The following is a 112923-nucleotide window of genomic DNA, read 5'->3' as shown; positions in this document are numbered from 1 at the left end:
CACGGCGCAACCAGCTTGCCGGAACACTTTCTGGCGGCTGGAAGCAGCGGCTGGCGCTGGCGGCCTGCATCATGCATCAGCCGAAACTTCTCCTGCTCGATGAGCCGACGGCGGGTGTCGACCCGAAGGCGCGGCGCGATTTCTGGGACGAAATTCATCGTCTTGCCGCAGACGGGCTGACGGTTCTGGTCTCCACCCACTACATGGATGAGGCCGAGCGCTGCCACCGCATTTCCTATATCTCCTACGGAACCATGCTGGCCACGGGGTCCGTGACAGACGTGGTGCGCGATGCCGGGCTTGTCACCTATCTCGTTGACGGGCCGAAGCTTGAAAAGCTGGCTGACGAACTGCGGGAGCGGCCCGGCGTGGAGCAGGTCGCGCCCTTCGGCGCAAGCCTTCATGTGGTGGGGTCGGATGAAGACGCGCTGAAGGCGGCGCTACAGGATCTCGACGGGCGCGAGGGCGTGAGCGTGTCACGTGGCGAAACGAGCCTTGAGGATGTGTTCATCCAGTTCATGGCCAATTCGACGGACAACATGCAATGAGCGGCTTCTTTTCAATTAGCCGGCTCATAGCTATGCTGATCAAGGAATTCATCCAGATGCGGCGCGACCGCATCACCTTCGGCATGATGCTGGGCGTTCCGCTGATGCAGCTCGTCCTTTTCGGCTATGCGATCAATTCCGACCCAAAGGCTTTGCCGGCGGCACTCGTGTCGCTCAGCCAGGACCATTACAGCCGGGCCATGGTCTCGGCGCTCGAAAACACCGACTATTACCGCTTCGATCATGTGGTGGAGAGCGCAGCAGAGGCTGAGCAGCTCATTGCGAGCGGAGCGGTGGTTTTTGTGGTCACCATCCCGTCAGATTTCGCCCGCCGTGTCGACAGGGGGCAGCGGCCACAGATCCTGATCGAGGCGGATGCGACCGACCCGTCGGTGGCCTCCGGGGCGATTTCCACGCTCGGAACGGTGGTCTCGGAAGCGCTTTTGCGCGAACGCGGCGTGCCGGCTTCGGAAGCGACGCCGGCTGATCGGCTGGAGGTGATCGTTCACCGCCGCTACAATCCCGAAGGCATTTCGCAATACAACATCGTGCCGGGGCTGCTGGGCGTGATCCTGCAGATGACCATGGTGATGATGACATCCATCGCGCTCACCCGTGAACGCGAGCGCGGCACGATGGAGAACCTGCTCGCCATGCCGGCAAGCCCGCTGGAGATCATGCTCGGAAAGGTTCTGCCATATCTGGTGGTGGGAGCGGTGCAGGTGGCGGTGATCCTTGGTGCCGCGAAACTGCTTTTCGGCGTTCCCTTCATCGGCAGCCTGTGGCTTCTTCTGACGGCGGTCCTTGTCTTCGTTCTGGCGCTGGTTCTGCTGGGCTACACGATCTCGACCATCGCCCGCACGCAGATGCAGGCCATGCAGCTCACCTTCTTCTTTTTCCTGCCATCACTTCTTCTTTCCGGCTTCATGTTTCCATTTCGCGGCATGCCCCTTTGGGCACAGTGGCTCGGAGAAACCTTTCCGCTCACGCATTTCCTGCGCGTCATCCGCGCCATCATGCTCAAGGGAGCGGATCTGCCGGCAGTGGCATTCGAGACGGGAATCCTCGCTCTCTTTATCCTTGTCTATGCCGGCCTGGCGTTGATGCGATTTCGCCGGACACTGGATTGAGATGGGGTATTTTTTAGAAGCATTCTAATCTATTGACGGTCTCTGCGCCGCCTTCTATCTTAGAATCATTCTAAACAGTGGACTGCTCTTTTCATGTTTTCACGATTCTTCGGTTCCCAGCGCCGCGCGTTCTCCTCACTCAGCGAGCAGGAAGTTCTCGCCCTTGCAATTTCGTCGGAAGAGGACGACGCCCGCATCTATCGCGCCTACGCGGACGGGCTGCGCGATGAATATCCGCATTCAGCAGCCGTTTTCGATGACATGGCGGAGGAAGAGGACGGACACCGTGCGGCGCTGATCGAGGCGCATCGCGCGCGTTTCGGCGAGCGCATCCCCTTGATCCGCCGCGAGCATGTGCGCGGCTATTATGAGCGCAAACCCGACTGGCTGGTGCGGCCGCTCGGGCTCGACAGGGTGCGCGCGCAGGCCGAGCGGATGGAGGAGCAGGCGCATCGCTTCTACGTTGAAGCGGCCAGGCGAACCGAGGATGCCGGCATTCGCAAACTGCTTGGCGATCTGGCGATCGCCGAAAAGACACATGAATCTCTGGCGCACCGGCTCTCCGAAAAACATCTTGGCGAAGACGAGCGCGCCGAGGAAGAGCAGACCGAGCGCAAACAGTTCATCCTGACCTATGTGCAGCCTGGCCTTGCCGGCCTGATGGACGGTTCAGTCTCCACGCTGGCACCTATCTTCGCTGCCGCTTTCGCAACGGGCGACACGTGGCAGACTTTCCTCGTTGGCCTTGCAGCATCCATCGGCGCGGGCATCTCCATGGGCTTCACGGAAGTGGCCTCCGACGACGGCGTGATCTCGGGGCGTGGCTCACCGATAAAGCGCGGCCTTGCCACGGGTATCATGACGACCGTGGGTGGTCTCGGCCATGCGCTTCCCTATCTGATCCCGCATTTCTGGACCGCGACGATCATCGCTTTCATCATCGTTTTCATCGAGCTGTGGGCGATCGCCTGGATCCAGAACCGCTACATGGAGACCCCGTGGAGCCGCGCCACCTTTCAGGTGGTGCTTGGCGGTGCGCTTGTCTTCGCCACGGGCATGCTCATCGGCAATGCCTGACGCCGCTCATGCGTCATGCAGCGCGCGGCTCTCTTCCGGCGCTTCCGCGCGCTCGGCCATGCCATAGTCGCGCAGGACATGGGCGATGCGCAGACGGTAGCCGGCAAATATCCCGCCGCGACCCGCGCGCTGGGCCTGCCTGTGCTCCTCCGTGTTGCGCCAGGCCCTGACCGCTTCCTCGTCACGCCAGAACGACAGTGAAAGAATGCGGTTTTCATCGCTGAGGCTCTGGAAGCGTTCGATAGAAATGAAGCCGTCGATCCCGTCGAGCAGCGGACGCAGATCGGCGGCGATGCCGAGATAGGCATCGCGCCTGCCATCAGCCGGCTCAACCTCGAAGATGACCGCGATCATGGCCGCACCCATTCGGCATGGGGCGTGGAAGCGCGTTTCAGGAACATGCGATCCTCCTTGAGAATAAAGCGCTCGCGCCTTGCGAACTCGTAATTTGCGCGACCTTCGGAGCTCGCCGCAAGCCGTGTCCGATAAGCCTCATAGGCAGCGAGACTGTCGACATTATAGACGCCATAGGCGGTCGTCGCCGAGCCCTCATATGGCGCGAAATAGCCGATGAGATCGACACCGGCGCGCGGGATCGCCTGCCCCCAGTTGCGGGAATATTCCTCAAAAGCGTCCCGCTTGAACGGGTCGATCTCGTAGCGGATGAAACACGTGATGGTCACGGGTATGGCTCCTTTCTGCCGGCATGCTTCGATGAGCGTGGAAGCATTTTCAGGTTTTCTGTGTCAGACGTCCCAGAAGGGCTTAGCGCATTCGCGTTCCACATCACGGCGGGTGAGGCCGACATCGCGGAGCTGCTCGTCGGTGAGATCGGCGAGGTCTCGCCGCTGGCGGTATCGCTCCGAAGCAAGCGCGAGCCGGTAGAACCACGACAGGATCCACGTTCGGCGGATTTTGGCCTGTCCCACGGGGGGAATGATCGATCTCTCATATGCCCGCATCGCTTCTCTCCCTGTTCGTCGGTCCGAGAATAGCGCTTGTCGAACATTCATACTTTGGTTAGCATCGAACTATGAAAGCAGGAACGGATCTCGCCCAGATTGCAAGCCTTGTAGGCGATCCTGCGCGCGCCAACATGCTGGCGGCGCTGATGGGTGGCACAGCGCTCACGGCCAGTGAACTCGCCATGGAAGCCGGTGTCACTTTGCCGACAGCCAGTGCGCATCTTGCCAGGCTGTCAGATGGCGGCTTGCTGCGGATGACGCGGCAGGGCCGTCACCGCTACTACGCGCTGGCAGGCCATCAGGTCGCCGGTATGCTGGAATCGATAATGGGCGTGGCCGCGGAGCTTGGACCGCGAAAGGTTTTACCTGGTCCACGCGACACGGCCATGCGCGAAGCCCGGATATGCTATGACCATCTAGCGGGCGAGGCAGGCGTCGCCATGTTCGATGCGTTTGCCGCGCGTGATTTGATCGCGATTGAGGGTGACGAGGTTAACCTCACGACCAGGGGCGCCATCTATTTCTCCGGTTTCGGTCTCGACATCGAGGCTATGTTGGAGAAGCGCCGCCCGGTATGCCGCTCATGCCTTGACTGGAGCGTGCGGCGCTCTCATCTGGCTGGAAGCCTGGGGGCCGGGCTTCTCGATCGGTTTATCGCTTTGCGCTGGGTGCGGCGGGAGAAAGACAGCCGCGTCATCCGCTTTACCCCACCCGGACGCACCGCCTTCGAGAAATTGCTGCGCGAGGCTTGAGCCAGCGCGAAACGGAAACGTGGCCGTTTCCTTCCGCGTCTCTTTGCGCCATGGTCGCGCTTCACCGATGATTCCAACAACACTCTGCCGGGGACACTGATGAACACCGAATTGCTGCGCAGGCTTTGTGAGACACCGGGTGCACCGGGCCACGAAACGCGCGTCCGCGCCCTGATCGAAAAAGAGATCGATGGACTGTTCGATGAAGTGCGGACCGACCCGATGGGCTCGCTCCTGTGTGTGCGCAGGCCACGCAAGAAGGTGAAGGGCGACCCGCTCAAAATCATGCTTCTTTGCCACATGGACGAGATTGCCTTTCTCGTCACCCATGTGACCGAAAAGGGCTTCCTGCATCTCGACCCGGTGGGTGGCTTTGATCCGCGCAACCTGTTTTCCCGCCGCGTGCTCGTCTGTACCGAGAGTGGCGACTACAAGGGTGTGATGAACCCCGCCGGCAAGCCCATTCACATCCAGAGTGCGGAAGAGCGCAAGAAGGTGCCTGAGCCCGGTGACTTTATCGTCGATATGGGGCTCGGCGAAAAGGCGCGCGATCTCGTTCAGGTTGGCGACTTCGTGGTGATGGACGAACCATTCCTTGAGATGGGCGAGAAATTCGTCTCCAAGGCGCTCGACAATCGTGTCGCCTGCTGGCTCGGCATCGAGGCAATTCGCGCGCTTGAAGAAGCCGGCACGAAGCATAACTGCGAGATCCATGTGGCCTTCACCGCACAGGAAGAGGTGGGACTGCGCGGGGCGCGCACGGCCGCCTATGCGGTGAAGCCCGACATCGGGCTCGGCATCGACACCACACTCTCCTGTGATACGCCGGGCATTGGCGAGCACGAGGCGGTTACGAAGCAGGGACAAGGCTTCGGTCTTCACGTGAAGGATTCCTCCTTTATCGCCGACCAGGCGCTGGTACGCGAGGTCGAGCAACTGGCGAAGAAAAAGGCGATCCCCTATCAGCGGACCATCCTTGCCCGCGGTGGGCAGGACGGCGCGGCAGCCCAGCAGGCAGCCGCAGGCGCGCGCGCCGTGGGCATCGTGGTCGGTACGCGCTACATCCACACTGTCACCGAGATGATCGACCGCAACGACCTTCAGGCCGCGCTCGACATCATCGTCGCTTATCTCGGAGAAAACTGAACACCAGGCACCGCTGCGCCCAGACGAGCTGTGGCGCGGCGGCCACACCGAAACTGTTTGCTGCAACAAGACCCGATTTCAGCCATCAAACCGGCACAAATCCCGGCGAAATCCGATCGGCATTCACGGAGCGTTCACTTCGTGCGTGTATTTTTGGCCCGATACTTCACACAGGCGGTTTTGGAGGAGCCGCCACCGGTTGGACATGACCCATGGCTCTTATCATTCGACTCGCTGCCGTTCTTCGCGACTTCTTCGCCCCTCGCTATCATCCCGAGCGTCACTATATGCGTGGCCCCGGTCCCGCATGCCAGAAGCGTGGTGGCGGTTCCCCCACGGGTACACCGACTGCGGCCTGACGCTACCTATTCACAATATTTCACGATGACAGGCTCGCCTGCTTCAGTGCCGATCTCATGGCATGATCCGGCGGCGCATAGCCGCCAGCCGGAGCCTGTTGCGCCCGACGCCGCCAGTGCAAGCTGAACCCGCGGCGGCAGGGAGGGGCGATAGCGCCACCAGCCTTCTGAAAATCGTGCTTCGGGCGGTGGCTCCATGCCGGCACCCGAGCCCTGAACACGTGCCTCGATAATCTCAAGACCGGCGCGTGTCGCCCGCCAGTCTTCTTCCCAGCGGATTTTCTCCACCGAGTGTGTCCATGACAGGGTGAAAAGCGCAGCCCCAAGTGTGAGCGCCTTTCCTCCTGCCAGAACACATATGCTCATGTGTCGGCCTTCGTATCCGCCGGTGCCTGCGCTGCACGGGTGCGATACCAGTGCAGACCAAGGAAGATCGCTGCCAGCCCAAAGCCGAGTTCATCGGTTATCGGCAGCGCGGCAATGAGCGTGAACGCTGCCGCGGCTGCGAGAACGCGCTCCCAGATTGCCAGTTTCGCGCGCAGAAACCCGATAACCGCCGCGCCCCAGAGCGCAATGGCAAGCAACGCCTTGAAGACGATATAGGCGACCGCCGGATAATAGCCCCAGGCCTCCGCCAGCGGCCCGCCATCCTGCAGCATCAACGCCGGCGTGTAGACGGCCATGAAGGGGATGACGAAACCGGCGGCAGCCACCTTGATGGCCTCCATGGAAATCTTGAGGCCGTTCTCCCTGGCGATTGGGCCGGCGGCGAAGCAGGCAAGCGCAACGGGCGGCGTCAGGTCCGCCAGAATGCCGAAATAAAAGACGAACATGTGGCTGACGATCAGCGGCACACCAAGCGCCAGAAGCGCCGGGCCGGCGATCGACGATGTGATGATGTAGTTGGGAATGGTCGGGATGCCCATGCCCAGCACGATGCAGGTGATCATGGTCAGCACGAGCGAAAGGAAAAGGCTTGTCTCGCCCACGGAGACGATGAACTGGCCGAATGTGTTCGCAACGCCGGTCAGGGTCATGGTTCCGATAATGATGCCGACCACGGCGCAGGCCACGCCGACCGGAAGTGCCGTCTTGGCACCCTCAGCGAGTGAATCCCGACAGACAATGAGTGTCCTGCGCCCGCCATCGACAAACAGGTTGGCGATGATGAGTGCCAGGGCGGCGATCAGGATGGCCGTGATGCCATAGCGAAAGAAGCTTGCTGCAACGAGACCAAGGCCAACCCAGAAGATCACCCGCAGCACCTGCCCTGGAAGGCCGAGTGCGACCGAGCCGCCGAGAATAAGAAGCACTGTCAGCGAAAGGCCGATCGTGCCAGCGAAGAGCGGCGTGTATCCCGTGAACAGCAGATAGACCAGCACTGCCAGCGGCAGGATGAGGTACCAGCCTTTTCTCAGCGCGTTGCGGGCGGAAGGAAGCTCGGAGCGCGGCAGGCCATGCAGACCGTATTTGCCGGCTTCCAGATGCACCATCCAGAAGGCCGAGGCGAAATAGAGCACGGCGGGGATGATCGCCGCCTTGACCACCTCGTAATACTCCACACCCAGCGTCTCGGCCATGATGAATGCTACCGCGCCCATGACCGGCGGCATGATCTGCCCGCCCATGGAGGCGGTGGATTCCACGCCTCCGGCGAAGGCCGCGCGGTAGCCAAACCGCTTCATGAGCGGGATGGTGAACTGGCCGGTGGTGACCACATTGGCAACGCCGGAGCCGGAGATCGTGCCCATCAGGCCCGACGAAATGACTGACACCTTGGCCGCGCCACCGCGTGCATGGCCAACGAGGCCGAGCGAGACATCCGTGAAAAGCCTGATCATGCCGGCACGCTCCAGGAAGGAGCCGAACAGGATGAACAGGAAGATATAGGTGGCCGATACATAGATCGGTATGCCGTAAATGCCTTCCGTACCATAGGCCATGTGGTCGATGACCTGGCTGAAATCATAGCCGCGATGGTTGAGTGGCGCGGGCAGGTATTGGCCGAACAGGCAATAGGCGAGGAACGCGCCCGAGATTATTGGCAGCGCCGGTCCCATGAGCACATACGCGGCCGCAAAGACGGTGATGAGTGCGATCACGCCGAACACGATGTCGAGCGGCAGGGGATCGCCGGCCCGCAGAAGCAGCGGCTTGTATTCAACATACTGATAAAGCGCGACAGCTACACCGGCGAGCGCCAGCGCCCATGCCAGCGCCTTGATGGGAGGGGTGCTGTCACGCGCCTGCGCCACCAGCGGGAAAACCAGCAGTGTCAGGAAACCGACGTGGAAAGCACGGACCACCTGGCTTGGCAGGCTGATCACATGCGCGGCGGTGGCGATCTGGTACAGCGAGAACACCACGGCAATCCAGAACAGCAGCCGGCCGATGCGGTCCGCCCCGAATTCTCCGTGCGTATGGTCGTGCAATTCAGCCTCGGCCGGGCTCGCGGCCTGGCCAGTCTCTGTATTCGTCATCGGGCGCTCCGCTTCCCATGCTACGCGTCGGGGCCTTGCCGATTGTCCGCTCCCGCGCATCGCATGCGGGAGGGCTCGACATCTCGGGCCTTCCTGTCACGCCCCCAAGAGGAGAGTGACAGGAAGGCCCCGTCGATTGACGGGGCCTTTGCGTATTGGATTAGAGCAGGCCTTTTTCTTTGTAATAGCGCTCGGCACCGGGGTGCAGGGGCAGCGGCAGGCCCTTGGGACCATTCTCTGCGGAGATCGCCTTGGCTGCAGCGTGTGCGGCCACCATATCGTCGAGGTTTTCGAAGAGCTGCTTGGTCATCTGATACGCGACCTCATCGGAAACATCCGAATGGGTAACGAGAATGTTTGTGATGGCCAGCGTTGGCACATCCTCGCTCTGCCCCTCATAAGTGCCGGCGGGAATGGTGGCGGCAATGAATGGGGCACCGAGCGTCTCGGCAACGCTGTTGGGCACGGACACGATCGTTACCGGAAGCGAAAGCGCGAGATCCTTGATGGACGCAACGCCAAGACCGGCCGACTGGAGCGTCGCATCGAGCTGGCGGTTCTTGATCAGTTCAACGGACTCACCGAACGGCAGATACTCCGTCTTGCCGAGATCGTCATAGCTCATATCCATGGCGCCGAAGATGCGCTGGGCGTTGAGCTCGGTGCCGGATTTCGGCGCACCGACGGAAAGACCCTTGCCCTTCAGGTCGGCGAATTCCTTGATGCCGGATTCCTGCGACGCAACGATCTGAATATAGTTGGGATAGATTGCGGCGATGGCGCGCAGCTTGTCGAGTTTCTTGTCGAAGCCTGCTTCTGCATCGCCTTCCCAGGCTGATTTGACGGAATCGCCAAGTGCAAATGCGATCTCGCCACGGCCCTGCTGCAGCAGGTTCAGGTTCTCGACCGAAGCCTTGGTTGACTGCACCTGCGTGCGCACGCCGTCGATTTTTTCGCCATAGATTTTGGAAAGCTGTGAGCCGAGCGGGTAATAGACGCCCGAAGTGCCGCCGGTCAGCACGTTGATGAAGTCCTGCGCCATGGCGCCGGCAGGTGCAAGGCTCAGCGATAACGCCACGGCACCGGCTGCGAGATACTTCCTGCTTGCATGTAACATTACGTCTCCTCCGCAATATAGCTGCTCCGCAGGCACCACCGCCTGCGCTGACTCTGACTGTAGACAACCGCGCCCTTTTGCCAACCGGAAAGCGACAGGCAACAGGGTTGAACGGCCCTGGAAAGCCGATAATCGGACAGGATATTGCGCGCAACCCCCTGCGTGTGGGCAATCAACCGGCGTCCCTTAGACCAAAGTATAGGGTGCGGTGTGGTTACGCGTGGAGAGGAACCGAATGTCAGGCGATCCCGGTCGAACCGAACCCGCCGGCGCCGCGCACGGTGTCGCTGGCATGGCTGCGCTCTTCCAGCCGGACCTGAACCACCGGGGCAATCACGAGCTGCGCAATCCTGAGGCCGCGCGTGATGGCGAAGTCATCTTCACCATGGTTGATCAGCAGGACCTGAACCTCACCGCGATAGTCCGCGTCGATGGTGCCAGGTGCGTTGAGACAGGTAATGCCATGCTTGAGCGCGAGACCCGAACGCGGCCGCACCTGCCCTTCGAGACCCTCTGGAAGTTCGAGGATGAAGCCGGTGGGGACCAGCACCCGCTTTCCCGGAAGCAGAACGATGCGGCGGTCTTCCGAGACGGCTGCGCGCAGGTCCATACCGGCAGCGGCGGCACTCTCATAGGCCGGCAGCGGCAATCCCTCCCCGTGAGGCAAACGGACAATGCCGACATTGGGGCCGATAACGGGCATGGAGGAAACGGTGTTCGACATGGCTTGATCCTGTGCGCTGCAGTCCGGGGGGGCGATGATCACGACCCTTTCCGTCTGGCGCGTTTTGCCGATGAATTCAACCGTGGCGTGGCGGCCAGACGGATCTCTGCACCATTATATGGGTAAGGAAGCGGCCACTTTCTGTTCGACACGCGCCCTGCCGCTTGTTACAAGCGCCCGGCCTCAGGAAAACCATATCAAGATGACCGACAAAATCGCCGATGCGGTGGCCCGCCGCCGCACCTTCGCAATCATTTCGCACCCGGACGCGGGTAAGACCACGCTGACCGAGAAGCTGCTTCTTTTTGGCGGCGCCATTCAGCTTGCCGGCGAGGTGAAAGCGAAGAAGAACCGTGTCCAGACCCGTTCGGACTGGATGAACATCGAGCGCGAACGTGGCATCTCCGTCGTCACCTCGGTAATGACGTTCGAGTATGGCGATCACGTCTTCAACCTGCTCGATACGCCAGGCCACGAAGATTTTGCCGATGACACCTATCGCACGCTGACGGCGGTCGACAGCGCGATCATGGTCATCGATGCAGCCAAGGGCATCGAGCCGCGCACGCTGAAGCTGTTCGAGGTGTGCCGCCTGCGTGACATCCCGATCGTCACCTTCGTCAACAAGCTCGACCGCGAAAGCCGCGACCCGTTCGAGATCCTCGATGAGATCGAGCAGAAGCTGGCGCTCGATACGGCACCCATCACCTGGCCGATTGGCAGGGGCAAGAGCTTTGCCGGCACCTACAATCTTGCCAACAACACGATGCGCCGCTCGGATGACGATGTGGAGCCCATCGCCGTCAACGGGCCGGAATCCGATGAGGTTGCCGGACTCCTGCCCGAGCATGAGCGCGAGATGCTGGTGGAAGAGATGCTGCTCGGCAAGGAGGCGTGCCGTCCGTTCGATGTTCAGGCCTTCCGTGAGGGGCACCTGACGCCGGTTTATTTTGGGTCGGCGTTGCGCAATTTCGGTGTACGCGACCTGATCGAAGCGCTTGGCACTTTCGGTCCTGCGCCGCGCGCGCAGGATGCGGATTCGCGCAGGGTGGAAGCGACGGAGGAGAAGATGACCTCCTTCGTTTTCAAGATCCAGGCCAATATGGACCCCAATCACCGCGACCGCATCGCCTTCGTGCGCGTGTGCTCCGGCAAGCTCCAGCGCGGCATGAAGGCCAAGCTGGTGCGCACCGGCAAGCCGATCAGCCTGTCGGCACCGCAGTTTTTCTTCGCCAAGAGCCGCATCACCGCAGATGAGGCCTTCGCCGGCGACGTGGTGGGCATTCCCAATCACGGCACGCTGCGCATCGGCGACACGCTGACCGAGGGCGAGGAGCTGCTGTTTCGGGGCGTGCCCAATTTCGCGCCGGAAATTCTCCGTCGCGTCCGGCTTGGCGATGCCATGAAGGCCAAGAAGCTCCGGGAGGCCCTTCAGCAGATGGCCGAAGAGGGCGTGGTTCAGCTCTTCACACCGGAAGACGGGTCGCCCGCCATTGTCGGCGTGGTCGGAGCGTTGCAGCTTGATGTGCTCAGGGAGCGGCTCAAGGTCGAATATTCACTTCCGGTGGATTTCGAGATGGCTCGCTTCAGCGTGTGTCGCTGGATTTCGTCCGATGAGCCAGGCGAAGTGGATCGATTCATAGCCAGTCATCGCGGCGACATTGCGCGCGATCTGGACGACGATCCGGTGTTTCTTGCGCCGCACGAGTTCGGTCTGAACTACGAGGCCGACCGCTGGAAAGCCGTACGCTTTGCCACGGTGAAGGACTACCAGACACGCAAGGCGGCCTGAGTGGACAGGTTTATCTCGCGGCTCTCCTGATAGAGGTATTTTCCTCATTCTGTCGCTTTTTGGGTATGAAATTCCAAGCGCGAATAGAGAATAGCGCCTAGATGAGGTTCATCTAGGCGTGTGCGGGTTGCTATCCTGCAGCGTCAGGAACACCAATCGCGTTTCATCTCACCCAGGAGGAGAGAACGATGAGCCTTCGCATCAACGACACAGCGCCGGATTTCAGCGCCGAGACAACTCACGGGACCATCAATTTTCACGACTGGATTGGCGACGGGTGGGCCGTGCTCTTCAGTCATCCGAAGGATTTCACGCCGGTCTGCACGACCGAGCTCGGAACGATGGCTGGGCTCGAGGGTGAGTTCAAAAAGCGCAATACCAAGATCATCGGCATTTCGGTCGACCCGGTCGAGGATCATGTCCGCTGGAAGGACGACATCAAGAAGGCCACGGGCCATGCCGTCGATTATCCGATGATCGGCGACAAGGATCTGAAAGTCGCCAAGCTTTACGACATGCTGCCGTCTGATGCAGGCGAAAGCTCCGATGGTCGTACCGCAGCCGACAACGCGACGGTGCGCTCGGTTTATGTCGTGGGTCCGGACAAGAAGATCAAGCTTGTGCTGACCTATCCCATGACGACGGGCCGGAATTTTGCGGAAATCCTCCGCGCAATTGATTCCATTCAGCTCACAGCCAGGCATCAGGTGGCGACGCCCGCCAATTGGCAGCAGGGCGAGGATGTTATCATCACACCGGCCGTTTCCAACGAGGATGCGGTGAAGCGCTTCGGTTCGTTCGAGACCATTCTGCCCTATCTGCGCAAGACGAAGCAGCCTGCAGGCTGATCCGTTCGCAGGAGAGGTATCGAGAACATCCGCCCCGGAAGCATTGTTGCTTCCGGGGCTCTTCATGTGCGCGCCAGGCCCGGCCTTGTCTTCAAAGCGACACGCTGTCACGGTCTCATGATTCCATATGAAACCGTTTCAGGAGTCCGCCATGCGCCGCCCCGCTCTTTCACTGATCGCCCTCCTCGCAATCGGTTCCCCGACTTATGCGGCAACGCTTGAGATCGATCTGCCCGATGCGGAAACCGTGGAGACCGTCACGGTAACCTATGCGTGCCCGGACGGCGATATCGACGCCACTTATTATAATGCTGAAGACACTTCGCTTGTGGTGGTCACGATCGACGGCGGCCCGGTGGTGATGAGCAGCGTTCTTGCCGCCTCGGGTGTCAAATATGCCGGTGGCCCCTATGTCTGGTGGACCAAGGGTGACGATGCCGATCTCTACGATCTGATGAAGGGTGAGGACGCGGAGCCGGTGTCCTGCGCCGCAAAAAACTGACCTGACCGGCGGCGAAAGTAAACCATTAGGTTGACTATCTGGGTTGTGACTGATAGGTAAACCACATGGTTGAATATCAGTCACCCCATCTCGATGCCGTTTTCCACGCCCTGTCGGACCCGACCAGGCGGGCCATGCTGCACCGTCTTTCCGGCGGTGAGCAAAGTGTCTCGCAACTGGCGCAGCCCTTCGACATGTCGCTGGCCGGCGCCTCCAAACATGTGAAGGTTCTGGAAGGGGCGGGCCTCGTCAGCCGGCGCGTGGACGGCCGCACCCATTATTGCCGGCTGGAGGCAGCGCGGCTTGCCGAAGCACAGGCGTGGTTCCGCTACTACGAACGCTTCTGGTCCAACCGGCTCGACAAGCTGCAGGCGATCCTGGAAGCGGAGGATCGGGAGAGTTCCGCCGGAAGAGAGTGACGTGCCGCCCCCTCAGCCACCTCAACCTTTGAGAGGAAGATGATGAGACAGATCGAAGAAAGTGATTATGGCGTCGCCACGGCACCCAATGAGGTGCGCTTCGAGAGATCTCTCCCGGGCCCTGTCGAACGCGTTTGGGCCTATCTGACCGAGGCGGACAAGCGCCGGCAATGGCTGGCGGGCGGAGAGATGGAGCCGCGTGCAGGCGGTTCCGCAAAACTCCTGTTCCGCCATTCCGAATTCACCGACGAGGACCCGCCCGAGGCCTATAGGGAGATGAATGAGAAGGGATTTCTCTCCGAGGGGCGGATCATTGCCTGGGATCCACCGCGGCATCTGGCCATGACCTGGCCGGGAGACGGTGCCGATAGCCAGGTAGAGTTCGAGCTCTTTCCCGAGGGCGACAGGGTTCTCCTTGTCGTGACCCACAAACGCCTTGCGGACCGGGACGAGATGATCAATGTCTCCGGTGGCTGGCATGCCCATCTGGCTGTTCTGGAAGCGGTGCTCGCAGGCGAGAAGACGCCGCGCTTCTGGTCGCAAATCGTGGAGCTGGAAGCCGCATACACCGCACGCTTCAACGAACGGTGAGACCCCTTTCGCTATTGGCACCAAGGAGCATGACATGAACGTTTCCGCTACGCCGCCCAAGGCTGGCGCCCAGCCCGACACAGCACCGAAGCTCGCCGGCGGGCGCAATATCGCGATGAAGGTGCCACCGCATCAGTATGACGAGACGGTACGCTTCTACCGGGACGTACTCGGCATGGAGCAGATCGAGGAGCTTCTGCCCGCTGTCGGCTTTCGCTTCGGAGCCAACCAGCTCTGGATCGACAAGACCCCTGGTATGAGCCAGTCGGAACTCTGGCTGGAAATCGTGACTGACGACACCAAGGCCGCCGCCGCTCGGCTGGAAGCGGCAGGCATCGCGCGCTGTGACGAAATTGAACCGCTGGGCGAAAATTTCGACGGGTTCTGGATATCGAGCCCCGCCCAGATCATCCATCTGGTCGACCATAAATCCGGCGCCTGGTGAAGACGATATGTTGAAAATAGCTCTGATGAGCATCCTTGTGGACGACCAGGAGAAGGCAGAGGCATTTTACACGGATGTGCTGGGCTTCCGGAAGAAGCAGGACTTTCCAGCCGGCGGCGCCCGCTGGCTGACGGTGGTTACACCGGGAACCGAGAACGGCACCGAGTTGCTTCTGGAACCCATGGGATACGACTTCGCGCGCACCTACCAGAAGGCGCTTTATGATGCCGGCATACCCTGTACGACTTTTGCCTGCGAGGACGTGCAGGCAGAGTATGAGCGGCTGAAAGCGCGCGGCGTGGTGTTTCGCGCAGAGCCGACCCGGATGGAGGGGATGCCCACCATCGCCGTGTTTGAGGATACGTGCGGCAACCTCGTTCAGATGTTCGAGGCATCTTGAGAAGAAAGGGCGGACACAAGGCGTCCGCCCTCCATTCAGTCTGACGTCAGAACTTCGCGCCTTCGCGGATGAACGTCCCGGCATTCAGTTCGTTGAACGCCTGCACCAGTTCCTGGCGCGTGTTCATGACGATGGGACCGTGCCAGGCGACGGGCTCCTGGATGGGCTTGCCCGAAACGAGCAGAAAGCGGATGCCTCGTTCGCCGGCCTGCACCACCACTTCGTCGCCCGTGTCGAAAACCACGAGCGTGCGGTCACCGCTCATGTCGCGCAGATGCACTTCCTCGCCTGCGACCTCCTTTTCGACCAGCACCCCGAATGGTTTCGAGGCATCGCGGAACGTGCCGGAGCCTTCGAAGATATAGGCGAATGCGCTACGGTAGGTGTCGACCGGCAGGACCTTGCGCTTTCCCGGCGGCACCCAGACATCGAGATATTGCGGATCAGCCGCAATACCATCGACGGGACCACGCTTGCCCCAGAACTCACCGACCACGACACGCACGCGCGTCCCGTCATCGTCGATCACTTCGGGAATGTCGCCGGCTTTCACGTCCTGATAGCGTGGCGTCGTCATCTTCTCGCTCGATGGCAGGTTGGCCCAGAGCTGGAAGCCGTGCATACGGCCCTGCCTGTCACCATGCGGCATTTCCTGATGGAGGATACCGCTGCCGGCCGTCATCCATTGCACATCCCCGGCGCCAAGTGAGCCGGCATTGCCGAGACTGTCTGCATGATCTACGCTGCCCGCCAGAACATAGGTGATTGTTTCGATGCCGCGATGCGGATGCCAGGGAAAGCCGGCCTGATAGTCTTCCGGCCGATCGTTGCGGAAGTCATCGAGCAGAAGGAACGGATCGGCCAGCTTCGGATCGCCAAAGCCGAACGCTCGGTCAAGTCGAACACCTGCACCTTCCATCGTGGGCTGGGCCTGCGAAATCTGCTTTACGGGACGAATGGACATGATCGTCTCTCCATCTGTTGCTTGGAGCAAAGATAGTGCGTGCCTGCGGTTATGACATCCGCGACAGCGAAGACGCGCTGTTTACATATTGGAGACAATCGGCGGCATTGACGCTGTGCGTGGTCCAATGCTCTGGTCACGCCAGAACACGATTGTCGGGCGGTCCTTGTACTCGGTGCGCGCTTTTTCAACAAAGCCGAGGCGCTCCGCGAGCCTGCGTGACGGAGCGTTCTCCTCATCGATGATGCAGGTAACGGTTTTGTCCCGGTGTGCTCGCGAGCACCAGGAAAACACGGCTTCCATGGCTTCTTTCGCATAGCCTCTGCCGTGGACCTCCGGCAGGAAGACCCATCCGGCCTCCAGCGTGCCTTCAACAGAAGGGGTAATAGCGCGCCGTGCTTCCTGAACACCGGCATCGCCCAGAAAAGCACCCGTCGCCTTCTCCGTTACGGCAAAATAGCCGAAACCCACCAGATCCCACATGCCCCGATGCATGGCGAGACGGCGCCAGGCATCTTCACCGGTGAGTGGTTTGCCCGAGGTAAAGCGCGTGGCCTCCGGCAGCGACCAGAGGTGGGCGAAGGCATCGAAATCGGTGCTGGAGTGTGCACGCAGCAGGAGGCGCTCCGTTTCAAGTACCGGGGTTTGCAGGGTCATTCTTTCGGTCCAAGCCGATCGGCGATCAGTAGTGCCAGGCGTTCGGCAACGTCGTCCTTGCCCATCTCCGGCCATTCATCGTGTCCGTCCTGGCTGACGATCACCACGCTGTTGCGGTCGCCACCCATCACGCCACCGGGACCGACGCCGCTGTCATGCGAGACGTCGTTGGCGACGATGATGTCGGCGCCTTTCTTGTTCAGCTTTGCGCGCGCATTCTTGAACAGATCCTGCGTTTCGGCAGCGAAGCCGATGACGAGCGCCGGGCGCTTTTCATGATGCCCGATCCCCGAAAGGATGTCGGGATTTTCGGTGAGCTCGAGCGTGGGAGCGCCCTGTCCGGGTTTCTTCTTGATCTTCTCGGCGGTCTCGACAGCCGGACGCCAGTCGGCGACGGCAGCGACGAAGACCCCGGCATCTGCCGGAAGTGCGGCTTCCACCGCTTCGCGCATCTGGCGTGCCGTCTCCACATGGGTGGTCGTGACACCCTGCGGGTCCGGAATGGAAACGGGGCCCGAAACGAGGTGAACCGATGCCCCGAGGCGGGCAAGTGCCGCAGCGATGGCGTGTCCCTGTTTGCCCGAAGACCGGTTGGCAATGTAGCGAACCGGGTCGATCACCTCATGGGTTGGTCCCGAGGTAACGATCACCTTGCGCCCCGCAAGCGGCTTTTCGCCGGTGTCGAGCAGGGCCTCTATGGCTGCCACGATCTCCAGCGGCTCGGCCATGCGACCTTCGCCTGCTTCGCCGCTTTCGGCCATCTCTCCCCGGTTGGGGCCGACAAAATGCACGCCGTCTTCCCGGAGCGTCCTTGCATTGCGCTGCGTGGCCGGGTGCTCCCACATACGGGGGTTCATGGCGGGCGCCAGGAGAACAGGCTTGTCGGTGGCCAGCAGCACCGTCGAGGCGAGGTCATTGGCCTGACCGGTGGCGAGCTTTGCCATCAGGTCGGCTGTCGCGGGCGCGACGACGAGAAGGTCGGCCTCGCGCGAAAGACGGATATGGCCGACATCGTGTTCGTCCTGACGGTCGAACAGATCGGTGAAGACGTGGTCTGCCGAAAGCGCGCCCACGGATAGCGGGGTGATGAACTCCTGTGCGGCCTTTGTCATGACGCAACGCACGCTCGCCCCGCGCTCGCGCAGGCGGCGGATCAGGTCGAGGCATTTATAGGCTGCGATGCCGCCCCCGATCAGAAGCAGGATGCGCGTTTTGCGAAGGGTCTGCTGGGGGGCTGTCATGGATGCAGGCTCTCTTACGACGGCTTCATGGCTGGCTCGATATCGGTATGAACGAAATCGTCGCCCTTGAAAAGAAGCGGCAGGTTAGCGCTGCGGGCGAGAGCGTAAGCGAAGCAGTCTCCAATGTTGAGCGCGGCTTTGTGGCCGGTGCCCGGACCATAGATCGCGTAGGCCCTGCGTGCGATGCTCAATTGCCGGTCGTCGAAGTCGATCGTTTCCACGTCGAGAGCCTTGAGCAGTGTGTTGAGGCGCGCGGTTCCTTCGATCATCGCAATGTGCCTTGCAACGCAATGCGCTTCGAAGGTGGTGGTGCTGCTGATAAGGATTCGTTCGGCATGTACGAAAGCCTGACGAAACATGTCCGCATCCGCATCGCCGTTCAGAACGGCGATTAGCGCCGACGTGTCGACGACGAATTTCGCTTCACAATGTACGGCCATTCCAGATCTCGTCGGTGATGGCTTTCAGATTGAAAGGGCCGATGGGGCTCATCGAGACCGATTCGATCAGCTCGATGCGATGACGGATTTTCTGAGTGCGGGTATTCTGGTGAGGCTGTACACTTTTTGCGAGTATGCGACGGACCTCTTCCTCCATCGAGACGTCGTTTTCGGCGGCGCGTTTTTTTAGAGCGCGCCGCACCTTCTCGTCCACATTTCGAATGGTCAGTGTCGCCATTGTTACTCCGTTACAAAACACTTCAGCCTTAACGCAGCGGCAGGCATGTTGCATGCCTGCCGCATTCACGTCTGGGCATAACCCAATGACAGCATGACTGTCAGTGCTGGCGTTGCATTATGCACACTTCTTCGGCGTGGAATAATGAGGCGAATCCGTGTCTTAGGTGTGGTTTGCTAGCATTGCTGTCATTGCCTTCAGGGTAAGCCTGGCGCGACTGAAGGCCGATGCTCGGACGAACGGATACGGGCTGGATGGGATCAGGAGATCTGCCACGCGATAACGGCAAGCGCAATCGCGATCACCCACAGGGCGAAACGCCCGCCGCGTGAATGGCGGGCTTCTGCCCTGCCAATCGCTTCGGCGGTCTCGGGATCAAAGCGCAAACCCTTCTGGGCCATCGTGTCGATCTCACGGGAGAGGCGCTCCGTACGGGCGGCCAGATCCGGGGCCTGACGAACGAGCGCGACGAGCGCCCCCACGCCTTCGCCTGCATCCCTTATGATGCCGCGTGGCCCGAGATTGGCGGCGATCCAGTCGGACACCACCGGCTCGGCCGTCTTCCACATGTTGAAATGCGGATCGAGCGTGCGCGCCACACCTTCGACCACCACCATGGTTTTCTGCAGCAGCAGCAGCTCCGGGCGGGTCTGCATGTCGAAGAGTTCGGTGACTTCGAAGAGAAGTGTGAGAAGGCGCGCCATGGAAATGGTCTCGGCAGACTGGCCGTGGATCGGCTCACCAATGGCGCGCAGCGCCTGCGCAAAAGCGGCGACGTCGTGGTGCGCCGGTACATAACCCGCCTCGAAATGCACCTCCGCCACCCGGCGGAAATCGCGGGTAATAAAACCGTAGAGGATCTCGGCCAGGAAATGCCGCTCCTTGCGTCCAATCCGTCCGGTGATGCCAAAATCGACGGCAACGATCGTGCCGTCATCCTCGACAAACAGGTTGCCGGGATGCATGTCCGCGTGAAAGAAGCCGTCGCGCAGTGTATGGCGCAGGAAGGACTGGATCAGCGTTCTGGCGAGCGCTTCGAGGTCGTGACCTGCTTCCCGCAACGCGTCGATGTCCGACATCTTCGTGCCGTTGACCCATTCGAGTGTCATCACATCGCGACCGGTGCGCTGCCAGTCGACAGCCGGAACGCGGAAACCCGGGTCGTCCCTGGTGTTTTCCTGTATCTCTGAAATGGCAGCGGCTTCCAGCCGCAGATCCATCTCGATCTTCGTCACCTGCGCCAGCGTCTCCGCCACCTTCACAGGCTTGAGACGACGCGTGGACGGCATGAACCGTTCCTGCAGGTGTGCAGCCAGAAAATAGCTTTCGAGATCGTTCTGAAACCGGCGCCTGACGCCGGGTCTGATGACCTTCACGGCCACCTTCCGGGGCTCTGATCCACCGGCATCAACAAGCGCCTCGTGCACCTGAGCAATGGAAGCGGCGGCAACAGGCCCGTCGAACTGCACAAAGAGCTCCTCAACCGGTCTCCCGAGCGAAGTTTCTATGGCCGCCCGCGCCTGGGTCTCCGGGAACGTATCCATCCGGTCCTGAAGGCGGGAGAGGTCCCGAGCCATGTCATGGCCGACGACATCAGGTCGGGTTGCCAGGAACTGACCGAGCTTCACATAGGAGGGCCCCAGTCGGTTCACCGCCTGCGCAAGTCGTTCAGGGCGGTCGCGTCGTGCCGAACGACGCCGAGACATCAGCTTTGCGACACGCCAGCCAAAGCGCGGCATGCCTTCCAACTGGTCGCCCGGCATGGCCGCAACCACACCTTCGCGAATGAGAATCCAGCCCGCGCGTGCAAGCCTCAGATATGCGCCGACCGTACTCATGAATATGCCGTCAAATCTTCCAGCCGGAGTGCAGGGCGGCGATCCCGCCAGTATAATTGCGCCATGTCACGCGCGAGAAGCCCGCATTTGTGATCATCGCGGCAAAATTCTGCTGGTTTGGGAACTTGCGGATGGATTCGATCAGATACCGATAGGGCTCGCCGTCGCCTGTCACCGCCTGCCCGATGCGCGGAATCGCATGGAAGGACCAGTTTTCATAGACCTTGTCGAGGAGCGGCATTTCGACTTCGGAAAATTCGAGGGACAGAAAGCGCCCGCCGGGTTTCAGAACGCGAAAAGCCTCATCCAGTGCCCGGTCGATGTGCGGCACATTGCGAATGCCAAAGGCAATCGTATAGGCGTCAAAACTGTTGTTCTCGAAAGGCAGATCTTCTGCGTTGGCTTCGACGAAAGTCAGATTTTCGGCAAAGCCTCTCTTTTCGGCGCGTTCGCGTCCGACTTCCAGCATCGAGCCATTGATATCGAGCACGGTCACGTCCGCATTGCGGCGGGATGCCTCGACGATACGGAAGGCGATGTCACCCGTGCCACCGGCCACGTCAAGGGCGCGATAGCCCAGTCGCTTCGAAGGTGCGAGCCATGAAATCATGGCATCCTTCCAGGCCCGATGCAGCCCGGCGGACATGAGGTCGTTCATCACGTCATAGCGTTTTGCAACGCGGTGGAACACCGTGTTGACCAGACCCTGCTTCTCGTTCTCGTCAACCTGACGAAAACCGTAGGCCGTCTCCATGCCGCCCTGGGCGGTGGTACGTTGATCTGACATCATCACCCTTTCGAAATCGCCGGGACCATAGCTCATTGCCGCTTCTGGCGCTATTGTCAAAAGCGCGATGAACAGCCGCGCCGGCGGACTGGTTAAAACGGAGCGCACATGGTCCCAAAAGCCGAGCTTCACTGTCATATCGAAGGTGCTGCCTCGCCTGAGCTTGTTTTGTCCCAGGCCCGCAAATATGGCGTCGATACATCCGGCTTTCTTCGTGACGGGGCGTATCACTGGTACGATTTTACGAGTTTTCTGGCCGCTTATGACGCCGCGGCGAACCTCTTTCGAAGCGAGGAGGATTACGCGCTTCTGGCCGAGGATTACTTGACCGGCCTGTGGCGCGAAGGGGCCGTTTACTCGGAGATCTTCACCTCACCCGATCATGCCGAACGCGCCGGTTTGTCCCGCATGGACTACACAAATGCCCTCGGCGAGGGGATTGAGCGGGCGCGGGCGAAAACCGGCATCGAGGGAAGGATCATCGTCACGGGCGTGCGTCATTTCGGTGCGGCTGCGGTTGAGGATGCGGCCCGGTTTGCCGCCGCCTGCAGGCATCCTCTGGTGACCGGTTTCGGCATGGCTGGAGACGAGCGTTTCGGCAATGTGCGTGACTATGAACATGCATTCGAGATCGCCCGCGAGGCCGGGTTGGGCCTGACTGTCCATGCCGGGGAGTTCGGTGGCTGGGAGAGTGTGGAGGCAGCGCTCAACCATATTCGCCCCGCGCGCATCGGCCATGGCGTGCGCGCCATCGAAAACCCCGATCTGGTGCGCCGGCTCGCAGACGAAGGTGTGGTACTGGAGGTATGTCCGGTCTCCAACATCGTGCTGAAGGTCTACCCCGATTACGCCAGTCACCCGCTACCAGACTTGCTCGAGGCTGGGTGCCGCGTCACCCTCAACTCGGATGACCCGCCGCATTTCCATACTTCGCTCGGTTACGAATATCACGTGGCACGGGAGCATTTCGGCCTGGACGATGCGACCTTGCGTAGCCTCACGCGTACGGCCATAGAGGCGGCTTTTGTCGACGATGCCACCCGCAGACGCCTGCTCGATGCTCTTGAAGACAAAACTGTGGCTCAATGAGGCATGCGGTATGCTGAAACGTTCGTGTTGGTTAGTATCGGCAACAAGAAACCAGCATCCGGGGAACTTCACATGCAGGGCGTGACTGTCGTCGACCACCCGCTTGTCCAGCACAAGCTCACAATCATGCGCGACAAGGAGACGTCGACGGCCGGCTTTCGACGTCTTCTGCGCGAGATTTCGCTATTGCTGTGTTATGAGGTCACGCGTGATCTCGAACTCACCACCAAGCGAATAGAAACACCTCTTCAGCCCATTGATTCGCCAACGCTGGAAGGAAAGAAACTCGTGTTCGCCTCGGTGCTGCGTGCCGGGAACGGACTCCTGGACGGCATGCTCGATCTAGTACCGGCAGCGCGTGTAGCGCATGTGGGCATGTATCGCGATCATGAAACGCTGGAAGCGATCGAGTATTTTTTCAAGGCGCCGAGTGATCTCGGTGACCGGCTGGTGATCGTGGTCGATCCGATGCTGGCGACGGCCAACTCCGCCATCGCCGCCGTTGATAAACTCAAGGAGCGGGGCGCCACCAATCTGCGCTTCCTGTGCCTGCTGGCAGCCCCGGAAGGTGTTGAGAACTTCCGGAGATCCCACCCCGATGTGCCGATTTTCACAGCTTCAATAGACGAGCGCCTGAACGAGAAGGGCTATATCGTGCCCGGTCTCGGCGATGCAGGTGACCGCATGTATGGGACCAAGTAACCCACACTTAACCAACCGGAATGGTTGTCGGCGCCGTTAAGCGAATGATCGGCGGTGGTTCTTATGGTTCTTCCAGCAGCAAACTGGAAGGAACAGATGTTTCGCAAGATGATCATGCTGGGGGTGGTGGCTGGCGCTGCAGGGGGCGTTCCCGCTCTCTATCAGAGCAATCCGGAGTTCTACCGGGAGCTGCTGCACGCGGCGTTGACTTTGAGCGCGAATGAAAACCCACAACAGGTCGCAGCCTCGCGCCCTGCTTCCAGTCCCTTGCCGATGAACAGCGAAACGTCGGTTCTTCTGGGCAGGAAGGTCAGCATCACTGCCGATGAGACGGGTCATTTCGTGGGGCGGTTCAAATTGAACGGTCGTGAGCTGAGTGCGATGATTGATACGGGTGCGACCTATGTGGCGATCAACCGGGATACCGCGCGCCGGATCGGAGTATCTTTGAACTCCTCTGACTTCAAATATGAAGTGAACACGGCCAACGGCAAGGTACGCGCGGCGGCGACGACGATCGATAGCCTCCAGATTGGCCGCATCTATGTAGAAAACATCGATGCGGTGGTGCTCGATGATCGGGCGCTGGACAAGATCTTGATAGGTATGAGCTTTCTTGACCGTCTTGCCCGCTTTCAGGTGGAAAACCGGGCGCTGGTGCTCGAACAATAGAAAGACTTTGATTCCACAGCCCGATCTGCTTCAAATCTCTGCCGTTACCCGACGCAGGATCGTTTTGCGCGTACGCGGTTTCGCATCAGTGATGTCGTAGGCGCTGCTCACAATGCGCGCTGCGCGCCGGGCGCTTTCTTCCGATGATGCATGCACCATGCAGAGCGGTTCGCCATGTTTCGTTTCGGCCCCAAGAGGCAAAAGATCGGTGAAGCCGACGGAATGATCGATCGTGTCCTGGGGAGTTCGCCGACCGCCACCGAGCCCGATCACACCAATGCCAACCGCACGCGCGTCAATCGCGCTCACAAAGCCATCATTCGCAGCAGGAACGGGGAGGGTTACAGACGCACGAGGCAGATGCTTGTCCGGATTTTCAACAAAGTCACCCGGTCCGCCAAGCGCGGACACCATCTGGCCGAATCGTTCTGCAGCACGCCCGCTCTCGAGCGCTTCATGGGCCCGGTCGTAGGCTTCGCGCGTGGTTGTCGCGATGCCGGAGGCAAGCAGCATCTCGCTGGCAAGCGCCAGTGTGACGTCCTCCAGCCTGCGGTCGCGCTTCTCGCCCGTGAGAAAGTCGACCGCATTGACAACTTCCACCGCATTGCCGGCGGCGGATGCGAGTGGCTGGTTCATGTCGGTTATGAGCGCGGAGGCCGAAAGGCCCGCTTCGCCCGCAACGCGCACCAGATTTTCGGCTAGCTTGCGCGCCGCACGGGCATCGCCCATGAAGGCGCCATTGCCGGACTTCACATCGAGCACCAGCGATGAAAGGCCGGCGGCCAGCTTCTTCGACAGGATGGAGGCGGTGATGAGCGGGATCGATTCCACCGTGCCGGTAACATCGCGCACGGCATAGAAGCGCTTGTCGGCAGGCGCGAGATCGCCCGTCTGCCCGATGATCGCGCAGCCCACCTTGCGCACCGTTTCGGCAAAGCGTTTCTGGTCTGGCTGGCTCGTGTAACCGGGGATGGAATCCATCTTGTCGAGCGTGCCGCCGGTGTGGCCGAGGCCGCGTCCGGAGATCATCGGCACAAAGGCGCCGCAGGCCGCCACGATGGGGGCAAGCATGAGGGAGACATTGTCACCTACACCGCCGGTGGAATGCTTGTCGGTCACGGGGCCAGGCAGGTTCGACCAGTCGAGCACGCTGCCGGAATCGCGCATGGCGAGCGTGAGGGCCGCCCCTTCCGCGGCATCCATGCCGTTCAAAAGAACTGCCATGGCGAGCGCCGCGATCTGCCCCTCGCTCCATGAACCATCTGCGAGTCCGGCGGTGAACGCGCAGATTTCCTCGCCTGTCAGCGCCTTGCCGTCGCGCTTCCTGCGGATGATTTCCTGAGGGAGCATTTGATCCTCAGCCTACCGGCAGGCCATCGGCGCACAACTGGCCGAGAATGGTGGCGAGCCGCTGCCCGCCAATGGGCGCCATGTCCTTCGTTTCCTGATGCGAAAGCTCGCCTGCGCTCATCCCGGCCCCAAGATTGGTGATAACCGAACAGGCCGCGACACGAAGCCCGAGATAGCGCGATAGAATAACCTCGGGAACCGTCGACATGCCGACAGCATCGGCCCCCAGAGTGCGGGCCATGCGGATTTCCGCCGGTGTTTCGAAGGTCGGGCCGGAGAACCACATATAGACGCCCTTGTGCAATTGCGTGCCGGTTTTGCGCGCGGCGTTCTCAAGGCGCGCGCGCAGGCCCGCATCATAGGCCTCGCTCATGCCCACGAACCGGCGGTCGCTGCCTTCACCGATCAGCGGGTTGGCGCCCGAGAAATTGATGTGATCCTCGATCAGCATGACCGAGCCAGGCGGCATGTCTTCGCGCAGGGATCCGGCGGCATTGGTGAGGATGAGCTGCGTGATGCCTATGCCCCATAAGGTTTCGAGCGCCGGGCGCATGGCGGCGGGATCGCCGTGCTCATAGTAGTGCGCGCGGCCTGCGAGCATCAGGACCGGAGTACCGGAAAGCCGGCCCGCGACGATCTCGCCCGCATGGCCCGTCACGCCGCTTTGCGGAAAGCCCGGTAACTCGGAATAGGAGATGCGCACGGCATCCTCCACATCATTGACAAGCCCGCCGAGCCCTGAGCCCAGCACAAGAGCAAGCTGCGGGGCAAGCCCGTTGAGCCGCTCGGTCAGACGGTCCACGGCCTGTTTCATTTGCCATCCTCGAAGCTGAAACCGCGTGGAAAGACCGCCGAGAACGGCACCGTTTCCAGAACACCTCCGGTATCGCACAGGTGCAGCACCGCATTCTCCGTAGCGAATTCCGCCAGCCGCTGCCGGCAGCCGCCGCAGGGCATGATCTTCGGCATCTTTTCTGCCACGAGGGCGATCTCCGTGACGCGGCCGCCGCCCGCCATGACGAGATGGCCGAGCGCGGTGGTCTCCGCACACCAGCCTTCGGGATAGGAAGCGTTTTCGATGTTGCAGCCGGCGTGAATGGCGCCGGTCTCGGTTTTCACCGCAGCCCCCACGGGAAAGCGGGAATAGGGAGCATAGGCGTTCTTCATTGCCGCGCTGGCGGCGGAAAACAGATCTTCGGCGCTCATCAACGCTCCTTCACATAGGGCACGCCGCCGGCGCGCGGTGGCACGGCCTTGCCGATAAAGCCGGCCAGAAGCACCACGGTGAGAATGTAGGGCAGCGCCTGCATGAACTGCACCGGCACCTGGCCGATCAAGGGCAGGGGCGTGCCCTGAATGCGGATGGCGAAAGCATCGAGGAAGCCGAACAGGAGGCAGGCGAACATGACCGGCACGGGTTTCCACTTGGCGAAGATGAGAGCGGCCAGCGCGATGAAGCCGCGCCCCGCCGTCATGTCCTTCACGAAGCCGGCATTCTGCGCCAGCGACAGATAGGTGCCGGCCATGCCGGTAAGGATGCCGGTGCAGATGACAGCGCGGTAGCGCAGCCATGAGACGGAAACGCCTGCCGTGTCGACCGCTGCCGGGTTTTCACCCACCGCCCGGAGCCTGAGGCCGAAGCGGGTGCGGAACAGCACCCACCAGGTGAAGGGCACGAGCAGGAAGGCCGCGTAGGTGAGAAGCGAATGGCCGGAGATGAGTTCGGAGTAGATGTCGCCGAGGATCGGCACATCGCGCACCGCCCCTGCAAAGGGGAGTTCGACGGCGCCAAACCGGGCGTCGCCCGGCAGCGAGGGTGTGCGCCCACCCTGCCGGAACCATGCCTGGCCCAGAATGATGGTCGAGCCGGCGGCAATGAAGTTGATGGCGACGCCCGAGACGATCTGGTTGCCGCGATGGGTGATCGAAGCAAAGCCATGCACGAGCGCGAGGAAGACCGAGATCAGCATGGCCGCCCCAAGCCCGGCCCAGGCAGAGCCGGTGACGGCCGCCGCCGCGCCGGCAGCAAATGCGCCGGCCAGCATCTTGCCCTCAAGGCCGATGTCGAACACGCCCGACCGCTCCGAATAAAGCCCGGCGAGCGCGGCCAGCAGGAGCGGTATGGACAGCCGCACGGTGGAATCGAGAACGAGGATCAGGGAATGAAAGAAATCCATCTCAGCCACCCTCGCCCTGCTGGGCCTCAATCCCCGCCGAACGCGGGCTGAGACTGGCGAAAAGCGCCTGTATCGAAGGCCGGAACATGTGCTCCAGCGCGCCGGCGAACAGGATGACGAGGCCCTGAATGATGACGATCATGTCGCGCGAGATGTTGGGCATCTCGAAGGCGAGCTCCGCCCCGCCCTGATAGAGCATGCCGAACAGGATGGCCGCCGGCACGATGCCTGCCGGATGCGAGCGCCCCATCAGCGCCACGGCGATGCCCACAAAACCCGCGCCGGTGACGAAATCGATCTGCAAACGGTTCTGGTCGCCCATCACCGGGTTGAGCGCCATCATGCCGGCAAGCGCGCCGGAGATGAGCATGGTGATGATGATGATCTTCGTTTCGCTGACGCCGGCATAGCGCGCCGCCTTGGGGCTGAAACCGCGCATGCGGATCTCATAGCCGAGCCGCGTGCGCCAGATCAGAACCCAGACGAGAAACGCCGCCAGAAGCGCCAGCAGAAAGGAGAGGTTGAATGGGGCGGAGCGGATGGAAAAGCCCATTGCCTCCAGCACCCAGTTGAGCTTGGGCAATTGCCCGCCTTCGAGGAAATTGCGGGTCTGCGGGGCCTGCGCGCCGGCGGGTTTGAGCACATTCACCAGCAGATAGACCATCAGGCTTGCGGCAATGAAATTGAACATGATCGTCGTGATGACGATATGCGAGCCGCGCTTTGCCTGGAAATAGGCCGGGATGAAGGCCCACGCCGCACCGAACAGCGCAGCACCCACAATGGCCAGCGGAAACACCAGCCACCAGGGCAGAATGCTGTCGAAGGCGAGGCAGACCACCGCCACGCCCAGCCCGCCCACATAGGCCTGCCCCTCGCCGCCAATGTTGAACAGGCTGCAATGGAAGGCGACGGCCACGGCAAGCCCGGTGAAGATGAAGCTTGTCGCGTAATAGAGCGTATAGGCGATGTTCTGCCCGCGGCCGAGCGCCCCTTCCACCAGAATGGCGGCGGCGCGGAAGGGGTTTTCTCCGACAAGCATCACCACCAGCCCGGCCACCAGAAAGGCGACGGCGAGATTGATGAGCGGGATCAGCCCGTAATCGGCCCAAGCGGGCAGTTTCGCATAAGGCGCACTCATTCCGCCGCCTCCTTTTCCTCGACGCCGGCCATGAGCAGGCCAAGCTCGCCTTCGCTGGCTTCGGGCCCGCGCTCGCCCACCACGCGGCCGGCGAACATGACCAGGATGCGGTCGGAGAGCGAGCGGATTTCATCGAGCTCGACCGAGACCAGAAGCACCGCCTTGCCCTGATCGCGCATGTCGATCAGCCGTTTGTGGATGAACTCGATGGCGCCCACATCAACGCCGCGCGTCGGCTGGCCGACGATCAGCACCTTGGGGTCCTGCTCCATCTCGCGCGCCAGCACGATCTTCTGCTGATTGCCGCCGGAAAAGTTCGCCGTCTTCAGCCGGCAGTCGGGCGGGCGGATGTCGTATTTCTCGATCTTCTCGCGCGCATCGGCGCGGATCGCCTCGATGTTGAGGAAGGGGCCGTTCAGATATTTCGCCTGCCGATGATAGCCGAGCATGGCGTTCTCGTTTTCCTCAAAGGGCAGAACGAGACCCACATGATGCCGGTCTTCGGGCACATGGGCCATGCCGCGCGCGCGCAGGTCTGCGGGGTCTGCAGCGCCCGTCAGGTCCACCGGCTCGCCACCCAGCGTCACCGTGCCGGAAACGGCCCTGCGCACGCCGGTGATGGCATCGAGAAGCTGCGACTGGCCATTGCCCGCCACGCCGGCAATGCCGACGATCTCGCCCGCGCGCACATCGAGCGATACATTGTCGACCATGGTGACGCCGCGCGAATCCTTCACGGTCAGATTGCGCACCGAAAGCAGCACCTCGCCGGGCTTCGCCTCGCCCTTCTCCACCTGAAGCAGCACGCGCCGGCCGACCATGAGTTCGGCCAGCTCTTCCACGCTGGTCTCGGCGGTCCTGCGGGTTGCCACCATCGTGCCCTGCCGCATGACCGAGACATTGTCGGTGATCGCCATGATCTCGCGCAGCTTGTGGGTGATGAGGATGATGGTTTTTCCCTCTTCCTTGAGCTGTTCGAGAATGCGGAACAAATGGTCCGCCTCTGCCGGCGTCAGAACGCCGGTCGGCTCGTCGAGGATGAGGATGTCGGCGCCGCGATAGAGCGCCTTGAGGATTTCCACCCGCTGCTGCAGGCCCACCGGCAGATCCTCGATGATGGCGTCGGGGTCCACCTCCAGCCCATAGTCGCGCTCCAGCCGCTCCAGCTCCGAACGCGCCCTGGCGATGGAGGTGTTGAGCAGCGCTTCGCCTTCCGCTCCCAGGATCACGTTTTCCAGCACGGAGAAATTCTGCACCAGCATGAAGTGCTGATGCACCATGCCGATGCCTAACGCGATGGCGTCGCTCGGCGTGTTGATCGCGGCCTTCTTGCCGCTCACGTCGATCCGCCCGCGATCGGCCTGGTAAAAGCCGTAGAGGATCGACATCAGGGTCGATTTTCCGGCCCCGTTTTCGCCGATAACGCCGTGGATTGTCCCGGCCTCGATTTTCAGATCGATGTTGCGGTTTGCATGAACCGCGCCAAAGCTCTTGCTGATGCCCTTGAGCTCGATTGCCGTTTCAGCCATCGGCGGCCCGCTTCCCCGTTTTTATCGTTTGGTCAAATTCCTATCACGCGGGCCCGCCGCCTGCCAACCGGTGCGGGAAGACAAGGCGCAAGGCAGTCCGGGCGAAAGGCACCTCAGGCACTCTCGACAAATCAGGCCTTGCTTGTCAATTTCCGCAGGCGAGAATGCACCGAAACCGCAGAAAGAAGCGCGCCATGAGCGAAGACCGCATCACGAAGCTGGAAATCCTGGCCGCCGAGCAGGAAAAGACCATCGAAGAGCTTTCCGCCGAGCTGACGCGCCAGTGGCGCGAGACGGAAGCGCTGAAGAAGAAGCTCGAACGGCTCTCGGAGCGCTTCATGGAGCTGGAGGAGCAGACGGCGGGCGATGTGCCCGTGACGAAGCCGCCGCATTGGTGAGAGGGCCGGGGATAAAGGTGCGTCGCGGGCCACCGTGCCCGCTTTCGAGCTCATAGCGCCCGATTTCGCAGGATGCACGAATGTCAGATTTCATTGGTGCGGCCCGCGATTTCCAGAGGATCACCCGAAATTTTGTCGCCGCCCTGATTCAGACTCCTTGACCGGAGGCAAGCGTATCCAAGCCGCCGTTTTGCCGCATCTAAGTCCCTCGGACAGCTCCGGTTTCAGCAAGCCAGGTTTGTGTCGCTTCGTTGACGCCCGGGACAGGTTCGGCGGTTGCTGACTGTCTCAGTTCCGCAAGGCTGGTTTCCGCAAGGACCCGCCGCCACTCCGCTTCAGCCTTGCGCATCACCCTCGCGATGTTGCAGGGCGCACGATAGTGCCTCGAAGCCGCAGCACAGGGGCCTTTCTGGCGAATTTCGGTACACCGGAAGAGAACCTGATGGTCCTCCAAGGCCATGACGATCTGAAGAAGTGAAACATCTTCGGCTGGCTTTCCCATAGCCAGCCCACCTGACCGCCCCTCGGTCGACTGCACGATCCCTGCCGCGACGAGTTTCTGCATAGCCTTCGAAAAATAGCTTGGTTTGATCCCGTGATATTCCGCCAAAGCGCGCGCCGGAATGCGCGCGCCATCGGGCAACATCGCCAATGCAAGACAAGCGTGAAGTCCCCACTCGACAGTTTCCGACAGCTGCATTACAAACTCCGATAGTAAGTATCCTAGTTTAACATCTGCGCGATGAAAGGAAAGCGTAATGTCTGATTTGCAAGAGGAAGAAGGCTTCTGTGTTGTCGGCGTGTCGGAGGTGGTCCGAAATGATGATCCGGCAGGGATTGGTGCTCTTTGGGAGGCTTTCCATTCGGACGATGTTCGCACGAAGGTCGGCGCTGAAGCGTCCAAAGAAGTCTACTGCGTTTATCACGACTACGAAGGTGGCTTTATGGACCCGTACCGCATGACAATCGGCTATCGTGCGCCGTCAGCAAACGTGCCCGAAGGCCTTCATCGCGCTGAAGTTCCCAAGCAGTCCGTGCTTGTTTACGATGTAAAAGGTCCGCAGCCGCAATCCTTGATCACTCAGTGGCAAAACATATGGAATGGCGCTCTCAACCGATCATATCTCGCAGACTACGATGTATATGATGCCGACGACCCCGAAGCCGTCAAAGTAAGAGTTGGTGTCCGTTCATGATAAGGTTAACGGAGGAAGCAGCCATTCGCGCAGCCGCAACGAAAGCGCACTTTGTCCGCATAGCTGTCGGATAACTGTTACCATGCGTTCGGTCGATTTTTTGCCGCGAACCAGACATGCCGTCTGGTCAGGAAAGCGACAGCTTCCAGAATTTTTAAGACCACGTCCGACTACGTGACCAAGGCCAAGTAAATCTCTCCCCCATCATCAAAAAACCCCACCGGATCGCTCCGGCGGGGTTTTTCATTTTCGTTCAATAAAGCCCAGAGGCTTATTCGTCGTCGCCGCCCTTGTTCTTCAGGGCTGCGCCGAGGATGTCGCCGAGGGAGGCGCCGGAGTCGGTGGAACCGAACTGTGCGACAGCTTCCTTCTCTTCCGCGATCTCCAGAGCCTTGATCGAGACGCTGATGCGGCGGGTCTTCTTGTCGAAGACGGTGACGCGGGCGTCCACCTTCTGGCCGACGGAGAAGCGCTCGGGGCGCTGCTCGGCACGGTCACGCGACAGGTCGGAGCGCTTGATGAAGCTTTCGACATCGTGATCGACCAGGCGAACCTCAAGGCCACCGTCCTTCACGTCGGTCACTTCACAGGTCACCACGGCACCCTTGCGCAGCTCGCCGGAAGCAGCCGCTTCACCGATCGCGTCATGGCCAAGCTGCTTGATGCCGAGCGAGATGCGCTCTTTCTCAACGTCCACGTCGAGAACCTGCGCCTTCACCATGTCGCCACGGTTGTATTCCTCGATCACCTGCTCGCCCGGACGGTTCCAGTCGAGATCGGAGAGGTGAACCATGCCGTCCACATCGCCATCGAGACCGATGAACAGGCCGAACTCGGTCTTGTTCTTGACCTCGCCCTCGACAACGGAGCCGACGGTGTGATTGCGGGCAAATGCCTCCCACGGGTTCTCGAGCGTCTGCTTGAGGCCGAGCGAGATGCGGCGCTTGACCGGATCCACTTCCAGCACCACCACTTCGACTTCCTGCGTGGTGGAGAGGATCTTGCCCGGATGAACGTTCTTCTTCGTCCAGGACATTTCCGAAACGTGGATCAGGCCTTCGATGCCCGGCTCCAGCTCCACGAATGCACCGTAGTCGGTGATGTTGGTGACGCGACCCAGAACCTTCTTGCCAAGCGGGTACTTGCCGCCGATGCCGTCCCAAGGATCGGCCTCGAGCTGCTTCATGCCCAGCGAGATGCGGTGGGTTTCCTGGTTGATGCGGATGATCTGCACCTTGACCGTCTGACCGATGTTGAGGATCTCGGTCGGATGGTTGACACGGCGCCATGCCATGTCGGTCACGTGCAGCAGGCCGTCGATGCCGCCCAGGTCCACGAACGCACCGTAATCGGTGATGTTCTTGACCACGCCTTCGACCACCTGACCCTCTTCGAGGTTCTGGACGATCTCGGAGCGCTGCTCGGCGCGGCTCTCTTCGAGAACCGTGCGGCGGGACACGACGATGTTGCCGCGGCGCTTGTCCATCTTGAGGATTTCAAAGGGCTGCGGGGTGTGCATGAGCGGGGTGACGTCACGGATCGGACGAATGTCGACCTGCGAACGCGGCAGGAAGGCCACGGCGCCGTCCAGATCGACGGTGAAGCCGCCCTTGACCTGGTTGAAGATGAAGCCCTCGACGCGCTCGCCGGCGTTGAACTTTGCTTCCAGCTTGACCCAGCTTTCCTCGCGGCGTGCCTTCTCGCGGCTCAGCATGGCTTCGCCAAGCGCGTTTTCGATGCGCTCGACATAGACTTCGACTTCGTCGCCGACCTTGAGATCGGTTTCCTTGCCCTTCGCGCCGAATTCCTTGAGCGGCACGCGGCCCTCGACCTTCAGGCCGACATCGACGATCGCCATGTCTTTCTCGATGGCGGTGACGATGCCCTTTACGACGGAGCCTTCTGCGGCGTCGCGTTCGGTGAAGGATTCTGCGAGAAGGCTCGCGAAATCATCGCGAGACGGATTGAGTTCTGACATTGATGCTCCTGAAAAGCCCCTGTCTTTCAAGCGGGGCCAAGCGCCGGTGGTTCGTGTTGCGTTTGTCCGTTCATGCATCCGAGCGGATCGCTCTCAAGGCCGCGTGAAGCGGCAGATCCGGCGCAAAGAATGCGTGGCAGACGGTTCTTTCAGTTCTGACTTTCAGTCTTCGCTCCGGGCTGCCAGTCTGGCATCCACCAGTTTGCAGGCCGCCTGGAACGCCGTCTCTATATCCATTTCGCTCGTATCGAGCAAGTGCGCATCGTCCGCCGGCCTTAACGGACTGTCTTTTCGGCCCATGTCGCGGGCGTCGCGCCGCTCGATATCGGCGAGGATTTGCACATAGTCGGCGCTGCCGCCACCGTCCATGATTTCGCGCCAGCGGCGCGTGGCGCGCACCTCGGCGCTCGCGATCACATAAAGCTTCACATCGGCGTTGGGGCACACCACCGTGCCGATGTCGCGGCCGTCCAGCACCGCGCCGGGCGGGGCGCTCGCAAAGGCGCGCTGCTTGTCGACGAGCGCGCTGCGCACCGATGGCATCACTGCCACTTTCGAGGCAGCTTCGCCGATGCCGTGTTCGGAAAGCACGGCCCGGTCGAGTGAGCCGAGATCGAGCGCGCGGGCGGCCTTTTCGGCAATCGCCTCGTCGTCGAGCGGCTCGCCGGCCTCCATCAGCGCGCGAGCGACACCGCGATAGGTGAGGCCGGTGTCGAGATGGCGCAGGCCGTAATGCTCGGCCAGCCGGCGCGCGAGCGTGCCCTTTCCGGAGGCGGCGGGCCCGTCGATGGCAATCGTGAGTCTGTCGCTCATGCCGTCAGACCGACCGTGTGATGCCGCCATCGATGCGGATGTTCTGGCCGGTGATGTAGCCGGATTTCTCGTCGGCAAGGAAGGCGATGAGCTCGGCAACTTCGTCCACCGTGCCATAGCGGCCCATGGGAATGCGCGCGCGGCGGTCTTCCTTTTCCGGCAGGGAATCGATGAAGCCCGGCAGCACATTGTTCATGCGCAGGCCCTCGGCTGCGTATTTGTCGCAGAAAAGCTTGGTGAAGGCGGCGAGCCCGGCGCGGAACACGCCGGATGTCGGAAAGGCCGCTTCCGGCTCGAAGGTGGCATAGGTGGAGATGTTGACGATCGCGCCCGATTTCTGCGTCTGCATGATTGGCGTGACAAGCCGCGTCGCGCGCACAACATTGAGCAGGTAGACCTCCATGCCCTGGTGCCAGTCCGCGTCGGACATGTCGAGCACATCGCCCTTCGGCCCGTGGCCGGCGCCATTCACCAGCGCGTCGATGCGACCGAACCGCTCCATCGTTGCGTCGGTGAAGCGCTTGAGATCGTCCGGGGAGAGGTTTGAGCCGGTGAAACCCAGCCCACCGAGTTCTCTCCCGAGCGTTTCGCCCTTTCCGGACGATGACATGACTGCGACCTCGAAGCCGTTTTCTGACAGTTTGCGGACTGCCGCGGCACCCATGCCGCTGCCGCCGCCAATGATCATGGCTACCTTTAGTCCGGTCATTTGCTCTCTCCCATTCCGATCCGGGTATCAGTCCAGCATTGCGCCGAGCCGCGTCATGAGCGCGGTGAAATCGGGAAAGCTGGTGGCGATCATCGTCTGGTCGTCAATGGTCACTGGCTTTTCGGTCGCAAGGCCCATGACGAGGAAGCTCATGGCGATGCGGTGGTCGAGATGGGTTTTGACCGTGCCGCCGCCAAGCCCCTTGCCGCCGGGGCGGCCCGTGACCCTGAGCGAGACCTCGCCTTCCTCGCAGTCGACTCCATTGGCCTTGAGCCCTTCGGCCACGGCGGAAAGCCGGTCGGATTCCTTCACACGCAGCTCTTCCAGCCCCTGCATCAGCGTGTCGCCCTCGGCAAAGGAGGCCGCCACGGCAAGCACGGGATATTCGTCGATCATGGAGGGCGCGCGGTCTTCCGGCACGTTCACGCCCTTGAGCTCGGAGCCGCGCACGCGCAGATCCGCCACATCCTCCCCGCCTTCGTTGCGGCGCTCGAGAATCTCGATGTTCGCGCCCATCTCCATGAGCGTGGTGACGAGCCCGGTGCGGGTGGGGTTCATGAGCATGCTCTCGATCACCACGTCCGAGCCCGGCACGATAAGCGCGGCCACCAGCGGAAACGCGGCCGAAGACGGGTCGGCGGGAACGGCGATGGTCTGGCCGATGAGTTTCGGCTGACCCTCGATGCGGATGTGGCGCGCACCTTCGGCATCTGTCTCCACCTCAAGTGCAGCACCGAAGCCGGCCAGCATCTTCTCGGTGTGGTCGCGGGTGGCAACGGGTTCGATCACCGTTGTCACGCCCGGCGTGTTGAGCGCCGCAAGCAGCACTGCCGACTTCACCTGGGCGGACGGCATCGGCACGCGGTAGGAGATGGGGGCAGCATGTTTCGGCCCGCGCAGCGTGATCGGCAGACGGTCGCCCGGCTCGGCGGAGAGAACCTGAAGCCCCATCTCCTTCAGCGGATCGAGCACGCGACCCATGGGGCGCCTGGAAAGAGAGGCGTCACCGATGAAGCGCGTCGTCATGTCATAGGAGCCGACAAGCCCCATCGTCAGGCGCACGCCTGTGCCGGCGTTTCCGAAATCGAGCGGTGCTTCGGGCTCCAGCAGGGCGCCATTTCCGGTGCCGGTGGCGATCCATTCATCGCCGCGCTTTTCGATAGTGGCGCCCATGGCCTTCATGGCCTCGCCGGTGCGCAGAACGTCTTCGCCCTCCAGAAGCCCGGTAATACGTGTTTCGCCGGTGGCCAGCCCGCCAAACATCAGCGCCCGGTGCGAAATCGACTTGTCGCCGGGCACCCGGGCCCGGCCCGAAAGGGCGTCTGATCTTCTGGCGCTCATGGGGCGCGGCTCGGTGGTATGCATCGTCTGGTCCCTGATGGTATGCGTTCTGCCGGGCGGCAGACTATTCGAAGATTTTATGCGTTCGCTCTAGCATGATGAGGATAGTCGGTCATCCCCCGGTTGACGGATGGCCCCCGACGGGGTTGTAAAGAGAGTGAGCCTTGGGAGGAGAGCCCTTTCCGGGGTGCGTATTAGGCTTTGACAGGTGCGCGACTTGCCGTTATGGGGACCAAAATTTTCAGTAAGGCAGGAAGCGCTTCCGGTGCCGGCCGCGATGGAGCCGTCGCAGGCTGGGCCGACCGCAAGACGATGAGGCAGCAAGGTGGCTAAACCGGAACTCGGAACAAAACGCGTCTGCCCGGAAACGGGCCGCAAATTCTATGACCTGAACAAGGACCCGATCGTTTCGCCCTACACGGGTCAGACCTATCCGCGCAGCTTCTTCGAGGCTGGCGGCGACACCTCCATGGATGAAGAAGAGGAAGTGGAGGAAAAGGAGCTGGATGGCGAGGAGGATGCACCGGAGGTGGTTTCTCTCGAGGATGCTGACGATGAGACATCTTCCAGCGACAAGACGGAAATCCCCGATCTCGACGATGAAGACGATGATGTCGACCTCGGCGACGAAGACGATGACACGTTCCTCGATGATGACGAAGACGACGATGATGATGACGTGAAGGACTTCATCGGCGTCGGCGACGAGGACGAAGAAAGCTGATTTTTCAGCACGTGCGGGAAGAATGGCTTCGGCCCCGTGTCAAAAGTGACGCGGGGGTGCAAATCGGGGCTTGATCTTCCCGCCGGGCGGGTTTAGAAGCCGCCCACACGGTTGGCCCGGCGGGCCTTCCGGACCTCTTCGCCGGAGACGGCGACCGGCCAGATTGCCGGAGTGTGGGGCCATAGCTCAGTTGGGAGAGCGCTTGAATGGCATTCAAGAGGTCAGGGGTTCGACTCCCCTTGGCTCCACCATTTTTCATCTGAAATCCCGACAGATCAATCCCTCCTTTGCGGCACGTTTCCCCGAACCTTGATCCGCAGGGAAAATCAGGCAATCGTGCCGGCGGCATCACGCCGCTTGGGGAGCGCCGGTTGAGCTGGATTGGATGTCATGAGTGATCTGATTGTCTGGACGTATGACCAGGTTCCTGAAGGCCCCCGCGGTTTTGTGCGTGACATAAGGCTGAGATGGGCGTGCGAGGAAGCCGGATTGGCCTACACTGTTCGCACGGTTCCGTTCGACGGCCGCCGGCCCGAGCACTTTGCGCGTCAGCCCTTCGGTCAGATCCCGTTTCTGACGGATGGTGAGGTCGAACTGTTTGAAAGTGGTGCCTGCCTGCTCCATCTGGCCCGGAAAAGCGAAAAGCTGATGCCGCGTGATTCAGTCGGCGAAGCCCAGACTCATCAATGGTTGATCGCCGCGCTCAATTCGATCGAGATGGTTTCTGTGCCCTGGTGGTACCTGGAAGTGACTGGCGCAGAGCAGAATCACCTGACCGGCTGGCTGGAAAGCCGTCTTCAGCATGTGGAAAACGTGCTCGGCGAAAGGGAATGGCTGGCAGCTGACCGCTTTACCGTCGCAGATATGCTTATGGCTGATGCACTGCGGGTGCCAAGGGTCCGGTCATTTGGCGAGCGTCCGGCGACAGAAGCCTATCTGAAGCGAATCTTGGACCGCCCGGCGTTTAAGAAGGCTCATGCAGATCAGATGGCGCATTTCGCAAAGGCTGTCTGAGCACTTCGGTTTTGGGGCAGTGGAGGACAGTACGGGATTCCCCTCCGCCCTTGACGATCGCACCCTTTCATTCCTAACAGTATTTTTCTTGTACACATGAGGTCAACCATGCCCGAAACCGCCACGCGCAAACCCGCCGAACGCAAGCGCGGTTCCGGCGTTCAGTTCGTCTACAACGTGCTGCGTGACGAAATCCTCGACCTTGCATTGGCACCAGGAACACCGATCGACGAGATTCAACTGGCGCAGCGTCTTTCCATGTCGCGCACCCCCATCCGCGAAGCGCTTGTTCGGCTCGCTGGCGAGGGGCTGGTCACGACGCTGCCCAACCGCTCCACCGTGGTTGCAAATATCGACTTCCTGAACCTCCACACGTTCTTTGACGCGCTGACGTTGATGTATCGCGTAACCACACGGCTGGCCGCGCTCAATCATCAGGCCGACGATCTGGTCACGATTCGTGCGCGGCAGGCAGAGTTCGCCAAGGCGGTCGAGGAACAGGATGCGCTGGCCATGATCGCCACCAACCGGGAATTCCACGCCGCCATCGCTGCTGCGGCTCGCAACCCCTATTATGAAAGTCTCTTCCTGCGCCTGCTGGACGAGGGACGGCGCCTCCTGCGGCTTTACTATTCCTCATTCAACGATCAGCTGCCGAAGCGTTATGTGGTGGAGCACGAGGATATGATCGCTGCGATTGAGGCGCGCGATGTGGAAAAGGCCGATGCACTGGCCAATGAACATGCAGATCAGATCGTCGAGCAGATCCGCAACATGATCGCGCGGGACCATCGCCAGAAGATCGCACTTTAGAAAAGCGCATCATTGGCTCCGACCAGTCGTGGAGTGGCAACATCATCAAGTGAAAATTTGTGTCGACAAAAAAAATACAACTGTTATTTTGCTCTCGACCCAAACCGGGAAGCGACGGCCTGTAGAAGCCGCGCGGTGCACAAGATCGGGCATTTGAAGGAGATCGGCATGACCAATCATATTTTTTCGGGATGCATTCCCGCTCTGATGACCCCCTGCAAGGCTGATCGCAGCCCGGATTTCGACGCGCTGGTGCGTAAAGGCAAGGAGCTCATCGAAACCGGAATGAGGGCGGTGGTCTATTGTGGATCCATGGGCGACTGGCCGCTTCTGACCGACGCGCAGCGCATGGAAGGCGTCGCCCGGCTGGTTGAAGCCGGCGTGCCGGTCATCGTTGGCACTGGTGCGGTCAACACGGCAAGCGCCGTGGCACATGCCGCCCACGCGGCCGAAGTCGGTGCCGAGGGTCTCATGGTTATTCCGCGCGTCCTGTCCCGCGGCAGCTCGCCGGCCGCGCAGCGGAACCACTTCAAGGCGATTCTTTCGGCTGCACCCGATCTGCCGGCGGTGATTTATAATAGCCCGTATTACGGGTTTGCCACCCGCGCGGACCTGTTCTTCGCTCTGCGCGCCGAGCATCCCAACCTGATCGGCTTCAAGGAATTCGGCGGTGCCGCAGATCTGCGCTATGCGGCGGAGAACATCACCAGCGGCGACCCTGACATCAAGCTCATGATCGGCGTCGACACCACGGTCTATCACGGGTTCGTGAACTGCGGCGCCGACGGAGCCATCACCGGCATAGGCAATGTGCTTCCCCGCGAAGTTCTGCATCTCGTCGCGCTCAGTCAGGCTGCTGCGGCAGGCGATGCGGATGCGCGTCAGCGTGCCGCCGAACTCGATGCAGCGCTCGCTGTTCTGTCCTCCTTCGATGAAGGGGCGGATCTCGTTCTTTACTACAAATACCTGATGGTGCTGAACGGCGACGAGGAATATCGCCTGCATTTCAACGAGACGGATGCGTTGTCGGAGAGCCAGCGTGGCTATGCGGAAGCCCAGTACAAATTGTTCCGCGACTGGTACGCGAACTGGAGCAAGCTGCCTGGCGCGGTGGCAAAATACGCAGCCTGATTTTATCGAAGAGCCCTCCCGGATCGGGAGGGCTCCTGCGTTTAAACGGCGTCGAGCCCTTTCTCGCGCAGACGCTCGAGCAACGTCATCTCCCCGGCTGTGAGGTGGATGCCTTCGGCAAGCGCCTTCTTCCGGGCCGCAAACCGGCGCTGGGAGGGGAGCCGCGCGCCCTGGCCCACCATGGCTTCAAACAGGGTCTCGGCGCGCGCCATCGGGTCGCCCGCCCGTCCCTGTGCGAAGCGGGCCGGGTCGAAGGCGAGGATCAATTCGCCATGGGCTGGTGCCAGAGCGGTGGTGCCAAGGGCCTCCAGAGCCTCCGGGCTGGTCAGGTCGCCGATCATCACGCCGGCAAGCAGCTCAATCATCGTGGAGATGGCAGAGCCCTTGTGCCCGCCAAAGGGGAGCATTGCACCATCGAGAGCGGCTTCAGGGTCCGTCGTGGGCTTCCCTTCCCTGTCGATCGCCCAGCCTTCTGGTAGGGGTTTACCGGCGCGGCGATAGAGCTCGATCTCTCCACGCGCCGCCACGCTGGTTGCGAAATCGAACACGTAAGGGGTTTTGTCCCGCCGTGGCCACCCAAAGGCAAAGGGGTTGGTACCCAGAAGGGGCGCGCTGCCGCCGGATGGGGAGACGCTGGCATAGCTCGGGCACATGGCCATTGCGGCGAGGCCGTGTGCGGTAAGCGCTTCAATCTCGGGCCAGAGCGCGGAGAAATGGGTGCAGTCGTTGATGACAAGGGCTGCAAGCCCGAACTGCCGGGCTTTTTCGGCCAACACAGGTGCACCGAGTTCAAAACCGGCATTGGCGAATCCGCCCTTTGCCGCAACGCGCACGATGGCACTTTCATCGCTGGTCAATTCTGGCTCTGCATCCGGCACGACCTTTCCTGCCTTGATGGTGCGAAGGCAGCCTTCAACTCGATAGACGCCGTGAGATTTGCAGGCATCGCGCTCTCCGGCCACGATCACGCGCGTCAGCGCGTTGGCGTGGAGTGGGGAAAGGCCCCCCTTGAGCAGGATGGTCTCGACAAGCTGTGTCAGCTCATCGATGGCCAGCGTGGTTTCGGTCATAAAGTTTCCTTTCCTCCAGTCTCCGGGTTGAAATTTTGCATACATTTTGTATGCATGAAGAAATGGTTGCAAGCGCTGCGCAGCTTATTGCCTGCGGCCCTTGTCCGCACCTGAATTGTCCGCACCTGAATTGTCCGAAACGCAAAGCATAGGAGGGAGCGCATGCCCGTCGCGCCTCATGGAAAACATCTGATTGCCAGTGAATGGCTATCAGGCAGCAAGACTTTCGAAACATCACCCGCGCATGGCCCCGCACATCGCTTCGCCATGGGGACGGTAGAGCTCGTTGATGTTGCGGTAAAGGCGGCGGAGGCGGCGTTTGAGAAATATGCAGGCTCATCCCGCGAGGAGCGTGCGCGGTTTCTCGACACCATCGCCGATGAGATCGAAGCCCGTGCTGCCGACATTACCGAGATCGGCACACAGGAGACCGGTCTCCCCGCCGCGCGTCTCGAAGGAGAGCGTGGCCGCACGTCTGGCCAGCTTCGCCTCTTCGCTGCCCACATTCGCAAGGGGGATTATCTCGACCGTCGCCATGATGTGGCCCTGCCGGATCGCCAGCCCGCACCGCGGCCCGAACTGGTGATGGTGCAGCGTCCCATCGGCCCGGTTGCCGTTTTCGGCGCCTCCAATTTTCCGCTCGCGTTTTCAACCGCCGGCGGTGACACTGCCGCTGCGCTGGCTGCCGGTTGTCCGGTCGTGGTGAAAGGACATGAGGCGCATCCGGGAACCGGCGAGATTGTCGCGGAGGCGATCAGGGTAGCCATTGAGAAATGCGGCATGCCGGCTGGCGTGTTCTCGCTCATCCAGGGCGGCGACCGCAGCGTCGGCCAGGCGCTGGTGCAGCACCCGCTGATCAAGGCCGTGGGTTTCACGGGCAGCCTGGCCGGCGGACGCGCGCTGTTCGACCTGTGTGCGGCACGCCCAGAGCCCATTCCCTTTTTCGGTGAGCTGGGATCGGTCAATCCGATGTTTGTTCTTCCGCGCGCTCTTGAAGCCCGGGGCGAGGAGATCGGCCGCGGCTGGGCTGCATCATTGACGATGGGGGCGGGTCAGTTCTGCACCAATCCCGGTATCGCGATTGTGGTTGACGGCAACGCTGCCGACCGCTTCGTGGACGCTGCGGCGGACGGGCTGAAGCAGGTGGAGGCGCAGATTATGCTGACCGACGGGATCGCGAAGGCTTTCAATGCGGGGCGCGATCAGGTTGCGCAAAGCGGTGCGGCGCGCCCGGTGATGGTGGCCAAAGCGGAGGGGCGCAGTGCTTCTCCGGCGCTCTTCGAAACCACGGCGACGGAATTCCTTGCAAACCCGCAGCTTCATCACGAGGTCTTTGGCCCGCTCGGACTGGTGGTGCGCGCCAGCTCTGATGAGGAGATGGAGGCCATCGCCCGCGCTCTGGAAGGGCAGCTGACGGTAACGCTGCACCTCGACGAAAACGACGTTGCTGCGGCCAAGGCGCTTCGCCCCGTTCTTGAGCGCAAGGCGGGACGGCTGCTCGTCAACGGGTTCCCGACCGGCGTAGAGGTGGTCGATTCCATGGTTCATGGCGGTCCCTATCCGGCCAGCACCAATTTCGGCGCAACCAGTGTTGGCACGCTGTCGATCAGACGTTTCCTGCGTCCGGTCTGTTACCAGAACATGCCGGCAGCGCTGCTGCCTGAGGACGCGAGGGGCTGACCCCGAGAGACCGCAATTGCGACAGTGGCGAGGCGCGGCGCACGACAATGTGCCGCGCCTCTCCAGTTTCTGGCAGGTCGATTCAACGGCGCGAAGAGCGCAGGCTTGCTTAAAAAATTTAATTATTTTTTTTGTCGACATGGAGAATTGGAGATGTATAAATTTTGAGTGCATCCCGGACGGGTTCACCGGGTTTAAAAAATAACAATGGAGGAGTTGAGATGTTTCTCAGCCTTAAGCGATTGGCCCTTGCAGGGGCCGTGGCGTTTGCGACGTTTGGCGCGCAGGCGCAGGAAGTGACCTGGCGCGTTCCGACGTCTGTGCCAGAGGGGTCGCCTTTCTACGTGAATTTTCTCGAGCGTTTTGCCGACAATGTGGGTCTCCTGACCGATGGCGCTGTCGAAATCCAGCCCTTTGGTGCAGGCATTCTGGTGCCGGCGCTGCAGGTCTATGACGGCGTCAAAGACGGCATTGTCGAGGCAGGTCACTCGACACCGAGCTATCTGGTCAATCAGGATCCGGTGAACGCGATCTTCGCAGGGTTCCCCGGCGGCATGGGCCCCGAAGCCTATTCCACCTGGATCTTTGAAGAAGGCGGCAGGGAAAAGCTCGCCGAGATCCGTGCTGAAGAGGGGCTGAAGTCGCTCGTCGTTGGCATAGGCTCTTCAGAAATCATGGCGCACGCCAACAAGCCGATCAAAAGCGCGGCCGATCTCAAGGGCCTGAAATACCGCACGTCCGGCCCCTGGGCCGAGGTGATGCGCGATTATTTCGACGCGGTGCCGACCGTTGTGCCCCCGGGCGAAATTTACACGCTTCTCGAGCGCAAGGGCGTGGACGCTATCGAATGGGGGCCGCCATCGGGCAATCTGCCGGAGGGTTTCCACGAAGCTGCCCCCTATATCGTCGTGCCGGGCGTTCATCAGCCCACCTTCCTCTGGGAAGTCGTGGTCAAGCTGGAAACCTGGGATGCGCTGGACGAGGCGCTCAGGGCGAAGATCGAAGCGGCAGCCGAGCTGACCACGCTTCAGTCTCTGATCCACTTCTACGATCAGGACATGAAGGCGATGGAGACGCTGCGTGCCAGCAAGGCCGAGGTGATCGAGCTTGATGCGGCGTTCCAGAAAGAGCTGTCCGACGCTGGCCGCGACTGGATCAGGAAAACTGCTGAAGCCCAGAAGGCGGAGGGCAAGCCCCGCATGGCCGAAATCCTCGAAGGTTACTTTGCTTACGAGGATCGCTGGGCCGAACAGAGCGGCTATCTGATCCGCAACGAAAAGTAAGCCGGCGGGAGGCGATCTTGAAACATGCTGTCCTCGCGGTCGCGGATCGAATTTCGGCAAGTCTGAACATCGTCGCGCAGGCGATGGTGCTGATCCTGATCGCCTCCATGCTCTATGAAGTGGTGGCGCGCTATGTCTTCGGCGCGCCAACGCTCTGGGCCTTCGACATCGCTTACATGAGCACCGGTGTGCTCTTCGTTCTGGGTGCGGCTCAGGCCCTGCGCGAAGATGCGCATGTGCGGATCGACTTCCTGTCGTCGCGGATGCCCAAACGGGTGCGCGGCGCGATCGATGGTCTGGCCTTTCTTGTCGTCCTCTTTCCGGTCTTTGTGTGGCTTGCATCCATTGCGGGCCAGCGCGCCTGGCGCGCCTGGATGACCGGCGAAGTGGAGCATGTCAGCCCGTGGGCGCCCTTGATGTGGCCCTTCTACAGCGCGCTGGCGATCGGGCTTTCCGCGCTGGCACTCCAGCTCTTCGCCGAAGGGCTGCGCGCGCTGTTCGACCCGCGCGACGACGACAGCTTCAAGATCGAGACCTGACATGCTTATCGCAGGATTGATGTTTCCGGCGCTGTTCGCGCTGATCCTTCTGGGATTGCCGATCGCGTTTTCGCTCACCATCGTCGCGGTTGGCGCGGGGCTGGCGGCCTTTGGTTCCGTCGCGTTCAACCAGCTCTATGGCTCGTTCTATTCGGCCTCGACGAATTTCATTCTCTCGGCGATCCCGATGTTCATCCTGATGGGTGCGCTGCTCGAACGTTCCGGCATTGCCGAGCGTCTGTTCCGGGTGATGAATCTCTGGCTCTCGCGCCTGCCCGGCGGTCTTGCGCTGGCGACCATCGCCATGGGCGCGATCTTCGCCGCCGCCGCCGGTGTGGTCGGCGCCGTCGAGGTGATGATCGGCATGATGGCCATTCCCGCGATGCAGAAGGCGCGCTATGGCAACACGCTGATTGCCGGCACGATCTGCGCCGGCGGATCGCTGGGCACGATGATCCCGCCCTCCGTCATTGCCGTCATGTATGCCTCGCTTGCGCAGATGTCGGTGGGCAAGCTGCTCGCCGGCATGATGCTGCCCGGCCTGCTCATGGTTGTGCTGTTTCTGGCTTATATTTTCATCCATGGCCTTCTCTATCCGGCCAAACCGGCTGATGACGATCCGGTCGACGAGCCTGTGGAGCTTGCCGAGAAACTGCGGCTGACGGCCACGGTGCTGCTGCCGGTCGTGCTCCTGATCGTCGCTGTCCTCGGTTCGATCCTGGCGGGCATCGCCTCGCCAACGGAGGCAGCCGCGGTGGGTGCCGCCGGCGCGCTTGTGCTCTGCATCGTCAACCAGCGCTTTTCGATCGCAATGCTGCGGGAATCGCTGTCGATCACCGTGCGGATTTCAGCGATGATCCTCTTGATCGTTGCCGCCGGCACCATGTTCATGGGGGCATTCGCCGCCAATGGTGGGGCGCGGCTGATCCGCGAGGTGATCGACGGTGCCGGGCTCGGCCCCACGGGCATGATCGTGTTCTTCCTGGCGGTGGTCTTCATCCTCGGCTTCGTGCTCGACTGGACGGCCAATGTGCTGATCTGCGTGCCGCTATTCACGCCGTTCATCCGTGCCGCGGGCATTGATCCGGTGTGGTTTGCAACACTGGTGCTCATTGTCATTCAGACGGGCTATCTGACACCGCCAATGGCGTCTTCGATCTTCTATCTGAAATCGATCGCCCCACCGAACATGACCTATGGCCAGATGTGCCGCGGCGTTTTGCCCTTCATCCTGCTGCAGGTCCTCACACTCCTGCTGGTCGTGGCGTTTCCGGCGCTGGCAACCTGGCTGCCTGACAGGATCGTTGGTTTTTGAGGGCGGCGGCCGGTGTTCGGCCATCCTCTCAGTGGATTTTATCAGCACTTGCAGGTATGACCGGAGCAATGCGTATGGTTCTGACCCTGTTGCTACTGGTTGTCATTGGCCTCGCGGGATCCATCCCCGGGGTCAAGGCGGTCGCGTCCGATAATGTGTCCATGGCAATGGCGCAGGCGGAAGGCGCGGGGTTCATGCAATGTTGTGCTCAGTCGGATGAAAGCAACGCCGACACACTCTCGAACTGTGTCACCGATTGCCATTATCTCACATCGGATCAGCCCCTGCTTCTTCGTTCGTCTGTGCCGCCGTTTGCACAGCCTTCAGCCTGTTCCCCTCATCAACCCGTGATCGCGGGATTCTTTCGACCTCCCATCGTTTCCTGACCGATACTTCGATCCATTCCGAACGACGCAGGCTCACGCGGTTTGCTGTTCTCAGGACACTGAGCCGTGGGACGAACAATCGAAAGTGAAAGACGATGAACAAACGCACACGCACTTTGGCTGCCGGCGCTACCCTGGCGATTTTGATCGCAACGGGTGTTGCCAACGCCACTCCCGTCAGCAATGGCAAAACGATCGCGGTTTTCAAGACGCCCTGGTGTGGCTGTTGCGAAGTCTGGGTTGAGGCTTTGCAGAAGGCTGGTTTCGAAATGAAGACGACTGACCTGGAAGACCTTGCCGGTGTCAAGAAGCAGGCCGGTGTGCCAGCTGATCTCGAAGCCTGTCATACGGCGGTTATAGAGGGGGAGCGCAAATACGTTCTGGAAGGGCACGTACCTATTGAAGCCGTGGAAAAGCTCCTGTCGGAGAGGCCGGACGTCAAGGGGATCGCTGTTCCGGGCATGCCGTCGGGTTCACTCGGCATGGGGTACGATCCGGACGCGCGTTATACGGTCTATTCCTTCGATGGGAGTCCGGACCGAACGCCTGGCGTGTTTCTTGAAACCGGCATCAAATAGCGGGCCCTGCGCCCTTGTTGCAGATGGGCGGCTTTACGGCCGCCCATCCTTTGGCAGCGGCTGGGCAGGGATCTCAGCGTTGCAGTAGATCGCCGCCATTGCTCGTGAACAGATTGGATACCTTGTAGGCGGCTTCGGTCCGATTGGTCGCCTTCAGTTTCTGCATGATGTTTCGAATGTGAACCTTCACGGTGCTCTCGCACATGTTGAGCTCGTAGGCGATGATCTTGTTGGGTTTGCCCTGCCAGATCGCTTCTGCCACCTGGATCTGGCGCGGCGTAAACATCTCTGTCAGGCGCTGGTCATGCGTGGCGTCGCCATTGATAACCTCACGCATCGCGAAGACCGTGCTTGCGGGAACGAATACCCCGCCGGCAAGCGCGAGGTTTATGGCTTCGACACAAACCTCGACACTTACCGACGAAGGTATATAGCCCCGCACGCCATAATCGAGAGCATTGACGATCTGCACCACATCATCTCGATCGGCGAGGATGATCAGCGGAGCCGGTCCGGACAGTTTGATGGTTTGTCTGATGAGCTCCTCCATGTGGGATTCCACGATGTTCGCGGATCCCACATGGAGGAGCACAGCGGCCAGTGGAGGATGCCGGTCCGCTTCAGTCTGCCATTCTTCCATCGTGCTGCAGGCGACCACATCCCAGGGAGCCGGATGGGCTGCCAGGCTGCTGCGCAGGCACTCACGTGCCAGAATGCGCTCGTCTATGAGGACGACCGACCCCTTTTGCGCGAGCACGCGGCTGGAAGTTGTCCTGACCGGGTCGCGGAGAGCTCGTTCTGCCGGCCTACCCGGGCCGTGGGAGGATGCGGTACAAACTGATAAGGCCGTCATGTCGAAAACCCGCCGTTTCTCGTCAAGATTGCTCTGCTAACGGACGGCAGATTAAGCATGTCAGCATGTGACTTCTGTGAAATTGGCTACACTTGCTAATAGAGAGTCTCCTCAGCCGCGTAACAACCCAACTGTGCCGGCAAACAGACCGATGCTCTTCATGGTTGCCCGAACCTTTGTGCGGGGCTACGCTGCGGTTTCTTGAGGGGCACCAACAGAAAAGCAATGTCCGAGGGGCAATACACCCGACAGGTCACGACGATCGCATCGATTGATGCGGTCGGATTCTCGCGCCTGATGGGGATCGATGACGAATTCGCGGTGGCCGCATTCGAGGAGCGGCGGTCGATCATCGCCGACAGCTGCGATGCTGCTGGTGGACGAACGTTTGGCGCCGCCGGCGACAGCATCATGGCGGAGTTCGGAACGCCGATTGATGCGTTGCGCGCAGCCTTCGATTTTCAGCAACGGATCATCCAGCTCAATGACCGTGTTCCCGGGGATCGTCGCATGCCGTTCCGGGTCGGTATCAACACGGGCAACGTGATTGTTCGTGGTCCGAGCCTTTATGGCGATGACGTGAACATAGCTGCTCGTATCCAGGAACTGGCGCCGACAGACGGGCTTGCGATCTCCGAAACCACCTGGAACCATGTGCGGGACAAAGTTGCCGCCACCTTCACCGATCTCGGGGAACAACGATTGAAGAACATCGCCCTTCCGGTGCGGATCTTCGTTGCGAGCCGGCGGGAAGGGGAACAGACAGAAATCGCGTCGGGCGGTTCGGTCGATCCGGCCGCTCCGCCCGCGGTCGCCGTTCTGCCGTTTCACAACGAAGCCGGAGCGCGGGAATTCGACTACGTCGCCGACGGTGTTGCAGAAGACATCATTCAGGGCCTTTGCAGCACGCGCTGGTTGCCGGTAATCGCGCGGGAATCGAGCTTTCAGTTTCGCGACAAGGCTCTGGGTGCTCGCATGACGGGCAGCGCCCTTGGGGCGCGCTACCTTGTCGATGGCAGGCTCGCACGCACGAGCGGTCATTTCGACCTCGTCATAACATTGACCGATGCTGCCAACGAACGGCTGGTCTGGTCGCGCGGCTTCCGCCGACCGCTCGATGAGGTTTCGCTGGTGAACGACGAGATCGGCGGCCAGATCGTCTCCATGCTGGAAAAGGAGGTGGAGAGGGTCGAGCAGGCGCGCACCTTTCAGGTGCCCTGGGAAAGCCTGGAGACATGGCAGCTCGTACGGCGTGCGCGCTGGCACATGCAGCGTCGCACGCGCGAGGACACGACGCTGGCACTGGACTGTCTGGACGAAGCGCGTCGGAAGGCTCCCAATTCCAGCGCCGTGCTCAACGAACTCGCTTGGTGGTATTTCTGGCGTGGATGGCTGCGCGCCGGAGCGGGTGACGATCTCGACAAGGTAACGGATTTCTCGCGCAGATCGCTTCTGATGGACAGTCAGGATGCCCGGCCTCACGCGCATCTCGGCGCTGTCGCGATCATGCGTGGACAGCCGAAGGCAGCAATCGAGCATCTGCATGAAGCACTTCAGATCAATCCCAGCTTCGCCTTTGCGCATTCGGTGATGGGAAGCGCGTATCTGCTGCTGGGTGAGGCTGGCACGGCCATTCCCCTGTTCAAGACGGCACGGCAGCTCAGTCCGTTCGACATTTACGGATTTCATAATCTCGGAGAACTCGCCGCCGCCTGCTGTTTTGAGGGGCGGTGGGATGAGGCCATTGCGGCGGCAGAGGCGTCACTTGATCTTTCGCCGCGCTATTTTTACGCACGGTTTCTTAAGATAGGGGCGCTGGTGCGCAGTAATCGGTTGGAAGAGGCACGACGCGAGAAAGCGCTCTTCCACGCCTATCATCCCGATTTCTCGCTTGATCGAGTCGCATGGATCCCGTTCACGCAGAAGTCCGCGACCGCATTTCTCATCAGCAATTTCAACCTGGCCGACCAGACCGGAGGTGCGATCGAAGCTGGCCGTGCGTGAAGTGCTTCACACAGATCCTGCCCATTCACGCGTAGGCTTTTGCCGTCCGAGGGGAGCGCCGAGGGGAGCGCAATGACGACCACAAAATATTTTGATGGTGTGCGCGAGGCGCAGCGCGCTCAGGGACCCGTAGCCGACATGCCGCCGTTCGATATCGAGCGGATGCGGGCAAAGGGTTGGCGCGCCACACTCACGAGCCGCCTCCTTGAGAATCCGCGCTGGGCGCTCGGTCTGTTGCGACGGTTTCATCCGATTCTGAAGTTTGGGGGTCTCGTTCTCGTTACGCGCAGCGAGGATGTGCGCGAAATTCTCGAGCGTCAGGACGTGTTCCAGACCCCCTATGGTCTCGAGATGGCGGAGATCGCCGGGGGAACCAACTTCATTCTCGGCATGCAGGACGGTCCGGATTACCGGCGCATGAAATCGACCGTGTTGTCGGCCTTTCCGGTAGACGAGGTCGAAGATGTTGTACGCCCTATGGCGGCGCGGCACGCTTCGGCCATCATGCAACGCGCCGCCCCGCGTTTCGATGCGGTCGCCGGGCTTCTGCGTGTGGTTCCCGTCCGCATCTGCCGCGAGTATTTCGGCATTCTCATTGATGATGAAGAGGCCTTCTCTGATTGGGCCAATGCTTTGAGCGGTTTGTTTTTTGCCGATCCCGCCGCCGATCCTGTGACACGGGAACTGGCGGTCGTGGCCGCAGATCGCGTGCGGCGATCGATAGACCGATCGGTCATGGCGGTACGCGAGGGGAAGGTGGCAAACACCACACCGCTTGGCCGGCTGGTCAGGATGCTCGATGCGCAAGAACCGCAGATCAGCCTCGGCGAGGTCCATGCGATCATGCTGGGCATGATTGCCGGTTTCACGCCCACCAATCTGCTGGCGAGCGGCAATTGCCTGGACGTCGTGCTCTCCAGACCCGAGGCGCGCCGGGCCGTGGAAGAGGCCATTGCTGCGAAAGACAATGCGCGTCTTGAACGGGCCATTCTTGAGGCAATGCGGTTCAAGCCCATCTGGATCGGTCCGTTCCGCTATGCCGCGCGCGATGCGGTGATCGCCAGAGGGACACGCCGCGAACGGAAGATAAAAGCAGGCACCACGGTGATGCCCGCGACCCTTTCGGCCATGTTCGACCCGGCAGTGGTGAGTGAACCCGAGCGGTTCGACACCGACCGCCCGGCGCGGGATTACATGGTGTTCGGTCATGGCATTCACCAATGCATCGGTGCTGCAATCGCCCGGATACAAATCGCTGAGTGCTTTCGCGCGCTGTTCTCAAAACCCGGGCTGCAGCGCGCCGGCGGGAAAGACGGGCGCTTGAAACGGCTCGGTGCCTATCCGGAAAGTCTGACGGTCTGCTTTGATCCTGCGCCGCTTTCAAGGGCGGTCGAGCACGCCATGGTGACGGCTGTGATTCCCTGCGACAGGGACGCGCCGATGGACGCGTTGCGCGAAAGGGTCGATGGGCTGGGCAACCCGGCGGGAGAGGCGATTAAGAGCGCGCTGGACGCGAGTGGCATGATCCATTTCGCCAGCATCGCCGTGATCGACGGGCGAGGCGAGAAGGGGACGAACAGCGCCGGCCACCTCGTCATCGAGCTGTCAGGCGACGGCACGAAGGATCAGGTCGTGGATGCCTTTGTACAGGCGACCGAACCTGTTTTGTCGGAGCTCTTTGCCGTGGCGAGCGGAACGGGCGTGCATAAGCCAGCCGGTGTGCTTGTCCGTGACAATGCGCTCGACATCTCCCCCACTTTCGGCAGCAACGCGGGACTTGTGTTTTCCGGCACACCTGGCCACTCCGTCCGGCGCATCCGGGCAGAAGCCGAGTTGGAAAAGGCCGCACGCGAAGAAATCGCGGCGGCACCCGAGGGTGTCGAGGCTGGCGAAATTCTGGACAATGTCCGGCAGAAACTGGCCGACGACGGGCGTTTCCACTGGGCGTTCGAGCCTGCCGAAGCACTTCTCGAAAATCCAGCAGGCAACCTTGCCAACGCGGTGAAGCGGACATTGCGCGCGCCGAAGGTTCTGGTCACGGTTTCAGTGATCCTCCTCATCTGCCTCGCGATCACCTATTCGCTGGTGTTCGGATACGCGCCCGGCTTCTTTCGCAATCTCCTGATCGTGGGCACCTCCATCGTGCTTACTCTGATCGGCGTGACCATGCTTCTGCTCTTCATCGTCGGGCTTTTGATCCTCTATTTGCGCCACCTGGAAAAGCGCGATCCCCCGAGCGACGGGAACGCGAGCCTGGTACTTCTGGAAGAGATCTCAAGGCGCGAGAACCATCTGGCACAAAACCATCTGACGGCGGTGTCCACGCTGAAGGGTGGTTGGCTGAGACGCCTTGCGCTTCGAACCTCCTTCTACCTGATCTCGATCATGGCTCGCCAGGTTTTCCGGCCGGGATACCTTTCCGATATCAACACCATCCACTTTGCTCGCTGGGTGCTCCTTCCGGGGACGAAACAGCTTGTCTTCCTCAGCAATTATGGTGGCAGTTGGGAAAGCTATCTGGAGGATTTCATCACCAAGGCTCATGCCGGCCTGACCGGTGTCTGGAGCAATACCGCAGGCTTTCCGAAAGCGCGGATGCTGTTTTTCGACGGGGCGACCGATGGCGACCGCTTCAAGCGCTGGGCACGGGCACAGCAGGTGCCGACTCTGTTTTGGTACGCAGCCTATCCAGGCCTCACCACCGCGCGCATCCGCATCAACTCGCTGATCCGCAGCGGGATCGCGAAAGCGGAAACCGAAAGCGAAGCGCGCGACTGGCTGCGCCTCTTCGGCTCGCAGCCGCGCCCGCGCGATACGCTTGAAACGGAGGAGATCCAGTCGATCTTCTTCGGACCTCTTGGCCCGCTCGCAAAAGCGGAAATGATTGCCTTCCATATCCCGGCGGACCTGTCGCGCCCTACGCGGCGGGAGTGGTTGGCATTCTTGCTCGAACGCACCAGCTTCGGCAATCAGCTCCCGCCCGAGCGGGCCATGATCACCTTGTTCGGGCCGGATGGCTTGCGACGAATGGGGTTGGGAGACCGGCCGGGTGATGATTGTCTGGACGAATTTCCGGCCGCTTTTCGGCAAGGCATGGCAACCGAGGCACGCAGTCGGGTTCTGGACGACATCGGCAAAAGCGCGCCGCAGCGCTGGCTCTGGGGCTCGCAGGAGAAGCCGGTCGATCTCGCGGTAATCTGCTATGCGCGTAGTTATGAAACACTCGATGCAGACATACAGTCACTGATGGACGCCACGGACAAGGCCGGTGTGAAGCGCGTTGCCCAGCTCCCCCTCGAAATCAGGAGAGAGGGCAGGCATGCCGTCGAACATTTCGGTTTCGCCGACGGCATATCCCAGCCAATCGTGCGGGGCACGCCACGCGCCAGCGGGAGCACATCGTCGATGCACCTCATCGCGCCCGGCGAGTTCGTGCTTGGCTATCCGGATGAAAACAATTTCTATCCGCCCTCTCCAACGGTCTCCCCAGCCGAGGACAGCAAAGGAATACTCCCGGTAGTGGAAGCGGGAGCAGAAGCGCCGCTCTTCGGCAAGAAGGCAGCCCTGCGTGACTTCGGGCGCAATGGCAGTTTCATGGTGATCCGTCAGCTCGAGCAGCATGTTTCGACCTTCAATACCTATTGCCGGCATGCTGCCGAGACGGTGCGAGCCGAGACAGGCAATACCACGATCGATTCGAAATGGATCGCAGCCAAAATGGTCGGGCGCTGGCAGGACGGCACCTCTTTGGTGCGCAATCCAAATGGCCGCCCCGATCGCGAGCCGGACAACGATTTCACCTTCGCTGCAGAGGACCCGCAAGGGCTCCATTGTCCGCTGGGCTCTCATGTGCGTCGTTCGAACCCCAGAGACTCTCTCGGCGCCGACCCCGAGACCCAGCTCAAGATCAACAATCGCCATCGCATCCTGCGTTGTGGCCGAACTTATAAAAACGGTCAGGAAGCGGGCCTGCTCTTCATGTGCCTCAACGCCGATATCGAGCGACAATATGAATTCATGCAGCAAAGCTGGGTGTCGTCCTCCTTCTTTCAGGGGCTGACGGACGAGAAGGATCCAGCCATTGGCGCCAACGAGGGCAAAGGCAGTTTTTCTATCCCGATGGACGAGGGGCGTCTGATTTTGGATGATCTGCCAGGCTTCGTGACAACTCGCGGCGGCGGCTATTTCTTTATGCCGAGCCGCTCGAGCCTGCGCTATCTCCTGTCCCGCTTGTGATCACTCGTCCTCCAGGTGGATGATTTCCTGCAGCCCGGCTCTGGAGATCAGTCTTATGGCGCCGCGTCTGATGGCGATGAGGTTCTCATTGCGCCAGGCGTTCAGCATCTTGTTGACGGATTCGCGCGTGGCGCCGAGAAAGGCGGCGAGCTCGGATTGGGAGATCCTGATCCAGCCACCATCTCCGGCGATCCTGTCATTGAGAAGCAGGAGGCGCTTGGCGAGCCGCGCTTCCACCTTGAGCAGCGCCTGATCATTGCGCTCATTGCTGATCCATCGCAACCGCGCGCACAGGAGCTCGATCATCGCAAGCGACAATGAGGCGTCCTCCGCCAGCTTCCGCATCAGTTGCACGCGGCTCAGCGACACCAGCTCGCAATCGGTCAGGCAGATGGCGCTTGCGGTTCTGGCACCGCCGTCAAGGGCTCCGATTTCGCCAATGAGGCTGCGTGAGAGCTCAATATTGGCGACCAGTTTCCGACCGCTGATGGAATAGCTGGAGATCTCCACCGTCCCCGAAAGCACACCGTATATGCGATCTGCCGGATCCTCATGCATGAAGAGATAGTCGCCCGCTCTGTAGCGCTCGGGCCGGCACTGACTGAACAGCATCTCAAAATGCGCAGGACACAGGTTGACCGTCTCCCTGGGCGAGGGGCTCGCTTGTGCGATCTGCGGCGTGTCCGTGCTGTCCAAGAGATTTCACGCAGGCTGGCCAATGTTATTCTTGATAATGATTTGCGCCGCTGTTTCCGTCAACGGAACAGGCGAGTGAGTGGAAAGCGATCTGCGCTCGATCATGCTTGCCGGTGCCCGGCGCGGAAGAAACAGACTGAGCATTTGCACAGAAACGCCAAGACCGTTTCGGCCATGGGAATGCGTTGGGCATGGTGCCGCCCGGGCAGGATTTTTGGTAATTTCGTTTCAACGGACAGTGCATCCTGGCGGGGATTCTTGCGCATTTCTTGCAACCTGAGGGAAAGGTGCCCAAAAGCGTTTGACGTATACGGAATTTCGTTGCCAAATGCCGCCTCTTTCATCCTTTGGTTGGATGACAAGCAAGCAAGAAAATGGGAGTGCGGGAAAATGTTGAAATCCCTGATGCGACCGCTGCTCGCGGGTACGATTCTGCTTTCTTCGGCAATGGCAGCGTCCGCCGTCACCTATGTGCGCGGCAATGACGGCGATCCGGAAACGCTGGACCAGCATAAGACCTCGACGGTTGTCGAGGCGCATCTTCTGCGTGACCTTTATGAAGGCCTCGTCGTTTATGACGCCAGCGCCAAGATCATTCCCGGCGTGGCCGAGGAGTGGACGGTTTCGGATGATGGCAGTGTCTACACATTCAAGCTGCGCGACGATGCCAAATGGTCGAATGGTGACCCGGTCGTGGCCGGGGATTTCGTCTTTTCGCTGCGCCGCATCATGATGCCGGACACCGGCGCGAAATATGCCAACATTCTCTACCCGATCAAGAATGCAGAGGCGATCAACAAGGGCGAGATGGAGCCCGATCAGCTGGGCGTCAAGGCAGTGGACGAGCGGACGCTCGAGATCACGCTGGAGCAGCCAACCCCCTATTTCCTCGAACTCCTGACCCACCAGACGGGCCTGCCGGTCAACCCCAAGGCAGTTGAAGCGCACGGAACCGATTTCGTGGCGCCGGAAAACATCGTGACCAACGGCGCCTACAAGCTCGTATCTTTCCAGCCGGGCGACAAGATCGTCATGGAGAAGAACGAGAACTTCCACGACGCAGACAGCGTTCAGATCGACCGGATCGAGTATTTGCCGATCGAGGATCGCGCCACCTGCGTGCGCCGCTTCGAGGCGGGCGAAGTCCATAGCTGTTCCGACCTGCCGACCGAGCAGATCAAGTCACTCAAGGAGCGTCTTGGCGATCAGGTTCGGATCACACCCTATCTCGGCACCTACTACTACGCGCTCAACATGAAGCGCGAGGCAATGGCCGATTCCAAGGTGCGCCAGGCGCTCGCCATGGCGATCGATCGCGAGTTCCTTGGCGACGAGATCTGGGCTGGCTCCATGTTGCCCGCCTATTCGCTGGTTCCGCCCGGCATCGGCAATTATGAAGGCGGCGGCGCTCAGGCAGAGTGGGCCGATATGTCCCCGCTCGACCGCGAGGACAAGGCCATCGAGCTGATGAAGGAGGCTGGCTTCGGCCCCGACAATCCGCTGACAGTCGAGCTGGCCTACAACAACTCTGAAAACCACAAGAATACGGCGACCGCGATTGCCGACATGTGGAAGCCGCTCGGCGTCAATGTCGAATTCAACGTCCGCGATCTGTCGGCGCACTACGCCAATCTGCGCGATCAGAAGGACTTCGACGTGGCGCGTGCCGGCTGGATCGGCGACTACTCCGATCCGCAGAACTTCCTGTTCCTGGTCGAGAGCGACAACACCGGTTTCAACTACGCCCAGTACGAGAACCCGGAATACGACGCACTCATGGACAAGGCCGCGGCCGAGACCGATCTGGTCAAGCGTGCGGAGATCCTGCGTGAGGCAGAAGCGATGTTCATGGCAGACATGCCCTATATTCCGCTTCTCTTCTATTCGTCCCTTTCTCTGGTATCGCCCAAGCTCAAGGGCTGGGAAGACAACATCCAGAATGTTCATGGGACACGCTTCATGAGCATCAGCGAGTAACAACAGCGTTCGATTTTTCCGCCCGGTCCCTTTGAGGGCCGGGCGGCATCGAACCAGCATGAGAGTTGGTAGCGATGCTCGGATATGCCGTGCGCCGTCTCCTCGGCGCAATTCCAACCCTGTTCCTGATCATAACCTTCGCCTTCTTCCTGATGCGGGTGGCGCCGGGTGGTCCCTTCGACCGTGAGCGCACGCTGGAAGCGAAGGTGCTGGAAAACCTGAACCGTGTTTTCCATCTCGATAAGCCTGTCTGGGAGCAGTACCTTTACTATCTCGGCAACCTCGCCCGTGGCGATCTGGGGCCGAGTTTCATCTATCGCGATTTTTCCGTTCAGCAGTTGCTCGGCAATGGCTTGCCGGTATCCATACAGCTCGGTGGCATGGCACTGCTTGTCGCGCTGCTGATCGGCAGCGTGCTCGGCACCATCGCCGCGTTGCGCCAGAATTCATGGGTCGATTATTCCGTCATTGCGGTTGCCACTTTCGGCATTACCGTGCCGAACTTCGTGGTCGCCCCGCTTCTGTCTCTGGTCTTCGGTGTGTGGCTCAGCCTGCTGCCGGCCGGCGGCTGGAACAGCCCAGAATCCATGGTGCTTCCGGTAATCACGCTGGCCCTGCCACAGGTGGCGATCATCGCCCGTCTGATACGAGGCTCCATGATCGAAGCGCTGCGTTCCGACCATGTGCGCACCGCGCGCGCCTACGGCCTGCCGCAGCGCATGATCGTCATCGTGCATGCGCTGCGGGCAGCCTGTCTGCCGGTGATCTCCTATCTGGGGCCGGCGGCAGCCGCGCTTCTGACAGGCTCGGTGGTGGTTGAAACCATTTTCGGCCTGCCGGGCATCGGCCGTTACTTCGTTCAGGGTGCGCTTAACCGCGACTACACGCTGGTTATGGGCACCGTCATCATCATCGCCGTCTTCGTGGTGGTCTTCAATCTGATTGTCGACCTTCTCTATGCGGCGCTGGATCCGAGAGTGCGCTATGACTGACATCGCCACCGGCCAAATGCCGCCCGAGGGTGAGTTGCCGACGACCAAGAGCCGCTCGGCCTGGGAAACGGCTTTCATGCGGTTGCGGAGAAACCGCGCCGCCATGGCCAGCCTCTTCATTCTGATCCTGTTCGTCGTTGCCGGCATCTTTGGTCCGATGCTGGCGCCGCATCCCTATGCGCGTGTTTATTCGGACTTCGTGAAAGTCCCGGCCAGCCTGGAAGCATACCCGCGTCAGTCGGAGATCGTGCCCCTGGCGGAAGCCGCGCTGTCGCGGGCGCGGCTGGAGACAGGCACCATCGAGCTCGATGGAAATACGGTGCGCATCGAGGCAACCTCTCGTCGCGAGATCGACCCGCGCGTGACGCGTTATCTTGACCGCTCGGACCTGTTCTCGAACGCACGGATCGTCGAGCAGGCAGATGACAAGAAGTCGATCGTCATGGAGGCGGATGTTCAGCGTCTGCGCTTCATATTCGGTACGGATGCCAACGGGCGTGATCTGTTTGCGCGTGTACTTATCTCGATCCGCATATCGTTGATGATCGGCGCGCTTGCGACGGGCGTGGCGTTGTTGATCGGCGTGATTTATGGCGCCACCGCCGGTTTCCTCGGCGGACGCATCGATAACATCATGATGCGCATTGTCGACATTCTATATTCGCTCCCCTTCACCTTTTTCGCCATTCTCCTCGTGGTGTTCTTCGGGCGAAACGTGGTTCTGATGTTTATCGCGGTCGGTGCCGTGGAATGGCTGGACATGGCACGCATCGTGCGCGGGCAGACAATCGCGCTGAGACGGCGTGAATTCGTTCAGGCGGCGGAGGCGCTCGGCGTTAGCTCAGGCGGTATACTCAAGCGCCACATCATCCCCAACACGCTCGGTCCGGTGATCATCTACATGACGCTGCTCGTGCCCAAGGTCATTCTTCTGGAGAGTTTCCTCTCCTTCCTCGGCCTTGGTGTACAGGAGCCGCTCACCAGCCTTGGTGTGCTGATCTCGGAGGGCGCGCGCAACATGCGTGGGGCAGCCTATATGCTGCTCTATCCGTCGCTGGCACTCACCGCGCTTCTCTTCGCGCTCAACTTCCTCGGCGATGGCCTGCGCGACGCGCTCGATCCGAAGGACCGCTGACATGATGAAGCAGAACGAGGAACGCATCTTCGATATTCGCGACATCCGCGTCACCTTCGACACGCCGGACGGTGCGGTCGAGGCGGTGCGTGGCGTGGGCATGCATGTGAACGCCGGCGAAACGGTCGCTGTGGTGGGTGAATCGGGATCCGGCAAGAGCCAGATCATGATGGCCGCCATGGGGCTTCTGGCCACCAATGGCTCCGTCTCCGGTTCCGTGACTTATCGCGGACAGGAGCTCATCGGTCTGCCGCGCGCGAAACTCAACAGGATCCGCGGCGCCAAGGTCACCATGATTTTTCAGGAGCCTATGACATCGCTCGACCCGCTCTACACCATCGAGCGGCAGATCTGCGAGCCGATCCGCGTGCATGGCGGGCTTTCCGCTTCCGCGGCGCGCAAACGGGCGCTGGAACTCCTGAAGCTCGTCCACATTCCCGATCCCGAGCGGCGACTGAAATCTTATCCGCACGAGCTTTCGGGCGGTCAGCGACAGCGTGTCATGATCGCCATGGCACTCGCCAACGATCCGGACCTGCTGATCGCCGATGAGCCAACGACGGCGTTGGATGTGACGATCCAGGCCGAGATCCTCGGTCTTCTGGCCGAGCTTCAGAAGAAACTCGGCATGGCCATCCTTTTCATCACCCATGATCTCGGCATCGTGGAAGCCTTCGCCGACCGGGTCTATGTGATGCAGAAAGGGCTGGTGGTGGAAACGGGTGCTACGGAGGACATCTTCCAGCGCCCGCAAAAGGACTACACGAAAATGCTCCTGGCGGCCGAACCGGAGGGCCACAAGCCACCGGTGGGCAATGATCAGCCTGTCCTGCTCGATGCCAGGGATATGTGCGTGACTTTCACTATCAAGGGCGGCTTCCTTTCGGGGCCGGGCTATGAACTGAAGGCGGTGCAGAATGTCGGATTGACACTGCGTGCCGGCCAGACGATCGGCATTGTTGGCGAATCGGGATCCGGAAAATCAACGCTGGGTCGTGCGCTCCTCCAATTGTTGCCCTCTGAGGGGCGAGTCGTCTATCAGGGCACACCCATTCAGGGCTTCGACCGTGCGGCCATGCGGCCATACCGGCGCAATCTGCAGATGGTCTTTCAGGATCCCTACGGGTCGCTCAGCCCACGCATGACGGTCGGCGAGATCATCACCGAAGGTCTTCTGGTGCATGAGCCGGGTCTGTCCGCTCGCGAGCGCGACAGGCGCGCCATTCAGGCACTGGAGGAGGTCGGGCTCGATCCATCCATGCGCAACCGCTTCCCGCACGAGTTCTCGGGCGGTCAGCGGCAACGCATCGCCATCGCCCGTGCGGTGATCCTGAAGCCTACCGTGATCGTGCTCGACGAGCCGACCTCGGCACTCGACCGCTCGGTGCAAAAGCAGATCATCACATTGCTGCGCCGCATCCAGGAAAGCCACAACCTTTCCTTCATCTTCATCAGCCACGACCTGGCGGTGGTGAAGGCGCTTTCTGATTATGCGATCGTGATGCGGTCCGGAAAGGTCGTGGAGGAGGGGCCGACCAGCGAAGTCTTCGACAATCCACAGAGTGATTACACGAAGGATCTGATGGAAGCTGCGTTCAATCTCCGGGAAGTTTTGAACCGGCAGGCTGCAGCCCGCGTCTAGTATTCGAACCGGGCCGTCCAGGGGAATACGCGCGGTTCGGCTGGCCTGTCGTTCACGTGTCCTTGCGGTTGAAAGCAAAAGGTTTCACGTTTTGTGGAACTTTGTTCGGTGTGGCTCGTTTTCACCTCGGAAACAATCGATTTAACAATCGATTGACTCTGCCGCGCGTCTGTTTCACGCTGGCCGGGTCGAAAGACGAATGGGAGCAAGGAGGGGCGTTTGAACGCACTCCAAATGATTGGCCTGAACGATGGGGCCACACCGGCGCGGTGTGGTCGTTTGCGTTCGTTGTGCCGACTGAGGGCGGTGATCGCCCCGGATCTGGCCAGCGCCGTATCATTCCCTTTGCTTCTCGGACGCAGCAAAAAGCGGCGTCGCAAGTTCCCGGCAAAAGCACGCCTACGCGGTATCGCGACCGTGCCTGGCTGGTTCCCGGCCAGCTGACGACGCTCGTTTGAGATCGTTTGCCCGAGCCGCATGGGCGGCGCGGGGCTTGTTTATATTTTTTGCCTGCCCGTTTGTTAAATGACCAGAGGAGAACAGTATGCGTTCCATCAAAACCCGCTTAATGGCAGGCCTTGCCAGCACCGCGATCGTGCTTGCAGGCGCCGTTGCAGCTCAGGCGGAAACCTGGAAATACGCTTTCGAAGAAGCGATGACGGATGTTCAGGGCGTTTACGCCCAGAAGTTCAAGGAAGAAGTCGAGGCCAACTCGGACCACGAGATTCAGCTTTTCCCGTTCGGTACGCTGGGCGAATCCGCTGACATCATGGAGCAGGCACAGGCCGGCATCCTTCAGTTCGTCGACCAGTCTCCGGGCTTCACCGGTGCGCTGATCCCCGAGGCGCAGGTTTTCTTCGTTCCCTATCTTCTGCCGGCAAAGTCGGAAGATCTCGGAGATTTCTTCCGCAACTCGAAGGCCATCAACGAGATGTTCCCGGAGCTCTATGCAGAACAGGGTCTCGAGCTTCTCAAGATGTTCCCCGAGGGCGAAGTGGTGATGAACACCAAGGAGCCGGTGGAGAAGCCTGAAGACCTCAACGAGGTGAAGTTCCGCGTCATGACCAACCCGCTTCTGGTTGAAAGCTACAAGGCATTCGGCGCGACGCCGACGCCGCTTCCCTGGGGCGAGGTCTATGGCGGTCTCCAGACCAACATTATTCAGGGCCAGGAAAATCCGCTGTTCTGGGTCGAGTCCACAAAGATGTATGAAGTGACCGGCGCCATAACGCTCACCGGCCACAACAACTTCACCACCGCGGTGATGGCCAACAAGGAATTCTTTGACGGCCTGAGCGATGAGGACAAGAAGGTCGTGCGGGACGCTGCCGATGCGGCTTTCGAGCACATCCTCGAGTACCAGAAGGGCCTGAGCGAAGAATCGCTCGAGAAGATCAAGGAAGCCAAGCCCGAGATGACGATCAGCGACCTCACCGAAGAGCAGCGCGCTCCCTTCAGGGAAGCGGCAGCCCAGGTGGAGGCAAAGTTCATCGAGATGACGGGTGACAGCGGCAAGAAGATCCTTGACCAGATGAAGGAAGACCTGAAGGCGGCCACGCAATAAGCCGCTGCCTTGAGCAACAATAAGCTGGACCCTGCGGCCATTCTCGGTCGCGGGGTTCCGTCATCTCATTGAGGGGAATGAAGATGGGCAGTGAAGACGACAAATCTGACCCGCACAGCGAACACTACGAATCCACACTGCCCGGCGTCATAGGCATATTCGACAATGCCATCAGCCGCATAGAATCGGTGATGCTCGCGCTCGGCGTGATGCTCATGGCGGTCAACACGATCGCCAATGTGGTCAGCCGCGCTATTGGGAGCACAATCTTCTTTTCCGAGGAGCTCAACCGCATCCTCATCATTCTCATCACCTTTGCCGGCATCGGCTATGCCGCGCGTCACGGCCGCCACATCCGCATGTCGGCGCTCTACGATGCGCTGCCCGGCAAGACCCGCAAGGTCTTGATGATCATCATCACGGTCATCACCGCGCTCACCATGTTCGCGCTGTGCTATTTCGCCATCGGCTATATCGGCAAGGTGGCCAAGTCCGGCCGTGTTCTTCCGGCCATGCAGATCCCGGTCTACTGGATCTATCTCTGGGTCCCCATCGGCTTCTTCATCACCGGCGTGCAATATGCGCTCACCGCGCTGAAGAATGTCGTCCAGAAGGACATCTATCTCTCCACCCATGTGCTGGAGGGATATGAGGAAGACGAAATCGAGATCTGAGCGGGGCCACGACCATGACACTCAAAATTTCCACCATCATGATCGTGTTGCTGCTGTTTGGCTTCCCGATGATGATCCCGCTCATACTGGGTGCGGCGTACGGTTTTTACGGTCTGTTCGGCGGTTTCGACCGTATGGACTTCATGGTTCAGCAGATGCTGGCAGGCATCCGTCCGGCCTCGCTCATCGCGGTGCCCATGTTCATCCTCGCCGCCGACATCATGACGCGTGGCCAGTCGGCAGACCGGCTGATCGACATGGTCATGAAGTTCATCGGCCACATCAAGGGCGGCCTTGCCGTCTCCACCGCCACGGCTTGCACGCTGTTCGGCGCGGTCTCCGGCTCCACGCAGGCAACTGTGGTCGCGGTCGGCTCGCCGCTGCGCCCGCGCATGCTGAAAGCCGGCTACAACGATTCCTTCGTTCTGGCGCTGATCATCAACGCCAGCGACATTGCCTTCCTGATCCCGCCCTCCATCGGCATGATCATCTATGGCGTCGTCTCCAAGACCTCGATCGCCGAGCTGTTCATCGCCGGCATCGGCCCCGGGCTTCTGCTCCTGGTGCTCTTCTCCGCCTATTGCATCGTCTATGCAATCGTGAAGGGCGTGCCGACCGAGCCGAAAGCGCCATGGGGCGAGCGTGTGGCGGCAGTGCGCGCGGCCATCTGGCCGCTGTTCTTCCCGGTCATCATCGTCGGCGGCATCTATGGCGGGATTGTCAGCCCCACCGAGGCTGCGGCCATCTGCGTGGCCTATGCGCTCTTCCTGGAACTGGTGATCTTCCGCTCGCTTAGCGTGGCCGACATCTACAAGATCTCCAAGTCCACCGGCCTGATCACCGCCGTGGTGTTCATTCTCGTCGCTGCCGGCACGGCATTCTCCTGGGTGATCTCCTTCGCGCAGATCCCGCAGCAGATCCTGGGCGCCATCGGCATAGACGAGATGGGGCCTAAAATGGTGCTCGCCGTCATTTCGATCGCCTTCTTCGTCGGCTGCATGTTCGTCGATCCGATCGTGGTGATCCTCGTTCTGGTGCCGATCTTCGCGCCAGTGGTGGATTCGGTTGGCCTCGACAAGGTTCTGGTCGGCACCATCATTACGCTGCAGGTGGCCATTGGCTCCGCGACACCCCCATTCGGGTGTGACATCTTCACGGCGATAGCCATATTCAAGCGACCCTATATGGACGTGATCCGGGGCATTCCGCCCTTCACGCTCATCCTGCTTGGCGTGTCGGCAGCACTGATCTTCTTCCCGCAGATCGCGCTGTTCCTGCCCAGCCTGGCATTCGATTAGGAGAGAGCCGATGTTCAAAAGGATACTCGTCCCGGTCGATGGCTCGGAAAACTCGGTGAAGGCTCTGCAGATGGGCGTTGAGTTGCAGAAAAACACCGGAGCGGAATTGATGACGCTCACCGTCTTCCGGCATCACAGCCTGCTTGAGGCCTCCATGTCGATGGTGCGGCCCGATGATCCCGAAAGCATCGATGATGTTATGCGTGAACATGCCAAGGAGATCGCCGACGCCGCCAAGAAAGCGGCAGTGGAGATGGGAGCTGAAAGCCCGCGTGCCTTTGTGAAAAGCGGCCAGCCTGCGCGCACCATCGTAAAGTTCGGCAAAGAGCGTGAGGTGGACCTGATCGTGCTTGGCAGCCGCGGGCTGGGCGATCTGGAGGGCTATCTTCTGGGAAGCGTGTCCCACAAGGTCACGAGCCTTGCCAATTGCCCCGTCATGGTGGTGTGATCGAAACGAAAGTGCAGATGCAACAAGGGCCGGATCCGCTGTCTGATCCGGCCCTTATTCCTGATGTTCCAGAAGCGTCTCGACGCTCTTTCCTGACAGTGTCAAACCGGGTCCGCTCCACCAATCGGTGGCGTGCCCGTTGGCCTGCGCCAGATGTTCCCGAGCCGCGTGCCAAGGGCGGTCAAGGCGTGCTTCAGCGCCGTGGAACGGGCTTTGTTCGCCTGCCGCGCATAGCGCTGCAATTCAGGGCTGGAACCAACGCCCACAGTATAGTGTGACATCAGAACCTCCTTGAGAGGGTTGGCAATGTAGAGAGTCTGCGGCGGTGTGCTGCCGGTTCTCCCGGTCAACCCATCGCTACAATTCCTATTTGGTCTCTATAGGAGCTTTACACAATAGAAATTATTCTTCCTGTTGTGTGCGTTTATGTTACGCTAAATCATGAGACATCGCCTGCCCAATCTAAACGCCGTCCGGGCGTTTGACGCGGCTGCCCGGCACCAGAGTTTTTCCCGCGCCGCGGCGGAGCTGGGCGTGACGCATGCATCTGTCAGCCGCTACATCAAGAATCTCGAAGCGGAGTTGGGCATGCCGCTCTTCGAGCGCCGGCACAGGCAGGTGGCGCTCACGCCGGGGGGAGCCCGCTACGCGGAAATTGTCGCCGATGCTCTGATGCTGATCTCGCTGGACACCGGCACGCGTGCAACGCGCAATGCAAAGGGGCGCGTCGTTCTGGAATCGGACTCTGATCTCGCGGCTCTGTGGCTCATGCCCCTCCTGACCGACGAAGTGCTGGAAACGTTGGGGATCGAGCTCGAATTGCGCTCTTACCCCGAGCCACCGCGCACCATTGCCCCCGATACCGATCTGGCGATCACCTGGGGGCGGCTGGATGTGCCGGGCTATACACGCGAGCCGTTTCTGGATTTCACGATCTTTCCGGTCTGCGCGCCGGATCGCGCGGAGCATGTGCGCATGCACGGGTTGATCGCCAACAAGCTGATCTATGATCGCGGCGTGAACACCTGGGAGGAACTCCTGCGGCGGCAGGGCACAAGCCTCAGCGCCGCATCGGGCCATCTCATCTTCCACCGCACGCAGCTTTGCCTTGAAGCGGCTGCGCGGGGGCTTGGTGTTGCTCTTGGCGATGATGTCTCGGCGGCCGCCATGCTGCGTGATGGAAGGCTGGTGCGTCCCTGCGGGCCATCGGTCGCCGGCCGCAACAGCTATTACCTTTCCTCCGTTTCGCGGGGCCCGGTCAGTCCTTCGGCGATGGCGATGCGGGCATGGCTCTTGAAGAAGGCGGCCGAGCATGTGCGTTGGGCCGAAGAGGCCGGCTATGCGCTGACCAAAGAGAGGTAGGTGAACGCACGGGGCTGTGAGGCAGCGCAATCGTCATCCCGTCCGAGCGGAGCGAGAGCCGGGACCCCGAAAGCCGGTATCCATTGAGAGGCACGGCCGATATCGGCAGGAGGTGCCGGTGGCCCAACCCGCGCCCGAAGCAAAACCGGGCCGCGCTTCATAACAATCTTCCAATGGGTCCCGGACAGCCCTTCGGGCTTCCGGGATGACGCTGTCGCGTGGCTTTCAGCGCGGCGCGTTCACACTGCCAGGTGTCAGGCTTACGCCGCCTTCTCCGCCAGCCGTTTCCGGATGCTCTCCACATCGGCGCGTGGTGTCGCCGCGAAGAGCGTGCGCGTGTATTCGTGCTGCGGATCGGTGAACACCGCATCGCGGGTTCCATATTCCACCGCTTCACCGAAATACATCACCATCACTTCGTCAGCGATATAGCGCACCACCGAAAGATCGTGGCTGATGAAGACATAGGTGAGGCCGAATTCTTCCTGCAGGTCGGCCAGAAGGTTCAGCACCTGCGCCTGCACCGAGAGGTCGAGCGCGGAGACCGGCTCGTCCAGCACCAGCAGGCGTGGCCTCAGCATGAGCGCGCGCGCGATGGCGATGCGCTGGCGCTGGCCGCCGGAGAACATGTGCGGATAGCGATTGAAGTGCTCGGCCTGCAGACCGACCTTCAAAAGCATCTCCATGGCGCGTTCGCGCCGCTCCTTCACCGGAACCTTCTCGTTGATGATCAGCGGTTCCATCAGCACATCGCCGATCTTCTGGCGTGGATTCAGTGAGCCATAGGGGTTCTGGAAGACGATCTGCACCTTGCGGCGCATTTCGGGCTCCACACCCGTCTTGCCGATCTCCACCGGCTTGCCGTCGATCAGGAGTTCGCCCGAAGTGGGTGCGTCGATCATCGTCATGATCCGGGCGAGGGTGGATTTCCCGCAGCCCGATTCGCCGACGATGGCCAGCGTTTTGCCCTTCTCAACCTTGAGGTCGATGCCTTTCAGCGCGTTGATGATGCGGCCCTTTCCGAAAAAGCCGCCGCCGATGTGATAGTCGCGCGTGATGCCGCGCGTTTCCAGGACGATCTCGCTCATGGGCGGGCTCCTGTCAGCGGCGCTTCATCGAACACGAAGTCGGAGACGGTCGGCAGGCGGTCGCCTGTCGCGTTCTCCGGCAGGGCCGAAAGCAGCGCCTTGGTATAAGGGTGTTGGGGCTTTTCGAAGAGCGAAAGCACGTCGGCCTCCTCCATCTTCCTGCCCTTGTACTGCACGATCACGCGATCGGCCGTTTCCGCTACCACGCCCATGTCATGGGTGATCATGATCATGCCCATGTTCTTCTCGGCCTGGATCGACACCAGAAGATCGAGGATCTGCTTCTGGATCGTCACGTCGAGCGCGGTGGTCGGCTCGTCGGCAATCAGGAGCTTGGGGTTACAGGCAATGGCCATGGCGATCATCACGCGCTGGCATTGGCCACCCGACATCTGGTGCGGGTAGGCATTCACCCGGTCGCTCGCATTTGGCAGGCCCACCGCCTCGAAGAGTTCCACCGTCCGGTCACGCCGCTGGCGGGCCGAAAGATCGGTGTGCATCTTGAGCGTTTCATCGATCTGGAAACCGACGGTGAAACACGGATTGAGACTGGCGATTGGCTCCTGGAAAATCATGGCAATGTCCTTGCCCACGATCTTGCGTCGGTCCGATGGCGACAGGTTGAGAATGTCGCGGCCCTGAAAGGTCATGGCGTCCGCCGTGACCTTTGCGGTCCATGGCAGAAGCCCCATAACCGCCAGCATCGAAACGGATTTGCCCGAGCCCGATTCGCCGACGATGGCCAGCACCTCGCGCGCCTCGACGGACAGCGAAACACCATCCACCGCGCGCAGCGTGCCGCCTGCCGTCTCGAATTCGACGCTCAGATTGCGAATGTCGAGAAGAGCTTCACTCATGTCACGACCTCTTCAGCTTGGGATCAAGCGCATCGCGAAGACCGTCGCCCATCAAATTGATGGCCAGAACGGTGATCAGGATGGCGAGACCGGGGAAGGTGACGACCCACCACGCACGCAGGATGAACTCGCGCGCTTCGGCCAGCATCGTGCCCCATTCGGGTGTGGGCGGCTGTGCACCCATGCCGAGGAAGCCAAGCGCTGCTGCATCGAGGATCGCGGTCGAGAAGGAGAGCGCCGCCTGCACGATCAGCGGTGCGGTGCAGTTCGGCAGGATGGTCTTGAACATCAACCTGATGTTACTCGCGCCGGCAACACGTGCCGCCGTCACATAGTCGCGGCCTTTCTCCGACATCACCGCAGCGCGCGTCAGGCGCACATAGTGCGGCTGCTGCACGAGCGCGATGGCGATCATCGCGTTGACGAGGCCCGGCCCCAGAATGGCGACCAGAACCAGTGCCAGAAGCAGCGACGGAAACGCGAGAATAATGTCCATCACGCGCATGATGACCGTGTCCACCGCGCCGCGGAAATAGCCGGCGATGAGGCCGATCAGAATACCCACCGAGACGGCGACCGAAACCACCACCACGCCGATAAAGAGCGAGAAGCGCGCGCCATAGATCAGGCGTGAGAGCAGGTCGCGGCCCACGGCATCCGTGCCGAGTATGAACGACCAGTTGCCGCCTTCCTGCCAGACCGGGGGCAGGAGGAAGGAGCCGCGGTTCTGCATGCTCGGGCTGTGCGGCGCGATCACCGGCGCCAGAAGCGCGATGACCACGATTGCGAGGAAAACGTAAAGGCCGATCACGGCGCCGCGGTTCTGGCTGAAATAGTACCAGAATTCCGCAAGGCGGGCGCGCCGCGTGACCGCGATGATCGTGCCGCCTTCGAGACCGACGGCGGCATTCGGATCTTTTGTGTTTGTCGAGCTCATGGTCAGTGCCTGATTCTCGGATTGATCAGACCGTAGAGAACGTCCACGATCAGGTTCACGATCATGATGATGGCGGCAATGAGCAGAAGCCCGCCCTGCACCACCGCATAATCGCGCTTGAACACGCTATCGACCATCCACTTGCCGATGCCCGGCCAGGAGAAGATCGTCTCGGTGAGGATCGCGCCGGCCAGCAGCACGCCCACCTGGAGGCCGATCGTGGTCACCACGGGGATGAGCGCGTTGCGCAGCGCATGGAGGCCGATCACCCGGCGCGGCGGCAGGCCCTTGGAGCGCGCCGTGCGCACATAATCTTCGCCCAGCACCTCAAGCATGGCCGAGCGCGTCTGGCGGGCGATCACCGCAAGCGGGATCGTGGCCAGAACGATGGTCGGCAGGATGAGATGCGACAGCGCCGATTTGAACGCGCCCGCCTGTCCCGACAGAAGGCTGTCGATCAGCATGAAGCCGGTGACCGGCGGGAAGAAATAAAGCAGCGAAATGCGGCCTGACACCGGTGTCCAGCCAAGAATGCCGGAGAAGAAGATGATCAGGAGCAGGCCCCACCAGAAGATCGGCATGGAATAGCCGACAAGGGCCGCACCCATCACGGTCTGATCAAGCCACGAACCGCGCCGGACAGCGGCGATCACGCCGAGCGGAACGCCAATGGCAACCGCCACGATGATCGCGCAAAGCGAGAGCTCGATCGTCGCCGGGAACAGGGTCATGAACTCCTGCAGCACCGGCCGTTTGGTGACGATGGAGGTGCCGAAATCGCCCTGCAACAGATCCGTCATGTAGTTGAAATACTGCACGAACAGCGGCTGGTCGAAGCCATAGAGCGCCTGGAGCTGCTGGTAGCGCTCCTCGCTCATGCCGCGCTCGCCGGCCAGAAGCATGATCGGATCGCCCGGCAGAAGGCGAATGAAGGAAAAGGCGACGATGGACACCCCGATGAAGGTGGGGATCAACAGCGCCAGCCTGGAGAGAAAGAAACGGAACATCTAATACACGACCGGCGACAGCTCGCGCCGCCGCCGGTTCCTGTTTCTGGTGAAGGGGCCTATTCGGCGATATCGACGCCTTCAAAGGCGTGGCCGCCAAGCGGGTCCATCTTGTAGCCGGTCACTTCCTTGCGCATTGGCATGTGGACGACCGAGTGAGCGATGGTTGCCCACGGGGCTTCACGCTTGAAGACGACCTGGGCCTCTTCATAGAGCTTGGCACGCTCCTCCTGCGAAGAGAGCGTCTTGGCCTTCTGAATCAGACCCTCGAACTCCTCATTGCACCACTGGGCGCGGTTGGAGCCGCCGACACCGTCACAGCCGAGCAGAACGGCGAGGAAGTTGTCCGGGTCGCCATTGTCGCCGGTCCAGCCAAGCAGCACCGCGCCATCGCGGTCTTCCGCCTTCGAGCGCTCGAGATACTCACCCCATTCATAAGAGACGATCTCGACATTGACGCCGACCTTGGAGAAATCCTCCTGGATCAGTTCGGCCATGCGGCGCGCGTTCGGGTTGTAGGGACGCTGCACAGGCATCGCCCAGACCTTCATGGAAAGGTCCGAAACGCCCTCTTCCTCAAGCATCTTCTTGGCTGCTTCCGGATCGTAGGCATCATCCTCGACCGCGTCGTTATACGACCACATTGTCGGCGGAATCGGGTTCTTGGCTGCCTGGCCGGCACCCTGGAACACGGCGTCGAGAATGGCTTCCTTGTTGATTGCCATGTTCAGCGCCTTGCGGACCTTCGCGTTGTCGAAGGGCGCAACCTTGGTGTTGTAAGCGAGGTAACCGACATTCAGGCCTTCCTGCTCGTCAACCTTCAGGGCTTCATTCGCCTTCAGGCTCTCGATGTCGGCCGGGTTCGGGTAGGGCGTGATGTGGCACTCGCCGGCGATCAGCTTCTGCTGGCGCACCGAAGCCTCGGTGGTGATGGCGAACACCAGATCGTCGATCGGCTGCTTGCCGTTCCAGTAATCGGGATGCGCCTTGTAGCGGATCACGGCGTCGGGCTGGTAGGCCACGAACTGGAAGGGGCCGGTGCCGACCGGCTTCTGGTTCAGGTCCGAAAGATTGCCGGATTCAGCGAGCTTGTCAGCATATTCCTTCGAGAAGATGGAGGCAAAATCCATGGCCAGGTTGGCAATGAACGGGGCCTCCGGGCGGTTCAGCACAAACTTCACCGTGTAATCATCGACCTTCTCGATGGACTTCACGAGGTCCGGCATGGACATGCCGTTGAAATACTCCCACGAAGCGCCTTCCACATAGGCGTGGTAAGGATGGTCTTCCTGAAGCTGGCGGTTGAAGGAGAACAGCACGTCGTCGGCGTTGAAATCGCGGCTTGGCGTGAAGAAGTCGGTCGTGTGGAACTTCACACCCTGACGCAGCTTGAAGGTGACCTCGAGACCGTCGTCGGAAATCTCCCAGCTCTCCGCCAGGCCCGGCACGGTCTTGGTGGTGCCCGGCTCGAACTGGACGAGGCGGTTGTAGACCGGTTTCGACGATGCGTCGAACGTGGTGCCAGCGGTGTAGAGCGCCGGGTCAAAGCCTTCCGGGCTTCCTTCCGAGCAGTAGACAAGCGTCTTCGCGCCCGCAGCGCCGCTCAGCACCGTAGCGGCCAGCAGAGCAGCCGCAAAGGTCAATTTGCTTTTCATTGAGGTCTCCCTGATTCTCGCATGGGCTTACTCCCGAAGCCCTGGAAGCTGGCATATAAGCAAAGATCGAATTGAGAGGGAACACCCTCGATCGCTTTGCCGCTGCAAATGCAATTATTAGTCGAATTTGCTCCTATTAATGCAATAAAGCACCACGCCCGCTCTTGTACTGTGAGCGATAGGGGAACCATATCAGCATCAAAGGTCATTGTTTCGAGGAGAAGAAAGTATGAGCGGCACATGGCATCTGGACGTTCTGGAGTTCTGGTTTGAGACGCTGACCCCCAAAGACTGGTTCACAGTGAGCGAGAAGACGGACGCGCTGATCCGCGACCGTTTCGGCGCGCTGCATGAGCGTTTGGTGCGTGAGCTCCCGCCGGAAGTGTTCAACGAGCCGAAAGCGGCCCTCGCCGCGGTTATCGTGCTCGATCAGTTCCCGCGCAACATCTATCGTCGGCAGCCTGGCGCGTTCGCTTCGGATGAGCTTGCCATGAGTGTGGCAGGCAATGCGATCGAGAAGGGACTGGATGAAGGGATGAGCGTTCCCGAGCGGCAGTTCCTTTATATGCCCTACATGCATTCGGAAGTGCTTGCCGACCAGGAACGCGCCGTCATGCTGTTCAAATCGCTGGGGCAGGAAGAATCTCTGAAATACGCGATCGAACACCGGGACATCGTCGCCCGTTTTGGCCGCTTCCCGCATCGCAACCGTGTGCTTGGACGGGAGAGCGGACCTGAGGAACGCGCCTTTCTGGAGGAACACGAGGGCTACGGCCAGTAAACCCCGCAGCGTTTCCTGCCTCATTGATACGGTCCCGGCGCGTAAACGCACTTGTGAAGGCCGGGGATGAAGCCCTACACTCGTCTTTTGAAGGGGGAGATCGTCATGATGCCGTGCGCTTGCCCAAACGTCGTGTGACGGTTGGTGTTGCGTCTGGTGTTACGTGAACGTAAACGTTATAACTGGTTTTTCTTTCTGGGAGGAGCAGTTGGCAAAAAGCGCAAAGACGCCCGCCAAGGGTGAAGTGAAAGCAGCGCGCACCGCAAAGGGCGGATCGGGCAGCAAGACGTCAGCCAAGAAGACGGCATCTACAGCAAAAAAACCGGCCGCGAAATCGGCAGCCGGTTCATCAAAGAAGTCGGCACCGAAGGCAGCGGCAAAACCTGCGGCATCAGCCCGCAAGGCCGCGCCGAAAAAGGCAACGGCATCCCGCAGGTCCGAGATCGCACGGCCCTGGGTAAATCATTATCCCGAGGGCATTCCCGCCGAGATGGGAGACTTCCCGAACAATTCGCTTGGCGAATTGCTTGTAGACGCCTGCAAGAGCTTCGGTGATCGCCCTGCCTTCACGTGCATGGGCAAGTCATTGAGCTATAGCGACCTTGAGGAGATGTCGCGGCACTTCGCAGGCTATCTGCAAACTCTGGGGCTTAAGCGCGGCGCACGCGTCGCGCTGATGATGCCCAATGTGCTGCAATATCCCGTCGCCATGATGGCCGTTCTGCGGGCCGGCTATGTGGTGGTCAATGTCAATCCGCTCTACACGCCGCGCGAGCTGGAACACCAGCTCAACGATGCCGGCGCGGAAGCCATCGTCATACTGGAAAATTTCGCCCACACGCTGGAAGCGATCGTGGAAAAAACGTCGGTCAAACACGTGGTCGTTGCCTCGATGGGCGAGCTTTTGGGGCTCAAGGGCCACATCGTCAATTTCGTCGTACGGCGCGTGAAGAAGATGGTGCCGGCCTGGTCTCTGCCGGGGCATGTGTCCTTCAGGGAGGCGGTCAAGAAGGGCACCTCCAAGGGCTTCAGGCCGGTTGAGATCGCGCTTTCCGACAATGCCTTTCTGCAATATACGGGCGGCACGACCGGCGTTTCCAAGGGGGCGACGCTCACGCACAGCAACGTTCTGGCCAATGTCATCCAGAACGAACTCTGGTTCCGCAGCGCCTATATCGGAAAGCCGAAGCCGGAAGCGCCGGTGCTGATCTGCGCCCTGCCGCTCTATCACATCTACGCGCTCACGGTGAACGCGCTGATGGGCATGAAGCTTGGCGGCAACAACGTGCTGATTCCCAATCCGCGCGACATTCCCGCTTTCGTGAAGGAGCTGCAGAAATACGACTTCCACATTTTCCCGGGGCTCAACACGCTGTTCAACGCGCTCCTGAACAATGAGGATTTCTGCAAGCTTCCCTTCAAGAGCCTGCTTGTCACCTTCGGTGGCGGAATGGCGGTGCAGCGCGCGGTCGCAGAACGCTGGCAGAAGCTGACGGGCTGCGTGATCTCGCAGGGCTATGGTCTGTCGGAAACCTCGCCCGTGGCCACAGTGAACAGCTTTGCGGCGAAGGAGTTCACCGGCACGATCGGCTATCCGATTTCCTCCACCGACGTCGTCATCCGCGACGATCACGGCAAGAACCTGCCTTTCGGCAAGGTCGGCGAGATCTGCATTCGCGGCCCGCAGGTGATGGCCGGCTACTGGAACCGGCCGGACGAGACCGCCAAGGTCATGACCGAGGACGGCTTTTTCCGCTCAGGCGACATGGGCACCATGGATGAGACCGGTCAGGTCACCATAGTCGACCGCAAGAAGGACATGATCGTTGTCTCCGGCTTCAAGGTCTTCCCCAACGAGGTGGAAGACGTAATCGCCAATCATCCGGGTGTTCTGGAAGCGGCGATTGTCGGCGTCGAGGATGAGCATTCCGGCGAGGTGCCGAAGCTCTTCGTGGTCCGAAAGGACGCGAATCTGACGGAAGAGGACCTCAAGAAGTTCTGCAAGGAGAACCTCACCGGCTACAAACGTCCGAAATATGTCGAGTTCCGCGACGAACTGCCGAAATCCAATGTCGGCAAGATTCTGCGCAAGGAACTACGCTGAACAAGATGGCCCGCGCCCGGTTTGAATTGACCCTTAAGGATGCGCGGGCCATTGTTTTCGTGGCTCTGGCGTTGTGCGGGGTTCGACAAGCTCACCATGAGGGAGGGTGAAGCTGGCGGGATCGGTGGCCACCGCTAGGAGCGTTTCATTTGCGTAGTCTCATGATCGGATTTCGCATGGCGCAACCAGCCACCTTCCTCATGGTGAGCTTGTCGAACCACGCACCGCGTTGATGCAACGCGGTTGCCCTGATCGTTTAAAGCGCCACCCGCCCCTCCGCCGCCCGGCGCGCGAGGATGATTGCGCCGTCCACCGCATCGCCGTCGGCGGGCTTCAGGCGGCGGCGCACATCGGGTGAGAGCCAGGGTTCCAGCGGGCCTGACAGCCCACCCAGAAGCGTGACACGCGGAGCGTTCTGATCAAACAGGGTGCGCACCAGCATGTCGATCTGCGCTGCCGCATTCTGCACGATGCGCCTGGCGGCGGCATCGCCCTGGTCGGCATGGCGCAGCACCATGGGCGCGAAGGTGGCATAGTCCGTGGCACTTGCCCGGTCCATCCAGGCCACCACTTCTGCCGGGTCATCGTCGAAGCGGCGCATCACTTCGGTCAGAAGCGCGCTTTGCGGAATGCGTCCGTCATGGCCCTGCAGTGCGGCACGCACGGCATTGAGGCCGATATCAGCACCGCTTCCCTCATCGGAAATCGGAAAACCGTAGCCGCCAATGCGCAGATGCTTTCCATCCACGATGCCAAGCCCCACCGAGCCGGTGCCGGCAATGGCGATGGCGCCATCGAGACCCGAATGCGCGCCAAGGCACGCCGTGTCGCTATCGCTGGCAAAGACGATGCTGGCGAAGGGGTGCGATAGCGCCTGAAACGCCTCGACGGCACCCTTGCGGCGCATGCCGGCAAGGCCGATCCCGGCATGAATGCGGGCGATCTCTGCCTCGCCAAAGCCCGCTTCCTCAACTGCGGCATCCACTGCGCGCCGGACCGAGGCCCAGGCCGCTTCAACGCCAAGCCGCGTGGTGGCCGGGCCGGAAAGCCCCTGCCCGAGCACGGCACCTGCTGCATCCTCGATGCGGGCCCGGCAGCCCGTACCACCACCATCGACGCCGAGATAAAAATCGCTCTGACCGTCGCTCATGTCTGCAACCGTTCGATGACCGCGCCACATTGCGCCAGTTTGCGGTCAAGCTGCTCATAGCCTCGATCGATGTGGTAGACGCGGTTGATGATGGTTTCGCCTCTAGCGGCAAGGGCTGCGAGCACCAGGCAGACCGAGGCGCGCAGATCCGTCGCCATTACCTGCGCTCCTTTCAGTGCTTTGCCGCCCCGCACCACGGCGGTCGTGCCCTGTAGCGTGATATCGGCATCGAGCCGCGCCAGTTCCGGCACATGCATGAAACGGTTCTCGAAAATCGTCTCGCGGATGAGCGATGTTCCGTCGGCGCAGCAGGCGAGCGCCATGAACTGCGCCTGAAGGTCTGTCGGAAAGCCCGGATAGGGTTCTGTGGTGAGGTCGGTCGTGCGCAACGCTCCGCTTCTTGAAATCACCAGGCCCCGGTCGCTCGGCCATACATTCACGCCCATCACCTCAAGCGCCTGGATCACGGCAGCGAGGTTTTCCATGCGCGCGTTCACCAGTTCCAGCGCCCCGCCGGTGATGGCCGCAGCCACCGCATAGGTGCCCGCCTCGATGCGATCGGGGATGACGTGGTGCGCGGCGGCCTTCCAGTCGGTGCCGCCCTCGATGATGATGCGATGCGTTCCCGCTCCCTCGATCTTCGCGCCCATGGCGTTGAGGCAGGCGGCGAGGTCCGCCACTTCCGGTTCGCGCGCCGCATTCAGGATTTCGGTTTCGCCGCGCGCGGCAGTGGCCGCCATCATGGCCGTCTCCGTCGCGCCCACCGAGGGCGAACTCAGGATGACCCGCGTGCCCTTCAGCCCACCGGCTGCACGAGCCACGATCAGCCCGCCCTCAATGCCGATCTCCGCGCCCAGCATTTCGAGGGCTTTCAGGTGCATGTCCACCGGACGCGCGCCGATGGCGCAGCCACCCGGCAAAGAGACCCGCGCCTCGCCGAACCGCGCAAGCAACGGCCCGAGAAACAGGACCGTGGCCCGCATCCGCCGCACCGTTTCATAGGAGACTTCGCATGAAACCATCGCGCTGGCGTCGATCACCGCCGTGTGGGCGTTGCGCGTTACCGACGCCCCGTAAAGTTCGGCGACCCGGAGCATGTTCTCCACATCGGAGACAAGCGGCAGGTTCGACAGCTCCAGCGGTTGGGGGCTCAACAGCGCGGCGGCGATTTGCGGCAGCGCCGCATTCTTTGCCCCGGCAATGGTGACTGCGCCCTGAAGCGGCATACCGCCTGTTATTTTCAGTCTGTCCATGATTGCGGTTCCGGAAACACCGTGTGGCGAAGTTACAGTTTCTATTGGCAAATTCCTTTGATCAAGCCCTTTCGGGAATATATTATTCCAGTCTTCAATTCCTGCGGGATTCCCATCGCGGTGAAACTCATTTAGTTTTCGCCCGACAGTTCCTCGAAAGGAAGCCATGTCTGTCCTGAAGATCATCGACGCGCAGCTTGAGACCATGGCCCCGGCGGACCGGCAGATCGGCCAGTTCATCGTCGACCATCCCGACCGTGTGCTCAGGCTCTCTTCCGCCGCTCTGGCGGAAGAGACTGGCCGTAGCCAGTCGAGCGTGGTGAAGTTCAGCCAAAAGCTTGGTTTCTCCGGTTATCAGGATCTGAAGCTCGCGGTCAGCAAGGCCAAGGCGCAGGAATGGCATGTGCCACCGGGCATGATCCACTCCACCATCGAGATCGGCGACAGCCACGCCACGATTTCGCAAAAGCTGATCTCAAGCAAGCTTCTCTCCATGCAGCAGACCATCGCCGCCAATCACGAGCCGGAGATCGCCCGAGCGCTTGAGGCGCTTGACGGCGCGCGCCGCATACACATTGCAGGGGTTGGCGCATCCTCGCTGGTGGCGCGCGACTTTTCCTACAAGCTGCAAAAGCTCGGTCGCAACGCGCTGCATGACAGCGACAGCCACGTCCAGATGGCCAATGTCTCCTCTCTGGGGGAAGAGGATGTGCTCTTTGCACTCTCCTATTCCGGCACCAGCATCGAGACGGTGCGCATTGCCGAGCTTGCAAAGGCGCGCGGAGCAACTGTCATCTCCGTCACCGGCTTGCAGCAGAACCCGCTGATGCGCGTTGCCGACATTCGCCTGCACACGGTCGCAGACGAGGAACGTGTGCGCTCCTCCGCCATCACGTCGCGCGACGCGCAGCTCACTTTGATGGACTTCCTGTTCATCCTCATCCTGCAGCGCCAGCCGGATGCGAACGACTATGTCCACAACAGCGAGGCGTCGGTTTCCGCGCTGAAGATGCCGGCGGCAAAATGACGGGTCAGTAGATGGCTTTGCGGGCGGTCTCGCTTGGGCGCTCACCGAAGGTCTTGCGGTAGTCGGCGGCAAAGCGCCCGAGATGGCTGAAGCCCCAGCGCAGCGCTGTTTCCGTTACCGAAATCTCGCCCTGTGCGTTCTCCAGATCGAATCGCACCCGACGCAGGCGCTCAAGCGTCAGCGCGTGCATGGGCGAAAGACCGTGCGTACGCTTGTAGGCAAGCTGCAGCGCCCGCGCGCCGACACCCGATGCGGCCGCGATGTCGGTCAGGGTGATCGGGCGGTGCGCATTCTCCCTGATGAACGCGTCGGCACGCTTCACCTGCCGCGGTGCCGCCTCCTGCCTTGTGTCAAAGAAAGCGGAGAGGTTGTGCGGCTGGAGCCTCAGAAGCGCCTCGAGAATGCGCTGCTCGTGGAACGCGGCACAAAGGTTCAGAACCTGCTTTTCGGGCTTGTTGGCGGCGCGGAACATCGCATTGACCAGATTGCGCCATGAAGCAAGCTCCGGCCGGGTGAAATCGATCACCGGATCGAATACCACCGGTCCCGGGAGAACGCGCTCGCAGAGCTGCTCGGCGAAACCCATGAACGAGGCTTTGGGGATCTGCACCAGAACCTGCTCACAGCCGGCCCACCAGCGCATGGAGGTTTCGCGGTCGGCATTGAGCAGCGCCGCCCTGTCGCCATCGCTCAGGAATTCGTTCCGGTTGTGTTTGATCGTCGCGCAGCCGGAAATCGGAATCTGTATGAGATAGAAGGTTTCGAGCGCGCCGGGGTCGATCAGAACATCGGCACCGTAGCTGATATAGTTGAGGGAAACGAGGAGGCCCGGCTGGTGGTTTTGCACCGCGCGAAACCGTCCGCCACCGACCACTTCCAGCCGGTGGTTGCAGAATTTCCGGGCAACCTTCTCCCGTGCACAGTCCAGATCGTCCGTTTGAAAAAGGGCGTGGCTGGACAACGGGCGGTCGCCCCACTCCTCCCGGGCGATCACCATTCCCGGAGTTTAGCAGGTGTTTTGGTTTCTCCAAGATTTGTCCTGGTTTCTTGCCAAAACCGGTCTGTTTTTTTCGTTTTTCGGATATTTGGTTCAGTTTTCGGATATTTTTCCCGATCGCTTCCGGGCACCATGAAACTCTGTGATAAAGGGAGGAAAATCATGGAAAAGGAACTCGAAAAAGGCGTCACCGCAAACGGTGAGGGCTATGCCGGCAAGGAATGGAACATTCTCGGACAGGTCTATTTTCCCAAGGCCACCTGCGATTCCACTTTCGCCTTTGAAACCAACAGCGACCCGGGCCAGTTCGTGCCGGTTCATGTTCATCCCACGCAGGAAGAGTTCATTCTGGTGCAGGAAGGCGAGCTGGATCTGAAGCTCGACGGCAAGTGGATGAAGGCGAAGGCCGGTGATCTGGTGCGCATGCCGCGCGGCGTACCGCATGGCTATTTCAACAAGTCCGACAAGCCGGCCCGCGCGCTCTTCTGGGTTTCGCCGGCGCGCAAGCTCGAAGCGCTGTTCGAGACGCTGCACAACATGACCGACCCGGAAGAGGTGGTGAAGGTCTCGGCGCTTCACGAAGTTGATTTCCTGCCGCCGGAAGCGAACGACTAGAGCGGTTCATTCCAGGCATTTGGCCGGCTCAGGGTTGGGCCGGCCCACAGACCCGATAACAATCGAGGCCGGCAAGGGACCTTTGGCGACGTGGCAACACGCGGCGCGGGGAGGCGCGCGTCCAGAATTTGCCGGACGGGAGGAACAACGTCATGACAAAACGAAAGCATGTCTGCGTAATCGGCGCCGGCGTCAGCGGCCTTGCCGCCGCCCGCTCGTTCAAGAAGCGCGGCCACCGGGTAACCGTGCTTGAGCGCAGCCACGAACTGGGCGGCGTCTGGGAGCCCTCACGCTCCTATCCGGATGTGCAGACGCAGAGCCCCAAGGATCTCTATCGCTACACCGACAAGGCGATGCCGAAGGATTTTCCCGAATGGCCGAAGGGTCCGCAGGTTTTTTCCTATCTGTCGGACTATGCAGACGACCATGGTCTGCGCCCGCTGATCCGTTTCAACACTGCGGTCTCGGCCATGCGCCGGCGCGACGATGGCAAACCCGGCTGGGAGCTCGATCTCGAAATGGCGAATGGCGAGAAAACCAGCGAAGCTTTTGATTTTGTCGCCGTCTGCACCGGCCAGTTCAGTGAGAAGAACATCCTCACCCATCCCGGGCAGGAAGAGTTCGAGGCAGAAGGCGGCGCGGTGATCCATTCTTCCGAATACACCGATCCGGCCATGGTGAAGGGCATGAACGTCACGGTTCTCGGCTTCTCGAAATCGGCGACCGACATTGCCGTGAGCGCGGTGAAATCGGGCGCGGCTTCGGTCACCATCGTCTATCTGGAATCGGTCTGGCGCATTCCCTACTTCGTCGGCGGGCTGATCAACTTCAAGCGCATCCTTTATATCCGCGCGCAGGAAAAGATGTTTCCGGGCTGGAGCCGGAGCGGCTTCGCCCGCTTCAACCATGCCGTTGCCCGGCCCTTCATCTGGGCGCACTGGCGCGCGCTGGAAGCGCTTCTGACCGTGCAGCTCAAGCTCAACAAGACCGGGCTGAAGCCGAAAGAACCCATCGAGAGAGGCGTGAACTGCTCGGTTCCCATCGCCACGCCGGGCTTTTTCGAGATGGTGGCAGACGGGCGCATCAAGGCCGTGCAGGGCACCTTTGCGAACTATGAGCCCGGCGCGATAAGACTGACCGGAGGTGAAGTCATCAAATCCGACATGGCGATCCTCGCCGTTGGCTGGAAACTCGGCGTTCCCTATCTGCCGGCGGAATACCGCGAAAAGCTGGTAGAGCCGGACGGGCAGTACCGGCTCTATCGCCTGATTGCCAATCCGGACATTCCCGATCTCGGCTTTGTCGGTTTCAACTCGTCTTTCTGCACCGTTCTGTGCGCCGATCTCGCCGCCGAATGGCTGGTGCGCTACGCGGACGGAAAACTGGCGAAACAACCGACCCCGGACGAAATGCGCACCAACATGGACATGATGCTCCACTGGCGACGCAACGAGCGACCGGCCGCGAAGATCTATGGCGGCCTGTGCGTGGCACCCTATCACTTCAAGCATTTCGACGAGCTGATCGACGACATGGGCGCGCAGGTGAAACGCCGCAACCCGCTGGCGGAAAATCTCTCGCCTCCAGATGCCGATGCCTATGCACGCTATCTGCGCTCCGCACCTGATTATCAGGTGGCGTGAGGCAGCGCCGCGCCGGCCTCCTCCCCGGCGCGGCCCGGCCCCCATCTCTTTGACACACCCTTGAAATCCATGGCGGCATGGGCGAAGGAAAAGGAAGCGCAGACCGTGCGCACCGATTTTTCCTGCCGGAGTAGACGTTCCGTGAAAACCCTGACCATCCGCCGCCCCGACGACTGGCATCTGCATCTGCGCGACGGCGCGGTTCTGGAGGCGGTTCTGCCGCATTCTTCCGCCGATTTCGCCCGCGCGATCATCATGCCCAATCTGGTGCCGCCGGTGGTGACGGTGAAAGACGCGCTCGCCTACCGCGACCGCATCATGGCGGCAAAGCCCGAGGGGCATGATTTCACGCCGCTGATGACGCTCTACCTGACTGAGCAGACGGATGCAGATGATGTCGCCGCCGGCCACCGCGACGGGCACATCACGGCGGTGAAGCTTTATCCGGCAGGTGCGACCACCAATTCCCAGAGCGGCGTGCGCGATCTCATGAAGGTGCAGCCGGTGCTGGAGCGCATGGCCGAGATTGGCCTGCCGCTGTGCGTGCATGGTGAGGTGACGGACGCCTCCATCGACATTTTCGACCGCGAAGCCGTGTTCATCGAGCGGGTGCTCAATCCGCTGCGTGAACGTCTGCCCGAGCTCAGGGTGATCATGGAGCATGTGACCACGAAGAACGGGGTCGACTACGTTCAGAGCGCGGAGAAGAACCTCGCCGCCTCACTCACCACCCATCATCTGATCATCAACCGGAACGCCATTCTCGCTGGCGGCATCCGTCCGCATTACTATTGCCTGCCCGTCGCCAAGCGAGAGGAACACCGGCTGGCGCTGCGCAAGGCTGCGACGTCGGGCGACAGACGCTTTTTTCTGGGAACCGATTCGGCGCCGCACCTCGACCCGGCCAAGGAATCGGCCTGCGGCTGTGCCGGCATCTACACCTCCATCAACACCATGTCGTGCCTGGCGCATGTGTTCGAGGAAGAGGGCGCACTGGACAAACTGGAGACCTTCGCCTCTCTCAACGGCCCTGCCTATTATGGTCTGCCTGCCAATGAAGACACCATCACGCTTGTTCGCCGTGATGAGCCTGTGGAGTTCCCCAAATCCGTCTACAGCTCAGACGGCACGATCACCGTGTTTGATCCCATGTTCCCGTTGCATTGGGCGGTAGAGAAACAGCCGGCCGGCTGACATCAGGCGGCCTTGGGCCGATTGATCGTTTGCGATGCTTCCAGAACGAGCGGGGAAAGCCCGTCGCCGCCCATCTCGATGATTTCGAAAAGGCGGCCGCGCATGCGCGGCTCCCAGAACTTGTTGATGTGATCTGCAACACCGGCGGCACGCTCCGCTTCGGGCTGCGAGGTGAAGAATGTGGCAATCTGGTTGGCCATGTAGACGAGATGCTCGTCGCCGGATTTGAACTTTTCGTCATGCGACATGTCTGGCCGCTCCAATGGTCACGCGTTCGGGGTGGGTGAAAATGTCGAACTCCTCGCCGCGCACGAGGGCGACGAGGGTCATGCCGGCGGTTTCCGCCGTGCGGATGGCCAGCGCTGTGGGCGCTGAAACGGCAGCAATGAGCGGCGCGCCGATGGCGGCGGTTTTCTGAACCATCTCCACCGAAACGCGGGAGGTGACGATCACCGCGCCGGTGCTGCGATCAATGCCAGCCTTGACGAGCGCGCCGGCCAGCTTGTCGAGCGCATTGTGCCGGCCCACATCCTCGCGCGCGGCAATAATGCCCTTGCCCGGGATGTAGAAACCGGCTGCATGAACAGCACCCGTGGCTCTGTGAAGCTCCTGATGCTGGTGCAGATCGCCCACGGCACCGGTGATCTCGGCGGCCGTGAAGCGCTGCGCGGACGCAGTTTCCGGCACGGAGCGCATGGCTTCCTCGATGCTCTCGATTCCACAAAGGCCGCAACCGACCGGACCGGCCAGCCGCCTGCGCCGCGCCTCGAAGCGGGTGTTGGCCGCATCGCGCAGGCGGATCTGCAGGTCGATGCCGGGACCGAGCTCCTGCACGGTGATGGAGTCGATTTCATCGGCGCTGGAGATGATGCCTTCCGTGACGCTGAAACCAAGCGCGAAATCTTCAAGATCGGCAGGCGTTGCCATCATCACCGCATGGGTGGTGCCGCCATAGGAAAGCGCGACGGGCGTTTCCTCCGGCACGATGCGCGGGGTGACTTTCGTACCGCCGGTGCGGCGGGCCGTCCTTGAAACGCGGGCTGTGGCGGGGGGATGGGTCATGGCGCTACACATTCGTCATCCCGGACGTCATCCCGGATAAGCCTGCGGCTTTCCGGAATGACGGGTTGGGGGTGAGGGCACTGTCGGCAAACATCCCTACTCCGCCGCCTCGACATGTACGATGCGGCGGCTCTGGCGGGCGTGTTCCTCGTAGTCTTCCTGCCACTCGGTCGGGCCGTTGGAGGGCGAAACCTGCACCGCCGTGACCTTGTATTCGGGGCAGTTGGTGGCCCAGTCGGAATATTCGGTCGTCACCACATTGGCCTGCGTGGCCGGGTGGTGGAAAGTGGTGTAGACGACGCCCGGCGCAACGCGCTCGGTGATGGTGGCGCGCAGGCTCGTCTCGCCGGAGCGGCTCTTGAGCTTCACCCAGTCGCCCTCGCGGATGCCGCGATTCTCGGCGTCGAACGGATGGATCTCCAGGAGATCCTCGTCGTGCCAGACGACATTCTCCGTGCGGCGCGTCTGTGCGCCGACATTGTATTGCGAGAGGATGCGCCCGGTGGTGAGCAGCAGCGGGAAGCGCGGGCCGACCTTTTCGTCGGTGGCGACATAGGCGGTGCGCACGAACTTGCCCTTGCCGCGCACAAAGCCGTCGATATGCATGACGGGCGTGCCGGTGGGAGCCTTTTCGTTGCACGGCCACTGGATCGAACCTTCCTTTTCCAGAAGCTCATAGGTCACGCCGGCAAAGCTCGGCGTGGTGGCCGCGATTTCGGCCATGATCTCGGAAGGATGGGTGTAGTTCCAGTTCTGGCCCAGCGCGCGGGCCATGTCCTGCGTGACCTCCCAGTCGGCATAGCCGTTCTTGGGCTCCATCACCTTGCGGACGCGATTGATGCGGCGTTCGGCATTGGTGAAGGTACCGTCCTTCTCAAGGAAGGTCGAGCCTGGCAGGAATACATGGGCGTAATTGGCGGTCTCGTTCAGGAAGAGGTCGTGAACGATGACGCATTCCATCGCCTCAAGCCCAGCGGCCACATGGTGCGTGTTGGGATCGGACTGGAGAATGTCCTCGCCCTGCACGTAAAGCGCCTTGAAGGAGCCATCGACGGCGGCGTCGAGCATGTTGGGGATGCGCAGACCCGGCTCGTTGTCGAGCTTCACGCCCCACAGGCTCTCATAGATGGCGCGGGTCGCATCCTCGGAGATGTGGCGGTAGCCCGGCATCTCGTGTGGGAAGGAGCCCATGTCGCAGGAGCCCTGCACATTGTTCTGGCCGCGCAGCGGGTTCACGCCCACGCCCGGCCGGCCGATATTGCCGGTTGCCATGGCGAGGTTGGCGATGGCCATGACGGTGGTGGAGCCCTGGCTGTGCTCGGTGACGCCGAGGCCGTAATAGATTGCGCCGTTTCCGCCGGTGGCATAGAGACGCGCCGCGCCGCGGATCAGCTCCGCCGAAACGCCGGACATTTTTTCCACGGCCTCGGGGCTGTTTTCCGGCTGGAGCACGAAGCTCGCCCAGTCCTGGAACTCGTCCCAGTCGCAGCGCTCGCGGATGAAGGCCTCGTCGAACAGGCCCTCCGACACGATCACATGGGCAAGAGCTGTCAGAACGGCGACATTGGTGCCGGGCTTCAAGGGCAAGTGATAGCTTGCCTCCACATGGGGCGTGCGCACGAGGTCGATGCGGCGTGGGTCGAGGACGATCAGCTTCGCGCCTTCACGCAACCGCTTCTTCAGCCGGGAGGCGAACACGGGATGGCCGTCGGTCGGGTTTGCGCCGATCACCAGAACCACATCGGAATGTTCGACCGAATCGAAATCCTGTGTGCCTGCAGAGGTGCCAAAGGTGGTCTTCAGGCCATAGCCGGTGGGCGAGTGGCAGACGCGGGCGCAGGTGTCGACATTGTTGTTACCGAAGACCTGACGCACCAGTTTCTGGACGAGATAGGTCTCTTCATTGGTGCAGCGCGACGAGGTGATGCCACCGACCGATCCCCGGCCATACTTCTTCTGAATGCGGCCGATCTCGCTGCCGATATGGGCATAGACCTCTTCCCACGAGACCTCGCGCCACGGGTCCGTGATCTTCTCGCGGATCATCGGATTAAGGATGCGGTCCCTGTGGGTGGCGTAGCCATAGGCAAAACGGCCCTTCACGCAGGAATGGCCGCGATTGGCCTTGCCATCCTTGTAGGGCACCATGCGGACGACTTCCTCGCCCTTCATCTCCGCCTTGAACGAGCAGCCGACACCGCAATAGGCGCAGGTGGTGACGGCGGAGCGATCTGGCATGCCCATCTCGATGATGGACTTTTCCTGAAGCGCACCGGTGGGGCAGGCCTGCACGCAGGCGCCACAGGACACGCATTCCGACTGCAGGAACGGCTCGTCCATGCCGGCGGTGATGCGGCTTTCAAAGCCACGGCCTTCCACCGTCAGGGCGAAGGTGCCCTGCTGTTCCTCACAGGCGCGAACGCAGAGCGAGCAGACGATGCATTTCGACGGATCGTAGGCAAAATAGGGGTTGGAAACGTCCAGTTCCTTGAAGTTCACCCCGTGCTCGCCGATTGGCGAGGGTTCGAGGTGGTTTGCCCCTTCATCGCCATAGCGGTTCTGCTTCAGGCCGACGGTCTCGGCCATATTCGCCATCTCGCAGTCGCCGGCGGCACAGGCCGCGCAGTCTTCCGGATGGTCGGACATGTAGAGTTCCATCACGCCTCGGCGGATGGTGTTGAGGCGGTCGGTCTGGGTGTTGACAGAAATGCCGTCCATCGCCGGTGTGGTGCAGGAGGCGGGCGTACCGCCCTTGCCCTCGATCTCGACAAGGCAGAGGCGGCAGGAGCCGAAGCTTTTCACTATGTCGTTGGCGCAGAGCTTCGGGACGGCGATGCCGGCCTCGCGCGCGGCGCGCATGATCGACGTGCCTTCCGGAACGGTGACAGACTGGCCGTCGATGGTCAGCGTTACCGTCTTGTCAGAGCGGACAGCGGGGGTGCCGTAGTCGATTTCTTCTACGAAACGCTTGTCGGTTCCACGTTCTTGAGTTCCACACATGGTGTCCTCCTATTCCGCCGCTTCGCGCATGGGCGCGGGGCGGAAATCTTCCGGGAAATGGGTCAGTGCGCTCATCACGGGGTAGGGCGTGAAGCCACCCAGCGCACACAGCGATCCGAACTTCATCGTGTTGCAGAGATCGGTCACGGTCTCGATCTGCTCTTCGGGCGCGATGCCCTGCTTCAGCCGGTCGAGCACCTCGACACCACGCGTCGAGCCGATGCGGCAGGGCGTGCACTTGCCACAGCTTTCGACAGCGCAGAACTCCATGGCGAAGCGCGCCTGCTTCAAAAGATCGACCGTGTCGTCGAAAACCACGATGCCGGCATGGCCGATCAGACCATCCTTCGCGGCGAAGGCCTCATAGTCGAACGGCGTGTCGAACAGATCGCGTGGCCAATAAGCGCCGAGCGGACCGCCCACCTGCACGGCGCGCACGGGACGGCCGGTGGCGGTGCCGCCGCCGATGTCGTCCACCAGCTCGCCGAGGGTGACGCCGAAGGCGGTCTCGAACAGCCCGCCATGTTTCACATTGCCGGTGATCTGGATGGGAATGGTGCCGCGCGAACGGCCCATGCCGAAATCGCGATAGTAAGCGCCGCCCCTGTCCAGAATGATCGGGACGGAGGCGAGCGAGATCACATTGTTGATGACGGTCGGCTTGCCGAACAGGCCTTCGTGGGCAGGCAGCGGCGGCTTGGCGCGCACCTGGCCACGCTTGCCTTCCAGACTGTCGAGCAGCGCCGTTTCCTCACCGCAGACATAGGCACCAGCGCCGACGCGTACTTCCATGTCGAAGGCGTATTCCGAGCCGAGTACGCTCTTGCCGAGTATGCCGGCGGCGCGTGCGGCGTCGATGGCCTCGTTCAGGATCTTGTGAACATTGGGATATTCGGAGCGCAGATAGACGTAGCCTTTGGTCGCGCCCACGGCGATGCCGGCAATCACCATGCCCTCGATGAGAACGAAGGGATCGCCCTCCATGATCATGCGGTCGGAAAACGTGCCCGAATCGCCTTCATCGGCGTTGCAGACGATGTATTTCTGCGTTGCTTCGGTGTCGTGGACCGTTTTCCACTTGATGCCGGTGGGGAAGCCCGCGCCGCCACGGCCCCGCAGGCCGGAATCTGTGACCTCCTCGACAATGCCGAGCGGCGTTTTTTCCAGCGCGTTGCGCAGGCCGCGGAGGCCGCCATGGGCCTCATAATCCTCAAGCGAGACAGGATCGATGATGCCGCAGCGCGCGAAGGTCAGTCGGGTCTGCTTTGCAAGGAAGGGGATTTCCTCGGGCCTGCCGAGGGAGAGGTCGTGCGCGCTGCCTTCGATCAGGCCGGCATCGAACAGGCCTGCCACGTCTCCTGGCTTCACCGGACCATAAGCCACGCGACCTTCGGCGGTTTCGACCTCGACCATGGGCTCAAGCCAGAACATGCCGCGTGAGCCGTTGCGGACGATCTTTGCGTCCAGACCGCGTTTTTCGATTTCCTCGCGCGCGGCGGCGGCAACCTTTTCGGCGCCCAGCGCCAGCGCACCGGCATCGCGCGGTATGTAGATGTTGATGGTCATGCGCGCACCTCTGCTGCGATTTCCTCGGCCCGCGCCTCATCCAGCCGGCCAATGACCTCGCCGTCGAGCATGGCGGAGGGCGCGCAGGCGCACAGACCGAGACAATAGACGGGCTCCAGTGTTACCGCGCCATCGGCAGAGGTCTCGTGAAACCTGATGCCGAGCAGTTTTTGCAGCTTTTCGGCAATCGCATCGCCGCCCATCGACTGGCAGGCTTCGGCCCGGCAAAGCTTCAGCACATGACGGCCAGCCGGCTTCTCGCGGTAGTCGTGGTAGAACGAGACAACGCCATAGACTTCGGCGCGTGATAGATTGAGCGCTTCGGCGATGATGGGCAGGCTCTCGCGCGGCACATAGCCGAGTTCCCGCTGAATCCCATTGAGGATGGGTAATAACGGGCCTTCTTCATTCTTCCAGCGGTCTATGATGGGCTCGACCGCGGAAGCGATTTCGGTACGTGCTTGCTGCATCTCGCAGCGCCCTCCCTAACGATGCTCGTTCTGGAGGAGAAACAAATCCTGTTGCAAGGATCAATATAGCATATTCGTCGCTCGATAGAAAATCTCTATCGCTGCGCCGCGTATCGCTGTGCCAGAAGTCCGGCTTCGTAGAGCAAGGCTGAGACCAGTGGAGTGTGCGGTTCACGTTTGACCGCCACAAGCCCGACCAGATGGCTGGCGTCCGGTTCGACAATCGGGATGGCGCGGATTGGCTCTGCAAAACCCAGAACCTCCGCAAGGTTGAGCGGCATGATGGAAGCCCATTTGCCAGTGCGGATATGGGAGAAGAGCACGATCATCGAATTGGATTCGAGCGTCGGGTGCGCCGTTGCCCCCACCTCTTCCAGATGTTTGTTGATGATGCGCCGGTTTTGCATGTCGGGCGTGAGGAGGCAGAGTGGCAGCTCGGCAACTTCCTTCCATGTTACCGTGTCGCGATCTGCAAGGCGGTTGGCGGCTGCCGTAATCAGCTGGTAGCGCTCGGAATAGAGCGGTACCGACGCGACATGGCCAAGCGGTTCATTGTCGAGATAGGTGATTCCTATATCGATCTCGAAGTTCTCAAGAAGCGACAGCACTTCCAGCGAGGTGCGCGAGATGACGGAGAAGGTGACGTCCGGGTGCTTTTCACGAAAGGGTGTGGTGAGTTCGGGCAGCATGGCGAGTGCCGTGGGAATGGCGGCAATGCGCACATGGCCGGCAAGGCCGCTTCTGGCAGCTCTCATCTCGGCGCGCATGGTACGCGTGTCGCCAACGATGCGTCGCGCCCATTCCAGAACCCGCTGGCCCTCAGGTGTCAGCCCCTGAAAGCGCGAACCCCGCTGGACGAGCATGACGCCAAGCTGGTCCTCGAGCTGCTTGATGGCGGCAGACAGGGTGGGCTGCGTGATGCCGAGCTCTGCGGCGGCTCGCCCGAAATGCTGCTCTCTGGCAAGCGCGATAAAAAATTCCAGCTTGTCGATCATGGCGTGACGCTACATCGGTGATGCGTGACCGGCAACGTGCAATACCCACAATGACGGTCGGCCAATTTGCCTCTCTTGGCCCGCGCGCCCATCTGCATTATCTGAAGGAAAACGCAAAGGCACGTGCACATGACTCTCGACAGACAGACCGTCATCGACCGCTTGCGGTCCGTGAAGGGGCCTGACCTCGAAGGCGATATCGTTTCGCGGGGGCTGGTTTCCGAGATATTCATCGCAGACGGCAAGGTTTTCTTCTCGATTACGGTCCCGGCAAAACGCGCTCAGGAACTTGAACCTTTGCGCCAGGCGGCGGAGAACGCGGTGAAATCGCTGCCGGGCGTCAAGGGCGCGATGGTTGCACTTACGGCGGAAAAGGCAGGTGGCGGCATGGGCACGACACCACCTCCGCGACCCAAACCCGCACAACAGCGCCCTGCTCCGGGGGGGGCTGCTGCACAAGCCGGCCAGCAACCGGCCAAGCAGGATGTGCCGGGCATCAAGGCAATCATCGCCGTGGCGAGCGGCAAGGGTGGCGTCGGCAAGTCCACCACGGCGGTCAATCTGGCGCTGGGGTTGAAGACGCTGGGCCTGAAGGTCGGTATTCTGGATGCGGACATTTACGGCCCTTCCATGCCGCGCCTGCTTGGGCTGAAGGGCAAGCCGGAAACCGCCGATGGGAAGACGCTGAAGCCGATGGAGGCATTCGGCGTGAAAGTCATGTCCATGGGCTTCCTGGTTGAAGAAGACACGCCAATGATCTGGCGTGGCCCTATGGTCGTTTCGGCGCTGCGCCAAATGCTGCGTGACGTCGCCTGGGGTGAACTTGACGTGCTCGTGGTCGACATGCCACCCGGCACGGGCGACGCACAGCTGACCATGGCGCAGCAGGTGCCGCTCGCCGGGGCAGTGATTGTTTCAACACCGCAGGATCTGGCGTTGATCGACGCGCGTAAGGGGCTGAATATGTTCAAGCGGGTGGATGTCCCGCTACTCGGCATCGTCGAGAACATGAGCTACTTCGTGGCCCCCGACACGGGCAAGCGCTATGACATTTTTGGTCATGGTGGCGCGAAGGCGGAGGCGGAGCGGCTGGGCGTGCCCTTCCTTGGCGAGGTGCCGCTGACCATGGATGTGCGCGAGACCTCGGATGCAGGAACGCCGGTCGTTGCGTCAAACCCCGACGGAGTACAGGCCATAGTTTACAGGGACATCGCCGGAAGAGTTCGGACCCATCTCGAAGCTGCGATGCAGAATGCGGCGGATGAAGCACCGGCCATCGTTTTTGAATAAAATGGTTGCGGCAATTGATTGATGGTGCGGTGCGTGTAAAAAGCGCTGCATCCAATCAAGGGGGATTTCCATGAGCGCCGCGACCTCGCAGACCGTGCTTCACGAACGCCATAATGGATGGCACCGCATCACGCTCAATCGACCGGAGAAGCTGAATTCCTTCAACGAGGAGCAGCACACGGCACTGCGCGAAGCACTGGAGGCATGCTCAGCAGATCATACATGTCGGGCGGTGCTTCTGACCGGGGCAGGGCGCGGCTTCTGCGCCGGACAGGATCTGGGCGACCGCGACCCGGCAAAGCTCGAGGACAAGCCCGATCTCGGCTATACGATTGAGAATTTCTATAATCCGCTGGTGCGCAAGCTTAGGGGCATGAACAAGCCCATCGTCTGCGCGGTTAATGGGGTGGCTGCCGGTGCTGGCGCCAACATTGCCCTGGCCTGCGACATTGTGCTGGCGGCGAAATCGGCGAAGTTCATACAGGCCTTTGCGAAAATCGCGCTGGTGCCGGATTCCGGCGGCACCTGGTTCCTGACGCGCATTCTTGGCGAGCCGCGCGCCAAGGCGCTGGCGCTGACGGGCGAGCCACTTTCGGCGGAGGATGCAGCCAACTGGGGCCTGATCTGGCGCGCGGTCGAAGACGATGCGCTGATGAGCGAGGCGGAGGCGCTGGTGGAGAAGCTGGCCAGCGGGCCGACCCACGCCTATGGGCTGATCAAGAAGGCAATCCATGCCGCGCCGGGAAGTTCACTCGATGCGCAGCTTGAGCTGGAGCGCGAATTGCAGCGTGAGGCCGGCCGCTCGGACGATTACCGCGAAGGGGTCTCGGCGTTTCTCGAAAAGCGCAAGCCAGTCTTCAAGGGCTAGAGTATCCGTGTTGGTCAAGCACGTTCTGGTTCCCATTTTCGCTTGTCCCTTATCAAGGCATTTGCGAGTACGACGAGCTTCCGCATGATGGCTGTGATTGCCTTTTTGGGCGGCTTTCGCCATCGCTCATCCGATGAGCGTCGAGATGGTCTTTCGAGATGTCGACGCCGATGGTATCGTTGGTCATCTTTCACTTGTCCTCTGCTTGTCATCCGGAGCCGAACCCCGGGTATCCGTTCAGGACCAAAGAGAAAGACGAGGGCGATCCGACTCTAGCTCGACCCGTCAAACGGTCAGCATTTCAACGATCCGACCCTCGCCGCTGAGGGAGGGCGCCTACCCTCTCACAGCGGTTCCTTTTTCCCCTGTTTCGCAGAGAAAGTCATAAGACAGGCATTTTGCAGTCAGGCGGAGGCACCTGACTCTCGCATAAATGAGGGAAATCAGACAGATAGAACAGGGCAGCGTTTCCGTGAAACTGTGATCCGCTCCCGGTCAGGAGGCTGCGGCTTCCCCGGCATCGCCACCGGTAACGCGGGCGTTGAAATCGGAGAAGAACTGGCCGGCAAGCTTCTTCGAGGTGGACTGGATAAGGCGACTGCCGAGCTGGGCCATTTTGCCGCCCACATCCGCCTTGGCGCTGTAGCTTAAGATCGTGGCATTTGGCCCGTCTTCCTTCAGCGAAACGTCTGCTCCGCCCTTGGCAAATCCTGCCACGCCGCCCTTGCCTTCGCCCGTGATCGTGTAGGAATGCGGCGGGTTGAGGTTGGTGAGTTCGACCGCGCCGTTGAACTTCGCCTTGATGGGGCCGATCTTGAGGGTGACGACAGCCTCGAATTCGGTGTCTGATGTCTTGTTCAGCTCCTGGCAACCGGGAATGCAGTCTTTCAGAACCTCGGGATCGTTCAGCGCCAGCCAGACCGTTTCCACCGGCGCTTCGATGCGTTCTTCACCTTCGATGACCATGGCCATGACGCGTTCCTCCTGAGACGGTGTTCCAGATCTGGCTAACCCACCGGCTACGTCTTGTCCATCCATACGGCCACCGCCACTGTTGTCTTGCGGGTGACATGTGTCGCATTTATTCGACAGCGAATCGGATGAAGGGTGAGGCGGACAATGAATGGGGGCAAACCGGAGCGTGGCGAACGGGCAGGGACGGTAACAGAAGTTTTCGGCGCGTTTTTAAGGCTCGGCGTCACGTCCTTCGGAGGCCCCATAGCGCATCTCGCCTATTTCCGTGACGCTCTCGTCCTGCGGCGCAAATGGCTCGATGAAGCGGCCTATGCCGACCTGGTGGCGCTGTGCCAGTTCCTGCCGGGTCCGGCGAGCAGTCAGGTGGGGTTCGCGCTTGGCTATATGCGAGCGGGCCCGCTCGGCGCTGCGGCGGCATGGACCGCTTTCACGCTGCCATCCGCACTGCTTCTCTTCGTCTTTGCCATGTTTGCCTCGGCTCTCGACAATCCGGTCGGCCAGGGGCTGCTGCACGGGTTGAAGATCGTGGCCGTGGCCGTGGTCGCACAGGCAGTGTGGGGCATGGCCCGTGCGCTGTGCCCTGACCGCGAGCGCGCGGGAATCGGCCTTGTCGCGCTGGTTCTGGTGACGGTTTCAGCGAGTGCCTTTGCGCAGATCGGCGCCATCGTGATCGGTGCGCTCCTTGGCTGGCTTTTCTGCCGAAACAGGGTGGAAGGCGATGGTGCGTCGATCTCGCTCGGGGTGTCGAGGCGGGCCGGGGTAGTCTGCATCCTCCTGTTCTTGTTGCTGCTTTTCGGGTTGCCGCTTGCCGCGCCCATGGCTCAGGGGCTCTCGGTGTTCGACACGTTCTATCGTGCCGGCGCGCTGGTGTTTGGCGGCGGCCATGTGGTGCTGCCGCTCCTTGAAGCGGGTGTCGTCGAGCCCGGCTGGGTGACGCGCGATGCGTTTCTCGCAGGCTATGGTGCTGCACAGGCCGTCCCCGGCCCACTCTTCACCTTCGCGGCCTATCTGGGCGCGGTTCTGGGCCCGGTGCCGAATGGGCTGGCAGGCGCTGCCATTGCGCTGATCGCGGTGTTTCTGCCGGGGTTCCTGCTGCTTCTGGGCGTCGCGCCGTTCTGGGACCGGTTCCGGCAACTAAACGCGGCGCGGGCCGCAATGATGGGCACAAATGCCGCCGTGGTCGGAATTCTGGCGGCGGCGCTTTACGAGCCGCTGTGGACGACCGCGATCCAGGCGCCTGCCGATTTTGCCGTGGCGGCGGTGGGCTTCATTCTGCTCACCATGTGGAAAGCGCCACCATGGGTGGTGGTGGCGCTTTGTGCCGTGGCGGGCATGGGGCTCACTGCGCTCTGACAGTGTCTGCTTTATGCCGCCACACGCCGATACTCGGATGCTGCCGCCGCCAGCTCGCGTATGCCGGGCTCGATCTGCTGCGCGGCGATGGATGAAATGCCAAGCCGCATGAAGGGTGTCGGCTGGGTGCGTCCGAGGAAGAAGCGGGCGCCCGGCTCGATCAGAACGCTGCGCCGCGCCGCCGATTTTGCAAGGACGGCCGAATCGAGCCCGGGCGGGCCTTCAAGCCAGAGCGATGTGCCGCCGCGAATGTCGGCCGCATTCCAGTCCGGCAGGATGTTGCCCACGGCCTGAAAAAGCTTTTCGCGGCGCTCTTCGAAAGCCGCCGAAATGCGGCGAACGAGGGTGTCGTGATGCCCAAGCGACAGGAACAGTGCAACGGCGCGCTGGTTGTTCGCCGGCGGATGGCGCAGCATGAAGCGGCGCAATGCGCGGAGTTCGGCGATCAGGTCTGCAGGCGCCACGATGTATCCCATGCGCAGACCGGGCGCGAGCGTCTTGGACATGGAACCCAGATGCACCACGCGGCCATTGCGGTCGAGCCCCTTGAGGGCTGCCTGCGGGCGTTCGTCGGCGAGCTGGCTGTCATAATCATCCTCGATGACGATCCAGTCATTGCGCTCTGCCGCCTCCAGCAGTGCTTCCCGGCGGGCCTGGCTCAGCGGCACCATTGTGGGGCAGTGATGACTGGGTGTGGCAAAGACGAAGTCGGCATCTGCAGGGATCTGCGCCACGTCGATGCCCTGCCGGTCGACGGGAACGGGGGCGATCTGCGCGCCGGCAAGCTGGAAGATGGAGCGCGCATCGGGATAGCCGGGATTTTCCACAGCGACTTTCTTGCCGCGGGCCATGAGGAGGGTAGCGAGCATGTAGAGCGCGTGCTGCGAGCCGAGCGTGACGAGGATCTCATCGGGATTGGCGAAGATGCCGCGCCGGGGCAGAAGCCGCGCCTGGATCTGCTCGACAAGCAGCGGATCGTCGCGGTCCACCATGTCCGCCGCCCAGTTGCGGATCTCCAGCACGGCCAGCGCCATGCGGTTGCACTCGCGCCACTCGGCGGTTGGGAAAAGCGAGGGATCAAACTGGCCGTAGACGAAGGGGTAGGAAGCTTTCATCCAGTCTTCATTCTTGCGCGGCTCCGGCATTTCGCTGGCCAGAATCTGAAACCGCTTCTGCCAGTTAAGGCCATCCTTGCCACTCTGCTTGCGGGGCGGGCGCGGTGGCGCGGCCAGCACTTCGGGATTGACGAAATGACCGCGGCGCTCGCGCGCGATCAGAAAACCCTGGTCGACGAGCTGTTGAAAGGCGAGCACCACCGTGCCGCGTGCGACACCGAGCTTCTCTGCAAGAATGCGGCAAGATGGAAGCGGCATTGAAGGCGCGATCTGACGGTCGAGAATGGCCGACACGATGGCCTGACGAATCTGTGCCTGAAGGGTCTGACCCGATTCAGGGGAGATCTTGAACAGGCCTGTCCACAGGGCGGTATCATTTCTGGCTGGCATTTGGGTTTCCTCTCCGGCGGGCGAGCCTACCCTTGGGTCAATGCATGTCAACCCTGGTACAATTGATTGTTCCAACAAGAAAATTGATGAATGCCAGCAAACCCCTGTTTCACTTCGTTTTGTTTGATAAAAGAACGGCGTTTCTTTTTGCAGGAGGCCTCCTTGGACACGGATTTTCAGAATGCACTCGCTGCCCTTCGGGAGCATCGCGCGAAAACCGCACCCATGGACATGCGTGCGGCCTTCGCCTCGGATCCCGAGCGGTTCAATCGCTTCTCGCTTTCACTGGATGACCTCACTCTTGATTGCTCGCGCACCGCGGTGGACGAGAAGGCGGTGAACCTGCTGATCAAGCTGGCCGAAGTGGCCGCGCTGGAGACTGCACGTGACGACATGTTTGCCGGCAAGCGCATCAATGTCACCGAAGACCGCGCCGTGCTGCACACCGCTCTGCGGGCGCTCTCGGGCGGGGCCATCGAGAATGACGGCTACGATGTCATGCCCGAGGTGCGCGCGGTTCTGGAGGCGATGGACGCCTTTGCCGATGGCGTGCGCAAGGGCGCGATTCGCGGCGCGACCGGCAAGGCTTTCACCGATGTGGTGAACATCGGCATTGGCGGCTCCGATCTCGGACCGGTAATGGTGACGCGGGCGCTCTCACCCTATTGTGACGGGCCGCGTCTGCACTACGTCTCCAACGTGGATGGCGCGCATATCGCCGATACGCTGGCCGGGCTCGATCCCGAGACCACGCTCTTCATCATCGCCTCCAAGACTTTCACCACCATCGAGACGATGACCAATGCGCGCACCGCACAGAAGTGGATCGCGCAAAAGCTTGGCCAATCAGCGACGGGCGATCATTTCGCGGCCGTTTCCACGGCGCTCGACAAGGTCGCGGATTTCGGTATCGACGAAAAGCGCGTATTCGGTTTCTGGGACTGGGTCGGCGGTCGCTATTCGCTCTGGTCTGCCATCGGCCTGCCGATCATGATCGCCATCGGTGCCGATGATTTCCGCCGGCTGCTCGCCGGTGCGGAGGCGATGGATCAGCATTTCAAATCGGCGCCGTTGAGAGAGAATTTGCCGGCTATGCTCGGCCTGATCGGCTATTGGCACCGCGTCGTGTGCGACTATCCGGCTCGGGCCATCATTCCCTACGATCAGCGGCTGGAGCGGTTGCCCGCCTATCTGCAGCAGCTCGACATGGAATCGAACGGCAAGGGTGTGCAGCTTGACGGATCGCCGGTAATCACCCCCACGGGCCCGCTTGTCTGGGGCGAGCCGGGCACGAACGGGCAACACGCCTTCTTCCAGCTTCTGCATCAGGGCACCGACATCATCCCCGTGGAGTTCATGCTGGCGGCGGAAGGGCATGAGGCAGGGCTGGGGCATCATCACGACCTCCTTGTCGCCAATTGCCTTGCGCAGGCGGAAGCGCTGATGAAAGGGCGCACGCTGGAAGAAGCCGAGACGCAGCTTCTGGAGAAGGGCGTGCCCGAAGCCGAAGCGAAGCGCCTGGCGCCGCATCGCGTGTTCACCGGCAACAGACCCTCGCTCACCATTCTCTATCGCAAGCTCGATCCGTTCGCGCTGGGCCGGCTGATCGCGCTCTACGAACATCGCGTTTTTGTGGAAGCGCAGCTCTTCGGCATCAATGCCTTCGATCAATGGGGCGTTGAGCTCGGCAAGGAGCTGGCGACCGAGCTTCTGCCCGTGGTGGAGGGCAAGGCCGGTGCGGACAGCCGTGATGCGGCGACCAGCGGCATGGTGAACCGGGTGATGGAGCTACGCAGGGGCTGAGCGGTTCGCCACCGGCGTTTTTCATTTTCCACTTTAATGGCCGCTTGACGGAGGCGCACTTGCCCGCACGACGGCTGCTTGCCAAGAATGGAATATATTATTCTCGATTGGAATTGACTCTTGGAATTATCAATTTTAACACTTCCGTAAGGCGTCAGGCTTGCGGGATGCGGGCTTCGCCACAGGCAGACTTGTTAATTTCGGAGTGTCCATGAACGCGCAGACGCTGATGTCGGAGCTGGAAAAGCTTGTGTCGGAGGGCCGCAACCCGGACACGATGCAGATCGATCTTCAGCCGACAACCGAAATTCTGAACCTCATCAACGCCGCCGACAGGGATGTGCCGCTGGCTGTCGAAAAGGTGATCCCGCAGATCGCCGAGGCGGTCGACCGGATTGTCGAGGCGTTCCAGAACGGCGGAAGGCTCATCTATATGGGCGCGGGCACGAGCGGACGGCTCGGTGTGCTCGACGCTTCGGAATGCCCGCCCACCTTCAGCGTCCCCGAAGACATGGTGACCGGTGTGATCGCTGGCGGCGATCACGCATTGCGTCACGCTGTGGAAGGAGCAGAAGATGACCCGGCGCAGGGTCGTCAGGCGCTGGAAGAGCGCGGTCTGACAGCCAAGGATGTCGTGGTAGGCATCGCGGTGAGCGGCCGCACGCCCTATGTGATCGGTGGGCTGAATTACGCCAAAGAGATTGGTGCGACAACCGTTTCGCTGTCCTGCAATCCGGATTCGGCCATCGGTGCCATTGCCGACATCGCCATCGCGCCCGTGGTGGGGCCGGAAATCCTGACGGGCTCGACGCGGATGAAATCGGGCACGGCGCAGAAGCTCATCCTCAACATGCTCTCCACGGCGAGCATGATCCGGATGGGCAAGATCTATCAGAACCTGATGGTGGACGTTAACATCAGCAACCAGAAGCTCATGGCGCGCGCCTCGCGCATAGTCATGGAGGCAACGGGGTGTTCTGCTGATGAAGCCGAGACTTTGCTTGAACGCAGCGGCAATGATGTGAAGCTCGCCATCTTCATCGCGCTGACGGATATGGATGTAGCGGAAGCGCGCGCCGCCCTTGCAAGGGCTGGCGGGTTCTTGCGCAAGGCAATAAACGAAAGGCAGCAGCAAGCTGCAAACAGGTGAAGCAGCCATTTATGCGACCGTTCATTGGGCGGTTGCAGGCATCAAACGCTCTCGGAGGGAGAAGATCATGGGACAGTCTTTGATGAAGAAGTTCGCCACCTCGGTGGCATTTGCAGCCGCGCTTGGCGCGGCCACGGCGGTGGTGCCCGCATCGGCGGAGACGCTGCGCATGGCCTGGTCGCAGGATGCGACCGGCCTTGACCCGCACAAGCAGACGGCGTTTTCCTCGCTGCGTCTTCTGGAACTGGTTTATGAGCCGCTGGTGCGCCTCAATGCCGATCTGGAAATCGTTCCGGCCATTGCCGAATCCTGGGAGTTCTCCGAGGATGGCAAGACGCTGACCTTCAAGCTCGACGCGGATGCAAAATTCCAGAACGGCGAAAAGGTGACGCCGGCAGACGTGAAGGCTTCCTTCGAGCGCGTTCTGGATGAGGCCACGGGTGCAGCCGCACGCGCCAACTTCACCTCCATCGAGAGCATCGACACACCGGATGAGACCACCGTTGTCTTCAATCTGTCGCAGCCGGACGTTCCGATGCTGACGGCGATGACGGGCATCAACGCGGCAGTCGTTCCGGCGAGCGAGATCGAGGCCGGCACGATCGGCACGAAGGCGATCGGCTCCGGCCCGTTCAAGCTGGACAGCTGGGAGCCGAACCAGAAAGAGGTTCTGAGCGCCAACCCGGACTGGGCCGGCGGCGAAGTGAAGGTGGACGGCATCAACATTTCCGTTCTGCCGGACGAGACCGCCATTCTGGCGGCGCTGCGCACCAAGCAGGTGGATTTCGCCCTGATCAACGATCCGCTCGTGGCCACGCTGGTGCCGAACGAGGCGAGCCTGGAACTGAGCCGCACGCCGGTTCTTGCCTATCACGTGCTGCAGCTGAACCCGTCGCGCGAGCCGATGACGGAACTGGCCGTGCGTCAGGCGATCTCCTGCGCCATCGACCGCCAGGACGTGCTCGACACCGCGCTTCTGGGCGAGGGTGCGGTGACTGGCCCGCTGACCATGCCGGCTTACCGCTCTGATCCGGGCGCGCTGTTCTGCTATGAGCGCGACGTCGAAAAGGCCAAGCAGCTCATGGCCGAGGCCGGCTATGAAGACGGCTTCTCCGCGACGGTGATCGCCGCCACGGGCGAGCCGCCCACAGCCGCTGCCGAGGCGCAGGTCATCCAGTCACAGCTTGCCGAAATCGGAATCAAGCTCGACATCAAGATGATGGAGCTCAACGTTTATGTGGACACCTGGCTGAAGGGTGATTTCGACATGGCGGTGGCACTGAATGGCGGCCGCGCCGACCCCTATTCCATGTACAACCGCTACTGGACCAAGGACGGCAATCTCCAGCATGTCGCCAATTATATCGACGACACGCTGGACAGCCTGATGCAGGAAGGCCGCGTGGAGACCGACTTTGCCAAGCGCAAGGAGATCTTCTCGAAATTCGAGACGCATCTTGCGGAGGTTTCGCCGTGGATCTGGCTCTACACGGGCTACACCTACACCGCGCAGCAGAAGAACGTGAAAGGCTTCGTGCCTTCCCCGACCGGCACGCTGTTTGGCCTGACCGAGGTGAGCGTGGGCGAGTGATTGTGATGTGGGGCTGCACGTTCACGTGTGGCCCTGTTTTTCCCAAGCGACCTCGTGGTGCGTGGTGCGTGGTTCGACAAGCTCACCATGAGGGGTGTCGGTGCTAGCCCTCATGGTGAGCTTGTCGAGGGGCGAACCACGGGGGCGGCATGAAGGGCGCGGCCTTTAACACCAACCGCACAAGACGATTGCATCTGGAAGGACACGGAGTGAAAGCTTCATGAATTACCTGGCCCGAAGGCTGATGACCTTTCCATTGGTCATGCTCGGGGTGTCCATCCTCGTCTTCGTCTCGATCCGGCTGGTGCCGGGTGACGCCATCACCGCCATGCTGGGAACCGAGGCCGGGCTTCTGACGCCCGATCAGCGCGCGGCGCTTGAGGCCTATTTCGGCATCGATCAGGGCTGGTTCACGCAATACTGGCGCTGGCTCGCGGGTGCGGTTCAGGGCGACCTCGGCGTGTCCGTGACCTTCGGCAAGCCGGTGCTCGACGTGATCCTCGAGCGTTTTCCGCTGACGCTGGAACTGGCGCTTCTCTCCATGGTCATCGCGCTCGCCATCGGCCTGCCGGCGGGCATCTTCGCCGCCACGCGCAATGAAAAGCCGTCGGACCTCGCCGTGCGCATCTTCGCGATGATCGGCCAGTCGACGCCGAACTTCGTGTTCGCGCTTCTGGCGATCTACGTTCTGTCGGTCGGGTTCGGGGTGCTGCCGGCCATGGGCGAGTTCACGCCCTTCCTCGAAAATCCGCTGCGCAATCTGGGGCAAATGATCCTGCCGGCGCTGACGCTCGGCTTTGCCTTTGCGGCTGCCGTGACGCGCATTTCGCGCTCGGCCATGCTCGACATTCTGAGCGACGATTACATCCGCACCGCGCGCGCCAAGGGCGTGCCGGCGCGCAAGGTGATCTGGCGGCATGCGCTGCCCAACGCGCTGATCCCGGTGGTGACGCTGAGCGGCGTCGAGTTTGGCTATCTCCTGGGCGGCGCGGTGATCGTGGAACAGATTTTTGCACTGCCGGGCCTCGGTCGCATGGTGCTCGACGCCATCCTGCAGCGCGACTATGCGCTGGTGCAGGGCTCGGTCCTGTTCATCGCGCTCAACTTCATGATCGTGAATCTTCTGGTCGATCTCGCCTATGCGATGCTCGACCCGCGCATTCGGCTGGGGGCAAAGTAATGCAGTTGCTGCGCGCCATTTTCAGCCATTCGAGTGGCCGCATCGGCGGCGCCATCGTTGGCCTTTACATCATCATCGCCATTCTCGGGCTTCTCGGCATCACGCCGCATGACCCCCTGATGCAGTTCCGTGTCGACCGCCTTCATGCGCCCGACGCGACCTACTGGATGGGCACGGACCTGTTCGGTCGCGATGTGGCGAGCCGGTTGATGCTGGGCATCAGCCAGTCCTTCATCGTCGCCTTTGCCTCGGTGGCGCTGGCCGCCGTGGCGGGCATTGTGCTCGGTCTTGCGGCCGCATGGTTCGGCGGCTGGTGGGACGGCACGATCATGCGTTTCATGGACGTGCTTCTGGCCTTCCCGGCGATCCTTCTGGCGCTGCTCATCATCGCCATTGTGGGGCCTGGAACCTGGACCAGTGTGATGGCAATCGCCATCGTCTACACGCCGATCTTCACCCGCGTGGTTCGCGGGCCGGCGCTCTCCCTGAAGACGCGCGACTTCGTGGACGCCGCGCGCACTTTCGGTTCGAGCCGCAACTACATTCTGACCCGCCATCTGATGCTGAACCTCGTCGCGCCGCTGACGGTGCAGGTGACGCTGGCGCTCGCATGGGGCCTTCTGACGGAGGCAGGCCTGAGCTTTCTCGGTCTCGGCACACAGCCACCGGCCTCCTCGCTCGGCCTGATGCTGGCCGACAGCCGAAATCTGATGGAGATGGCGCCCTGGCTCCTGATCTTCCCGGGCATCGCGATCATGATCGGCATTCTCGGCTTCAACCTATTGGGGGATGCGCTGCGCGACATTCTCGATCCCAGGACGCGGAGGTCGGCCGCATGACATCGCTTCTGTCCGTTTCAAACCTGCGCGTCGGTTTTGGCCGCAAGCCCGAAGACAATGAAATCGTCCATGGCGTGAGCTTCGATCTGGCAGCCGGCGAGACGCTGGCCATCGTTGGCGAAAGCGGTTCGGGCAAATCCGTCACCGCGCTGTCGATCAACCGGCTGGTGGATTTCGGTGGCGGGCGTATTCTCGATGGCTCCATTCAATTCACCCGCGCGGACGGCAGCACGCTCGATCTGGCAGCAGCCGGCGAGCAGGAGCTGACGAAGATCCGCGGCGGCGAGATCGGCATGATCTTCCAGGAGCCGATGACCTCGCTCAACCCGGTTCTGACCATTGGAGAGCAGATCGAGGAATCGTTCCGCCTGCATCGTGGCCTGACCGGCCGGCAGGCGCGGGAAGCGGCGAAGGATGCGCTCGACCGCGTGCGCATTCCCGATGCCGCGCGACGCCTGAAATACTGTCCGCACCAGCTTTCGGGCGGAATGCTCCAGCGCGTGATGATCGCCACGGCCCTGTCGTGCAATCCGCGTCTTCTGATCGCGGATGAGCCCACCACGGCGCTCGACGTGACGGTACAGGCGCAGATCATGGCGCTTCTGGCCGAGCTGAAGCGCGAGACCGGCATGGGCATGATCTTCATCACCCATGACATCGGGCTGGTGGCCGGCATCGCCGACAAGGTGATGGTGATGCAGAATGGCGAGGCGGTGGAGCAGGGCCCGCTCGACGCGGTGCTCGATGCGCCGCAGCATCCCTATACGAAGCATCTTTTGAGCGCCGTGCCGCATTTCGAGGCCGGGCGCGCCACGCGCACCGACTATCGCCGGGCCGACAAGCCAAGTGCTGCGCCGGCGCTTGAAGTGGAAGGGCTGACGGTTCGCTTTCCGGTGACCGGCGGTCTCCTGCGCCGGCAGACCGGCGCGGTTCATGCGGTGGACGGGGTCGATTTCGACCTGATGCCGGGCGAGACGCTGGGTATTGTCGGCGAAAGCGGCTCGGGCAAATCGACCACGGCACGCGCCCTTCTGGGGCTGGTCGAGCCGACGCGCGGCACATTCTCCGCGAACACGAATGGCGCGGCGCGGCAGAGCGGCAAGCCGGTGCAGATGGTGTTCCAGAACCCCTATGCCTCGCTCAATCCGCGGCTTCGGGTGGACAGCATTCTGGCCGAGCCGGTGATTGCCGCCGGCGGCGGGCTGAACGGCGAAACGCAGGCGCGCATGCGCATGCTGCTCGACCGGGTGGGCCTGCCGGAGAATGCGCTGGAGCGCTATCCGCACGAGTTTTCCGGCGGCCAGCGGCAGCGCCTGTGCATCGCCCGCGCGCTGATGCTGAACCCGTCCGTGGTGGTGCTGGACGAAGCCGTCTCGGCGCTCGACGTTTCTGTGCAGGCCAAGGTGCTGGAACTCCTGGTGGACCTGCAGCGCGAGTTCGGCCTTGCCTATCTCTTCGTCTCGCACGACATGGCGGTGGTGGAGCGCATCGCGCACCGCATCGCAGTGGTCTATGCGGGGCAGATCGTCGAGATCGGCGATGCGGCATCGGTTCTTTCCGATCCGAAACACGCCTATACGAAACGGCTGATCTCGGCGGTGCCGAGCGTCGACCGGCGCAAGGAGACCTTCGAGGTGGACACGCGGCAGGTGCCCTCGCTGGTGCGGCCACTGGGCTTTGAGCCGGAGCTGGCCAACTGGCAGAGTTTTGGTCCCGACCACATGGCGCGGGCGGAGGCATGAGCATGACGGACACGCCCGGATTTGCGCCGCGCTTCGAGCGCGCCTTTTCCCTGCTGAACGCTTCGGTGGAGGCGGGGCGCATTCCCGGCGGGGTGCTCGGCGTGATCGACCGGGATGGCGGGCGCATGGTGCGCGCCACCGGCTTCGCGCAGCGCGTGCCGCATGAGCGTGAAATGCGCACCGACACCTGGTTCGATCTCGCATCGCTGACCAAGGTGATCTTCACCACCACGCGCATTCTCCAACTGGCGAAAGAGGGCGTGATCGATCTCGATGCGCCGCTCACCACGCTTCTGCCGGATCTGCGCCAGTATGATCCGGGCGCATGGGAACGGCAGGTGACGTTTCGCCAGTGCCTCGGCCACCAGACACCGTTTCCGGCGGTGGAGCCGATCTACACCTATGGCCGCGATGCGGATCTGCTGCGCGCCTTCATTCTCCAGCGGCGCTGGGAAAAGGGCCCGCCGGTCTATTCCGACATCAATTTCATTCTGCTCGGCTTCGCGCTGGAGCGACTTGAAGGCAAGCGGCTGCGCGATTTCGATCCGGGGCCGGGCTTCGCCTTTGCCGCCGATCCCGAAAAGACGGCGGCGACCGAGGACTGCACATGGCGGCACCGGGTGCTGTGCGGCGAGGTCCATGACGACAATTGTTCAGCGCTTGAGGGCGCGGGGCATGCCGGACTGTTCGGCACGGCAGATGCGGTGCTCGATTTCGCGGCCGGGCTTTTTGCGGGCGACACGGAAGGTGATGAGACGGTGGCGCTGATGCGCACGCCGCTTTCCGAAAAGCGCACCCACGGCTGGGAACGGCCATATGACAACTGGCCCGGCGGGGCGCTGGCCAGCGCCGGCACCATAGGCCATACGGGTTTCACGGGAACAGGGCTGTGGGTCGATTTCGACAATGGCCTTGCATGGACCCTTCTCACCAACCGCATACATCCGACCCGGCATTTCGACAGCGGCATCGCTGCGCTGCGACAGGCGGTCGGCGATTGCATGAACGCAGGATAGGAACGCACATGGCTGAAGGATTCGAACCGATCTGGGCTGTCGGCCTGATGACCGGAACCGTGCTCGACGGAAACATCGACGTGGCGCTTCTGAAAACGGACGGCGAGCGCATCGAAGCGTTCGGCGCTTACACGCTGGCGCCCTATCCACAATCGACGCGCGACCTTCTGGAAGAAACGCTGCAACAGGCGCGGGCGTGGAATTTTAAAGGCGATGAACCGGCGATCTTCGCCGAGGCGGAAGAGGTTTTGACGCGTGCGCAGTCAGAGGCCGTGCGAGAGCTGGTGGAAAGCCATGGCCTCACCATGGCCGATATCGGCGCGGTCGGTTTCCACGGGCAGACAGTTCTGCACCGTGCGCCGCAGGAAGGGCGTCTCGGCGAGACGCGGCAGCTCGGCGACGGCGTGCTGATGCATTCCATTCTGGGCTGTCCGGTGGTCTATGATTTTCGCTCGGCGGACATGCGCGCCGGCGGGCAGGGGGCGCCGCTTTCGGCAGCCTATCACGCAGCGCTCTTGCGCGATGTGGATTCGAGCGGTGAGACAGCGGTGCTCAATCTGGGCGGTGTGGCCAATGTAACCTGGTGGGATGGTGCGGACCGGATGATCGCGTTCGACACTGGCCCGGCCAATGCGCCGATCAACGATTTCGTCAAGGCACACGGGCTTGGCGAGATGGACCGCGACGGCGCGCTTGCCGCTTCCGGCACGGTGGACGAGGCGCGGCTGGCGGAGCTTTTGAAGCATCCCTATCTCACCGCGCCCTACCCGAAATCGCTCGATCGGTTCGACTTCGGCGCCTCCATGGCGGACGGGCTCGATGCCAAGACGGGCGCTGCGACGCTGACGGCCTTCACCGCATCGGCGGTCGGCAAGGCGCTCGATCTTCTGCCGGTTCGGCCTAAGCGGCTTCTTGTGTGCGGCGGTGGCCGGCACAACCCGACCATTATGAAGATGCTGGGGGAACGCGCCGGCGTGGAAGCAGCCCCCGCCGAAACAGTGGGCTGGCGCGGCGACGCCATCGAGGCCGAGTGCTTCGCTTTTCTGGCGGCGCGCGTGCTGCGCGACCTGCCGATCAGCTTCCCGACGACGACGGGCGCGCCCGAGCCGCTGCGCGGCGGAAAGATCGCCCGTTAATCGCTGGCCGCTGGGTTGAGCCGCTTCTGAAGAAAGATGCGGCTGCGGCCTTTCGGAAAGTCTTTCATCCGGCCGAACTCTTTATAGCCCTGGCGCGTATATACCTTTTCCGCGCCAGGATTGAATGTGTCGATGTAGGCTCCGTGGCAGCCGCGGCGCTCTGCCTCTTCTTCCGCCGCAGTCAGCATGCGCCCGGCCATGCCCTGCCCGCGCAGGCTTTCATCCACCCACAGTTTCTGAACGTAGAGCCAGCCCCATGCGGTGTAGCCGGAAATGCCGGCGACCACCGCACCGCGTTCATCGCGAACGAGGATGGCAAGTGTGGCCTTTTCCGAAGGGCCGACATCGGCGTCGTTGAATGCGGCGAGTTCGGTTTCCACCCGTGCGAGCGCCGCCTCATCCGGTGTATCGGTGATTTCGATTGTCACGCTCATGATGCTCCCGCCTCTCCGAAAAAAGTGCCGACTGTTCTAACCGTCGGGCTGGAAACGGCAAGGCGCGGAGAGAGCGAAAATCAGCCCACCCAGGCGGCGATTTCCGGATCGGCCAGAATGGCACTCATGCGCGCTTCGCAATCGTCGACCAGGGGGGCCAATGGCAAGCGCGTCGGACCGCAGTCGACCCCGCGCAGGCGGAGTGCGGCCTTCATGCCCGGCAGCACGCCGGTCTCCATCAGGGTTTCTACGAAGCACTGCGAGATCGTCTGCAGTTCCTGGGCTCGCTCCAGCGAACCCTTCTTCACCGCCTCGTTGAGCGCTGCATAGAGCCTGCCGAGCAGATTGTAGGTGGTTCCGATGCCACCATGCGCGCCCATGACCGCGCCTGACAGATAGACTTCGTCAAAACCGAAGAAAAAGGTCTTTTCGGGAAACCGTCGCCGCAGGGTGGCAAACTTGAAGAGGTCCATCGAGGTGAACTTGATGCCACCGACGCCGGGGAGGGTGAGAATGCGGCCGAGCAGGTCAAGACTGAAGGGACGTCCCGTGCGGACCGGCACCTCATAGACAATGAGCGGCAGGTCGGTGGCGGCTGACAGCGCTTCGTAATAGGCGAAAATCTCGCGATCCGAAAAAGGGTAGGAATGCGGCGGCAGGGCCGAAAGACCATGGTAGCCGAGTTTCTGGGCGTTCTGTGCGAGCCGGATCGAATCGCGAAGATTGGGAACGCCCACATGCGCGATCAGTGTTGCGGCGGAGTCTCGCACATCTTCAGCGACGACCGCCTGCTGCGCCAGAAGTTCATCAACGCCCAGTAGCCCCGATTCGCCGCTGCTGCCGCCGACATAAAGCCCGTCGAGCCCCTGCCCCAGCACATAGGCATCGATCGCCTTCTGGCGCGCCGGGTCGAAATCGCCCGTATCGCTGAGGCCGGTGAGGAGGGCGGCATACATGCCCGCCAGCGGATTGGTCATGCGGCTATTCCTTGCATTCTGGAAGCGGCGTTCTTGTCCTGCCTGCTGTGGAATCGTCTCTTTGGCAGGCTGGATCAGCATAGAAGGGGATTTTTGTTTGACAAGAAATATGTTTGGTAATACCAAAATATCAGTTTGGATAAGCAGCTCTGCCGCACAGGCGTGAAGGCGGGGCCCAGCCGGAGTGAGAAACGTGTCCGCTGCCCAGCCGGAAGAAATGGTGGAAACACGGCGTGTGTCCGATGAGATCGCCGAAGCGTTGATCGAGGAGGCGCGCGAGGGGCGGCTCGAAACTGGCGCATTTCTCCCGACCGAGCGCGAGCTTTGTGAACGCTTTTCCGCTTCGCGCCCAACGGTGCGTGCAGCGCTGCAGCAGATGCAGGCGCGCGGCTATGCGGAGGCCGGTGCGGGGCGGCGCCCGCGTGTGGCGCGTCCCTCCCTGCAGACGGTGCTGCAACTGGCCGGCGATCATATCCGTGACATTTTCGGCGATGCGGAAAGCGGCGCGCATCTCGAGCAGATGCGTCAGTTCATTGAAGCGGGCGCAGCACGCGAGGCCACCAAGCGTGCCGACAATGTGCAGATCGCAAAGCTGCGTGCGGCGCTGGAAGAAAACTTCGAGGCGATCGGAACTCCCGAATTCGCGCGCACGGATATCGCCTTTCACCGTGTACTCGTGTCCGTAGTCGGAAATCCGGTGATCCTTAGCCTGCATGACATGTTCGTCAGCGCCATGCTTGCGCAGCGGCCGCCAACGGATGACCCGGCCAAGCACGACACGGTGGCCTATGAAGAACACCGGGCGATCTATCAGGCCATCATCGATGGCGACATGATCACCGCGACGGATGTCATGGACCGACACCTGGCGCGCTCCTATCGCGCGCGGCTGAAAAGCCCGCGGAAGGTCTCCGACTACTTCCAGAAAGAAGAAGACAAGACTGACTGACCTGGCAGGCCGGGAAGCCTGTTCAACATTCCAAGGGAGGATTGCATGAAACTGATTTCGAAACTGATGCTCGGCGCGGCAGCGCTCGCCCTCAGCTCCGCTACACTGCAGGCGAAGGAACTGACCTTCGGCATGCAGGACAACGAGGTCTCGAATGTCTATCGCGGCGCGCAGGCGTTTCAGGAAAAACTTGCCGAGATTTCGGGCGGCGAAATGACGGTGAAAATCTTCCCGTCCTCGCAGCTGGGCGACTTCAAGGCCATGGTGGCACAGGTTCAGGCCGGCGAGCTCGACATGGTCATGACCGGCTATCCGGACATGAGCTATGTCATCCCCGAGCTGAAGCTGATTGGCGCGCCCTATGTCGTGCGCGATTTCGACCATCTGCAGAAGATCGTTGCGGGCCCGTGGGGCCAGAAGATGGATGAGAAATTTGCCGCACAGGGCATCGAGCTCCTCGACACCTGGTATTACGGCACCCGCCAGACCACATCCAACAAGGCGATCGAATCCATGGACGACATGAAGGGCCTGCGCATGCGCACGCCGAACGTGCCGTTCCTCATCGCCTATGCCGAGAATGTGGGCGCGACGCCGGCGCCGGTGGCGTTTCAGGAGGTTTATCTCGCACTCCAGACCAACCAGGTGGATGCCGAAGAAAACCCCCTGCCGACCATCGAGGCGATGAAGTTCTACGAGGTGCAGAGCCACATCGCGCTCACCAACCACTTTGTGGCGTCCTCGGCGGTGCAGATTTCCAAATCGGTCTGGGATGGCCTGTCCGATCAGGAGAAGGAATGGGTGCAGACGGCTGTCGAGGCCGGTGGCGACGTCTCCGACGAACTGACCTTCAAGGCCGAAAAGGACTTGCTGGAAACCTTCAAGGAGCGCGGCCTGACCATTACCGAGCCTGATCTCGAGCCCTTCCGCGCCGCCATGAAGCCTTATTATGACGAGCTCGAAGCCGAGTTCGGCGAAGGGTCGATTGCCGAAGTCATCGGCGACTGAAACATGGGGCGGGGCGCTGGCCCCGCTGCCTTTCCCTCGATAGCTGGGGTCATCGCATGTCGTTTCTGCGCAGATACAGCCTTGAAGGCTGTGTCGCTTCCATTCTCTTCATTGTTCTGTTTGGCGTGCTCCTGATCCAGATCTTTGGCCGCACGCCGCTGTTCACCGGGCCGGTCTGGACCGAGGAAGCGGCGCGCTGGCTCTGGGTATGGATGGCCTTCATCGGCATTGCCGAGGTGGAGCGCCAGAACGGTCAGCTGCGCATGGGCTTTATCGCGGACGCCCTGCCGCTCTCGGGGCGTCGTTTGCTCTTTATCCTGATTGACGTGGTTTATCTGGCGATCGTCGCCCATCTTGTCTGGATCTCCTACAAGACCGTTCTGCGCACCTGGAACAATGAAGCGGTGACGCTGCCCATGAGCGATGCGGTTCTCTATACATCCGGGCTCGTGGCCTCGGTCCTCATTCTGCATCGCATTGCGCGACGGCTCGTCATGCTCGGACGCGGCGGGCTCGTACGCGGCGGGGATGCCGGGGAGGTCCACCAATGATCCTCGCAACGATCGGTGCCGCCTGGCTCGTCATGGTGCTGGTGGGTGTGCCCATCGGCGTGGCCATGATCTTCGTCTCGATGGGCTATTTTTATTATTCGGGCATGGGCATTTCCTTTGCCATGCAGCGCATGGTGGATGGGCTGAACAGCTTCCCGCTGCTCGCCGTCCCGCTCTTCATCCTGGCGGCGGCGATCCTCAATTCGGCAGGCATCACCCGTCACCTCTTCGGTTTTGCGCGTGCGCTGGTGGGGCACATCACGGGTGGGCTCGGCCATGTGAACGTGCTCGCCTCGCTCTTCTTCTCCGGCATGTCCGGCTCGGCGCTTGCCGATGCGGGCGGGCTCGGCAAGATGGAAATCGAATCCATGCGCGAGGCCGGCTATGACGACGATTTCTCCGGCGCCGTCACTGCCGCCTCGTCGATGATCGGCCCGCTGGTGCCGCCTTCCATCACCATGGTGCTTTACGGCGTGGTGTCGAACACCTCGATCGGGCGGCTGTTTCTGGGCGGCATCGTGCCCGGCGTCCTGTGCGCGGCCTCGCTCATGGTCATGGTCTATGTGCTGGCCAGACAGCGCAACTATCCGCGTGACGCATGGCAGGGCGTGGGCAATGTCGGCGTGCTGTTCGTGAAGTCGTTCCCGGCGCTCGCCACGCCTTTTGTCATCGTTGGCGGCATTTTCAGCGGTCTGTTCTCGCCCACGGAAGCGGCGGCGGTGACCGTGCTCTATGCCATCCTGATCGATCTTGTTTTCTACCGCGAACTGACCCTGAAACGGCTCTGGGATGCAATCTACGAGACGACAACCACTTCCGCCTCCATCGCAACGATCGTCGCAGGCGTGGGGCTGCTCGGCTTCATCCTCGCGCGCGAGCAGGCGCCGCAGCAGATCACCCAGCTTTTCCTGACACTGACCGATGGACCGCTCAGCTTTCTCATCGCTGTCAATCTGATGATCTTCCTGCTTGGCTGCTTCATCGAATCGCTGGTGATTCTCCTGATCGTGGTGCCGATCCTTGTGCCTGTGGCGATGGGATATGGCATCGACCCGATCCATTTCGGCATCATCGTGGTGCTGAACCTGATGATCTCGATCCTCACCCCGCCCATGGGCATGGCGCTGTTCGTGGTGGCGCAGGTGGGCAACGTGCCCTACCACCGGCTGGCCCGGGCGATCCTGCCCTGGCTCATCCCGCCGTTTGCGGTGCTTATTCTGGTTTGCGCGTTCCCCATTCTGGCAACCGGACTGCCGAGCCTGATGGATTGAGGTTCGTTTCGACAGGCCGCAAAAAATTTCGCATGGTGGTGTCGAATCCGGTCGTACGAAAACGACCATGGGCGTTCGAAGCGCTCATCAAGGAGAGACACCATGCGCTATGCCTGCCTTATCTATTACGATCCGAAGGTGCTTTTCGGCGGAAGCCCGGAAGCGAATGCAGCACTGGGCCAATGCGCCGGCTATGACGAGAAGCTGAAGGAAACGGGCCATTTCGTCATGGGCGAGGCACTGGAACTGCCCGAGACGGCCATGACCGTTCAGATTCGTGACGGCAAGATGTCGGCAGTGGACGGCCCCTTCATGGAAACGCGGGACATGCTTGGCGGCATCGTGCTCGTGGAGGCGCCGGACCTCAACGACGCCGTGCGCGCCATCAGCGGCCATCCGCTGGCGAAGATCGGTTCCATCGAAGTCCGCCCGCTCGTGGACTTCTCGAGCCCGCCGCCGCAACTGTGACCGAGGTGGAGGCACGCGCCGCTCTCGAAGCGGTTTACCGCAATGAGAAGCGGCGCGTGCTTGCCACGCTCATTCGCCTGCTCGGCAGCTTCGACGCGGCGGAAGAGGCGCTCCAAGAGGCCTTTGCCGCCGCGGCGAAGAGATGGCCAGGCGAGGGTGTGCCAGCCAATCCCTATTCCTGGCTGGTTTCCACCGGCCGTTTCAAGACTGTGGATCGCTGGCGGCGACAGGCGCGGCTTGCAAACGCCCTGCCGCAGCTTGCCCTTCTGGCCGACCCGGCATCCGAACCAGCCATTCCCGAGCACATCCGCGACGACGAATTGCGGCTGATCTTCACCTGCTGCCATCCGGATCTTCCAGCCGACGCCCGCGTCGCGCTGACACTGCGGGAGGTGGGCGGGCTGACGACTGAGGAGATTGCCCGCGCCTACCTCACCCGCGCCCCGACGATCGCGCAGCGGATCGTGCGCGCCAAGGCGAAACTTCGCGATGAGGCCATACCCTTCGAAATCCCGGCTCCAGCCGAACTGCCCACGCGGATCGAGAGCGTTCTGCGCGTGATCTATCTCATCTTCAATGAGGGCTATGCGGCTACGGCTGGGGCGGAGCTGACGCGCGCAGACCTCTCTGCGGAAGCAATCAGACTTGGCTGGCTGATGGCAGGGCTTATGGACGACCCCGAGGTGAAGGGTCTTCTCGCGCTCATGCTCCTTCATGAAGCACGGCGCGAAAGCCGGGTCGATGCGGCGGGAGATATTGTTCTTCTGGAAGAGCAGGACCGTTCGCTCTGGGATCGTGCCATGATCGATGAGGCGCGGGCGCTGATCAACCAGGCGCTCACGGTTGGACGGCTCGGCCCCTATCTTCTGCAGGCGGCCATCGCCGGCGAACATGCTGCGGCAGCCAGCACCGAAACGACGGACTGGCGGCAGGTCGTCTCGCTCTACGATATACTGGCACTGGTTGATCCGTCGCCGGTCGTGGCACTCAACCGGGCCGCCGCGATCAGCATGCGCGATGGAGCGGAGACAGGACTTGCCGCCATTGACGCCGCGATGGCTGATGGTGATCTCGACGCCTATCACTTGGCCCATGCGGCCCGCGCCGACATGCTGCGCCGCCTGGGGCGGGATGGCGAGGCGAAGAATGCCTATCGTCGCGCACTGGCCCTGGCCCGCCAGTCGGCAGAGCGCCGGTTTCTGGAAAGGCGGCTGGCCGAGCTCGAATAAAACCGGTTTTGGGCGCGGCCAGGAGGTGTTTCAGCCGGGTATCGGGGAGCCGTGGGCTCCCGCGCGGACCCGCCGTCACAGGACCGGCAGAAATTTTGCCGGCGTGCTCTGGAAAAACCCTCAAAACAAAGGCTTTCGAGCGAAATCGGGCCTGTGAATGAAAGCCTGTAAAGCTTATAAATCAATACCTTGCCATCATATGAAGGGCGTGGTTTCCG

At 61.4% G+C, this 112923-nt stretch carries 108 protein-coding genes, 1 tRNA gene and 1 pseudogene (1 of these 110 only partly in view); 62 read left to right on the top strand and 48 right to left on the bottom strand.

Annotation, left to right across the window (positions count from 1 at the left end):
- The 3 genes from P2W41_RS01060 to mbfA all read left to right on the top strand — a co-directional run.
- On the top strand, positions 1 to 548 hold the 3' portion of the coding sequence (locus P2W41_RS01060) for an ABC transporter ATP-binding protein (RefSeq protein ID WP_292898345.1). Its footprint begins 370 nt before the window's first position; 548 of the gene's 918 nt are visible here — the last part of the coding sequence; its start codon lies off the left edge, out of view; the stop codon is at positions 546 to 548.
- The gene (locus P2W41_RS01055; RefSeq protein ID WP_404934059.1) at positions 545 to 1678 is read left to right on the top strand and encodes an ABC transporter permease; all 1134 of its coding nucleotides are present in this window, start codon (positions 545 to 547) and stop codon (positions 1676 to 1678) included. Before P2W41_RS01060 ends, P2W41_RS01055 begins: the two co-directional genes overlap by 4 nt.
- 93 nt (positions 1679 to 1771) lie before the next feature.
- Positions 1772 to 2755, top strand: a complete 984-nt coding sequence (mbfA, locus tag P2W41_RS01050) for an iron exporter MbfA (protein ID WP_292898347.1) — start codon at positions 1772 to 1774, stop codon at positions 2753 to 2755.
- Positions 2756 to 2761: 6 nt separating this feature from the next.
- On the opposite strand, the gene P2W41_RS01045 is transcribed toward mbfA, so the two are convergent.
- From P2W41_RS01045 to P2W41_RS01035, 3 genes are all read right to left on the bottom strand, one after another.
- A complete protein-coding gene (locus tag P2W41_RS01045) occupies positions 2762 to 3109 on the bottom strand; it encodes an antibiotic biosynthesis monooxygenase family protein (protein WP_404934058.1) in 348 nt (115 codons plus the stop codon).
- The gene (locus P2W41_RS01040; protein ID WP_292898349.1) at positions 3106 to 3438 is read right to left on the bottom strand and encodes an NIPSNAP family protein; all 333 of its coding nucleotides are present in this window, start codon (positions 3436 to 3438) and stop codon (positions 3106 to 3108) included. The genes P2W41_RS01045 and P2W41_RS01040 overlap by 4 nt, the downstream gene beginning before the upstream one ends.
- Before the next feature lie 63 nt (positions 3439 to 3501).
- A complete protein-coding gene (locus P2W41_RS01035) occupies positions 3502 to 3717 on the bottom strand; it encodes a DUF1127 domain-containing protein (RefSeq protein ID WP_404934057.1) in 216 nt (71 codons plus the stop codon).
- Between the two features lie 71 nt (positions 3718 to 3788).
- Between P2W41_RS01035 and P2W41_RS01030 the strand changes: the two genes are divergently transcribed.
- The 3 genes from P2W41_RS01030 (at position 3789) to P2W41_RS01020 (ending at position 5977) form a co-directional block, all read left to right on the top strand.
- Entirely contained in the window at positions 3789 to 4472 is a 684-nt protein-coding gene (locus P2W41_RS01030; RefSeq protein WP_292898351.1) for a helix-turn-helix transcriptional regulator, read from the top strand.
- 99 nt (positions 4473 to 4571) lie between these two features.
- Positions 4572 to 5618, top strand: coding sequence for a M42 family metallopeptidase (locus P2W41_RS01025; protein ID WP_404934056.1), 1047 nt, complete (start codon positions 4572 to 4574; stop codon positions 5616 to 5618).
- Positions 5619 to 5830: 212 nt separating this feature from the next.
- Complete coding sequence (locus P2W41_RS01020; protein WP_292898353.1) at positions 5831 to 5977, top strand: hypothetical protein; 147 nt, start codon at positions 5831 to 5833, stop codon at positions 5975 to 5977.
- A 6-nt stretch (positions 5978 to 5983) separates the two neighbouring features.
- On the opposite strand, the gene P2W41_RS01015 is transcribed toward P2W41_RS01020, so the two are convergent.
- The 4 genes from P2W41_RS01015 to dut all read right to left on the bottom strand — a co-directional run bounded on the left by P2W41_RS01015 (position 5984) and on the right by dut (position 10298).
- A complete protein-coding gene (locus tag P2W41_RS01015) occupies positions 5984 to 6343 on the bottom strand; it encodes a DUF1850 domain-containing protein (protein WP_292898354.1) in 360 nt (119 codons plus the stop codon).
- Positions 6340 to 8457: a TRAP transporter permease gene (locus P2W41_RS01010; protein WP_404934055.1), complete on the bottom strand. Its 2118-nt coding sequence runs from the start codon at positions 8455 to 8457 to the stop codon at positions 6340 to 6342. Before P2W41_RS01010 ends, P2W41_RS01015 begins: the two co-directional genes overlap by 4 nt.
- A 160-nt stretch (positions 8458 to 8617) precedes the next feature.
- Positions 8618 to 9574: a TAXI family TRAP transporter solute-binding subunit gene (locus tag P2W41_RS01005; protein ID WP_404934054.1), complete on the bottom strand. Its 957-nt coding sequence runs from the start codon at positions 9572 to 9574 to the stop codon at positions 8618 to 8620.
- A 238-nt stretch (positions 9575 to 9812) separates the two neighbouring features.
- Positions 9813 to 10298, bottom strand: coding sequence for a dUTP diphosphatase (gene dut, locus P2W41_RS01000; protein ID WP_292898357.1), 486 nt, complete (start codon positions 10296 to 10298; stop codon positions 9813 to 9815).
- Between the two features lie 202 nt (positions 10299 to 10500).
- Between dut and P2W41_RS00995 the strand changes: the two genes are divergently transcribed.
- From P2W41_RS00995 to P2W41_RS00965, 7 genes are all read left to right on the top strand, one after another.
- Complete coding sequence (locus P2W41_RS00995) at positions 10501 to 12090, top strand: peptide chain release factor 3 (RefSeq protein ID WP_404934053.1); 1590 nt, start codon at positions 10501 to 10503, stop codon at positions 12088 to 12090.
- A 188-nt stretch (positions 12091 to 12278) separates the two neighbouring features.
- A complete protein-coding gene (locus P2W41_RS00990) occupies positions 12279 to 12938 on the top strand; it encodes a peroxiredoxin (protein WP_292898359.1) in 660 nt (219 codons plus the stop codon).
- Positions 12939 to 13089: 151 nt separating this feature from the next.
- Positions 13090 to 13440: an MliC family protein gene (locus tag P2W41_RS00985; protein WP_404934052.1), complete on the top strand. Its 351-nt coding sequence runs from the start codon at positions 13090 to 13092 to the stop codon at positions 13438 to 13440.
- Positions 13441 to 13505: 65 nt separating this feature from the next.
- Positions 13506 to 13859 carry an ArsR/SmtB family transcription factor gene (locus P2W41_RS00980; RefSeq protein ID WP_404934051.1) on the top strand — a complete coding sequence of 118 codons (354 nt, stop codon included), beginning with the start codon at positions 13506 to 13508 and terminating at the stop codon, positions 13857 to 13859.
- Positions 13860 to 13901: 42 nt separating this feature from the next.
- Positions 13902 to 14450 carry an SRPBCC family protein gene (locus P2W41_RS00975; protein ID WP_404934050.1) on the top strand — a complete coding sequence of 183 codons (549 nt, stop codon included), beginning with the start codon at positions 13902 to 13904 and terminating at the stop codon, positions 14448 to 14450.
- 34 nt (positions 14451 to 14484) lie between these two features.
- The gene (locus P2W41_RS00970) at positions 14485 to 14895 is read left to right on the top strand and encodes a VOC family protein (RefSeq protein ID WP_292898363.1); all 411 of its coding nucleotides are present in this window, start codon (positions 14485 to 14487) and stop codon (positions 14893 to 14895) included.
- A 25-nt stretch (positions 14896 to 14920) separates the two neighbouring features.
- Positions 14921 to 15295 carry a VOC family protein gene (locus tag P2W41_RS00965; protein ID WP_404934049.1) on the top strand — a complete coding sequence of 125 codons (375 nt, stop codon included), beginning with the start codon at positions 14921 to 14923 and terminating at the stop codon, positions 15293 to 15295.
- 46 nt (positions 15296 to 15341) lie between these two features.
- On the opposite strand, the gene P2W41_RS00960 is transcribed toward P2W41_RS00965, so the two are convergent.
- The 7 genes from P2W41_RS00960 to ubiE form a co-directional block, all read right to left on the bottom strand.
- Positions 15342 to 16259, bottom strand: coding sequence for a pirin family protein (locus P2W41_RS00960; RefSeq protein ID WP_292898365.1), 918 nt, complete (start codon positions 16257 to 16259; stop codon positions 15342 to 15344).
- An 81-nt stretch (positions 16260 to 16340) separates the two neighbouring features.
- Positions 16341 to 16916: a GNAT family N-acetyltransferase gene (locus tag P2W41_RS00955; protein WP_404934048.1), complete on the bottom strand. Its 576-nt coding sequence runs from the start codon at positions 16914 to 16916 to the stop codon at positions 16341 to 16343.
- Positions 16913 to 18157 carry a bifunctional phosphopantothenoylcysteine decarboxylase/phosphopantothenate--cysteine ligase CoaBC gene (gene coaBC / locus P2W41_RS00950; RefSeq protein ID WP_404934047.1) on the bottom strand — a complete coding sequence of 415 codons (1245 nt, stop codon included), beginning with the start codon at positions 18155 to 18157 and terminating at the stop codon, positions 16913 to 16915. The genes P2W41_RS00955 and coaBC overlap by 4 nt, the downstream gene beginning before the upstream one ends.
- Positions 18158 to 18171: 14 nt before the next feature.
- Positions 18172 to 18597, bottom strand: coding sequence for a type II toxin-antitoxin system VapC family toxin (locus P2W41_RS00945; RefSeq protein ID WP_404934046.1), 426 nt, complete (start codon positions 18595 to 18597; stop codon positions 18172 to 18174).
- Complete coding sequence (locus P2W41_RS00940; protein ID WP_292898369.1) at positions 18581 to 18835, bottom strand: FitA-like ribbon-helix-helix domain-containing protein; 255 nt, start codon at positions 18833 to 18835, stop codon at positions 18581 to 18583. Before P2W41_RS00940 ends, P2W41_RS00945 begins: the two co-directional genes overlap by 17 nt.
- Positions 18836 to 19095: 260 nt before the next feature.
- Positions 19096 to 20673, bottom strand: coding sequence for a 2-polyprenylphenol 6-hydroxylase (gene ubiB, locus P2W41_RS00935; protein ID WP_404934045.1), 1578 nt, complete (start codon positions 20671 to 20673; stop codon positions 19096 to 19098).
- Positions 20674 to 20683: 10 nt separating this feature from the next.
- Complete coding sequence (gene ubiE, locus P2W41_RS00930) at positions 20684 to 21460, bottom strand: bifunctional demethylmenaquinone methyltransferase/2-methoxy-6-polyprenyl-1,4-benzoquinol methylase UbiE (RefSeq protein ID WP_404934044.1); 777 nt, start codon at positions 21458 to 21460, stop codon at positions 20684 to 20686.
- A gap of 108 nt (positions 21461 to 21568) precedes the next feature.
- Here ubiE and P2W41_RS00925 point away from each other — a divergent pair, with 108 nt between their 5' ends.
- The 3 genes from P2W41_RS00925 (at position 21569) to P2W41_RS00915 (ending at position 23923) form a co-directional block, all read left to right on the top strand.
- A complete protein-coding gene (locus P2W41_RS00925; protein ID WP_292898371.1) occupies positions 21569 to 22549 on the top strand; it encodes an adenosine deaminase in 981 nt (326 codons plus the stop codon).
- A gap of 72 nt (positions 22550 to 22621) precedes the next feature.
- Positions 22622 to 23251: a uracil phosphoribosyltransferase gene (upp, locus tag P2W41_RS00920; protein ID WP_292898372.1), complete on the top strand. Its 630-nt coding sequence runs from the start codon at positions 22622 to 22624 to the stop codon at positions 23249 to 23251.
- Between the two features lie 96 nt (positions 23252 to 23347).
- Positions 23348 to 23923 carry a TIGR02281 family clan AA aspartic protease gene (locus P2W41_RS00915; protein ID WP_292898373.1) on the top strand — a complete coding sequence of 192 codons (576 nt, stop codon included), beginning with the start codon at positions 23348 to 23350 and terminating at the stop codon, positions 23921 to 23923.
- A gap of 30 nt (positions 23924 to 23953) precedes the next feature.
- Here the strand turns inward: P2W41_RS00915 and deoA are convergent, their stop codons facing one another.
- Genes deoA through P2W41_RS00885 form a run of 6 tightly spaced genes read right to left on the bottom strand, consistent with a single transcriptional unit; the run spans position 23954 to position 30120 of the window.
- Positions 23954 to 25273 carry a thymidine phosphorylase gene (gene deoA / locus P2W41_RS00910; RefSeq protein WP_404934043.1) on the bottom strand — a complete coding sequence of 440 codons (1320 nt, stop codon included), beginning with the start codon at positions 25271 to 25273 and terminating at the stop codon, positions 23954 to 23956.
- Between the two features lie 7 nt (positions 25274 to 25280).
- On the bottom strand, positions 25281 to 26087 hold the full coding sequence (locus P2W41_RS00905) for a purine-nucleoside phosphorylase (RefSeq protein ID WP_404934042.1): 807 nt from the start codon (positions 26085 to 26087) through the stop codon (positions 25281 to 25283).
- Entirely contained in the window at positions 26084 to 26479 is a 396-nt protein-coding gene (locus tag P2W41_RS00900; RefSeq protein WP_404934041.1) for a cytidine deaminase, read from the bottom strand. The genes P2W41_RS00905 and P2W41_RS00900 overlap by 4 nt, the downstream gene beginning before the upstream one ends.
- Entirely contained in the window at positions 26479 to 27450 is a 972-nt protein-coding gene (locus tag P2W41_RS00895; protein WP_292898377.1) for an ABC transporter permease, read from the bottom strand. Before P2W41_RS00895 ends, P2W41_RS00900 begins: the two co-directional genes overlap by 1 nt.
- 1 nt (position 27451) lies before the next feature.
- A complete protein-coding gene (locus P2W41_RS00890; RefSeq protein WP_065816641.1) occupies positions 27452 to 28591 on the bottom strand; it encodes an ABC transporter permease in 1140 nt (379 codons plus the stop codon).
- A complete protein-coding gene (locus tag P2W41_RS00885; RefSeq protein ID WP_404934040.1) occupies positions 28588 to 30120 on the bottom strand; it encodes an ABC transporter ATP-binding protein in 1533 nt (510 codons plus the stop codon). Before P2W41_RS00885 ends, P2W41_RS00890 begins: the two co-directional genes overlap by 4 nt.
- Before the next feature lie 194 nt (positions 30121 to 30314).
- On the opposite strand from P2W41_RS00885, the gene P2W41_RS00880 reads away from it, so the two are divergent.
- Positions 30315 to 30518: a SlyX family protein gene (locus P2W41_RS00880; RefSeq protein ID WP_025031126.1), complete on the top strand. Its 204-nt coding sequence runs from the start codon at positions 30315 to 30317 to the stop codon at positions 30516 to 30518.
- 199 nt (positions 30519 to 30717) lie between these two features.
- Here P2W41_RS00880 and P2W41_RS00875 read toward each other — a convergent pair whose 3' ends face one another.
- A complete protein-coding gene (locus P2W41_RS00875; protein WP_292898379.1) occupies positions 30718 to 31218 on the bottom strand; it encodes an Rrf2 family transcriptional regulator in 501 nt (166 codons plus the stop codon).
- A gap of 58 nt (positions 31219 to 31276) precedes the next feature.
- Here P2W41_RS00875 and P2W41_RS00870 point away from each other — a divergent pair, with 58 nt between their 5' ends.
- Positions 31277 to 31714: a GyrI-like domain-containing protein gene (locus P2W41_RS00870; RefSeq protein ID WP_404934039.1), complete on the top strand. Its 438-nt coding sequence runs from the start codon at positions 31277 to 31279 to the stop codon at positions 31712 to 31714.
- 271 nt (positions 31715 to 31985) lie between these two features.
- On the opposite strand, the gene rpsA is transcribed toward P2W41_RS00870, so the two are convergent.
- The 4 genes from rpsA to aroA all read right to left on the bottom strand — a co-directional run bounded on the left by rpsA (position 31986) and on the right by aroA (position 36579).
- Entirely contained in the window at positions 31986 to 33692 is a 1707-nt protein-coding gene (rpsA, locus tag P2W41_RS00865) for a 30S ribosomal protein S1 (RefSeq protein WP_292898381.1), read from the bottom strand.
- Positions 33693 to 33854: 162 nt separating this feature from the next.
- A complete protein-coding gene (cmk, locus tag P2W41_RS00860) occupies positions 33855 to 34505 on the bottom strand; it encodes a (d)CMP kinase (protein WP_404934038.1) in 651 nt (216 codons plus the stop codon).
- 4 nt (positions 34506 to 34509) lie between these two features.
- Positions 34510 to 35214 carry an SDR family oxidoreductase gene (locus tag P2W41_RS00855; protein ID WP_404934037.1) on the bottom strand — a complete coding sequence of 235 codons (705 nt, stop codon included), beginning with the start codon at positions 35212 to 35214 and terminating at the stop codon, positions 34510 to 34512.
- Positions 35215 to 35241: 27 nt separating this feature from the next.
- On the bottom strand, positions 35242 to 36579 hold the full coding sequence (gene aroA, locus P2W41_RS00850) for a 3-phosphoshikimate 1-carboxyvinyltransferase (protein ID WP_404934036.1): 1338 nt from the start codon (positions 36577 to 36579) through the stop codon (positions 35242 to 35244).
- A 301-nt stretch (positions 36580 to 36880) separates the two neighbouring features.
- Between aroA and P2W41_RS00845 the strand changes: the two genes are divergently transcribed.
- The 5 genes from P2W41_RS00845 to P2W41_RS00825 all read left to right on the top strand — a co-directional run bounded on the left by P2W41_RS00845 (position 36881) and on the right by P2W41_RS00825 (position 40237).
- Entirely contained in the window at positions 36881 to 37279 is a 399-nt protein-coding gene (locus tag P2W41_RS00845; RefSeq protein WP_292898385.1) for a TIGR02300 family protein, read from the top strand.
- Positions 37280 to 37454: 175 nt separating this feature from the next.
- A tRNA-Ala gene (locus tag P2W41_RS00840) sits at positions 37455 to 37530 on the top strand.
- Between the two features lie 139 nt (positions 37531 to 37669).
- The gene (locus P2W41_RS00835) at positions 37670 to 38293 is read left to right on the top strand and encodes a glutathione S-transferase family protein (RefSeq protein WP_292898386.1); all 624 of its coding nucleotides are present in this window, start codon (positions 37670 to 37672) and stop codon (positions 38291 to 38293) included.
- A gap of 108 nt (positions 38294 to 38401) precedes the next feature.
- Positions 38402 to 39106, top strand: coding sequence for a GntR family transcriptional regulator (locus P2W41_RS00830; RefSeq protein ID WP_292898387.1), 705 nt, complete (start codon positions 38402 to 38404; stop codon positions 39104 to 39106).
- Between the two features lie 168 nt (positions 39107 to 39274).
- On the top strand, positions 39275 to 40237 hold the full coding sequence (locus P2W41_RS00825) for a dihydrodipicolinate synthase family protein (protein ID WP_292898388.1): 963 nt from the start codon (positions 39275 to 39277) through the stop codon (positions 40235 to 40237).
- Positions 40238 to 40278: 41 nt separating this feature from the next.
- On the opposite strand, the gene P2W41_RS00820 is transcribed toward P2W41_RS00825, so the two are convergent.
- Positions 40279 to 41307 (bottom strand): Ldh family oxidoreductase, encoded by a 1029-nt coding sequence (locus tag P2W41_RS00820; protein WP_404934035.1) that lies wholly within the window; start codon positions 41305 to 41307, stop codon positions 40279 to 40281.
- A gap of 162 nt (positions 41308 to 41469) precedes the next feature.
- Between P2W41_RS00820 and P2W41_RS00815 the strand changes: the two genes are divergently transcribed.
- From P2W41_RS00815 to P2W41_RS00795, 5 genes are all read left to right on the top strand, one after another.
- Entirely contained in the window at positions 41470 to 42987 is a 1518-nt protein-coding gene (locus P2W41_RS00815; RefSeq protein ID WP_404934034.1) for an aldehyde dehydrogenase (NADP(+)), read from the top strand.
- A 221-nt stretch (positions 42988 to 43208) separates the two neighbouring features.
- The gene (dctP, locus tag P2W41_RS00810) at positions 43209 to 44270 is read left to right on the top strand and encodes a TRAP transporter substrate-binding protein DctP (protein ID WP_404934033.1); all 1062 of its coding nucleotides are present in this window, start codon (positions 43209 to 43211) and stop codon (positions 44268 to 44270) included.
- A gap of 17 nt (positions 44271 to 44287) precedes the next feature.
- A complete protein-coding gene (locus P2W41_RS00805) occupies positions 44288 to 44809 on the top strand; it encodes a TRAP transporter small permease subunit (RefSeq protein WP_404934032.1) in 522 nt (173 codons plus the stop codon).
- Position 44810: 1 nt separating this feature from the next.
- The gene (locus tag P2W41_RS00800) at positions 44811 to 46124 is read left to right on the top strand and encodes a TRAP transporter large permease subunit (RefSeq protein ID WP_404934031.1); all 1314 of its coding nucleotides are present in this window, start codon (positions 44811 to 44813) and stop codon (positions 46122 to 46124) included.
- 481 nt (positions 46125 to 46605) lie between these two features.
- On the top strand, positions 46606 to 47088 hold the full coding sequence (locus P2W41_RS00795) for a DUF411 domain-containing protein (RefSeq protein ID WP_404934030.1): 483 nt from the start codon (positions 46606 to 46608) through the stop codon (positions 47086 to 47088).
- A gap of 73 nt (positions 47089 to 47161) precedes the next feature.
- Here P2W41_RS00795 and P2W41_RS00790 read toward each other — a convergent pair whose 3' ends face one another.
- Positions 47162 to 47845 (bottom strand): response regulator transcription factor, encoded by a 684-nt coding sequence (locus P2W41_RS00790; RefSeq protein ID WP_292898394.1) that lies wholly within the window; start codon positions 47843 to 47845, stop codon positions 47162 to 47164.
- A gap of 321 nt (positions 47846 to 48166) precedes the next feature.
- On the opposite strand from P2W41_RS00790, the gene P2W41_RS00785 reads away from it, so the two are divergent.
- Together P2W41_RS00785 and P2W41_RS00780 are read left to right on the top strand one after the other, a co-directional pair.
- Positions 48167 to 49945: an adenylate/guanylate cyclase domain-containing protein gene (locus P2W41_RS00785; protein ID WP_404934029.1), complete on the top strand. Its 1779-nt coding sequence runs from the start codon at positions 48167 to 48169 to the stop codon at positions 49943 to 49945.
- Positions 49946 to 50017: 72 nt separating this feature from the next.
- Positions 50018 to 54181, top strand: a complete 4164-nt coding sequence (locus P2W41_RS00780) for a cytochrome P450 (RefSeq protein ID WP_404934028.1) — start codon at positions 50018 to 50020, stop codon at positions 54179 to 54181.
- On the opposite strand, the gene P2W41_RS00775 is transcribed toward P2W41_RS00780, so the two are convergent.
- Positions 54182 to 54877 carry a Crp/Fnr family transcriptional regulator gene (locus P2W41_RS00775; protein WP_366931277.1) on the bottom strand — a complete coding sequence of 232 codons (696 nt, stop codon included), beginning with the start codon at positions 54875 to 54877 and terminating at the stop codon, positions 54182 to 54184.
- Between the two features lie 390 nt (positions 54878 to 55267).
- On the opposite strand from P2W41_RS00775, the gene P2W41_RS00770 reads away from it, so the two are divergent.
- The 8 genes from P2W41_RS00770 to P2W41_RS00735 all read left to right on the top strand — a co-directional run bounded on the left by P2W41_RS00770 (position 55268) and on the right by P2W41_RS00735 (position 64607).
- Entirely contained in the window at positions 55268 to 56854 is a 1587-nt protein-coding gene (locus P2W41_RS00770; protein ID WP_404934027.1) for a peptide ABC transporter substrate-binding protein, read from the top strand.
- 74 nt (positions 56855 to 56928) lie between these two features.
- Entirely contained in the window at positions 56929 to 57846 is a 918-nt protein-coding gene (gene oppB / locus P2W41_RS00765) for an oligopeptide ABC transporter permease OppB (protein WP_292898398.1), read from the top strand.
- A complete protein-coding gene (locus P2W41_RS00760; RefSeq protein WP_404934026.1) occupies positions 57839 to 58981 on the top strand; it encodes an ABC transporter permease in 1143 nt (380 codons plus the stop codon). Before oppB ends, P2W41_RS00760 begins: the two co-directional genes overlap by 8 nt.
- A gap of 1 nt (position 58982) precedes the next feature.
- Complete coding sequence (locus tag P2W41_RS00755) at positions 58983 to 60623, top strand: ABC transporter ATP-binding protein (RefSeq protein ID WP_404934025.1); 1641 nt, start codon at positions 58983 to 58985, stop codon at positions 60621 to 60623.
- 544 nt (positions 60624 to 61167) lie between these two features.
- Positions 61168 to 62187 carry a TRAP transporter substrate-binding protein DctP gene (dctP, locus tag P2W41_RS00750; protein WP_404934024.1) on the top strand — a complete coding sequence of 340 codons (1020 nt, stop codon included), beginning with the start codon at positions 61168 to 61170 and terminating at the stop codon, positions 62185 to 62187.
- 83 nt (positions 62188 to 62270) lie between these two features.
- On the top strand, positions 62271 to 62861 hold the full coding sequence (locus tag P2W41_RS00745; RefSeq protein WP_292898402.1) for a TRAP transporter small permease: 591 nt from the start codon (positions 62271 to 62273) through the stop codon (positions 62859 to 62861).
- 14 nt (positions 62862 to 62875) lie between these two features.
- Complete coding sequence (locus P2W41_RS00740) at positions 62876 to 64159, top strand: TRAP transporter large permease (RefSeq protein ID WP_292898403.1); 1284 nt, start codon at positions 62876 to 62878, stop codon at positions 64157 to 64159.
- Positions 64160 to 64169: 10 nt separating this feature from the next.
- Positions 64170 to 64607: a universal stress protein gene (locus P2W41_RS00735; RefSeq protein ID WP_292898404.1), complete on the top strand. Its 438-nt coding sequence runs from the start codon at positions 64170 to 64172 to the stop codon at positions 64605 to 64607.
- Positions 64608 to 64708: 101 nt separating this feature from the next.
- Here the strand turns inward: P2W41_RS00735 and P2W41_RS00730 are convergent, their stop codons facing one another.
- Entirely contained in the window at positions 64709 to 64888 is a 180-nt protein-coding gene (locus tag P2W41_RS00730) for a hypothetical protein (protein ID WP_292898405.1), read from the bottom strand.
- Positions 64889 to 65048: 160 nt separating this feature from the next.
- On the opposite strand from P2W41_RS00730, the gene P2W41_RS00725 reads away from it, so the two are divergent.
- Positions 65049 to 65969 carry a LysR family transcriptional regulator gene (locus P2W41_RS00725; protein ID WP_404934023.1) on the top strand — a complete coding sequence of 307 codons (921 nt, stop codon included), beginning with the start codon at positions 65049 to 65051 and terminating at the stop codon, positions 65967 to 65969.
- Positions 65970 to 66229: 260 nt separating this feature from the next.
- Here P2W41_RS00725 and P2W41_RS00720 read toward each other — a convergent pair whose 3' ends face one another.
- Genes P2W41_RS00720 through P2W41_RS00700 form a run of 5 tightly spaced genes read right to left on the bottom strand, consistent with a single transcriptional unit; the run spans position 66230 to position 71513 of the window.
- Entirely contained in the window at positions 66230 to 67057 is an 828-nt protein-coding gene (locus P2W41_RS00720; RefSeq protein ID WP_292898407.1) for an ABC transporter ATP-binding protein, read from the bottom strand.
- On the bottom strand, positions 67054 to 67914 hold the full coding sequence (locus P2W41_RS00715; protein WP_292898408.1) for an ABC transporter ATP-binding protein: 861 nt from the start codon (positions 67912 to 67914) through the stop codon (positions 67054 to 67056). Before P2W41_RS00715 ends, P2W41_RS00720 begins: the two co-directional genes overlap by 4 nt.
- 1 nt (position 67915) lies before the next feature.
- Positions 67916 to 68851 carry an ABC transporter permease subunit gene (locus P2W41_RS00710; protein ID WP_292898409.1) on the bottom strand — a complete coding sequence of 312 codons (936 nt, stop codon included), beginning with the start codon at positions 68849 to 68851 and terminating at the stop codon, positions 67916 to 67918.
- A gap of 2 nt (positions 68852 to 68853) precedes the next feature.
- Positions 68854 to 69858, bottom strand: a complete 1005-nt coding sequence (locus P2W41_RS00705) for an ABC transporter permease subunit (protein WP_404934022.1) — start codon at positions 69856 to 69858, stop codon at positions 68854 to 68856.
- Between the two features lie 59 nt (positions 69859 to 69917).
- A complete protein-coding gene (locus tag P2W41_RS00700; RefSeq protein WP_404934021.1) occupies positions 69918 to 71513 on the bottom strand; it encodes an ABC transporter substrate-binding protein in 1596 nt (531 codons plus the stop codon).
- A 229-nt stretch (positions 71514 to 71742) separates the two neighbouring features.
- On the opposite strand from P2W41_RS00700, the gene P2W41_RS00695 reads away from it, so the two are divergent.
- Together P2W41_RS00695 and P2W41_RS00690 are read left to right on the top strand one after the other, a co-directional pair.
- Positions 71743 to 72294, top strand: coding sequence for a DUF924 family protein (locus P2W41_RS00695; RefSeq protein ID WP_404934020.1), 552 nt, complete (start codon positions 71743 to 71745; stop codon positions 72292 to 72294).
- Positions 72295 to 72502: 208 nt separating this feature from the next.
- The gene (locus tag P2W41_RS00690; protein WP_404934019.1) at positions 72503 to 74398 is read left to right on the top strand and encodes a long-chain-fatty-acid--CoA ligase; all 1896 of its coding nucleotides are present in this window, start codon (positions 72503 to 72505) and stop codon (positions 74396 to 74398) included.
- 256 nt (positions 74399 to 74654) lie between these two features.
- Here P2W41_RS00690 and P2W41_RS00685 read toward each other — a convergent pair whose 3' ends face one another.
- Both P2W41_RS00685 and murA read right to left on the bottom strand, forming a co-directional pair.
- Positions 74655 to 75548, bottom strand: coding sequence for an N-acetylglucosamine kinase (locus P2W41_RS00685; protein WP_292898414.1), 894 nt, complete (start codon positions 75546 to 75548; stop codon positions 74655 to 74657).
- Complete coding sequence (gene murA / locus P2W41_RS00680; RefSeq protein WP_404934018.1) at positions 75545 to 76801, bottom strand: UDP-N-acetylglucosamine 1-carboxyvinyltransferase; 1257 nt, start codon at positions 76799 to 76801, stop codon at positions 75545 to 75547. Before murA ends, P2W41_RS00685 begins: the two co-directional genes overlap by 4 nt.
- A gap of 166 nt (positions 76802 to 76967) precedes the next feature.
- On the opposite strand from murA, the gene P2W41_RS00675 reads away from it, so the two are divergent.
- Complete coding sequence (locus P2W41_RS00675; RefSeq protein WP_404934017.1) at positions 76968 to 77828, top strand: MurR/RpiR family transcriptional regulator; 861 nt, start codon at positions 76968 to 76970, stop codon at positions 77826 to 77828.
- Between the two features lie 4 nt (positions 77829 to 77832).
- On the opposite strand, the gene P2W41_RS00670 is transcribed toward P2W41_RS00675, so the two are convergent.
- A complete protein-coding gene (locus P2W41_RS00670) occupies positions 77833 to 78825 on the bottom strand; it encodes an AraC family transcriptional regulator (protein ID WP_404934016.1) in 993 nt (330 codons plus the stop codon).
- Positions 78826 to 78987: 162 nt separating this feature from the next.
- On the opposite strand from P2W41_RS00670, the gene P2W41_RS00665 reads away from it, so the two are divergent.
- The 3 genes from P2W41_RS00665 (at position 78988) to pyrC (ending at position 82277) form a co-directional block, all read left to right on the top strand.
- Positions 78988 to 79440 (top strand): cupin domain-containing protein, encoded by a 453-nt coding sequence (locus P2W41_RS00665; RefSeq protein WP_007008783.1) that lies wholly within the window; start codon positions 78988 to 78990, stop codon positions 79438 to 79440.
- Positions 79441 to 79592: 152 nt separating this feature from the next.
- A complete protein-coding gene (locus P2W41_RS00660; RefSeq protein WP_292898418.1) occupies positions 79593 to 81083 on the top strand; it encodes an NAD(P)/FAD-dependent oxidoreductase in 1491 nt (496 codons plus the stop codon).
- Between the two features lie 141 nt (positions 81084 to 81224).
- Positions 81225 to 82277, top strand: a complete 1053-nt coding sequence (pyrC, locus tag P2W41_RS00655) for a dihydroorotase (RefSeq protein WP_404934015.1) — start codon at positions 81225 to 81227, stop codon at positions 82275 to 82277.
- Positions 82278 to 82279: 2 nt separating this feature from the next.
- Here the strand turns inward: pyrC and P2W41_RS00650 are convergent, their stop codons facing one another.
- The 6 genes from P2W41_RS00650 to P2W41_RS00625 all read right to left on the bottom strand — a co-directional run bounded on the left by P2W41_RS00650 (position 82280) and on the right by P2W41_RS00625 (position 89370).
- Complete coding sequence (locus P2W41_RS00650; RefSeq protein WP_292898420.1) at positions 82280 to 82525, bottom strand: formate dehydrogenase subunit delta; 246 nt, start codon at positions 82523 to 82525, stop codon at positions 82280 to 82282.
- Entirely contained in the window at positions 82515 to 83339 is an 825-nt protein-coding gene (gene fdhD / locus P2W41_RS00645; protein ID WP_404934014.1) for a formate dehydrogenase accessory sulfurtransferase FdhD, read from the bottom strand. The genes P2W41_RS00650 and fdhD overlap by 11 nt, the downstream gene beginning before the upstream one ends.
- Before the next feature lie 96 nt (positions 83340 to 83435).
- The gene (gene fdhF / locus P2W41_RS00640) at positions 83436 to 86339 is read right to left on the bottom strand and encodes a formate dehydrogenase subunit alpha (protein ID WP_404934013.1); all 2904 of its coding nucleotides are present in this window, start codon (positions 86337 to 86339) and stop codon (positions 83436 to 83438) included.
- Between the two features lie 9 nt (positions 86340 to 86348).
- Positions 86349 to 87905 (bottom strand): formate dehydrogenase beta subunit, encoded by a 1557-nt coding sequence (locus P2W41_RS00635; RefSeq protein WP_404934012.1) that lies wholly within the window; start codon positions 87903 to 87905, stop codon positions 86349 to 86351.
- The gene (locus P2W41_RS00630; RefSeq protein ID WP_404934011.1) at positions 87902 to 88375 is read right to left on the bottom strand and encodes a formate dehydrogenase subunit gamma; all 474 of its coding nucleotides are present in this window, start codon (positions 88373 to 88375) and stop codon (positions 87902 to 87904) included. Before P2W41_RS00630 ends, P2W41_RS00635 begins: the two co-directional genes overlap by 4 nt.
- Before the next feature lie 95 nt (positions 88376 to 88470).
- Positions 88471 to 89370, bottom strand: a complete 900-nt coding sequence (locus P2W41_RS00625) for a LysR family transcriptional regulator (protein WP_292898425.1) — start codon at positions 89368 to 89370, stop codon at positions 88471 to 88473.
- Between the two features lie 129 nt (positions 89371 to 89499).
- On the opposite strand from P2W41_RS00625, the gene P2W41_RS00620 reads away from it, so the two are divergent.
- A complete protein-coding gene (locus P2W41_RS00620) occupies positions 89500 to 90660 on the top strand; it encodes an Mrp/NBP35 family ATP-binding protein (RefSeq protein WP_292898426.1) in 1161 nt (386 codons plus the stop codon).
- Positions 90661 to 90730: 70 nt separating this feature from the next.
- Positions 90731 to 91528 carry a 2-(1,2-epoxy-1,2-dihydrophenyl)acetyl-CoA isomerase PaaG gene (gene paaG / locus P2W41_RS00615; protein WP_292898427.1) on the top strand — a complete coding sequence of 266 codons (798 nt, stop codon included), beginning with the start codon at positions 90731 to 90733 and terminating at the stop codon, positions 91526 to 91528.
- Positions 91529 to 91542: 14 nt separating this feature from the next.
- On the opposite strand, the pseudogene P2W41_RS00610 reads toward paaG, so the two are convergent.
- Positions 91543 to 91644 (bottom strand): annotated as a pseudogene (locus tag P2W41_RS00610) (IS110 family transposase); the annotation flags it as partial.
- Positions 91645 to 92023: 379 nt separating this feature from the next.
- Positions 92024 to 92500: a carbon monoxide dehydrogenase subunit G gene (locus P2W41_RS00605; RefSeq protein ID WP_292898428.1), complete on the bottom strand. Its 477-nt coding sequence runs from the start codon at positions 92498 to 92500 to the stop codon at positions 92024 to 92026.
- 147 nt (positions 92501 to 92647) lie between these two features.
- Between P2W41_RS00605 and chrA the strand changes: the two genes are divergently transcribed.
- The gene (chrA, locus tag P2W41_RS00600; protein WP_404934010.1) at positions 92648 to 93856 is read left to right on the top strand and encodes a chromate efflux transporter; all 1209 of its coding nucleotides are present in this window, start codon (positions 92648 to 92650) and stop codon (positions 93854 to 93856) included.
- Positions 93857 to 93867: 11 nt separating this feature from the next.
- Here the strand turns inward: chrA and P2W41_RS00595 are convergent, their stop codons facing one another.
- On the bottom strand, positions 93868 to 95361 hold the full coding sequence (locus tag P2W41_RS00595; protein WP_292898430.1) for a PLP-dependent aminotransferase family protein: 1494 nt from the start codon (positions 95359 to 95361) through the stop codon (positions 93868 to 93870).
- A 225-nt stretch (positions 95362 to 95586) separates the two neighbouring features.
- On the opposite strand from P2W41_RS00595, the gene pgi reads away from it, so the two are divergent.
- The 8 genes from pgi (at position 95587) to P2W41_RS00555 (ending at position 105818) form a co-directional block, all read left to right on the top strand.
- Positions 95587 to 97164, top strand: a complete 1578-nt coding sequence (gene pgi / locus P2W41_RS00590; RefSeq protein ID WP_404934899.1) for a glucose-6-phosphate isomerase — start codon at positions 95587 to 95589, stop codon at positions 97162 to 97164.
- A gap of 211 nt (positions 97165 to 97375) precedes the next feature.
- A complete protein-coding gene (murQ, locus tag P2W41_RS00585) occupies positions 97376 to 98314 on the top strand; it encodes an N-acetylmuramic acid 6-phosphate etherase (protein WP_292898432.1) in 939 nt (312 codons plus the stop codon).
- Positions 98315 to 98381: 67 nt separating this feature from the next.
- The gene (locus P2W41_RS00580) at positions 98382 to 99905 is read left to right on the top strand and encodes an ABC transporter substrate-binding protein (protein WP_404934009.1); all 1524 of its coding nucleotides are present in this window, start codon (positions 98382 to 98384) and stop codon (positions 99903 to 99905) included.
- Positions 99906 to 100125: 220 nt separating this feature from the next.
- Positions 100126 to 101085 carry an ABC transporter permease gene (locus P2W41_RS00575; protein ID WP_090329059.1) on the top strand — a complete coding sequence of 320 codons (960 nt, stop codon included), beginning with the start codon at positions 100126 to 100128 and terminating at the stop codon, positions 101083 to 101085.
- Entirely contained in the window at positions 101085 to 101924 is an 840-nt protein-coding gene (locus P2W41_RS00570; protein ID WP_292898435.1) for an ABC transporter permease, read from the top strand. Before P2W41_RS00575 ends, P2W41_RS00570 begins: the two co-directional genes overlap by 1 nt.
- Positions 101921 to 103666: an ABC transporter ATP-binding protein gene (locus P2W41_RS00565; protein ID WP_404934008.1), complete on the top strand. Its 1746-nt coding sequence runs from the start codon at positions 101921 to 101923 to the stop codon at positions 103664 to 103666. Before P2W41_RS00570 ends, P2W41_RS00565 begins: the two co-directional genes overlap by 4 nt.
- Before the next feature lie 2 nt (positions 103667 to 103668).
- Entirely contained in the window at positions 103669 to 104682 is a 1014-nt protein-coding gene (locus P2W41_RS00560) for a serine hydrolase domain-containing protein (protein ID WP_404934007.1), read from the top strand.
- Between the two features lie 8 nt (positions 104683 to 104690).
- Entirely contained in the window at positions 104691 to 105818 is a 1128-nt protein-coding gene (locus P2W41_RS00555; protein ID WP_404934006.1) for an anhydro-N-acetylmuramic acid kinase, read from the top strand.
- Here P2W41_RS00555 and P2W41_RS00550 read toward each other — a convergent pair.
- Both P2W41_RS00550 and P2W41_RS00545 read right to left on the bottom strand, forming a co-directional pair.
- Positions 105815 to 106252, bottom strand: coding sequence for a GNAT family N-acetyltransferase (locus P2W41_RS00550; protein ID WP_404934005.1), 438 nt, complete (start codon positions 106250 to 106252; stop codon positions 105815 to 105817). The genes P2W41_RS00555 and P2W41_RS00550 overlap by 4 nt on opposite strands.
- Positions 106253 to 106332: 80 nt before the next feature.
- The gene (locus tag P2W41_RS00545; RefSeq protein WP_404934004.1) at positions 106333 to 107229 is read right to left on the bottom strand and encodes a dihydrodipicolinate synthase family protein; all 897 of its coding nucleotides are present in this window, start codon (positions 107227 to 107229) and stop codon (positions 106333 to 106335) included.
- Positions 107230 to 107422: 193 nt separating this feature from the next.
- Here P2W41_RS00545 and P2W41_RS00540 point away from each other — a divergent pair, with 193 nt between their 5' ends.
- From P2W41_RS00540 to P2W41_RS00515, 6 genes are all read left to right on the top strand, one after another.
- Complete coding sequence (locus P2W41_RS00540; protein WP_292898441.1) at positions 107423 to 108178, top strand: FCD domain-containing protein; 756 nt, start codon at positions 107423 to 107425, stop codon at positions 108176 to 108178.
- Between the two features lie 45 nt (positions 108179 to 108223).
- Positions 108224 to 109186 carry a sialic acid TRAP transporter substrate-binding protein SiaP gene (locus P2W41_RS00535; protein WP_292898442.1) on the top strand — a complete coding sequence of 321 codons (963 nt, stop codon included), beginning with the start codon at positions 108224 to 108226 and terminating at the stop codon, positions 109184 to 109186.
- Positions 109187 to 109242: 56 nt separating this feature from the next.
- A complete protein-coding gene (locus P2W41_RS00530; protein WP_404934003.1) occupies positions 109243 to 109737 on the top strand; it encodes a TRAP transporter small permease in 495 nt (164 codons plus the stop codon).
- The gene (locus tag P2W41_RS00525) at positions 109734 to 111008 is read left to right on the top strand and encodes a TRAP transporter large permease (RefSeq protein ID WP_025031153.1); all 1275 of its coding nucleotides are present in this window, start codon (positions 109734 to 109736) and stop codon (positions 111006 to 111008) included. The genes P2W41_RS00530 and P2W41_RS00525 overlap by 4 nt, the downstream gene beginning before the upstream one ends.
- 102 nt (positions 111009 to 111110) lie before the next feature.
- Positions 111111 to 111476 (top strand): YciI family protein, encoded by a 366-nt coding sequence (locus P2W41_RS00520; RefSeq protein WP_007010531.1) that lies wholly within the window; start codon positions 111111 to 111113, stop codon positions 111474 to 111476.
- Positions 111473 to 112705: an RNA polymerase sigma factor gene (locus P2W41_RS00515; RefSeq protein WP_404934002.1), complete on the top strand. Its 1233-nt coding sequence runs from the start codon at positions 111473 to 111475 to the stop codon at positions 112703 to 112705. The genes P2W41_RS00520 and P2W41_RS00515 overlap by 4 nt, the downstream gene beginning before the upstream one ends.
- The last annotated feature ends 218 nt before the right edge of the window (positions 112706 to 112923 follow it).

This window comes from Nitratireductor sp. L15S-10 (assembly GCF_045011005.1).
GTDB lineage: Bacteria > Pseudomonadota > Alphaproteobacteria > Rhizobiales > Rhizobiaceae > Nitratireductor.
Note: the sequence above shows the minus strand (reverse complement) of the source record. Positions and strands in the feature narration are given on the sequence as shown.

Coding starts and splice junctions, on each gene's coding strand:
- P2W41_RS00780 (WP_404934028.1), top strand. CDS start 50,018: ATGACGACCACAAAATATTTTGATGGTGTGCGCGAGGCGCAGCGCGCT.
- upp (WP_292898372.1), top strand. CDS start 22,622: ATGCAGGGCGTGACTGTCGTCGACCACCCGCTTGTCCAGCACAAGCTC.
- P2W41_RS01025 (WP_404934056.1), top strand. CDS start 4,572: ATGAACACCGAATTGCTGCGCAGGCTTTGTGAGACACCGGGTGCACCG.
- P2W41_RS00630 (WP_404934011.1), bottom strand. CDS start 88,375: ATGCAGCAAGCACGTACCGAAATCGCTTCCGCGGTCGAGCCCATCATA.
- P2W41_RS01045 (WP_404934058.1), bottom strand. CDS start 3,109: ATGATCGCGGTCATCTTCGAGGTTGAGCCGGCTGATGGCAGGCGCGAT.
- P2W41_RS00650 (WP_292898420.1), bottom strand. CDS start 82,525: ATGTCGCATGACGAAAAGTTCAAATCCGGCGACGAGCATCTCGTCTAC.
- dctP (WP_404934024.1), top strand. CDS start 61,168: ATGCGTTCCATCAAAACCCGCTTAATGGCAGGCCTTGCCAGCACCGCG.
- P2W41_RS00570 (WP_292898435.1), top strand. CDS start 101,085: ATGCAGTTGCTGCGCGCCATTTTCAGCCATTCGAGTGGCCGCATCGGC.
- P2W41_RS00795 (WP_404934030.1), top strand. CDS start 46,606: ATGAACAAACGCACACGCACTTTGGCTGCCGGCGCTACCCTGGCGATT.
- P2W41_RS00635 (WP_404934012.1), bottom strand. CDS start 87,905: ATGACCATCAACATCTACATACCGCGCGATGCCGGTGCGCTGGCGCTG.
- P2W41_RS01010 (WP_404934055.1), bottom strand. CDS start 8,457: ATGACGAATACAGAGACTGGCCAGGCCGCGAGCCCGGCCGAGGCTGAA.
- P2W41_RS00770 (WP_404934027.1), top strand. CDS start 55,268: ATGTTGAAATCCCTGATGCGACCGCTGCTCGCGGGTACGATTCTGCTT.
- coaBC (WP_404934047.1), bottom strand. CDS start 18,157: ATGACAGCCCCCCAGCAGACCCTTCGCAAAACGCGCATCCTGCTTCTG.
- P2W41_RS00980 (WP_404934051.1), top strand. CDS start 13,506: ATGGTTGAATATCAGTCACCCCATCTCGATGCCGTTTTCCACGCCCTG.
- P2W41_RS00960 (WP_292898365.1), bottom strand. CDS start 16,259: ATGTCCATTCGTCCCGTAAAGCAGATTTCGCAGGCCCAGCCCACGATG.
- fdhF (WP_404934013.1), bottom strand. CDS start 86,339: ATGTGTGGAACTCAAGAACGTGGAACCGACAAGCGTTTCGTAGAAGAA.
- ubiE (WP_404934044.1), bottom strand. CDS start 21,460: ATGTCAGATCAACGTACCACCGCCCAGGGCGGCATGGAGACGGCCTAC.
- P2W41_RS00945 (WP_404934046.1), bottom strand. CDS start 18,597: ATGGCCGTACATTGTGAAGCGAAATTCGTCGTCGACACGTCGGCGCTA.
- P2W41_RS00685 (WP_292898414.1), bottom strand. CDS start 75,548: ATGAGCGACGGTCAGAGCGATTTTTATCTCGGCGTCGATGGTGGTGGT.
- P2W41_RS00800 (WP_404934031.1), top strand. CDS start 44,811: ATGCTTATCGCAGGATTGATGTTTCCGGCGCTGTTCGCGCTGATCCTT.
- P2W41_RS00970 (WP_292898363.1), top strand. CDS start 14,485: ATGAACGTTTCCGCTACGCCGCCCAAGGCTGGCGCCCAGCCCGACACA.
- P2W41_RS00830 (WP_292898387.1), top strand. CDS start 38,402: ATGCCCGAAACCGCCACGCGCAAACCCGCCGAACGCAAGCGCGGTTCC.
- mbfA (WP_292898347.1), top strand. CDS start 1,772: ATGTTTTCACGATTCTTCGGTTCCCAGCGCCGCGCGTTCTCCTCACTC.
- P2W41_RS00785 (WP_404934029.1), top strand. CDS start 48,167: ATGTCCGAGGGGCAATACACCCGACAGGTCACGACGATCGCATCGATT.
- P2W41_RS00715 (WP_292898408.1), bottom strand. CDS start 67,914: ATGAGTGAAGCTCTTCTCGACATTCGCAATCTGAGCGTCGAATTCGAG.
- P2W41_RS00560 (WP_404934007.1), top strand. CDS start 103,669: ATGACGGACACGCCCGGATTTGCGCCGCGCTTCGAGCGCGCCTTTTCC.
- P2W41_RS00755 (WP_404934025.1), top strand. CDS start 58,983: ATGATGAAGCAGAACGAGGAACGCATCTTCGATATTCGCGACATCCGC.
- P2W41_RS00545 (WP_404934004.1), bottom strand. CDS start 107,229: ATGACCAATCCGCTGGCGGGCATGTATGCCGCCCTCCTCACCGGCCTC.
- deoA (WP_404934043.1), bottom strand. CDS start 25,273: ATGCTCCCTCAGGAAATCATCCGCAGGAAGCGCGACGGCAAGGCGCTG.
- P2W41_RS00575 (WP_090329059.1), top strand. CDS start 100,126: ATGAATTACCTGGCCCGAAGGCTGATGACCTTTCCATTGGTCATGCTC.
- P2W41_RS01020 (WP_292898353.1), top strand. CDS start 5,831: ATGGCTCTTATCATTCGACTCGCTGCCGTTCTTCGCGACTTCTTCGCC.
- chrA (WP_404934010.1), top strand. CDS start 92,648: ATGAATGGGGGCAAACCGGAGCGTGGCGAACGGGCAGGGACGGTAACA.
- P2W41_RS00725 (WP_404934023.1), top strand. CDS start 65,049: ATGAGACATCGCCTGCCCAATCTAAACGCCGTCCGGGCGTTTGACGCG.
- P2W41_RS00925 (WP_292898371.1), top strand. CDS start 21,569: ATGGTCCCAAAAGCCGAGCTTCACTGTCATATCGAAGGTGCTGCCTCG.
- P2W41_RS00620 (WP_292898426.1), top strand. CDS start 89,500: ATGACTCTCGACAGACAGACCGTCATCGACCGCTTGCGGTCCGTGAAG.
- aroA (WP_404934036.1), bottom strand. CDS start 36,579: ATGCATACCACCGAGCCGCGCCCCATGAGCGCCAGAAGATCAGACGCC.
- P2W41_RS00835 (WP_292898386.1), top strand. CDS start 37,670: ATGAGTGATCTGATTGTCTGGACGTATGACCAGGTTCCTGAAGGCCCC.
- P2W41_RS01015 (WP_292898354.1), bottom strand. CDS start 6,343: ATGAGCATATGTGTTCTGGCAGGAGGAAAGGCGCTCACACTTGGGGCT.
- P2W41_RS01030 (WP_292898351.1), top strand. CDS start 3,789: ATGAAAGCAGGAACGGATCTCGCCCAGATTGCAAGCCTTGTAGGCGAT.
- P2W41_RS00900 (WP_404934041.1), bottom strand. CDS start 26,479: ATGAGCGCCGAAGATCTGTTTTCCGCCGCCAGCGCGGCAATGAAGAAC.
- P2W41_RS00520 (WP_007010531.1), top strand. CDS start 111,111: ATGCGCTATGCCTGCCTTATCTATTACGATCCGAAGGTGCTTTTCGGC.
- P2W41_RS00705 (WP_404934022.1), bottom strand. CDS start 69,858: ATGTTCCGTTTCTTTCTCTCCAGGCTGGCGCTGTTGATCCCCACCTTC.
- P2W41_RS00730 (WP_292898405.1), bottom strand. CDS start 64,888: ATGTCACACTATACTGTGGGCGTTGGTTCCAGCCCTGAATTGCAGCGC.
- P2W41_RS00660 (WP_292898418.1), top strand. CDS start 79,593: ATGACAAAACGAAAGCATGTCTGCGTAATCGGCGCCGGCGTCAGCGGC.
- murQ (WP_292898432.1), top strand. CDS start 97,376: ATGAACGCGCAGACGCTGATGTCGGAGCTGGAAAAGCTTGTGTCGGAG.
- P2W41_RS00530 (WP_404934003.1), top strand. CDS start 109,243: ATGTCGTTTCTGCGCAGATACAGCCTTGAAGGCTGTGTCGCTTCCATT.
- oppB (WP_292898398.1), top strand. CDS start 56,929: ATGCTCGGATATGCCGTGCGCCGTCTCCTCGGCGCAATTCCAACCCTG.
- P2W41_RS00870 (WP_404934039.1), top strand. CDS start 31,277: ATGTCTGATTTGCAAGAGGAAGAAGGCTTCTGTGTTGTCGGCGTGTCG.
- cmk (WP_404934038.1), bottom strand. CDS start 34,505: ATGAGCGACAGACTCACGATTGCCATCGACGGGCCCGCCGCCTCCGGA.
- P2W41_RS00815 (WP_404934034.1), top strand. CDS start 41,470: ATGCCCGTCGCGCCTCATGGAAAACATCTGATTGCCAGTGAATGGCTA.
- P2W41_RS00885 (WP_404934040.1), bottom strand. CDS start 30,120: ATGGCTGAAACGGCAATCGAGCTCAAGGGCATCAGCAAGAGCTTTGGC.
- P2W41_RS00580 (WP_404934009.1), top strand. CDS start 98,382: ATGGGACAGTCTTTGATGAAGAAGTTCGCCACCTCGGTGGCATTTGCA.
- P2W41_RS00880 (WP_025031126.1), top strand. CDS start 30,315: ATGAGCGAAGACCGCATCACGAAGCTGGAAATCCTGGCCGCCGAGCAG.
- P2W41_RS00735 (WP_292898404.1), top strand. CDS start 64,170: ATGTTCAAAAGGATACTCGTCCCGGTCGATGGCTCGGAAAACTCGGTG.
- P2W41_RS00740 (WP_292898403.1), top strand. CDS start 62,876: ATGACACTCAAAATTTCCACCATCATGATCGTGTTGCTGCTGTTTGGC.
- P2W41_RS00625 (WP_292898425.1), bottom strand. CDS start 89,370: ATGATCGACAAGCTGGAATTTTTTATCGCGCTTGCCAGAGAGCAGCAT.
- P2W41_RS00565 (WP_404934008.1), top strand. CDS start 101,921: ATGACATCGCTTCTGTCCGTTTCAAACCTGCGCGTCGGTTTTGGCCGC.
- paaG (WP_292898427.1), top strand. CDS start 90,731: ATGAGCGCCGCGACCTCGCAGACCGTGCTTCACGAACGCCATAATGGA.
- P2W41_RS00955 (WP_404934048.1), bottom strand. CDS start 16,916: ATGACCCTGCAAACCCCGGTACTTGAAACGGAGCGCCTCCTGCTGCGT.
- P2W41_RS01035 (WP_404934057.1), bottom strand. CDS start 3,717: ATGCGGGCATATGAGAGATCGATCATTCCCCCCGTGGGACAGGCCAAA.
- P2W41_RS00595 (WP_292898430.1), bottom strand. CDS start 95,361: ATGCCAGCCAGAAATGATACCGCCCTGTGGACAGGCCTGTTCAAGATC.
- P2W41_RS01055 (WP_404934059.1), top strand. CDS start 545: ATGAGCGGCTTCTTTTCAATTAGCCGGCTCATAGCTATGCTGATCAAG.
- P2W41_RS00720 (WP_292898407.1), bottom strand. CDS start 67,057: ATGAGCGAGATCGTCCTGGAAACGCGCGGCATCACGCGCGACTATCAC.
- P2W41_RS00995 (WP_404934053.1), top strand. CDS start 10,501: ATGACCGACAAAATCGCCGATGCGGTGGCCCGCCGCCGCACCTTCGCA.
- P2W41_RS00525 (WP_025031153.1), top strand. CDS start 109,734: ATGATCCTCGCAACGATCGGTGCCGCCTGGCTCGTCATGGTGCTGGTG.
- dctP (WP_404934033.1), top strand. CDS start 43,209: ATGTTTCTCAGCCTTAAGCGATTGGCCCTTGCAGGGGCCGTGGCGTTT.
- P2W41_RS00665 (WP_007008783.1), top strand. CDS start 78,988: ATGGAAAAGGAACTCGAAAAAGGCGTCACCGCAAACGGTGAGGGCTAT.
- P2W41_RS00855 (WP_404934037.1), bottom strand. CDS start 35,214: ATGACCGGACTAAAGGTAGCCATGATCATTGGCGGCGGCAGCGGCATG.
- P2W41_RS00975 (WP_404934050.1), top strand. CDS start 13,902: ATGAGACAGATCGAAGAAAGTGATTATGGCGTCGCCACGGCACCCAAT.
- P2W41_RS00825 (WP_292898388.1), top strand. CDS start 39,275: ATGACCAATCATATTTTTTCGGGATGCATTCCCGCTCTGATGACCCCC.
- P2W41_RS00985 (WP_404934052.1), top strand. CDS start 13,090: ATGCGCCGCCCCGCTCTTTCACTGATCGCCCTCCTCGCAATCGGTTCC.
- P2W41_RS00965 (WP_404934049.1), top strand. CDS start 14,921: ATGAGCATCCTTGTGGACGACCAGGAGAAGGCAGAGGCATTTTACACG.
- P2W41_RS00605 (WP_292898428.1), bottom strand. CDS start 92,500: ATGGCCATGGTCATCGAAGGTGAAGAACGCATCGAAGCGCCGGTGGAA.
- P2W41_RS00745 (WP_292898402.1), top strand. CDS start 62,271: ATGGGCAGTGAAGACGACAAATCTGACCCGCACAGCGAACACTACGAA.
- ubiB (WP_404934045.1), bottom strand. CDS start 20,673: ATGAGTACGGTCGGCGCATATCTGAGGCTTGCACGCGCGGGCTGGATT.
- P2W41_RS00875 (WP_292898379.1), bottom strand. CDS start 31,218: ATGCAGCTGTCGGAAACTGTCGAGTGGGGACTTCACGCTTGTCTTGCA.
- P2W41_RS00990 (WP_292898359.1), top strand. CDS start 12,279: ATGAGCCTTCGCATCAACGACACAGCGCCGGATTTCAGCGCCGAGACA.
- P2W41_RS00895 (WP_292898377.1), bottom strand. CDS start 27,450: ATGGATTTCTTTCATTCCCTGATCCTCGTTCTCGATTCCACCGTGCGG.
- murA (WP_404934018.1), bottom strand. CDS start 76,801: ATGGACAGACTGAAAATAACAGGCGGTATGCCGCTTCAGGGCGCAGTC.
- P2W41_RS00675 (WP_404934017.1), top strand. CDS start 76,968: ATGTCTGTCCTGAAGATCATCGACGCGCAGCTTGAGACCATGGCCCCG.
- dut (WP_292898357.1), bottom strand. CDS start 10,298: ATGTCGAACACCGTTTCCTCCATGCCCGTTATCGGCCCCAATGTCGGC.
- P2W41_RS00710 (WP_292898409.1), bottom strand. CDS start 68,851: ATGAGCTCGACAAACACAAAAGATCCGAATGCCGCCGTCGGTCTCGAA.
- P2W41_RS00695 (WP_404934020.1), top strand. CDS start 71,743: ATGAGCGGCACATGGCATCTGGACGTTCTGGAGTTCTGGTTTGAGACG.
- P2W41_RS00820 (WP_404934035.1), bottom strand. CDS start 41,307: ATGACCGAAACCACGCTGGCCATCGATGAGCTGACACAGCTTGTCGAG.
- P2W41_RS00760 (WP_404934026.1), top strand. CDS start 57,839: ATGACTGACATCGCCACCGGCCAAATGCCGCCCGAGGGTGAGTTGCCG.
- P2W41_RS00940 (WP_292898369.1), bottom strand. CDS start 18,835: ATGGCGACACTGACCATTCGAAATGTGGACGAGAAGGTGCGGCGCGCT.
- P2W41_RS01005 (WP_404934054.1), bottom strand. CDS start 9,574: ATGTTACATGCAAGCAGGAAGTATCTCGCAGCCGGTGCCGTGGCGTTA.
- pgi (WP_404934899.1), top strand. CDS start 95,587: ATGGACATGCGTGCGGCCTTCGCCTCGGATCCCGAGCGGTTCAATCGC.
- P2W41_RS00700 (WP_404934021.1), bottom strand. CDS start 71,513: ATGAAAAGCAAATTGACCTTTGCGGCTGCTCTGCTGGCCGCTACGGTG.
- P2W41_RS00535 (WP_292898442.1), top strand. CDS start 108,224: ATGAAACTGATTTCGAAACTGATGCTCGGCGCGGCAGCGCTCGCCCTC.
- rpsA (WP_292898381.1), bottom strand. CDS start 33,692: ATGTCAGAACTCAATCCGTCTCGCGATGATTTCGCGAGCCTTCTCGCA.
- P2W41_RS00905 (WP_404934042.1), bottom strand. CDS start 26,087: ATGAAACAGGCCGTGGACCGTCTGACCGAGCGGCTCAACGGGCTTGCC.
- P2W41_RS00915 (WP_292898373.1), top strand. CDS start 23,348: ATGTTTCGCAAGATGATCATGCTGGGGGTGGTGGCTGGCGCTGCAGGG.
- fdhD (WP_404934014.1), bottom strand. CDS start 83,339: ATGACCCATCCCCCCGCCACAGCCCGCGTTTCAAGGACGGCCCGCCGC.
- P2W41_RS00670 (WP_404934016.1), bottom strand. CDS start 78,825: ATGGTGATCGCCCGGGAGGAGTGGGGCGACCGCCCGTTGTCCAGCCAC.
- P2W41_RS00555 (WP_404934006.1), top strand. CDS start 104,691: ATGGCTGAAGGATTCGAACCGATCTGGGCTGTCGGCCTGATGACCGGA.
- P2W41_RS00890 (WP_065816641.1), bottom strand. CDS start 28,591: ATGAGTGCGCCTTATGCGAAACTGCCCGCTTGGGCCGATTACGGGCTG.
- P2W41_RS00550 (WP_404934005.1), bottom strand. CDS start 106,252: ATGAGCGTGACAATCGAAATCACCGATACACCGGATGAGGCGGCGCTC.